Genomic DNA, 103,252 nt, shown 5'->3' with positions numbered 1-103,252 from the left:
CCGCTTTTCCCGGCGCTGATCCAGCTTGCGCATGGGCAGGCCGACAGCGAGGCGGTCGCGGAACTTCTGGCAGAGCCCGACGACGATCCCACCGATCTGGAGGCCCTCGATGCCGTCTGGGAAGAGGCCGAGGTCACTTTCGGCCCCGACCCGAATGCCGGCTGCCCGCAGGTGCGCGACATGCTTGCGCAGATGGACCCCGGAACACCACGCACCGACCGCGTGTCGAACCCGGCTGAATAGGAGCAGATGACATGTTCGGAAATTTCGATCTCAACTACCTGATCTTCGGCATCCTGCCCTACGCGGTGCTGGCCGTCGCGCTGATCGGGACCATCGCGCGCTACGAGCGTGATCCCTTCACCTGGAAATCGTCCTCCAGCCAGCTTCTGCGGCGCAAGCAGTTGATGTGGGGCTCGGTCCTCTTTCACGTGGGCATCATCGTGCTGTTCTTCGGGCACCTGATCGGGCTTTTCACGCCGATCTGGGTGCTCGACGCCCTCGGCATCAGCTACGGGTTCAAGCAGTGGGTGGCGGTGATCCTCGGCGGGACGGCGGGGCTGGCGGCCTTCGTGGGCGCCAGCATGCTGCTGCACCGGCGGCTGTTCGACACCCGCATCCGCGTCAATTCCAGCTATGCCGATATCGGCATCCTTGCGATCCTCTGGCTGCAGATCGTCATCGGCATGGGCACCATAATCCTGACGCTGCAGCACATGGATGGCGGCAAGATGGTGCTGTTCATGACATGGTCGCAAAGCGTGATGACCCTGCAACTCAACGCATGGGCGCAGGTCGTGGATGTCCACTGGCTCTACAAGGCGCATATCCTTCTGGGCATGGTGATCGTGGCGCTGTTCCCGTTCACCCGGCTGGTGCACATGCTGTCGATCCCGCTGCGCTACGTCACGCTGCGCCCCGGCTACCAGGTGGTGCGCTCGCGGCGCACGCGTCCGCTGGCCGACCGCCGGCGCGCGATCGACCGGGCCGGGACGCCCAAGGGTCCGTCGCCCAAGACCACACCTGCGGAGTGAGCATGATGAACGCCCTCTTTCCCGATGTCGTCGTCAATGGCGAAACCATCCCCCCGGCCGCCATCGCGGCCGAGGCCCAGAACCATCCCGGCCCGCGCGACAAGCCCGGCATCGCCTGGCGCAAGGCCGCGCAGGCGCTGACCATCCGCGCCCTGCTGTTGCAGGAAGCGGCCCGACGGGGACTGCAGGCCGAGGTCCACGAACTGGCCCCCGGCCGGTTCGAGACCGAGGATGAGGCGACGATCCGCACGCTGCTCGAAGAGGCCGTCGAACCGCCCGAGGTGACCGAAGCGCAGATCCACGCGGAATGGGCGCGCGATCCCGACCGCTTCCGCTCGGCCCCGCTATGGGACGTGTCACACATCCTGTGTGCCTGCGATCCGCGCGACGAGACCGCAAGCGCTGCCGCCCGGGCCCGCGCCGAGGCGCTGCTCGCGCGGCTCGACGGCGACGCCAAGGGGTTCGCGGCCACGGCCGCGCGCGAAAGCGAATGCGGGTCGAAATCCGCGGGTGGGGCGCTCGGGCAGCTCGGCCCCGGCGACACCGTGCCGGAATTCGAGGCCGCCTTGCGGGGTCTCGACGCGGAAACCGTCACGCCGGACCCGGTGCAGTCCCGCCATGGCTGGCACATCATCCGCCTGAACGCCGTCGCTCCCGGCGCGGTCCTGCCCTACCAGACGGTCGCGCCGAAAATCGCGCAGGCGCTGGAAAAGGCCGCCTGGACCGCGGCCTCGCGCGCGTTCATCGCCGAACTTGCGGATCAAAGCGACATCCAGGGCGCGACTCTCGACCCGATCTGATCCCGTGAAAGGGGCCGGTCATGACGACGACAGCAAGACCACAGTCTTCCTGCAGTGAGGTGCGCTCGACCGGCCCCGACCCGCGCAGCTGCCCGCTTGACATCATCGCCGGGGACCTGCGCCGTGCGCGCAAGGTCTGCGAGGATCTTGACGCGATTTCAGGCTCTGAAACCCTGGATCCCGATCTGACACGGCAGGCGCTGCGGGGCCTTCGAACCGACCTGCCCCGGCACCTGCGCGACACGACCGAGGATCTCCTCCCGCTGCTGCGCCGGCGATGCCCGTCCGGTGACGGACTTGCACGGTCGCTCGCGCGGATCGGGAACGACCTCGACCTTGCACGCGACGGCCTGCCGGACCTGTGCAATCTCGTGGCGAGATGCCTTGGGACCGGCTGCCCGCCGACGGTGCCCGACGCCGTCACCCTGGCCTGCGGCACGCGCCGCCTTCGCCGCTACCTGATGGCCGGCAAGGCCATTCTTCTGCCGCTGGCGCGCAGCCTGCTGACCGCGCGCGACCGGCAAACCCTCTGCCTTCGCCTGCAAGAGCGGCGCGGCACCGATCCGGGACGTTTTCGACGCGGGTCCGCACCCTGACGATCCGTCCCGCCATCGCCTTGTCGGGATACGGCTGCGAGACATTCGATGCGCGCAAGACCCTGCCGACGTTGGACGCGGCGCGCGTCGACGTCCAGCGTTTCAGAACGTCCCGAGTGCATCCGGGACACCGGGGCGTCGTGTTCGGCTTGGGACCGCAACCTCAGGCCGCGTGCGGGCCCTTGGGAACAAGCGCGTCCCACGCGTCGTGCTGCGACAGGAACACCCGGCCGGTGAGGTCATTAAGGAAATGGCTGCGCTCGAGGCGATCCATGACCGGGCCCTTGACCTCGCTCAGATGCAGCGTGATGCCGGTCGCCGCGAGGCGCGCGTTGATCGCCTCGAGGCTTTCGAGCGCCGAGAAATCGATCTCGTTGACCGCCGAGCACATCAGCACCACGTGCCGCAGCGCCCGGTCCCCGGCCATGCGATCCTGGATCAGGTCCTCGAGGAACCGCGCATTGGCGAAATAAAGGCTTTGATCGACCCGCAATGTCAGCAGCGTCGGATCGGTCTCGACCTTGTGGCGCTTGATGTTGCGGAAATGCTCGGTGCCCGGGACGCGCCCGACCTCGGCCACGTGCGGGCGCGAGGTCTTGTAGAGATGTAGCACCAGCGACAGGATGACCCCCGCCGACACGCCCGCCTCGACCCCCAGCCCCAGCGTCAGCAGGATGGTGGCCAGCACGGCGGCGAAATCGGACCTCGAATAGGCCCATGATTTCCGCAGGATCGAGAAATCGACAAGGCTCAGCACGGCGACGATGATCGTCGCGGCCAACGTGGCCTGCGGCAGGAAAAAGATCAGCGGGGTCAGCGCGACCGCCGCGATCGCCAGCCCGACGGCGGTGAAGGCCCCGGCTGCAGGCGTTTCGGCGCCGGCATCGTAATTGACCACCGAACGGGCAAAGCCGCCGGTCACCGGGTACCCGCCGGTGAAGGCGGCGCCGATATTGGCCGCGCCCAGCCCGATCAGCTCCTGGTCGGGATCGATGCGCTGGCGCTTCTTCGCGGCAAGCGTCTGCGCCACCGAGACCGACTCGACGAACCCGATCACCGAGATCAGCGCGGCCGGGATCAGAAGCATCCCCAGAAGATCCGGCGACAGGTCGGGCATGGTCAGCGGCGGAAGCCCCCGCGGCACCGCGCCGACGATGGCCACCCCCCGCGCGGCGAGATCCAGTGCCCAGACCGCCACGGTCGTGGCCGCGACCGCCACCACCGGGCCGGCCTTGGCCAGAAGATCCGCGGCGCGCGGCGCCAGCCCGGTGCGCATCAGCAGCGGCTTCAACCCCTTGCGTACCCAGAAGAGAAACGCGGTCGCCAGCACGCCGATGACCAGTGTCGGCCAGTGCACCGCGCCCGCCTGCCGCACCAGGGATGCCGCCATCTGGACAAGCGTGTGGCCTTCGGCGGGCACGCCGAGGATATGCTTGAGCTGGCTGGTGGCGATCAGGATGCCGCTCGCCGTGATGAAGCCGGCGATCACCGGATGGCTGAGGAAATTGGCGATGAAGCCGAGGCGCAGCAGCCCCAGCCCCAGCAGCATCGCGCCCGACAGCAGCGCCAGCGTCAGCGCGGCGGCGGCATAGCCCATGCTGCCCGCCTCGGCCACCTGCCCGATCGCCGCCGCCGTCATCAGCGACACCACCGCCACCGGCCCCACGGCCAGCGCGCGGCTGGTGCCGAACAGCGCGTAAAGCACGATTGGCACGATCGAGGCATAGATCCCCGCCTGCGCCGGCAGCCCCGCGAGCAGCGCGTAGGCCAGCGATTGCGGGATCAGCATGATGGTCACGATCACCGCCGCCATCAGATCGTTGGTCAGCGTGTCGCGGGTATAGCCGCGGCCCCAGTCGAGGGGCGGGAAATAGCGGGCGAAAAGCGGCTTCATCCGGGGCGCGGGCCTTCTCGGTGTTCGGTCGCAAGGAAAGTGCCCCGGGCAAGGGCCCGGGGCACGTGGATCTGTGTTCCGGGACCGGCGTTCAGAGCGTGTTCACCGGCAGTTTCAGCATCGGGTTGCCGTCCTTGTCCGTCGGCACCTCGCCGGCGCGCATGTTGACCTGCAGCGAGGGCAGGATCAGCCGCGGCATGCCAAGCTGCGCGTCGCGCGTCGTGCGGAAGCGGACGAACTCCTCTTTGGTCTTGCCGCCGCCCACGTGGATGTTGTGGGCCTTTTCCTCGGCCACGGTCGTCNCTTTGGTCTTGCCGCCGCCCACGTGGATGTTGTGGGCCTTTTCCTCGGCCACGGTCGTCTCCCACCGGATGTCGCGGCCGTTGGGGCCGTAATCATGGCACATGAACAGCCGCATCTCGTCGGGCAGGGCCAGCACCTTCTGGATGCTGTCGTAAAGCTGCCCCGCATCGCCGCCGGGAAAATCGGCGCGCGCCGAGCCGCCATCGGGCATGAAGAGCGTATCGCCCACGAAGGCCGCATCGCCCATCACATGGGTCATGCAGGCCGGCGTGTGGCCGGGCGTGTGCATCGCGAAACAGCTCAGGCCGCCGATGGTATAGGTGTCGCCGTCGGTGAACAGCCGGTCGAACTGGCTGCCGTCGCGCTGGAACTCGGTGCCCTCGTTGAAGATCTTGCCGAACACGTCCTGCACCACGAGGATCTTCTCGCCGATGCCGATCTTGCCGCCGAGCTGCTGCTGGATATAGGGCGCCGCCGAGAGGTGATCGGCATGGACATGCGTCTCGATGATCCATTCGAGGGTCAGCCCCTCGGCCGTGATATGGGCGATCATCGCGTCGGCGTGGTCATAGGTGATGCGCCCCGCCGCCATGTCGATATCCATCACCGAATCGACCACCGCGCAGGTGGTCGAGCCGGGGTCGCGGACGACATAGCTGATGGTGTTGGTGGCCTCGTCGAAAAACGCGGTCACCTGCGGGGTCACGCTCATGTCGACCGGATATTGCGTCATGTTTTCACTCCTTCGCTCAGGGCCGGGCCGTCAGCGCCGGCAGGTGCGGATGCCGAGCACCGTGTAAAGCCGGCAGATCACCGTCGCGCAGCGCGCAGAATTACATTCTTGAACATGAATATGATGATCGGGTGGTCAGATGTAAAGGATCTTCCTGTCGCACCTGCCGGCAGTGCGCCAGCCATCGCCCTCGATCCCGCCCGGCAAAGCCGCGATTCGGTCGATCGGCGCGGCATCACTCCGCGAGGTGGCAAGCGACGCGCGTGTCGCCGATGCGGCGCATCTCGGGACGCTCGACGCTGCAGCGCGCCACCGCGATCGGGCACCGCGGGTGAAAGGCGCAGCCCGGGGGCGGGTTGATCGCGTCGGGGATCTCGCCCTTGGGCGGATCCACCTCGCGGCCGTAGGCATCCATCCGCGGCGCGGCGTCGAACAGCATCTGCGTATAGGGATGCTTGGGATCGTCGAAAAGCGCGTCGCGCGGCGCCTCCTCGACCAGCCGCCCGAGGTACAGCACGCCGATCACGTCGGCCATGTGATGCACCACCGTCAGGTCATGGCTGATGAAAAGGTAGGTCAGCCCGTATTCCTCGCGCAGATCGGTCATCAGGTTCAACACCTGGCTTTGCACCGAGACGTCCAGCGCCGATGTCGGCTCGTCGCAGACGATGATCCTGGGCTCGGATGACAGCGCGCGGGCGATGCAGATGCGCTGCCGCTGCCCGCCCGAAAACTCGTGCGGATACTTGCCCGCATCCGCCGCCGACAGGCCCACCTGTTCCAGCAGACGCTCGGCCAGCCCCTCGGTCCGGCCGCCGCGCGCCGCGACCGGCTCGACGATGATGTCGCGCACCCGCCAGCGCGGGTTGAGCGAGGCGTAGGGATCCTGAAAGATCATCTGGATATGCGCGCGCACCGCGTCGATCTTGGCCGCGTCGGTCTCGCTCGCCAGATCCACGCCCTCGATCTCGACAGCACCGTCCGAGGGCGGCACCAGCCCGACGATGATCTTGCCGATGGTGGACTTGCCGGACCCGCTTTCGCCGACCAGCGCGTAGACGCTGTTCTCGGGCACCTCGAAGCTGACCTCGGACACCGCGGTCAGCAGCGCCCGCGGCCGACGCTCGATCACCCGGTTGAGCCACGGTTTCGAGACGTCGAAGATGCGGCTGAGGTTCTGCACGTTGATGATCGCGCTCATGCTTCGGCCTCTTCTTTCACGTCGCGGGTCAGGGGAAACCAGCAGGCCGCGCGGCCGTCGCAGGTGTCCAGCGTCGGGCCGGGCTCCTGCCGGCAGACCGGCTGCGCCCGATCGCAGCGCGGGGCGAAGGCGCAGCCGGGCGGCAGGTTGCCCAGACGCGGCATCGCGCCGGGGATCTGCCGCAACCGCGTGCGCCCCTGGCTCGCCAGCGGGGTCGAGGCCATCAGACCGGCGGTATAGGGATGCCGCGCGCGCCCCAGAACCTCGCGCACGGGGCCAAGCTCGGCCAGACGCCCGGCATACATCACCGCAACCCGGTCGGCGGCCTCTGCGATAACGCCCATGTCATGAGTGACCAGCATCACCGCCACGCCGCGCTCGCGGCACAGCCGCTTGAGCAGCACGATGATCTGCGCCTGCACCGACACGTCCAGCGCAGTCGTCGGCTCGTCGGCGATCACCAGGTCGGGTTCGGCACAAAGCGCCAATGCGATGACCACGCGCTGCCGCATCCCGCCCGAGAATTCGTGCGGATAGCTGCCCATCCGCTGACTGGCGGCGGGGATGCCCACCTCGTCGAGGGCGGCGACGGCGCGCTTGCGGGCCTCCGACTGGCTGAGATCGAGATGCTCGAGAATGGTCTCGGCCAGCTGGTCGCCCACCGTCAGCAGCGGGTTGAGCGAGGTCAGCGGGTCCTGGAAGATCATCCCCATCCGCTTGCCCCGCAAGCGCCGCAGCGCCTCCCCGCGCAGGTTGTGAACGGGTTGCCCCATGAGCAGCACCTCGCCGGACGTGATCCGCGCGGGCGGGTCCAGAAGGCCGATCACGGCATTGCCGGTCATCGACTTGCCCGCGCCGGATTCGCCCACCACGCCCAGGATCTCGCCCGACGCGATGTCGTAGCTGACATGATCGACCGGCCGCAGGATGCCGTGCCGCGTGGGAATCTCCACGACGAGGTCGCGGACCGAAAGGACGGGGGTATCGCTCATCTCAGCCTCGGGTTCAGGGCATCGCGCAGCCAGTCGCCCAGCAGGTTGATCGACAGGGCCAGCGCCAGCAGCGTGGCGGCGGGAAAGAACAGGATCCACCATTCGCCCGAGAACATGAACTCCTGCCCGATCCGGATCAGCGTGCCCAGCGACGGCTTGGTCGGCGGCGCGCCCACCCCGAGAAACGACAGCGTCGCCTCGGCGATGATCGCCAGCGCCAGCGAAATCGTCGCGATCACCAGCACCGGGTTCAGCACGTTGGGCAGGATGTGGCGCAGCATGATCGAGAACGGCGTGCGCCCGATCAGCTTTGCCGCCTGCACGTATTCCTTGTTCTTCTCCACCAGCGTCGCACCACGTACCACGCGCGCGAACTGCACCCAGTCCGACAGCCCTATGGCGAGGATCAGCACCCAGATCGCCATCGCGTCGCGATGCTCGGGCGGGGTGATGCCCTTTGCGATCCCGAAGATCAGCATCGCCACGAGGATCGCGGGAAAGGTCAGCTGCACATCGGCCACGCGCATGATGATCGACTCGGCCCAGCCACCGAGGTAGCCCGCCATCAGCCCCAGCGTGACCCCCAGCACCATCGCAAGCAGCACCGCCGACAACCCCACGAAAAGCGAGATGCGCATCCCGAACAGGATCGTCGACAACACGTCGCGGCCCTGATCGTCGGTGCCCAGCACGAAGAACTCGCCGGTGAACTGGTTGGCCTGCCCCGGCGGGGTGAAGCCGTTCATCAGGTTGAGCGTCGAGGGGTCGAACGGGTTGTGCGGCGCGATGACGGGCGCGAACAGCGCGCCCAGCATCATCAGCAGCGCCACCGCGAAGGACACCACCGCCACCGGCGAATGCCGGAACGACCAGACGAAATCGCTTTCCCATGTGCGGCGCAGGCGCGAGGGGCGGGGGGCTGTCGGGGTCGTCGGGGTCTCGGTCCGGGCCTCGGCCATCTCAGTGCCCTCCCGCCGTGCGGTCGACGCGCAGCCGCGGGTCGATCGCGAAATACAGCATGTCGACGATCAGGTTGATGCCCACGAACATCACCGAGATCATCATCAGGTACGCCGCCATCACCGGAATATCCACGAACTGGATCGCGTTGATGAACAGGAGGCCCACGCCGGGCCACTGGAACACCGTCTCGGTGATGATCGCGAAGGCGATGATGCTGCCCAGTTGCAGGCCGGTGATGGTGATCACCGGCACCAGCGTGTTCTTCAGCGCGTGGCGGAAATTGATGGATCGCTCGCGGATGCCGCGGGCGCGGGCGAAGCGGATGTAATCCATGCGCAGCACCTCCAGCATTTCGGTGCGCACCAGCCGCATGATCAGCGTCATCTGGTACAGCCCCAGGGTGATCGCCGGCAGCACCAGCGCCTTCAGCCCGCTTTCGGTGAGGAACCCGGTGGTCCAGCCGCCGACCCGCGTGACCTCGCCGCGGCCGAAACTGGGCAGCCAGCCCAACTCGACCGAAAAGACGTAGATCAGCAGGATGCCGATCAGGAAGGTGGGCAGCGACACCCCGATCAGCGACAGCGTCATGATCACGTTGGCCGAGATGCCGCGCCGCCGGATCGCCGTGAAGATCCCGAGCGCGACACCGCCCGCCAGCGCCATCACCCCCGACACGAAGGCAAGCTCCAGCGTCGCCGGCAGACGTTCGACGAGGATCTCGGACACCGGGCGCCCCTGCCGGTAGCTGCGCCCGAAATTGCCCTGTGCGGCCTGTTCGAGAAACCGCCAGTATTGCACCGGGAAGGGCTGATCGAGGCCCAGCTCTTCGGTCAGCCGCTCGATATCGGCCTGCGTGCGTTCCTGGCCCAGCATCGCGTCGACCGGATCGCCCACGAAGCGGAACATCGCGAAGGCGACAAGCCCGACGACCAGAAGCACGACCACCGATTGCGCGACGCGCCGAATGATATAGGCCAGCATCAAAGCCTCCGATCGCGGTCACGGGATACGGGCGGCGGCACGCCGGCCCGCCGCCCGCAAGGGCTCAGTTCATGGTGAAGTATTTCATCTTCGGATCGTCCTCGGGGCTGACCTCGATTCCCACCTTCTCGGCCATGCCCCAGTTCAGGACCTGGTGATGGATCGGCAGGTAAAGCACCTCGTCCTGCACCGTGTTCCAGATCTCGGCGATGGTCGCGTTGCGCTTTTCCAGATCGGTTTCCGACGACAGGCTCTGGATCTTGGCGTCGAGATCGGGGTTGGAATACCCGGTGCCGTTCCAGCTGCCGCGATCCGCGCCGCGCGTGTGCACGAGGAAGTTGAAGATATACTCGCTGTCATAGGTCGGCACACCCCAGCCCAGCATGTAGAAATCCGTGCCCCCCGAGGAGATCAGCGGGAAATGCTGCGCCTTGGGCTTGGCGTCGAGGTTCACCGAAATGCCGATCTGGCTGAACATGCCGACCGCGGCCTGGCAGATCGACTCGTCGTTGACATAGCGGTCGTTCGGGCAATCGAGCTGCACCGAGAAGCCGTCGCCATAGCCCGCCTCTTCCATCAGCGCCTTGGCCTTTTCCACGTCGGTCGAGATCTCGTCGAGTTCCTCGGTCCAGCCGTTGACGAAGGGCGGCGCGATGACGCCCGCCGGCTGGCTCTGGCCGCGCATCACGACCTGCTGGATGGCATCGCGGTTGATCGCCAGGTTCATCGCCTCGCGCACGCGCACATCCGCGAACGGGTTGGCGCCCTCGACATCGTCATTCTCGATGTCGTCGGGGCCCTGGTTCAGGCCGAAGAAGATCGTCCGGTTCTGCGGCGCGGTCTTGACCACCAGACCGTCGGTGTTCTCGACCCGCTCGAGGTCCTGCACCGGCACGTCCTGGATGAAATCGACCTCGCCCGACAAGAGCGCCGCAACCCGCGTGGCGGCGTTCTGGATCGGGGTGTAGACGATCTCGCTGACATCCATCGCGAACTGGTCCATGCCCCAGTAATCTTCGTTGCGCGTCAGGACCGTCTTCACGTCCGGCTCGCGGCTGACCAGCTCGAACGCGCCGGTGCCGTTGGCGTTGGTGGTGGCGAAGGTCTTTTCGCCGCCATCCACGTCCTGCACGTCGACCGCGTCATTGGCCTCGGCCCAGCCCTTGTCCATCATGAAGAGGTTGGTCAGGTTCGACGGCAGGATCGGGTTGGGCCCGTCGGTGACGAACTCGACGGTATGGTCATCGACCGCGCGCACCTCGACGATCGAGCCCAGAAGCTCCTTCATCCCGGAATTTTCCTGCTTGGCGCGGTTGATCGAGAACACCACGTCCTCGGCGGTGAACTCCGCGCCGTCGTGATAGCTCACGCCCTGGCGCAGGTTGAAGACCCAGACATTCGGGTCGCCGTCCTTGGGCGCCCAGTCGGTGGCAAGTGCCGCCTCGAACGCACCGGTGGTGTCGCGCAGGATCAGCGGCTCGTAGATCTGGTGCGACAGCGTATGGGTCGGCCCCTCGTTCTGCGCATGCGGATCCAGCGTCAGCGAATCCCCGGCCCGCGCCCAGCGCAGGGTCTCGGAATAGGCGGCCATGCTGGTAGAGGCCAGCAGCGCCGCGGCCAATAGTCCGGTTGTCGCTTTCATGAGTGAACTCCCTGTTCTTCTGTTTCCGGTGCCCGCTACCCGGGACACTGTGCGCAAACCATAAAGATACTGCATCGATCATCAACCGTTTTGCGAAACCCTGACCCCGGGTCAGAGGCAGCGTCCGTCGCCGCGCCACGCGCGGCGTCAGATCGCCCCGACCGGCGTGGCAGCGATCCAGACCAGCCCGTCGAGGTAAAGCTGCAACCCGGCCATCAACGCCGGCTGCGCGTAATGCCAGATCAGCCACAGCACGCCCAGCAGCGCCAGCAGCGGCAGCGCCCAGACAAGGCTCAGCGAAAAGCTGGCGCGCAGCGCGTGCAGCGGGCCGGCCGGCGCGGCCTCGACCCAACCGGCGACCGGGCGACGCAGGACACGCGGCCAGATGCCCTGCACGCCCAGCAGGCTGAGCATGCCGTGCAGCAGCGTGGGCGCCAGCGTCGAGAACAGCATCAGATACAGCCAGACATACGCCCCCGGATCGGCCTCCACCCCGGCAAAGAGCGCGGGCAGATCGAGGAACGGCACCCCGGCCAGCAGGTTCAACCCGTGGATGACCGCCACCATCACAGCCCCCAGCCCGAGCAACAGACCGCAGGCCAGCCCCAGATCCGCCAGCCCCCAAAGGAACGGCAAGCCAGAGCGCGGCCCCCGCCGGATCAGCGACAGCGTGAGCGCGTAGGACACCACGTCGAACAGCGCATTGATCAACGGCAGAACGGCGAGGAACAGGAACAGGCTGCGGCGGTCATCGGGCAACGCCGACCAGTCGACCCATTTGGCGATCACCAGCACAGACGCGACCATAGCCCCGGTCAGTAAGACCAAAGCAAGGCGCGGCAGGCGGCGATTGTCGAGCATACCAATTATGGCTGCGCAAGCGAGTGCAACGACGACCGCAACTGCGACTGAAGCCGAACCTGTGAATGCACTCGCAATTGCGACCGCAACTGCGACTGCGCCTGAGAATCTGAATGCTATGGCGATGGCGACTGTGCCTGCGACTGGTCCTCCATACATGAATGCAAATGCAATGGCGATGGCGACTACGGCCAGTATTACGATTTGAAGCAAACAGCCCTTGACCTTGTTCACAGCTGTACGCAGTACCCCTAGGGACGTTGTGCTAATCAGCGCACCCGTCAAGGTCACGGCTATCAAGATAAAATTGCACGATCCGGCCAAAACTCGGCCTCGGGAACGACGACAACGCCGTCGGCCTGCTCCTTTACCCCGGTCACGACCCATTGGCCAATCAGCAAAACAGCCGGGTATGCCATAGCTAGTGTAAGCGCAAAATCGTAGATCCGCCATGTCAGCGCGGCGCGGAAGAGCGCGGGCGCCGACGCGCTGTCCGGCGCCGGGTCGCAGAACCGCGCCCAGACCCACATCACGTTGCGCCGCGCCAGCGTGGTGTAGATCTGCGTGAAGGTGGACTTGCGCAGCGTGCCGGCAAGGAAGGTACGGCTGCCGGTGCCCGACAGGGCCAAGCCTGCGACAAGCCAAAGCACTAACCAAACAAAGAAAGCGCCGCATCCCCCCCAAGGCACACCAAGGATCGCCATTGCTATAGTCGCACTGACAATTCCCACAAAGATCCCAATCGCGGCCAAATTTGACCCGAGATGACCGTCCTGCATACGCACCCCTGCCTTTCTTAATCTTAACTCCGCCATAGCGAAGACGCGCGGCAAGACAAAGCGGCGGCTTGCAGACCCCTTCGGCACCCCCGGCACGTCGCAGGCGCGTGACCGCCGCCCGCCGCGGCCTAGCTCTGCACGAAAGCATATTTCAGGAGGCCGCCCATGCCCTGCCAAAGCACCGTCGAACTGACGAACCTCGAGATCCCGGTCGAGATCGGCACCTACGCGCCCGGCGACACGGTTCCCGTCGCGCACCTGCTGGACCTGACCCTGACCGTGGATCCCGCGCTTGTCCTGATCGACGCGGACGGCATGGACCATGTCTTCGACTACGATCCCCTGATAACCGAGATCCTGCGCCTGGCCCGCGACGGGCCCTACGCCACCCAAGAACGGCTGATGACCCGCATCGTCCAGGCCTGCGCGGGGCACCCTCAGATCGCGGCGGCAGAGGTTTTCCTGCGCAAGACCCCGGTCGCCGCGGGAACCGGCGCGCTCGGGGTCAGGCTGTCGGTGGATCGCGCCGATCTCGACGCGCTGCGCTGATCGGCGCGCCTCACTCGAACGTCCGCGCCCGGATCGAGGCGAACTTGGCCAACAGATGATCCTGCATCAGCCGCGCGGACCGCGCCGCATCGCGCGCGCACAATGCCTCGGCGATGGCCTCGTGTTCCTCGACGGCCGCGCGCCAGCGCTCGGGCGTCAGGTTCGCCTGGTAGCGTGCCCGCTGCACCCGCACCGCCAGCAAGGCATGAGAGCGCAGCAGCGTGTCATTGCCCGCCGCGGCGAGGACCGCGTTGTGGATCGCCTGGTTGATGCGGAAATACGTGGGCCGGTCGGCCTCCTCGAAGGATTGCCGCAGATCGCGGGTCAGCGCCGCGATCTCCTGCAACGCGGCATCGCCCGCCTGCTCCGCGGCCAGCTCCCCGGCCAGCCCTTCCAGCGCCGCCAGAACGCGGAACACCTCGGCCAGCTCGGCCTCGCTTTGCCGGGTGATGACCGCGCCGCGATGCGGGATGAGATCCAGCAGACCTTCGGCGGCCAGCACCTTGAGCGCCTCGCGCAAAGGCGTACGCGACACGCCGAACTGCGCGGTGAGGCGCTTTTCGTTGATCTTCTCGCCCGGCTCAAGCCGGCCTTCGAGGATCATCTGGCGCAAACGGTTGGTGATCTCGACAGCCAGCGCGGTGCGCCCGATCGGATCGGGCCTGGTCTCGGGCATCGCAGCGTCCGGATCCTGGGCGGTCATCTTTGCGCGCCCTTCCCCGTGGCCTCCGCCGAGGCCCTGTCGAAAACCTCGGCGATGTGCAGCGCGCGCCGCCCGGTGCCGTCGGCGATCTGGTGGCGGCAGGACGTGCCGTTGGCGATCACGATATCCTCGGGGGCGGCGGCGCGGATGGCGGGCAGCAGCGCCGCCTCGCCCATCTTGCGCGACACCTCGATCGTGTCCGCCTGGTAGCCGAACGCGCCGGCCATGCCGCAGCAACTGCTCTCGATATCCCGGGCGTCCAGACCGGGGATCAGCGACAGCGCATGGCCCATGTCGCCCATCACGCCCGCCGCCTTCTGGTGGCAATGCCCGTGGACCCGCGCGACCCGGCCTGTATCGGTCAAGGGCAGGTCGAGCGCGCCCGCCCGCGCCTCGCGCGCCACGAATTCCTCGAACAGCCACGCGTTTTCCGACAATAGCCGCGCGTCCTCGCCCGGCAGCAGCGTCAGGAACTCGTCGCGCAGGGTCAGCAGGCAGGACGGCTCCAGCCCCACCACCGGAACGCCCGCGCGGACATGCGGCAACAGCGCCTCCAGCGTGCGCCGCGCCTCGACGCGGGCCTGCTCGATCATCCCCGCCGCGAGATACGTGCGCCCGCAACATAGCGGGCGGCCGGGGGCCCCTGCGGTGATCACCTCGTAGCCCGCGCGGCTCAATACGCGCAGCGCGGCGCGGGGGATCTCGGGCTCCATCCAGCGGTTGAACGTGTCGGCGAACAGGATCACCTTCCCCGCCTTCCCCGCCTTGCCCGCCGACCGGGCCCGCCCGACCTCGGCATCCCGGAAGAAATCACCGCGGAAGATCGGCAACGCGCGGCCGCGCGCCAGCCCGGTGATCCGCTCGGACAGCGCCGCCAGCACCGGCACCCGGTTGCGCAGCATCATCAGCCCGCGCAGCGCCACGGCCACCCGTGCATAACGCGGCATGTCGGCGATCAGCCGCGCGCGCAGGCCGAACCCCATCTTCTGCCCGCGCTGATACAGCACCTCGGTCTTCATCTTGGCCATGTCGACGCCGGTGGGGCATTCGCGCTTGCACGCCTTGCAGCCGACGCACAGCTTCATGGTCTCGGCCATCTCGTCGGAGTAGAGCGCGTCCTTGCCAAGCTTCCCCGACAGCGCCAGACGCAGGGCGTTGGCCCGTCCGCGGGTCACGTCCCGCTCGTCGCGGGTCACGCGGTAGCTGGGGCACATCGCGCCCCCGGCCAGCTTGCGGCAGGCGCCGTTATTGTTGCACATCTCGACCGCGCCCTGGAATCCGCCGCCCTTGCCGGGCCATGCCGACCAGTCATGCCCGGTCTTCAGATCCTCGAACGCGTAGCCCGGCGGATAGCGCATCAGGCTGCGGTCATCCATCTTGGGCGCATGCACGATCTTGCCGGGGTTGAGGCGCGTGTCGGGGTCGAACGCCGCCTTCACCTCCTCGAAGGCCTTCAGGATCTGCGGCCCGAACATCTTTCCGTGAAACTCGGACCGCACGATGCCGTCGCCATGCTCGCCGGAATGCGAGCCCTTGTAGTCGCGCACCATCTCGAACGCCGCCTCTGCGATCTCGCGCATGGCGCGCACGTCCTTCTCGAGCTTCAGATTGAGGACCGGCCGCACATGCAGGCACCCTTCCGACGCATGTGCGTACCACGTGCCGTTCGTGCCGTGGCTCTTGAACACTTCGGTCAGGCGGTCGGTATATTCCGGCAGGTGATCGAGCGGCACCGCGCAATCCTCGACGAAAGAGACGGGTTTGCCCTCGTCCTTCATCGACATCATGATGTTCAGCCCGGCCTTACGCAATTCGCCGATATCGGCGGCCAGCGCCATGTCGCGCACCTCGACCACGCCGCCCTCGCAGCTACCGCCCTTGCCGAAGCCGTAGCCCAGATCGGCCACGGTATCGGCCAGCCGCGCCATGTTCGCGTCGTTCTCCTCCGGTGTATCGGCGAACTCGACCAGCAGCATCGCGGCCGGTTGCCCGCGCACGAACGCCTCCAGCGTGCGGGCATAGATCGGGATCACGCGCGCGAGATCGATCATCGTGCGGTCCACCAGCTCGACCGAGGTGGGGTTCAATGCCACCAGCGGTTTCGCCGCCTCCATCGCGGCGCGGAAGGTCGGGAAATGGCAGACGCCAAGGATGCGGGTCGGCGAGGGCAGCGGCGACAGCCTGATCTCGATCGCCGTCGAGGTGGCCAGCGTACCCTCGGATCCGATCAGCAGATGGGCGAGGTTGATGGGCGCCGCGTCGGGCACTAGCGCGTCGATATTGTAGCCCCCGACCCGGCGCTGCACCTTGGGAAACCGCGCGGCGATCTCTTCGGCCTCGCGCGCGCCCAGGTCCAGCATCTGCCGCAGCAGCGGCTCGGGCACGCGGTTGCCCGAGCCCGGGCCGAAATCGAACGGCGTCCCGTCGGCCAGATAGCCTTCGATCCGGGCGACATTGTCGCGCGTGGTGCCGTAGCGCAGCGACCGCGCACCGCAGGAATTGTTGCCCACCATGCCGCCGATGGTGGCGCGCGACCCGGTCGAGACATCGACCGGGAACCACAGCCCGTGCGGCCTCAAAGCCCGGTTGAGATCATCAAGCACGATCCCCGGCTCGACCACCGCGCGGCGGCCCTCGACGTCCAGCTCCACGATCCCGTTGAGGTATTTCGAGCAATCCACGATCAGCCCGGAATTGACCGTCTGCCCGCATTGCGATGTGCCGCCGCCGCGCATGGTCAGCGGCAGCCCGGCCCCGCGCGCGGCCTCGATGGCGGCGGCGATATCCTCGGCCACCCGGGGCACCACCACACCCGCCGGCATGATCTGGTAGATCGACGCGTCGGTGGCATAGCGCCCGCGCGCGAACGGATCGAACGCGGTCTCGCCGCGCACCTCTCGCCGCAGACGGTCTTGGATGGCACTGTCCAGCATGGTCCCCCGATGCCCCCTGATCCGGGCGCGGCCTGAGATAGGTCTTGACAGAATATTGAATTCAGAATTCAATTCAAGACAATTCACCTGCCCCGCGCGGCTGCGACGCTTCGCCCCGACGGGACCAGGCGGATACTCTGGGGGGAGGACCGATCATGACCGCTGGCCGCCATTTCCTGCAAATTCCGGGGCCGTCCAACGTGCCCGACCGCATCCTGCGGGCGATGGACATGCCCACGATGGATCACCGCGGCCCGGCCTTTTCGGAGGTCGGCCGCAAGGCGCTGGAGGGCATGAAGACGATCTTCAAGACCGAGGGCCGCGTGGTGATCTACCCGTCCTCGGGCACCGGCGCGTGGGAAGCGGCCCTCGTCAACACGCTGTCCCCGGGCGACACCGTGCTGATGTACGAGACCGGCCATTTCGCCACCCTGTGGAAGAAACTGGCCGAAAAGCTGGGGCTGAACCCCGTCTTCATCGAAGGCGACTGGCGCAGCGGCGCCGATGCGGACGCCATCGAGGCGCGGCTGCGCGCCGATACCGGCCATGCGATCAAGGCAGTCTGCGTGGTGCATAACGAGACCTCGACCGGGTCGGTCACCGATATCGCCGCCACGCGCCGCGCCATCGATGCCGCCGGGCACCCGGCGCTATTGATGGTCGACACGATTTCCTCGCTCGCCTCGGTCGAGTACCGGCACGACGACTGGGGCGTTGACGTCACGGTCTCCGGCTCGCAGAAGGGCTTGATGCTGCCGCCGGGCCTGTCCTTCAACGCGATCAGCGCCAAGGCGATGAAGGCGTCGGAAACCGCGGGGCTGATCCGCTCCTACTGGAGTTGGGCCGACATGACCGGCCCGAACGACACCGGATATTTCCCCTACACCCCCGCGACCAACCTGATCTACGGCCTCAACGCGGCGCTCGACATGCTGCACGAGGAAGGGCTGGACAACGTCTTTGCCCGGCACAGGCGCCACGCGGCCGCCGCCCGGGCGGCGGTCGAGGCGTGGGGGCTCGAGATCCTGTGCAACGCGCCCGCGGATCGCTCTCCGGTGCTGACGGCGGTGATGATGCCCGAGGGCCACTCGGCCGACGCGTTCCGCGCCATTACCTTGCGCCATTACGACATGTCGCTCGGCAATGGCCTGTCGAAACTGGCCGACCGCGTGTTCCGCATCGGCCATCTGGGCGATTTCAACGACCTCATGCTCGTCGGCACGCTGGCCGGCGTGGAAATGGGCCTGCGCGATGCGGGGGTGCCCTACCGCGCGGGCGGCGTGCAGGCGGCGATGGATGTGCTGGGACAGACGCTCGACACGCACCGCGACGCCGCCTAACGTGACCGCGTGCGCGCGGGAGGAGGAGCCCGCGCGCACCCCGCCCGGTCAGGGACCGGGCGCAGCCGAGACCACCGCGCGGCCACACCCGCGCAAACTGAAAACCAAGGGAGGAAGACCATGAAAAAGACACTGATCGCCACCGTCGTGGCCTCGTTCGCGGCGCTGCCCGCGACGGCGGCCGACACCACGCTGAAATTCGGCCATGTCGGCGCGCCCGGCTCGCTGTTCGAGGCGACCGTCAACAACTACGCCGAATGCGTGGGCGAAAAGTCCGGCGGCTCGATCGAGGTGCAGACCTTCGGCTCGTCGCAGCTCGGCAAGGACAAGGAGCTGTTGCAGAAGCTCAAGCTGGGGCAGGTCGATTTCGCGCTGCCCTCGTCGGTGATGTCGTCCGTCGACAGCGTGTTCGGCATCTTCGAGATGCCCTATATCATCAAGGACCGTGACCACATGCGCCGCGTTCAGGACGCGATGATGGACACCTTCCAGGGCGCCGCCAACGACCGCGGCTATCACATCGTCGGCCTGGCCGAGAACGGCTTTCGCCACATCACCAACAATGTCCGCCCGATCAACACGCCCGAGGACCTGCAGGGCATCAAGCTGCGCACCCCCAACGGCGAGTGGCGCGTGAAGATGTTCCAGGAATACGGCGCCAACCCCACCCCGATGGCGTTTTCCGACGTGTTCACCGCGCTCCAGACCGGGGTGATCGACGGGCAGGAGAACCCCTATGCGCAGATCGCCTCGGCCAAGTTCCAGGAGGTGCAGGAATATCTCTCGATCACCGGGCACGTCTACACGCCGGCCTATATCCTCGCCTCGCAAAGTCACTTCGAAGGCCACTCCGACGAGGTGAAATCGGTACTGAACGACTGCGCGGCCGAAACCCAGACCTTCACCTACGAGAAGGCGGCAGAGCTTGAAACAGAGCTTCTGGACGTGATCAAGGAGGCCGGCGTCGAGGTGAACGAGGCCGACAAGGATGCCTTCATCGAGGCGTCCAAGCCGATCTACGACGCCTTCGCCTCCGAGGTCGATGGCGGGCAGGAGATGATCGACCAGGTGCTGTCGCTCGGCAACGCCAGCTGAGACCCCGCCCGGCGGCCGCATATCGCGGCTGCCGGATCCTTCCCTGACACCATGGCGCCCCGATCCCGGCACGGCCCCTGCCGGGCGAAGCAGGTGCAGCGCAAGACAGGCCCCGCATGAACGCTCTTCTCCAACGCATCAACCGAACGGCGAGCACGCTACTGGAATGGATCACGGTCCTTCTGATGGTCGCCCTGACGGTGATCGTGATCCTCGCCGTGCTCGCCCGCCTGACGGGGCAAAGCTTTTCCTGGTATGACGAGGTCGCGGCGATCATGCTGGCCTGGATCACCTATTACGGCTCGGCGCTCGCCGCACTTCACCGCCGGCATATCGGGTTCGACTCTGTCCTGCTGGCGCTGCCGCCGCGCCTGCGCATGGCCGCGGTACTGGTGGGCGAGGCGCTGGTGCTGACCTTCTTCGTGCTGATGGCGCGCGCCGGTTTCCAGGTGCTCGAGGTGCTGGCCGGCGATACCCTCGTGTCGCTGCCCTGGGTGCCGGTGCAATTCACCCAGTCGGTGATCCCCATCGGCGCGATCCTGTTCATCATCTGCCAATTGCTCAGCCTGCCAGACTACTGGTCGAAGACCGCGCGCGGCATCTCTCTGGAACATGCCGAGATCGAGGAAGAGGTCGAGACCGAGATGGCCAACAACAAGGAGCGTGGCTGATGCTGATGCTGGCGATCTTCCTCGCCCTCGTGGCGATGATCTGCATCAACGTGCCGATCGCCGTGGCGCTCGCGCTGGCCGGGGTGATGGGCCTCCTGGCGACCGAAGGCGCGGGCAGCCTCGTGTCGATCGCGCTCGACATGTATGACGGCTCGACCAAGTTCTCGCTGATCGCGATCCCGATGTTCGTGCTGGCCGGCGCCATCATGAACGCCGGCGGCATCACCGACCGGCTGATCAATTTCGTCTCGGCGGTCATCGGCTTCGTGCGCGGCGGCCTCGCGATGGTCAATATCGGCGTGTCGCTGTTCTTCGCCGAGATCTCCGGATCTGCCGTGGCGGATGTCGCCGCCATGGGCTCGATCCTGATCCCGCAGATGAAGAAGCGCGGCTATACCAAGGAACTGGCGGCGTCGGTCACCTCGTCCTCGGCCTCGCTGGCGATCATCATCCCGCCCTCGATCCCGATGATCCTCTATGCCGCCTCGGCCAACACCTCCGTCGAACAGCTCTTCGTGGCGGGCGTGGTGCCGGGGCTTCTGGGCGCGGCGGGGCTGATGTTCGTGGCCTATGTCTTTGCCCGGCGCTACGATCTGCCCACCGAGGAAGCGTTCAACATCCCCCGCCTGCGCGAGACCTTCATGGCGGCGCTGCCGGCCTTCTCGCTGCCGGTGATCATCCTCGGCGGCATCTTCGGCGGCTTCGTCACCGCGACAGAGGCCGCGGGGCTGGCGGTGATCGCCGCCATCGCCGTGTCGATCTGGTACCGCCAGATCGACCTCAAGCATCTGCGCCGCGCCATGCTCGACGGCGGCATGCAGACCGCAGTCGTCATGCTGCTGGTCTCGGCCTCGGTGCTGATGGGCGGGTTCCTGACCCGCGCGCAGATCCCGCAGCAACTGGCGCAAGGCATCCTCAACATCACCGATCAGCAATGGATGATCCTGCTGATTCTCAACTTCTTCTTCCTGGTGATCGGCTTCTTCCTGCATTCGGCGGCGGCGATCATCCTCGTCGTGCCGATCGTCATTCCGCTGATCACGGCGGCGGGCATCGACCCGGTGCATTTCGGGCTGGTGGTGACGCTGAACCTCGCAATCGGGCAACAGACACCGCCCGTCGCCTCGGTGCTGATCACCTCCTGTGCCGTGGCGCGGGCCAATATCTGGGAGGTGTCCAAGGTCAACGTGTGGTTCGTGATGGTGCTGCTGGCGGTGCTGCTGCTCTGCACCTACGTGCCCTCGGTGCCGTTGTTCCTCGTCGAATATTTCTACCGGTAGGGAGGGAGCATGGACGAAATCCAGTCGCAAGTCCGGGGACAAACCCTCTGGATCACCTTCAACCGCCCGCAGGCGCGCAACGCACTGACCTTTGAGATGTACGAGGGGCTATCGCAGCTTTGCCGCGAGGTGCCCGGGGATGGCAGCCTCCGCGCCGTGGTGATCCACGGCGCGGGCGGCAAGGCGTTCGCCGCCGGCACCGACATGACGCAGTTCCGCGCCTTCGACAAACCACAGGACGCCGCCGATTACGAGGCGAAGATCGAGGCCGTGCTCGATGCTGTCGAACGCTGCAAGCTGCCCACGGTGGCCGCGATCAACGGCGCCTGCACCGGCGGGGGCGCGGCAATCGCCGGGGCCTGCGACATCCGCATCGCGGCCGCCAACCTGAAATTCGGCTTTCCCATCGCCCGCACCTTGGGCAACTGCCTGTCGGCGGCGAACCTCGCGCGGCTGGCCTCATTGATGGGCGCGGGCCGGGTGCGCGAGATGATCTTCACCGCCCGCCTGCTGGGTGCCGACGAGGCACAGACATGCGGCCTGGTCACCGAGGTGCTGCCCGACGAGGACGCGCTGATGACCCGCGCCGCGGACCTTGCCGACACGCTCGCGCAGATGGCCCCGCTGACCCTGCGCGCCACGAAAGAGGCGATGCGCCGCGTCTCTGCCGCCACCCGCATCGACGATTCCGACCTGATCGAGATGTGCTACATGAGCCGCGATTTCCGTCACGGGCTCGAAGCCTTCCTCGCCAAGCAGAAACCCGAATGGAGCGGGACATGAGCGACAAAGGCCCCCTCGCCGGCATGAAGGTGATCGAACTGGCGCATATCATGGCCGGCCCGGTCTGCGGGTTGATGCTGGCCGATATGGGCGCGGACGTGGTCAAGGTGGAAAAGCCCGACGGCGATGACAGCCGCCGCTTCGTTCCCCCGGCGATCGAGGGCGAATCCGCCGCCTACATGATGATGAACCGCAACAAGCGCGGTGTCGCATTGAACCTCAAGGATCCGGACGGCGTAGAGGCCCTGCACCGCCTGCTGAAGGATGCCGACGTGGTGATCGAGAATTACCGCATGGGCACGATGGAACGGCTGGGTCTGGGCTACGAGGATCTGCGCGCCATCAACCCGCGCCTGATCTATTGCGAGATTTCCGGCTTCGGCCGCACCGGGCCCTACGCCGAGCGCGGCGGCTTCGATCTGATCGCCCAAGGCATGTCGGGGCTGATGTCGATCACCGGCGAGGGGCCGGGGCGCCCGCCGGTCAAGACCGGCGCGCCGGTCTCCGACATCACCGCCGGCATCCTCGCCGCCATGGGAGTCTCTGCCGCCTATGCACGGGTGCTGCAGACGGGCGAGGGGCAGAAGGTCGACACCTCGCTTTTCGAGGCGGCGATCACGCAGACCTACTGGCAGTCGGCGATCGCCTTCGCGACCGGTGTCGCCCCCGGCCCGATGGGCTCGGCGCATCCGCTGAACGGCCCCTACCAGGCCTTCGAGACAGCCGATGGCTGGATCAACGTGGGTGCGGCCAACCAGCGCAACTGGCTGCGCTTTCTCGACGTGATCGGCGCGCCGGACCTCAACGACGATCCGCGGTTCGCCACCAACCACGACCGGATGCAGCATCTCGGCGCGCTCGAAGAGATCCTCAACGGCCACCTGCGCCAGCAACCCTCGGCGGTCTGGCTGCAGCGGATGGAGGCTGCGGGCCTGCCCGCCGGCCCGGTGCTGGATGTTCTGGAAATGCAGGCCGACCCGCAGGCGCAGGCGCGCGACATGATCGTCGAGGTCGATCACCCCGTGGCCGGCCGTGTCAAGACGCTCGGGCATCCGGTGAAATTCTCAGAGACCCCGGCAGAACAGCGCCGCGCCGCCCCCGTGCTGGGCCAGCACAGCCGCGAGGTCTTGGCCGAGGCAGGCTACGACGCGGACCGGATCGCGGCGATGATCGCCGCCGGCGCGGTGATCGCGGCCTGACCGATCCGCGGGTCGGGGCTATGCCGCTCAGAACTCGTCGCTGCGGAAGGTGAACAGCTCGGCATCGGTGCCCGCGTCGCGTTCGACCAGGCAGACATCGTAGCCCCACAGGCGGCGCAGGTGGCGCAGCACGCGCCGCGCCTCCAACGGGTCCAGCTGCTGGCCATCCTCGACCCAGTGACACAGGTGCAGCACCCGGTCGCCGCGCAGATCGGCGCCGGTCACCTCGATCCGCGGCGACAGCACGGCGGGGTCGTACTGGTCGGCCAGCGCGCGCCGCACGTCGCGATAGCCCGCCTCGTCATGGATGGCCCCAACGACATATTCCGGCGCCTTGCGGTCATCGACCAGCTGGAACAGCCGCCAGTCGCGGATCACCTTGGGTGACAGGAACTGCCGCACGAAGCTCTCGTCGCGGAACTCGGCCCAGGCGCGGCGCAGCGTCGCCATCGGCTCATCATTGCCGGCGATGTCGGGAAACCACGCGGTGTCCTCCTCGGTCGGCTCGGTGCAGATCCGCACGATGTCGCGCATCATCGCGAAGCCCAGCGCGTAGGGGTTCAGCCCGGAATAGGCCTTGTGATCGAAGGACGGCTGCGCCACCACCATCGAATGCAGGTCGAGGAATTCGAGATAGGCGCCATCCTCGATCCGGCCGGTATCGCGCAGCCGGGTCATGATCTCGAAATGGGTCCAGGTGGCGCAGCCCTCGTTCATCAGCTTGGTCTGGCGCTGCGGCTCGAAATAGGTCGAGAACCAGCGCACGATGCGCAGCAATTCGCGCTGCCACTCTGCCAGAAGCGGCGCGTGATGCTCGAGGAACATCAGCAGGTTTTCCTCGGGCAGGCCCAGCGCGCGGCGCTCGTCGGCCTCGGCTTCGGCGGCGCCGTCCTCGGCGTGCTGCGGCACGGTGCGCAGCCACAACTCGTCGGCCTCGTCGCGGGCCACGCGGCGGCGCTCGGCCAGCCGCGCGCGGGTCTCGGCGGGGTCGGGATGCTTGGCGTGACGGTTGCGGTCGATCCCGTGGGCGAAAAGCGCATGTGCGGCATCCAGCACCTCTTCGACCGCCGCGCGCCCGTGGCGTTCCTCGCATTCCATCACGAAGCCGCGCGCGTGGCGCAATTCGTCGAGCACGGTGTCGGCCTCGGTCCAGGCGCGAAACACCTCGTTGTGGCGGAAGAAGTGGTTGTGACCGATGGCGGCATGGGCGATCACCGTGGCCTGCGCGGCCATCGTGTTGTCCTCCATGATGTAGCACAGGCTGGGATCGGAATTGATGACGATCTCCAGCGCAAGCTGCTGGAACCCCTTGCGGTACAACATCTCCTGCTGGGCAAATCTCTTGCCGAAGGACCAGTGCGGATAGTTCAGCGGCATGCCCGTCGCCGCATAGGCATCCAGCATCTGCTCGGACGACACCACCTCGAGGCGCGTCGGATACGGATCCATCCCCAGTTCGTCCCGGGCGATCGCCTCGATCGCGTCATGGGTGCGCTGCAGGGTGTCGAAATTCCACGACGGCCCCTCGAATAGCGGGCCGTCGGTGCGATCTTCGGTCATTCGACGGCTCCTTCGCTGCGGAAGAGATCGCGGAAGACGGGGAAGATGTCGCGCGCCTCGGCGATCCGCCGCATCGCCAGCCCGGGATTTTCCTCGGCCACCGGGGCATAGCCGCGCCACAGGTCGCTTTCGCGGCGCGGCGACAGGCTGAACCGGTCGCGCTGCGGCAGGATTTCGACATAGGCCATGTATTGCGACATCGGCAGGATCTTCTCGGTCAGCAGGCGGGCGCAGATTTCCACGTCGCGCGACAGGTTGTCCCCGTCAGAGGCCTGCGCGACGTAGATGTTGTACTCGTCGGCCGGATAGCGCTGCGCCGCGACGCGCAGCATCTCCTCCAGCGCGGTGGACACGATGGTGCCGCCGGTCTGCCGGCCCTCGAAGAAGGTCTGCTCGTCGACCTCCTCGGCGCGCTGCGTGTGGCGGATGAACACCACCTCGACCTGCTCGTAATGGCGCGCGAGAAACAGGTGCAGCAGCATGAAGAACCGCTTGGCCAGCCCCTTCATGTCCTCGTCCATCGAGGCCGAGACATCCATCAGGCAGAACATCACCGCCTGCGCGATCGGCTCCGGGCGGCTCTCCAGCCGGTTGTAGCGCAGATCGATCGGGTCGAGGAACGGCACCGCCGCGCGCTTGTCGCGCGCCCGGGCAAGGGCGGCATGCAACTCGTCGATGCGGGTCTGCGGATCGCGCCCGTCGGCGGGCACGATCTCGCCGGATTCCAGCCGCGCCAGTTCGCTTTCCAGCTCTTCCACCGCCGCGGCGCCGGGCCGGCCAAGCGCCGCGCGCCGCACCATCGACCGGCGCAGCGACCGCACCATGTTCAGCCGCGTCGCCGGGCCGGATGTCGTGTGGCCCGCGCGCCGGAACCGCGTCGTCTCCACCGCTTTCAGCTTCTTAGCCAGCATGTCGGGCAGCGCCAGGTCCTCGAACAGCAGGTCGAGGAACTCGTCGCGCGACAGGGTGAAGGCGAAACTGTCCTCGCCCTCGCCCTCCTCGCTGGCATTGGATCCAGCCCCGCCGCCGCCCTCGGGGGGCCGCGGGATGGTGTCGCCCGACAGGTACTCGCGGTTGCCGGGCAGCACGCCGCTGCGCCGCCCGGTCGCCGCGTCGCGCTGAAAGACCGGCTCCTGGATGTCGTCCGACGGTATCACCACCCGCTCGTTCGAGGTGGTGTCCTCGATGCTGCGCTTGCGGATGTTCTCCTTGACGGCCTGCCGCAGCCGGCTTTTGGCGCGGTCGAGGAAGCGCTGGCGATTGCCGAAATTGCGCCCCGACGGGTTCTGCCTGCGGTCGACGATGGTCATGGGCGCGCCCCCTTCATCCTGTCCATGTGCCGGCGTGGATCACCCGGCATCGCGCATCCGCATGTACCATTCCACCAGCCGCCGGACCTGCCGCTCGGTATAGCCGCGCTCGGTCATGCGGTTGAGGAAGGCGCGATGCTTGTCGGCGCTTTCCTCGTCCTGCTTGGATTCGAAGGTGATGACCGGCAGCAATTCCTCGATCTGGCTGAACATCCGCTGCTCGATCACGTCGCGGATCTTTTCATAGGACGTCCAGCGCGGGTTCTTGCCCTCGCTGTTGGCGCGCTGCCGCAGGGCGTATTTCACCACCTCGTTGCGGAAATCGCGCGGATTGCGGATGCCCGCCGGCCGCTCGGTCTTCTGCAACTCGCGGTCCAGAACCTCGGGATCGAAGATCTGCCCGGTATCGGGATCCTTGTAATCCTGCCCGTCGACCCAGGCATCGGCATAGGCGATGTACCGGTCGAACAGGTTCTGGCCGTATTCCTCGTAGGATTCCAGATACGCCTTCTGGATCTCCTTTCCGATATGCTCGGCATAACGCGGGGCAAGTTCCTCCTTGATCAGCGTGATGTAGCGCTGCTCTGTCTCGTGGTCCATCTGCTCGCGGCGCAGGGCCTGCTCCAGCACGTACATCAGGTGCACGGGATCGGCGGCGACCTCGTTGGTGTCGAAGTTGAAGGTCTCCGACAGCACCTTGTAGGCAAACCGCGTAGAGGTGCCCGACATCCCCTCGTCGATGCCGGCGGCGTCGCGATATTCCAGAACCGTGCGCGCCTGCGGGTCGGATCCCTTCAGATCCTGCCCGTTATAGACCTGCATCTTGGCGAACAGGCTGGAATTCTCGTGCGGCTTCAGCCGGGTCAGCACCGAAAACCGCGCCATCATCTCCAGCGTGTCGGGCGCGCAGGGCGCCTGCGACAGTTCCGACTGCGCCAGCAGCTTGCGGTAGATCTTCGCCTCTTCGTCGACGCGCAGGCAATAGGGCACGCGGATCAGGCTGATACGGTCCAGAAACGCCTCGTTGTTGCGGTTCGACCGGAAGCTGCGCCATTCGGATTCGTTGGAATGCGCCATGATGATGCCCTGGAACGGCATCGCGCCCAGGTTCTCGGTGCCGACATAGTTGCGCTCCTGCGTGGCGGTCAGCAGCGGGTGCAGCATCTTCTGCGGCGCCTTGAACATCTCGACGAATTCCAGAAGGCCCTGCGTGGTGATGTTCAGCGCGCCGGAATAGCTGTAGGCGTCGGGATCGTCCTGGCTGTAGAATTCCAGCATCCGGATGTCCGGCCGACCCACGAGGGTCGAGATATCCTGGTTGTTCTCGTCGCCCGGTTCCGCCTTGGCCACCGCAATCTGGCGCAGCCGCGACGGGTGCAGCTCGACCACGGTGAAGCGCGACACGTCGCCCTCGAACTCGTCCAGCCGCTTGATCGCCCAGGCCGAGCACATGCCCGGCAGGCGGCGCTGCGGGATGCCGTAATCACGCTCCAGCGCGGGGCCGTCATGGTCGGCATCAAAGAGACCCAAGGGGCTTTCGTAGATCGGGCTGATCTTGTCGCCGGCCTTCAGCACGTAGATCGGGCGCTCTTCCATCAGCGCCTTCATCCGTTCGGCCAGCGACGACTTGCCCCCGCCGACCGGACCCAGCAGGTAGAGAATCTGCTTTTTCTCTTCCAGCCCTTGCGCGGCATGGCGCAGGAAGGCGACGACGCGCTCGATCGTCTCTTCCAGCCCGTAGAAGTCGTCGAAGGCCGGGTAGCGGCGAATCGTCCGGTTCTGGAAGATCCGCCCCAGCCGGTCGTCCTGCGATGTGTCGATGACCTCGGCCTCGCCGATCGCGTCCAGCAACCGCTCGGCGGCCGATGCGTAAAGGGTCGGGTCGTCGCGGCAGCCGTCCAGGTATTCCTGAAGGCTCAGCTCGCGCATGCGCCGCGCGGAAAAGCGGCTTTGAAAGTCATCGAGGATTGTTTGACTGCTCATGATCGGGTCGACGCTCCTTGCGAAAAGGGGTCCGTTGCCGGACGTCTCACTGTTCCGGGCCGCGGTGCTTTTCGACCGCTCCGCCCTTCGAGGCGCTCCGGGCTTTTTCGCGAACGGCGTGCCGCCGGTTTTCAGCTTCCCATCCGGCGGTTTCGTCTGCGCGATTTCCGACTGCCTCGCTACTAAGATTAGTGCTCTGATCGTGTGACACAAGACACAGTACGGTCAATGCGATAACAAGACGGAAAGGATCACCCCGATGACGCCCGACGCGGCACATCCGCCCGCGACCGCCGCAGCCAAAGCTCGAGCGCCGCGAGGTAGGGCAGGTAGAAGGCCACGTATTGCACCTGGTCAAACGGCCCGTCGAGGGCCGGGGTGCTGCCCAGCCCGTCAGTCAGAAGATACCACAGCGTATAGTGCAACCGGAAGATCAGAGAGCCGATGATCAGCACGAAAAGCCGCAGCGCCCATTCGCGGTGGCGGGCGAACGCCCCGGCCCGCGCCAGCCGCAGCACCTGCACCGCCGCGACCAGCATCAGGCCCCCGTAAAGCGCAAAGCCCGCATCCATCAGCGGCCCGGCGATCGTGCCGCGGCTGGCGATGTATCCCAGCCCGCCCAGCGCCGTGACCATCGCCCCGGCGACGATCACCCGCCCGGTCACCCGGTGCAGGCGCGGATGGCGCGCCCGCACCCGCCCGATCAGTTGCAGCGGCACCAGCCCCATGATCGCCCCGCCGAGGATCATGTGCGAGAACACCGCGAGGTTGGTGGGCATCCCGCCGGGCGTGTATAGATAGGTCTCCTGCGACAGATCGAGGGCAAGCCCGCGCGCCCCGAACCCGATCGCGTAGGCCGCAAAGCCAAGGCCCGCCACCGCCAGCAAGGCGATGCCGAGGTAGGCCATGATCCGGGCGGGGATCCGGTACATCGCGCGCCTCCGGGGCAGTTATCCTTGTCCGAGGATAAAGCGCCCGCGCGCGCCACGACAAGCCAGCGTCCGACTCGGCCGGAATGTGTACCTTTCGGCAGGTCAAAACGTACACGGTGTACGCATCGCCCCGTGGGCTCGGGGATCACTTCGCGGTCAACAGATCCGCATAGTCGTCGCGCAGAACGTTCTTCTGCACCTTGCCCATGGTGTTGCGCGGCAGGGCATTCAGCACGATCAGCCGGCGCGGATGCTTGAACCGCGCAAGGCTTTTCGCGGCCGCCTCGGCAATGGCGTCAAGATCGGGTTTCGCGTCGGCCTGCGGCACGAGGAACCCCACCACCGCCTCGCCGAGATCGGGATGCGGCAGGCCCACCACGGCACTTTCCAGCACGCCGGGCTGGTCGTCGAGCAACGCTTCGACCTCCTTGGGGTAGACGTTGTAACCTCCTGAAATAATGAGGTCTTTTGCCCTCCCTACGATCTGCACATAGCCCTGATCGTCGATCAGACCCAGATCGCCCGTGATGAAAAAACCGTTTTCGCGCAGTTCCTCGGCGGTCTTCTCGGGCATGTTCCAGTAGCCCTTGAAGACGTTCGGCCCGCGCACCTCGATCATGCCCGTCTCGCCCTGCGGCAGCTCGTCGCCGGTCTCTGGATCGGTGACGATCACCTCCACCCCCGGCAGCGGAAAGCCCACCGTCCCCGCGCGCCGCGCGCCGTCATAGGGGTTCGAGGTGTTCATGTTGGTCTCGGTCATGCCATAGCGTTCCAAGATACGGTGTCCGGTTCGGTCCTCGAACGCAACATGTGTCTCTGCCAGCAACGGCGCCGAGCCCGAGACGAACAGCCGCATATGCGCCACCAGATCGCGGGTAAAGCGCGGATCGTCCAGCAGCCGCGTGTAGAACGTGGGCACGCCCATCATCGCGGTGGCGCGCGGCAACGCTTCAACTACTTGATCTATATGGAATTTCGGCAGGAAAATCATCGAGCCACCGGCCAGAAGCATGATGTTGGTCGCCACGAACAGCCCATGTGTATGAAAGATCGGCAGCGCGTGCAGCAGCACGTCATCCTCGGTGAAGCGCCAGTAATCGACCAACACCTCGGCATTGGACAAGAGGTTGCCTTGGGTCAGCATCGCCCCCTTCGAGCGTCCGGTCGTACCAGATGTGTAAAGGAACGCGGCCAGATCGTCTGCCTTCCGAGGCGTCGTCTCGAACGTGTCGGGCTGGCCCGCAGCAGCGTCGGGCAGGCTGCCAGCGCCGGTCTCGTCCAGTGTCAGCAGCACCGCCCCCGCTCCGTCGGCCACGGGCCGCAGCGCCTCGGCGCGGGCGGGGTCGCATAGCAGGCATTTCGCCCCACTGTCGGTGACGAAATACTCAACCTCGTCAGCGGTATAGCCGGTATTGAGCGGCAGAAAGATGATGCCCGACTGAACGCAGGCGGCATAGACGCCAAGCGCCCCGGGCGATTTCGCGATCTGCGCCGCAAGCCGGTCCCCGGGCTCCAGACTCGCCGCGCGCAAGGCATGCGCATAGCGCGCGGTGAGCCGCAGGAACGCGTCATGGCTCAACGTCTTGCCGTCCGCGAGGTGCAGGAATGGTGCCGCTCGCCCGGCATGACGGCCGAACAGCGTATCATACAGGGGGTTTGCCATGGTCGTGTCCTTCATTCCGTCGTCTTCGCGGCGGCCGCCGCGAGCGCCGTGACATCGGGCGACGCGGCGATGATCCCCTCCGCCGCAAAGCGCTCGTGGTTCTGCGAGATCTGTGGAAGATCGTAAAGGTAATTCACCATCACGCCCCCGGATTGCCTTTGCCCGTTATACGACAGGTCCGCCCCGGCATGGACCGCGTGGACCAGCGCGCCGTTGCCCAGATGAAACCGCGCGACCGGGTCGAACGGCGTGCCGTCTGCGCGCTTCGCGTGCAGAAGATAGCGGGCGGCGACCCTGCGGCGCGCTTCGTCATCGTCGGGCAGGGCGTGGTCGTTCTGCGCCAGCCACCCCATCAGGTCGGGGATCGGCGAGAGGGTGACGAAGGTCTTCAGGTCGGGCAGTTCCTGCGACAGGTCCGCGACAACCTGTTTTATCAACGAGTTGCCAAAGGAAATCCCCGCCAGCCCCGACTGGCAGTTCGAGATCGAGTAGAACACGGCCGTGTCGGCGTCGCCCGCCGCGATCACCTCCCGGTCCTCGGACAGAACGTCGCGGATCGCGCCCGGGATGCCGCGGGTCAGCGCCACCTCGACAAAGATCAGCGGCTCGTCCGGCATCGCCGGGTGAAAGAAGCCGAAGCAGCGCCGGTCAGTGGGTTGCAGACGGCGGCGCAGATCGTCCCAGCTGTCGATCGCGTGCACTGCCTCGTAGGCGATGATCTTTTCCAGCACATCCGCCGAACTGGTCCAGTTGATCGGGCGCAGCACCAGAAAGCCGCGATTGAACCACGAAGCGAAAAGATGCTTGAGATCGAGATCGACGACCGACAGCACCGGGTTCTCACGCGCCAGCCTCAGCAGATCGGCGCGCATCGCCACCAGCTGCGCCGTGGCGCCCGGCACCTGGTTGAGGCGGCGGGCAAGCTCCTGGCGCGGCGGCTCGGCAGCAGACATGAACGCGCGGTAGCTGGCGCGGTCCGGCGCCGCCTCGAACCGTGCGAGCGTGGCGCGCACCGCGTCCGGATCGACGCCCATGTCGCGGGTCAGGAACTCGAAGAAGGCCAGTTTTCCGGCATCGTCCATGCCCGCGTAACGGTCGAGGATCAGCCGCGCCAGCGCCATGCCCGACACCTCGCCGGAACTGCCGAGCAGGTCGCGGCACAGCGCCTCGATGCCGCGGTCCTCGCGATCGGGCTCCGACGCGCCGCGATAGCGCCGCTCGAACACCGTGGACAGCATGTCGGCCAGAACGCTCACCAGCCTGCCCCCATCACCACATCGGGCAGCCACGTCGCCAGCCCGGGAAAGATGCACAGCAGGATGATCGCGACGATCATGCAGCCGACATAAGGCAGCGAGCCATAGAGGATCGTCTTGAGCTTGATCTCGGGCGCGATGCCGTTGATCACGTAGAGGTTCAGCCCCACCGGCGGCGAGATCAGGCCGATCTCCATGTTGATCGTCAGCACCACCGCGAACCAGATCGGGTCGAACCCGGCGGTGGTGATGATCGGCAGCAGGATCGGCGCCGCCATCAGGATCACCGCGACGGGCGGCAGGAAAAAGCCCGCGATCAGCAGGAAGACGTTGATCGCCCCCATCAGCACCCAACGGTTGACATCGAGCGTGCCGATCCATTCGGCGATGGACTGGGTGATGAAAAGCGACGACAGCATATAGGAAAACACGCCGGCGGCGGCGATGATGAACAGGATCATCACGCTTTCACGAGTGCTGTCGCGCAGCACCACCCAAAGCGCCCGGGGATCCCACAGCTTGTAGATCACCATGGCGATCACCAGGCACATCAGCGCGCCGACGGCCGCGGTTTCCGACGGCGTGGCGATGCCGCCATACATGGCGTAAAGCACGCCGAGGATGATCGCGAGGAACGGCAGGACGCGCGGCAGGATCTCGAGTTTCTGCGCCCAGGTGTAGGGCGTGACACCGATCAGCCGGACATCGCCCGCCTTCCATGTCTGGTAAAGCGACCACGCCATGAACAGCGCCACCAGCAGGATGCCGGGAATGACCCCGGCCAGGAACAACCGGCCGATAGAGGTTTCGGTCGCGATGCCGTAGACGATCATCGTCACCGAGGGCGGGATCAGGATGCCCAAGGTGCCGCCCGCGGCGATGGACCCTGCGGCGACCGAATCCGGGTAGCCGCGGCGGCGCATCTCTGGGATGCCCATCTTGCCGATCGCCGCACAGGTGGCCGGGCTCGACCCTGACATGGCCGAGAACAGCGCGCAGGCCCCGAGGTTCGAGATCACGAGGCCGCCGGGGACGCGGGTCAGCCACCGCTCCAACGCCTCGTAAAGGTCCGCGCCGGCGCGTGTCGAGGCGATCGAGGCGCCCATGATGATGAACATCGGGATCGACAGCAGCGCGAAATTGTCGAGCTTGCCGAAGAAGATCTCGGGCATCAGTTCGAGAGAGCGCACCCCGTCGAAAACGATCAGGAAGCCGCCCGCGACGATCAGCAGCCCGACCGCCACCGATACGCCCGAGAAAAGAACCAGGATCGTGACGACGGCGACGATCAGGCCCAGCAGAAGCGGATCCATCAGCCGTCCCCCAGTCCGAAGGGCGAGTCGATGTCGAGGATCAGCGCCACGAGATCGGCCACCAGTTGCAACAGGAACAGCCCAAACCCCACCGGCAGCGCGAGGTATGGGATCCACAGCCGCACCGCCCAGACGGTGTCGGATGTCCAGCCGCGCGACCACGCGAAATGCCAGAATTCGTAGCCGTACCACAGCATGACCCCGACCACCGTGATCGACAGGGACAGCGTCAGTACCGCCAGCCCCTTGCGCAGGCGTGGCGGCAGGGCCAGCGGGATCAGGTCGACATTCACGTGGCCGCGCAACCGCTGCACATAAGGTAGCCCCAGAAGCGTGGCGGCGACCATCAGGTAGATCACCGCCTCTGTCTGCCAGATGGTCGAGCCGTTCATCACGAAGCGGATCCAGATCATCTGGCAGGTGATGAGCACGGCCGATACGATCATCGCCGCCGACACCCAGCCCGCAAGGCTCGATATCGCGGCGACAGCCCGCAAGAAGGGATTGTTGCCGGTGCGCGCGACGGCGTCCGAGGTCTGGCCGGTCATCTGGCCCTCCTGAAATTGTCCGGTCTGGCAGCCTTGCGTGCCGCACCCCATCGGAGTGCGGCACACGGGATCAGGTCACTCGACGGCGAGCGCCATGTCGAGCAGTTCCTGCCCGTTCTCCACCTCTTCGACGAAGGCCTTGTAGGAGGTTTCCTGCGCGATGGCGCGCCAGGCGTCGAACTCCTCCTGTGTCATGCGGGCGATTTCCACACCGGCATCGCGGTAGACCTCGACAGAGTTGGCATCCTGTTTCTTGGCCTCGTCGAGGTAATAGGCCTCGGCCTTTTCCGACGCGGCCAGAAGCGCCTCCTGCTGTTCTTCGCCCAGCCCCTCGAAGGTGGTCTTGTTCATCAGAAGCGGCTGGTACATGAACCACAGCGCCACGTCGCCTGCCGGGGTATAGCAGGCGACCTGCTCGTAGATCCGGTAGGACACGAAGGACGAGGACGAGGTGTTGGCGGCATCCAGAACGCCGGTCTGCATGGCGGTGTAGATCTCGGATGAGGCCATTGACGCGATCGACGCGCCTGCGCCGGCCAGCATCTGCTCGAACGCCTTGCCGGCGGCGCGCATCTGCTTGCCCTCGACATCCTCGGGCGCGGTGATGCATTCCTCGGTGCCCGCGAAACCGCCCGCCAGGTAGCCATGCACCAGCACCATCACGTCATCCTCGGCCATCTTGGCCTCGATCGCCTCCATGAACGGGCTGTCGTTCATCCGCGCCGCGTGATCGTGGTTCTTCACCAGGCCGGGCATCAGCGTAAGGTTGTAGGCCGGCTGCTGACCACCCGCATAGCTGAGCGGCAGGACCGTCATGTCGAGTTGGCCGCGGCTGAGCGGGGTATATTGCTCGCGCGGGGCGAACAGCGACTTGGAGCCGAAGATCCGGATCTCGAGCCCGACATCGGCAGCCGCCACCTCGTCCGCGACGATCTGGGCGACCTTGTGGCGCACGTCCTGGTTTGACCATTGATGCGAAAGGCGCAATTGTTGCGCACTTGCCGCGGCGGCAAACAGCAAAGCGCCGGCGGCGGTGGCCGCGATGAATGTCCGTTTCATGTTTTTCCTCCCTTGGCTGCCGCAGACGCGATCGCCTGCAAGCATGCCGCGAAGTTTTTGGATTATGCATTCAGAGTCAAGCTTTTTGTATACAAAACATTATATCTTGCGCACGAAATCCTTAGAGCCTAAGAATATTTCATGCCGCAGCGCCAAGCCGACACCATCGTGAATGCCTTGGAAGAACTGGTTTTCACCGGCGGGTTCAACGATCGCGACCGGCTGGACGAGCTTCGCCTCGCCCGGCAATTCGGGGTCTCGCGCACGCCCATTCGCGAAGCGCTGCAACGCCTCGTCGCCTCGGGCCTGGCCGAACAGATCCCGCGCCGGGGCGTGTTCGTCCGCCAGCCCGGCCCCGTCGAACTGATGGAGATGTTCGAGACGATGGCCGAGATCGAGGGCGTGTGCGGCCGGCTTGCAGCGCAGCGGATCTCGGACGCGGCCATCCGGCAGCTCGACGCCGCCAATGCCGCGTGCAAGGCTGCCATCGCGGCGGCGGATGCCGACGGGTATTACCGCGAGAACGAGACGTTTCATCACGCGATCTACCATCAGGCCGGCAACGGATTTCTCGAACAGGAGGCGCTGCGTCTGCACCGGCGGCTAAAGCCGTTTCGCCGCCTGCAGTTGCGCCTGCGCGGGCGGATGGAGCAATCCATGGCCGAGCACGAGGCGGTCGTGGACGCCCTGCGCAACGGCGAGGCCGCGCGCGCGGCAGAAACCTTGCGCGGCCATGTCGCGATCCAAGGCGAGAAGTTTCACCTTTTGATGTCAAGCTTGCGCGACGCGGCGCACTGAGCCCTGTGTCCTACCGCCGGGTCAGACGCCGAGGCGGCAGAACAGGCCTGCGGCCAGCCGCGCCCGCTCCAGGAGGCTGTCGATCTCGATATGCTCGTCCAGCGTGTGCAGGCCCTTGCCGCGCACACCGATCGAGTCAAGCGTGGCAAGTCCGAGCGCGCCAGTGAAGTTGCCGTCAGAGCCGCCGCCGGCGGAACAGGCGGCAAGCTCGAAGCCGATCTCGGACGCGATGCCGCGCGCGACATCCAGCATCGCCATCGTGCCCGGCTGGCCCTCCTGCCACAGCGGACGCGTCACCCCGCGCCGCACCTCGAGGCGCACCGCGCCCTCGTCGCTGTTCAGGTCCAGCATCCGTTGCACGCCATCGTCCAGCAGATCCTGGCTCTTCGCCATGCTCAGCACCTCGGCATCGCACCGCGACGAGACGCAATTGACCCACTGCCCGCCGCGGATGACCCCCACCGAAAACGAACAATCCTCGGTGGTGAAGCCCTCGATCTCGGCCACTTTCCGGGCCATTTCGGCAATGGCCGAGCGTCCTTCGGACAGGGCCCAGCTTGCATGGCTGGGCGTGCCAAGCGTGCACAGATTGAACCGTGCGATGGCGTAGCGCCCGATCACCGCGCTGCCATCCGGGCAGGCGGGTTCGGGGATCAGGATGAACTTGTGACGCTGCGCCTCGGCCTCGATCAACCCGCGCGCCGAGGGGGTGCCGATCTCCTCGTCCGGGGTGAACAGCACCGTCACCGGCAGCGGCGTCTCGATGCCCGCCGCGAGAAGCTTACGCAGCGCATCGAGATAGACGTAATTGCCGCCCTTCATGTCCATCAGGCCGGGCCCGTAGCACAGGTTGCCATCGCGCCGGAACGGCAGGGTCTCCAGCGTGCCGACTGGATGGACGGTGTCCATGTGGCCCAGTAACAGGATACCACCCTCGCCCGCGCGCGGATGCGGCAGCGTGGCGCGCACGCTGTCGCCGAGGCCCATGCGGCCGGGGATGCGCTCCACGCGCGCGCCGAGCGCGGCGAGGTCGTGTTGCACCACGTCCATCATCCGGTTGACCGCTGCCGCATCGAAGGTCGGGCTTTCGGTCTCGATCCACGGGCGCAGGCCCTCCAGCATCTCGTCGGCGTCGAACGGCAGGGTCATCGGGTCTTGGGGCATGGTCATCTCCGGTCAGGCTATGGTCAGTTTCGCAGGATCGCGACCAGTGTCACGATGCAAAGCCCGCCCAGCAAGAGGATCAGCGCGACCAGCCCGCCGATAGGACGCACCGGCTGGGCCACGCCGCATCTCGGGCAGTGGGTCGCCTTTCGGTCAAGCGGATGGCCGCAGCCGAGGCAATGGGTCTTGTCGGCCATGTCAGGCGATATGGGCCCGGCCCAACCGCGTGAAGACCTCGGTGCAGGGATCGATGAGGGCTGTCTCGCAATATTCGTCGGTCTGATGCGCCATCGCCATCGCGCCCGGCCCCATGATCAGCGTGGCGGGATTGCCCATGGCGGGTTTCAGTACCGACGCGTCGGTGAAATAACTCGCCGTTCCAACGGCGGGGTCGGTGCCGGTCACATCCCGGACCGTCGAGAACACCTCCTGTATCCACGGGGTGTCGGGATCCGTATAGACGTGGTCCATGTCGGTCATCGGCACGATCTGGACCTCGTCGCCGAGCAGCTTGGCAAGCTGCGCCTTGATCTGCGCGTTGGTCTGCCCGACGGTCGATCGGATGTCGATGCCGACCTGTGCCCGATCGGGGACCGAGTTGACATTGAGCCCGGCGATCATGTTGCCCACGTTCAGCGACGGCCCGCCCATGACCGGGTGCGGGGTGACCCCGAAATCGAACCCGCGCAGCGCCTCGATGGATTTGCACGCGCCGAAGATGGCGTTCACGCCCTTTTCGGGCATCGATCCGTGGGCAGTCACCCCCTTGTGGACAAGCTGCACCCACAGTGCGCCCTTGTGGCCGACAAAGGGCCGATTATCGGTGGGTTCCGCGACGATCAACGCGTCGCAGGTGCCCAGGAGGCCGGGGCGGTCGGCCAGCGCCAGAACCCCCTCGCAGCCGGTTTCCTCGCCCGCGCTGAGAATGAGCCTGACCTCGGCGCGGCGCACCGGTTCGCGTGCCAGTGCCAGCCCGGCCATGACACAGGCTGCGACACCGCTTTTCATGTCCGATGTCCCGCGCCCGTAAAGGCGGCCCTCGCGGATCTCGCCGGCGAAGGGATCGACGCTCCAGTCGGCCTGCCCCAATGGCACGGTGTCGAGATGCCCCGAATAGACCAAAGCGTCGCGCACCGGCGCCTCGGTCGCCGGCAGCGTGGCGATCAGGTTCGGGCGCCGCCGCTTCCAGTCGTGAAGGGTGATCTGGAACCCGGCGGATTCCAGCAGCTCGGCAAGGAAGGTCGCACAGTCAAGCTCGTCCCCCGGGGGATTGATCGTGTCGAAGGCGATCAGCTTGCGGGTCAGGTCGAGCCCGGTCATGTCAGTCATCGAAACCTCCCTCGAAATGGCGTGTCAGCGAAGATGGCAGGCCGCCATGTGCCCGGGTGCGACCTCACGCAGGGCGGGTTCCTCGTGAAAACAGCGGTCCACGGCGAGCGGGCAGCGGGTGTTGAAATTGCACCCCTTGGGTGGGTTCATCGGGCTGGGCACGTCGCCGGCCAGCACCTTGCGCGCCTTGCGCTTGCGCGGGTCGGGGATCGGCACGGAGGCCAGAAGCGCCTCGGTATAGGGGTGCTGCGGCGAGCGGAAGAGGCTTTTCTTGTCGGTGATCTCGACCAGCTTGCCGAGATACATCACCCCGATCCGGTGGCTTATATGCTGCACGATCGCCAGGTCATGCGCGATGAACAGGTAGGCAAGGCCCATGTCCTGTTGCAGGTCCATCATCAGGTTGATCACCTGCGCCTGCACCGACACGTCGAGCGCCGAGACAGGCTCGTCCGCGATGATGATCTCGGGGTCGAGCGCGAGCGCGCGGGCGATCCCCAGTCGCTGGCGCTGCCCCCCCGAGAACTCGTAAGGGTAGCGGTGCATCGCATCCTGCCGCAGGCCGACGCGGTCGAAGAGATCGGCGACCTTCTGGCGGCGCTCGGTGGCTGAAAGGGTACCGTAATTGCCCAAGGGCTCGCCCACGATATCGCCGGCCCGCAGGCGCTGGTTCAGCGACGCGTAGGGATCCTGGAAGATCACCTGCATCTGCTGGCGGTAGGGGTGCATCTCGCGGCGCGAGATGGTGGTGATATCCTCGCCCTTCAGCAGGACCTGCCCGCTGGTCGGATCGTCGAGCCGCAGGATCACCTTGCCGGTGGTGGATTTCCCGCATCCCGATTCCCCGACGATCCCTAGCGTCTCGCCCGCCTGCACCGTGAACGACACGTCGTCGACGGCATAGACACGCGCCTGCTCGCGGTTGCGAAGGCCGCCGCGGATCGGGAAATGCTTGGTCAGGTTCCTGACATCGAGAAGAGGGGGATCTGCGGTCACGGTCATGGCGTCCAGCCCGGCAGGTTTTCGCTTTCCCAACACGCGGCGAGGTGGTCGGGCTTCTTGAGTTCGAGCGGCGGGTATTCGGCGCGGCAGCGGTCGGTGGCGAAACCGCACCGCGCGGCAAAGGTGCATCCCGGGGGCAGGTCGGTCAGCGCCGGCACGATGCCCGGGATTTCCGACAGACGGTGCTGCGCCGTATCCGAAAAATCCGTGGTGAGGCGCGGCACAGATCGCATCAGCCCGCGCGTGTAGGGGTGTTGCGGGTTCTCGAAGATCTCGGTGACATCGGCCTCTTCGACCTTGCGCCCGGCATACATCACTAGCACCCGGTCGGCCATTTCCGCCACAACGCCAAGATCATGCGTGATGAGGATGATCGCGGTCTGGAACTTGTCGCGGATCTCTTCCATCAGCCCGAGGATCTGCGCCTGGATCGTCACGTCGAGCGCGGTGGTCGGCTCGTCCGCGATCAGCACCGACGGATTGCATGACAGCGCCATGGCGATCATCACCCGCTGCCGCATGCCGCCCGACAACTGGTGCGGATATTCCCCAAGGCGGCGGCGCGGTTCGGGGATATGCACGAGATCCAGCATCTCGACGGCATGTTCATTGGCCTGTCTCGGCGACAGTCCCTGGTGCAGCATGATCGCCTCGGTCAGCTGGTCGCCGATGCTCAGCACCGGGTTCAGCGACGACATAGGGTCCTGGAAGATCATCGAGATCTCGTTGCCGCGGACGCGGCGCATCTCGTTCTCGCTGGCGGCCAGCAGATCGCGCCCCTTGTAGAGGATCCGGCCCGAGGCATAGCGCACCGGCGGGCTTGGCACCAGCTGCATCACCGAGAGCGAGGTGATCGACTTGCCGCAGCCGGATTCGCCGACCACGCCGAGGATCTCGCCCGGCTTCACCGCAAAGCTCAGCCCGTCGACGGCCTTCACCACGCCGTCGCGGGTGTCGAAATACGTGCGCAGATCCTCGACCTTCAGCACCGGCTCCGTCTGATCCTGCGCGGTTCGGGGGCTGTCCAGCACTGTCGTGTCGTCGTTCATGATGTCAGACCCGTCTCTGCATGCGCGGGTCGAGCGCATCGCGCAGCCCGTCGCCGAAGGTGTTGATCGCGAAGACCGTCAGCGCGAGAAACGCACCGGGATAGAGGATGATCCCCGCGGTCTGGAAAAAGAACATCCGGCCCTCTGCCATGATGTTGCCCCAGCTCGGGATCTCGGGCGGCGTGCCCGCGCCCACGAAGCTGAGATACGCCTCGAAGATCACGGCCTGCGCGCAGATATAGGTGGCCTGCACGATCAGCGGCGGAATGGTGTTGGGCAGGATGTGCCGGATCAGGATCCGCGGCGTCGAGGTGCCGCAGGCGATCGCCGCCTGCACGTAAAGCTGGTCGCGCAGCATCAGCACCACCGACCGGACGAGCCGCACGACGCGCGGCACCTCGGGGATGGTCAGCGCCAGGATGACGTTCTGAACGCTGCTGCCCCACAGCGCCACCAGCGCGATCGCCAGCAGGATCGACGGGATCGACATCAGCGCATCCATCAGGCGCATGATCACCGCATCGACCGAGCGGATGAATCCCGAAATGAGCCCGATGAAGAGCCCGATGGATGTGGCCAGGGCGGCGACCGAAAGCCCAACCACGAGCGACACCTGCCCGCCATGCAGCACGCGGCTGAAAAGATCGCGCCCGTACATGTCGGTGCCGAACGGCGCCTCGCCCGAGGGCGGGCGCAACCGCTCGCGAGGAGTCTGCTCCATCGGGTCGGGCAGGCCCAGCCACGGCGCGAGGAACGCCAGCCCGCCCATCAGGGCCAGAACAACCACGCCGAACAGCATCGTGGGATTGCGGCGGAACGCGTCAGCCACACTTCCCGCCCGCGATCTGAGGCGCGCGCCGAAGGACAATTCTTGCACTTGAAGGCTCATTGCGCGTTATCCTTGGACATCTGATTGCGCGGCATCAGTAGCGGATGCGCGGATCGAAAAGGACGTAGGTCAGGTCGATCAGCAGATTCAGCAGCACATAGGTGAAGGAAAACACCAGGATCACCCCTTGAATGACGGGATAATCCGTGCGGAGCACCGCATCGACGGTCAACCGCCCGAGGCCGGGAATGGCGAACACGCTTTCGGTCACCACCACGCCGCCGATCAACAACGCCACGCCCAGACCGATCGTGGTGCTGATTGGCACCATGGCGTTCTTCAGCGCGTGCTTGACCAGAACCTTGCGCGTCGCCAGCCCCTTGGCATAGGCGGTGCGCACGTAATCCTCGTTGAGGACCTCCAGCATCGTGGCGCGCGTCATCCGGGCGATCAGCGCCATGTAGACCGCCCCGAGGGTCAGCGCCGGCAGCGTGATATGCGACAGGAAACCGGGAACGCTCTCAAAAATGCTGGTATAGCCCTGCACGGGAAACCAGCCGAGAGTGCGCGACCCCCCAAGGATCAGCAGGTAGCCGATCACGAAGACCGGCACCGAAAAGCCGAACACCGCCAGCGTCATCACCGCCCGGTCGATCCAGGTGCCGACCTTCCACGCGGCGATCACCCCCAGCGGGATCGCCGCGCTAATCGCGATCACCATTGTGCACAGCGTCAGCATCAGCGTCGGCTCCACCCGCTGGCCGATCAGGGTGGTGACCGGAAGCCCGGAATAGATCGAGTCGCCCATGTCGCCGCGCAGAAGATCGAACAGCCAGCCGCCGAACTGCACATATAGCGGATCGTTGAGACCAAGCTGCTCGCGGATCTTGTCGACCTGGTCCTCGGTGGCGAAATCGCCGGCGATGATGACCGCCGGGTCGCCCGGGCTGAGATGCAGCAGCATGAACACGAACACCGCCACGATCGCCATGATCGGGATGGTCGCGAGCAGCCGGCGAAGGATATAGGCATACATGCGGGCGGGCCTTCCTGATCAAAGGGCGGCGCGCCAGCCTGCGCGCCGCCCTCCATTCTCTATCGTCACTCGACCGAGATGTTCCAGAAGAACGGTACCGGCGCCTCGAGGACGCCCTTCACGTTGTCGCGAAAGGCCGTCGGCTGGTAGTACTGGCCGGTCGGAATGTAGGGTACGAAGTCGTAAAGCTCCGCCTGCAATTCCTCGACGATCTCCATCTGCTTGTCCGCGTCGGTTTCGCGCGCGAAGGCGTTGCGCAGATCCTCGATCTTCTGGTTCTCGGGCCAGCCGAACCACGCATTCTCGCCGGATGCCGCGACCGAGATGTTGGTGATCGGGTTCAGCTGGTCCGCGGCCAGCCACCATGTCGGAAAGATGTTCCAGCCGCCATCCTCGGGGGCTTCGCGCACCGCACGCCGCGACGTCATCGTCGCCCAGTCCATGGCGACCAGCCGGACGTTCATGCCGATTTCGCGCAGCGCCTGCGCCGTCACCAGCGCCTGGCCGTGCGCCACCGGGATATCGGTGGGATCGAGGATCAGCACCTCGCGCCCGTCATACCCCGACGCTTCCAGCAGGGCCGTGGCCTTCTCGATGTCCTTCTCGCGCAGCGGCTCGCTGCCGATATCGGTCTCGTAGGGGCCGCCGCACATGAAATAGGCGCCGCAGAAATCCTCGAAATACTGCGGATCGCCCATGATCGAGTACATGTAGTCGGCCTGCTCGACGGCCCAGAGCGCCGCCTGACGCGCGCGCTTGTCGTCGAAGGGCGGATACTTGAAGTTGAAGCGGATCACGCCTTGGGTGCCAAGCGGATCGACGGTCTCGATGTTGATCGCCGGGTCGGACTGGAGCATCGGCAGCAGGTCGACCGCCGGCTGCTCGTAATAGTCGACCTCGCCGGCCAGCAAGGCCTGGCTCGCCGTGGCGGCGTCGGGAATGTAGCGCCATTCGACGCGGTCCACCTTGGCGACCTTGCCGCCGGCGGCGTAGCTTGCGGGCTCGTCGCGCGGCACGTAGCCGTCGAACTTCTCGTAGACCACCTGGTTGCCGGGCTGCCATTCATCGGCCACGAAGCGAAATGGTCCCGACCCGATGATCTCCTCGATCTGCGCGTTGGGATCGGTCTCTGCCAGTCGCCTGGGCATGATGAACGGCACGTTCGACGAGATCTTGCCAAGCGATTGCAGGACCAGGCCGTATGGCTCCGACAGGGTCAGGACGACGGTCTTTTCGTCCGCCGCCTCGATGCTGTCGGTCACGCGCATCAGTTTCTGGCCCATGCCGTCACGCGCGCCCCAGCGGGTGATCGACGCGACCACATCCTCGGCGGTCACCGGTGCGCCGTCATGGAACTGCAAACCGTCACGCAGCGTGATCGTGTAGGTCAGACCGTCCTCGCTGACCTCGTGACCGGCGGCCATCTGCGGCTGCACGTCGAGGTTTTCATCCAGCGCGAACAGCGTGTCGAAGACGAGATAGCCGTGGTTGCGGGTGATGTAGGCGGTCGTCCAGATCGGGTCGACATTGCGCAGGTCGGCATGCGGCACGACCTTCAGCACCGATTCGGCACTCGCGGGCGAGGATACGGACATCAAACCGGCCACGGCGATCGGCGTCGATAGCGCGACCGCCCGTGCGGATTTCGCGAACAGGTCTGCAACAGCAGTCATGGGCATGGGGATCTCCCTGATTTTGAATGTCTCGATGACGGGGCGTCCATCACCGTGGTTTGCACTCTTTTTATTCGGTCCGGCCTTCTGCGAGCCGACATGCCCAAGCGTAAGCGCAAGTTCAGCGTCAATGCAAGTATCTTGCATATCGATACTTCGCATGGCGCCGAAATCGGGTATGTTTTCTTAAGCATTGATGGCTTTACTGGCGGCCCGGGATCTGGCCGACCCGAAAAGACCGATAGGAGACCGCGCGGCATGATAGGTGACAGGATCAAATCCCTGCGCAGGGTGCGCAAGATGACCCTCCGGCAGCTGGCGGATCAGGCCGGGGTTTCCGAGGGGCACATGTCCAAGATCGAGAACGACAAGTCCCAGCCCTCGGTGGCGGTCCTGCACCGGATCACCCAATCGCTCGACGTCACGATCGGTCTGTTGTTCAACGAAACCGACGACTGCGAGCAACCCGTCTCGCGCGCCGGGGAACGGCCGGTGATCGACCTCGATCCGGTGCGCCGCGGCACCGGCATCTGCCTCGAACGGATCATTCCCCATTCCAAAGACCATATCCTGCAATGCAACATCCACATCATCGAGCCGGGGGGGTCGAGCGAGGATCACATCCAGCATGTCGGTGAGGAGATGGGCTACGTGCTCAACGGCGAGCTTGACCTGTTTCTCGACGGGTCCGTCTATCACCTGAATGAAAACGACTCGTTCCATTTCAATTCCAGCCGCAAGCACGCCTATCGCAACCCCGGCAAGACACAGACGCGCATTCTTTGGGCAAACACCCCCCCGACCTTCTGAAGGCGGGCTCAAGCCGGCGGCAGGTGCGGCGGCCGTTCCTGCGGCCAGCGGGTGTGCCTGTGATAAAGCGCGGCAATCTCCAGCAGCCGCTGATCGCTGCCCTTTCGGCCGATCAGCTGGATCCCCATCGGCAGGCCGTTCGCCCCGAAGCCGGCGGGCATGGCGACCGCGGGCAGGCCCGCAAGGCTTGCCGGGATCGTGACCTCCATCCAGCGGTGATAGGTGTCCATCTCGACGCCCGCGACCGACCGGGGCCAGTTCCAGTCCATCGGGAAGGGCCAGACCTGCGCGGTCGGCAGCACAAGTGCATCGTACCGGTCGAAAAGATCCGCGGCCGTCCGGAACCAGTCGGACCGGATCACGCTGGCGGCGTGAACGTCGCCGGCCCCCAAGGCGCGGCCGCGCTCGATCTCCCACACGACCTCGGGCTTGAGCTGATCGCGGGTGGCGGGATCCTCGCGCAGGGCCGACAGCGTCGACGCCATCTTCCAGCTGCGCAGCGTGGTCCAGCTGTCCCACAGCGCGTCGCGGCTGAACGGTGCCGCGACGTCCTCCACCCGCGCTCCGATCTCGGCCAGACGGCGGCAGGCGGTCTCGCAAATCTGAAGGATGCCATCCTCCATCGGAAAGGCGCCACCCCAATCGCCCATCCAGCCGATCCGGATGTCATCGGGCGAAGGGCAGGTCAGATCGGCGTCGACGCCGCCAAGCCCGAAGGGTTGCCGCGGATCGGGGCCCGCCATCACCGAAAGCAGCAGCGCAAGGTCGGCGGGGCTGCGCGCCATCGGGCCTTCGGTCGAAAGGCTATGCAGGAAGGTGTCGCCCGCCGGCTCTGCCGGAACGCGGCCCCAGCTTGGACGCATGCCGTAGACGTTGTTCCAGCCCGCGGGATTGCGCAGACTGCCCATCATGTCCGACCCGTCGGCGATCGGCACCATCCGCGTCGCGAGCGCCACCGCCGCCCCGCCCGACGACCCGCCGCAGGAGACCCGCGGATCATAGGGGTTTCGCGTCGCGCCGAAGACCGGGTTGAAAGTATGACTGCCAAGCGCGAATTCCGGCACGTTGGACTTGCCGATCACGATAACCCCCGCCGCGCGCATCCGCGCCACGATCAGGTCGTCCGCCTGCGCGATGGTGCCCGCAAGCGCGGGCGACCCCTTGGTGGTCGGAAAGCCCTTGGCGTTGACCATGTCCTTGATGCAGATCGGCAGACCGGCAAGCGCACCGTCATGCGGCGTGTTGTCGAACGCCCGCGCCTCGGCCAGCAGCGCATCGCCGTCCTTCAGCGAGACGAGCGCGTTGAGCGTGCCATTCAACGCCGCTATCCGGCCGAGCGTGAGCCGCATCAGTTCTTCCGAACTCAGCGTCCGCGCCTTCAGCAGCGCGCGCAGCTCCGTCGCGTCGAGATCGAGAATGTCCGCGTCCCCGTGTTGTGCCATGATCGGTCCCCGCTGCTTTTCCCACTGATGACCGGACAACGCCATCCGGGGTTCTGTCTTTTCGCTTCAGCGGTTGGTGATCTCCGCGGTCTCGACGACGCCGTGCATCACGACCTCGGTCGCCGCTTTCGCCCAGTCCGGGGTGATCTCTTCGGCCTCGTTATGCGACAGCCCGTCCTTGCACGGGCACATCACCATCGCGGTCGGGTAGATGCTGTTGATTCGGCACGCGTCGTGACCTGCACCCGAGATCACGTCCATGTGCCCGTGCCCCAGCCGATCCGCCGCGTCGCGCAGGCGTTGCACCAGCGTCTCGTCGAAGGCGGGCGGATCGAAGGACCCGACGACCTCGGACTTGAACCTGACGCCGATATCGGCACACAGCCCCGGCGCTGTCTCGCTCAGCTCTGTCACCATCGCCTCCAGCGTCCCGAGGACATGGCTGCGGAAATCCACGGTGAACACCACCTTCTCGGGAATTATGTTGCGGCTGTTGGGATGGACGTCGACATGGCCGATCGCGCCGACCGCGTTCGGCTGGTACTGCATCGCGATCTCGTGCACCAGTTCGGTGACCCGCGCCAGCGCCCGCCCGGCATTGCGGCGCATGTACATCGGGGTCGAGCCGGTGTGCTGGCCCTTGCCGGTCACCGTGCACTCGATCCAGCGCAGGCCTTGCCCGTGCGTGACCACGCCGACCGGCTTGCCCTCTTGCTCTAGGATCGGACCCTGCTCGATATGCAGCTCGAAGAACGCGTGCATCTTTCTTTGGCCGACGGGTTCGGTGCCCTTCCAGCCGATCCGCTGCAATTCGTCGCCGAAGCGCTTGCCGTCGGCGTCGACGCGATCGAGGACCCAGTCCCGGTCGAGCGCGCCCGCGAAAACACCCGAGGCCATCATCGCCGGCGCGAAGCGCGAGCCTTCCTCGTTGGTCCAGTTGGTCACCACGATCGGACGCCGCGTCGTGATGTCGAGATCATTGAGCGTGCGCACGATCTCGAGCCCGGCAAGCACGCCGAGAACCCCGTCATACTTGCCGCCCGTGGGCTGAGTGTCCAGATGAGAGCCGACGAAGACGGGCAGCGCGTCGGGGTCGCTGCCAGCGCGCTTTGCGAACATGGTACCCATCTCGTCGACGCCGACGGTGCAGCCGGCCGCCTCGCACCAGTCCTGAAACAGCGCGCGGGCCTCGCCATCCGCATCCGTGAGGGCCTGACGATTGTTGCCGCCGGCGACGCCCGGCCCGATCCGGGCGATGTCCATGATCGCCTGCCAAAGCCGCGCGCCGTCGATCGTGAGGTTCTCGCCATGCGTCATCGCCATACCACCAATTCCGAAATTCCTGACCGTGCAGGGCAGCATGCGGAAAATGACCCCGAGGACAATCCCAAAACGACCGGCGCGCGGGCGGCCACGTGCTTGCTGTGTCACCGGGCACATGGTCTCGGCCCGCAGGTGCCACGGAGGCGCCGTCATGGCTTGCGTACAAAAAGCGCAGCGTATTTTGCAGAACCTCGACGGTGAAGGCGTATCCCGCCTGCGGCGCGCCCTGCCCGGATTTTCCCGAAGCACAGGTGCCATGTCACGGAACGGAAACAGCTGCGTCACAAAACTGACGTGCCGGATTGGTACAAATCTCGTCAACCGCGGGAGTTTCCAATGCTTGCAATCGAGAACCTGGTCAAGCGGTTCGGCGCCAATACGGCCGTCGACAATGTGACGATGACCGTGCCGAAGCCCGGCTTCGTCGGCATCATCGGGCGATCCGGGGCCGGCAAATCGACCTTCCTGCGCATGATCAACCGGCTGACCGATGCCTCGTCGGGGCGGATCGTCGTCGACGGGCGCGAGGTCACGGCCCTCAGGGGGCGCGCCAAGCGGGCCTGGCAGTCGGAATGCGCGATGATCTTCCAGCAATTCAACCTCGTGCCGCGCATGGACGTTGTCTCGAACGTGCTGCACGGCACGCTCAACCGCCGCTCGACGCTGGCCACGATGTTCAACCTCTACCCCGAAGGCGACATCCACCGCGCCATCGAGATTCTCGACCGGCTGGGCATCGCCGAGCATGCCCCGAAGCGCGCCGAGGCACTGTCGGGCGGTCAGCAGCAACGCGTGGCGATCGCTCGCGCGCTGATGCAGGACCCACGGATCATCCTCGCCGACGAGCCGATCGCCAGCCTCGACCCGATGAACGCGCAGATCGTCATGGACGCGCTGCGGCGCATCCATGAGGAGGACGGCCGCATGGTGATCGCCAACCTGCACACGCTGGATACCGCGCGACGCTACTGTGACCGGGTGATCGGGATGCGCGAGGGCCGCGTGGTGTTCGACGGTACGCCCGCGCAACTGACCACCGGCGTGGCGCGCGACATCTACGGCGCCGATGCCAGCTTTACCGAAGACAGCACTTCGACCGCCATCGAAACGCTGGATCGCGGGACGGCGCGCGCGCTGCGCGAGGCCGAGGCCGCAATCTGAACACCCCCTGGCCCGCCGGGGGATGGTGGGCCGTCAACCAAACCGGAGAGAGAGACATGACAAGACTGCTTGCGGCCATCGTGGCCACCACCGCCCTCGTCAGCCCCGTGCTGGCGCAGGATCAGATCGAGGAATTCCGCATCGGTATCCTGGGCGGAGAGAACGCGCAGGACCGGATGGCCTCGAACGAGTGCTACCGCGCCAAGGCCGAGGACCTGCTGGGCGTACCGGTCAAGCTGTTCACGCCAGCCGATTACGACGGCGTGATCCAAGGTTTGCTGGGCGGCAGCATCGACATGGCGTGGCTTGGGGCCTCGGCTTATGCCAAGACATGGCTGAACAACCCTGACGCGGTCGAGCCGATCATGGTCAAGACCAACGTGGACAAGTCCTATGGCTATTACTCGATAGGCTTCGCCCGCAAGGACAGCGGCATAACCTCGCTGGATGACATGCAGGGCAAGGTGTTCGCGTTCGGCGACCCCAACTCGACCAGCGGGTACCTGATCCCGTCGATCGAGATCCCCGCGGAACTCGGTGCAAGCATGGAATCGGGTGACTATTTCGGCGAGGTCAAGTTCGTGGGCGGCCACGAGCAGACCATCGTCGCGGTCGCCAATGGCGATGTCGATGCCGGCGTGACATGGGCCGACGGCATGGGTGCATGGGAAGACGGATACAATTCGGGCGCCCTGCGCAAGGCCGCCGATGCGGGCCTCGTGGACATGAACCAGATGGTCGAGATCTGGAAGTCGAAGCCCATCCCCGAAGGTCCGATCGTGCTGCGCACCGCCCTGCCAGAGCGTGTCAAGGTCGATATCGCCACGCTGACCGCATCGCTGCCCTACATGGACGCGGATTGTGCCTACAACTTCATGGCCGGCGAGGCGCTCGGTTTTCAGCCGATCGACCATGATGCCTACCTCTCGATCATCGAGGCGCGCAAATCCAAGATGTGAGCCCCAAGGGCTGACACCGACCGGGCCCGCCATCCGCGCGGGCCCGGTGGCATTTGACCGGAGACTGGCATGAGCGATCTCACCGCGGGACAAACAGGCGCGGCACGGGTGAACGACGTGCAATCCGCCTACATGGCGATGACCCGGCGCAAGCGGCTTTACGGGTCGGTGATGCTGATCGTGTTCATCGCGCTGATGGTCTCGGGCTTTCGGGTGGCCGACGCGCGCAACGCGGGCGGGTTCTGGGACGGGATCGGCAATATATTTCAGTTTCCGGGCGAGGTGCTGGCCGAGGCGGGGCAGAAGATCGCCAACCTGCCCGGGCTGATGTGGACATTCCTGCCGTCGCTGATCGAGACGATCAATATCGCGGCAGCGGCCACGCTTCTGGGGGCAATGCTCGCGGTTCTGATCTCGCTCCTGTCCACGCGGGGCCTTGCGAAATGGCCGCGGCTGATCGGGCTCTTTCGCCGGGTGATGGACATCCTGCGCGCGGTGCCCGAGATCGTGATCGCGCTGGTTCTGATCTTCATTCTCGGCGGCGGGCCGGTGCCCGCGATGATCGCCATCGCACTGCATACCGTGGGGGCATTGGGCAAGCTGTTCTCGGAGGTGAACGAGAACGCCTCGTTGAAACCGGTGGAGGGGCTGCATTCGGTCGGTGCGAGCTGGGGGCAGCGCATGTGGCTGGGGGTGATCCCGCAAGTGGCGCCGAATTACCTCAGCTACGCGCTGTTGAGGTTCGAAATCAACATCCGCGCCTCGGCGATCCTCGGCTTCGTCGGGTCCGGCGGGATCGGCTATGACCTCAAGAACGCGTTCAGTTGGGGGCAGGGCCGCTACGACGAGGTCGCGGCGATCTTCCTGCTGCTCTTCGGCACCATCGTGTTTTTCGACCAGCTCTCGGGCCGCTATCGCAACAAGCTGATCGGGGGCGCGTAAGACGATGACAATGACACGCAGCGACGCGGGCTTCGACGTCTCGGACTATTTCCGGCGCAAGCGGTGGATGGCGTTCGCGGTGCCAGCGGTGATCGGCGCCTATTTCATCTACATATTCTTCGCCTTCGACATTCCCGGACTGGCCGAGCGTGCGCGGCTCGACAATGCGCGCATCCTCGTCGCCGACAGCTACAGCTACAAGACGCACGTGACCCGCGACAACCGCACCGGCGGAGTGACGGTCGCGGTCGAAGGCGAGAGAAAGGGCACCTGGCCCGACGGCCGCAGCCCCGACTGGGTGACGATCGACGGCCCCGAACGCGCGGTGGTGACGCTGACGGATGGCCATGAGGTGGTGATCGACGGCAACGCGATGCGCTACGAGGTGCCGGGCTACGGCCTCATCGCGGCAGAGGTGTCGCGGCGCGAAGGCGTGCAGCTAGATCTGCCGACCGCGGACGTGCCCGATTGGATCAGCGCAAGTTCCTCTCGCGTCGACATCACCACAGGGGGGGGTCGGGTGACGCTGACCAGGGCGCGCACCGAGGTCATGCGCTATCACTTCGGCTGGGAGCTGTTCTGGTTCACGCTCGACAGCCCGTTCCACGGCAAGAGCTTTTTCGAGCTCGCCGGGCTTGCAGTGTCGGGCGATCGGGTGGTCGCGAGCAAGAGTAACCTGGCCGCCATCACGCGTGACATCTGGAACAACAAGATGTGGCAGCACAAGGATGTCATGTGGGCGATCTTCGAGACCATCCTGATGGCCTTTCTGGGCACCATGGGCGCGGGGATCGTTGCGCTGCCGCTGGCCTTCGCGGCGGCGCGCAACTTCTCGCCCCTGATGGCGGTGCGCGCGAGCGTGCGGCGGGTATTCGATTTCGTCCGCGGCGTCGATGCGCTGATCTGGACGATCGTGCTGTCGCGCGCCTTCGGGCCGGGGCCACTGACAGGAACGCTGGCGATCCTGCTGACCGATTCCGGGACCTTCGGCAAGCTGTTCTCGGAAGCGCTGGAGAATGTCGACAACCGCGAAATGGAAGGCGTGCAATCCACCGGGGCCAAGCCGCTGCAGCGCTACCGCTTCGGCGTCATCCCGCAGATCACGCCGATCCTGCTCAGCCAGCTTCTCTACTACCTCGAATCCAACACCCGCAGCGCCACCATCATCGGCGCGATCACTGGCGGCGGCATCGGGCTGCTGCTCACCCAGGCGATCATCACGCAGAAGGACTGGGAAGAGGTCAGCTATTACATCGTGCTGATCCTCATCATGGTGATGGTTATGGACACCGTCTCGGGCTGGTTGCGGCGGCGGCTCATCGCGTCGGATGACAGCGGGCATTGAGAGGACGGAACCGAGAGTTTGGATGAGGCAGAATGCGGGCCTTCGTTTCTTCCGGCGCCAGATATCCCTGCCGGAGCCATTCATCAGCTTCAGGAGCGCGACATGACGCGATTGCAGGCCGACGGTGCCATGATCCATTCCGAATGCGAGATCACCGATTGCATCTTCGGGGGATTCACCGAGGTGGGGCGCGGCAGCCGGCTGACGCATGTGACGATGGGGGATTATTCCTATTGCGACCGGTTCTGCGATCTTGCGAATGCCGAGATCGGCAAGTTCGCCAACATCGCGAGCGTCGTGCGGGTGGGCGCGACGGATCATCCTCTGGACCGCGCCAGCCTGCATCACTTTCTCTACCGATCGGCCAGCTACTGGGAGGATGCGGCGGATGACGACGCCTGGTTCGCATGTCGGCGCGCGCGGGTGACACGGATCGGGCATGACACCTGGATCGGGCACAACGCGCAGGTGAAGCCGGAGATCACCGTGGGTCACGGCGCGGTGATCGCGGCGGGGGCGGTGGTGACGCGGGACGTGGCGCCTTACACGATCGTGGCGGGGATGCCCGCGCGGCCGCTGCGCGCGCGGCTCGCACCGGACCTGGCGGAGCGGATGATCGCGCTTGGCTGGTGGGACTGGGATCACACCCGGCTGCGCGCCGCGCTGAACGATTTTCGCGCGCTTTCGCCATCTGCCTTCCTTGAAAAACACGGCGGGTGAGCAAGTCCATCTGCGCCGGCGTGTCGAGCCGCCGCGCCCGCCATCAGGGCGGGGATTCAGTCATCCGTCAGCGTAAGGGTGACACGGTCGCCGGCGAACCAGGTATGTCCGTATTCGACCGGTACCCCGTCCGGCCCGACATTCAGGCTGGTGCTACGCAGCAAGGGCGCGCCTTCGAGGATCTGCAGGTGCAGCGCCTGCGTGGCACTTGCCACCTCGGCCGTCAGGCGTGTGGCGGCCCGGGTGTAATCTGCAACCCCGCTTTGCCGCAGCGCCGCCGTCACGGTCGGCGTGTCATGCAATGCGTGCGCGATCCCCGGCAGGCGGGTGATCGGGAAGAGGCTTTCACTGATGGCAATCGGCAGCCCGTCGGCCAGCGACAGCCCGTGACAGGCAAGTACCTGCGCGCCGGCAGCGAGGTCGAGCATCTGCGCCTCGGTGTCGCCGGCGATCCGGGGTTCCAACGTCAGGATCTTCCGCCCGGGGCTGCGCCCGGCCCGCAACAGGTTCTCGTGGAACCGCACCCGTTTGCCGAGCGGATAGTCCGTCGGACGTGCTGCAACGAACGCCCCCGCACCGCGCCGCGTGCGCACGAGCCCATCATCGACCAAGGTCAAGAGCGCGTGCCGCACCGTGTGCCGGTTGACGCCGAAGCGTGTGGCGAGCCGCGCCTCGGTCGGCAGCTTGTCGCCGGGTACATAGCGGCCTTCGGCGATATCTTCGCGCAGGGTGCGGGCGATCGCCGCCCAGAGGGGCGTCTTTTTACCCAAGTTTCACAAATCCTGTCTCGCGTCTTCGGGTCATGTCTGGCATGATTAGTGTAGTTGTATAGTAAAAATGGAAATGTGTCGACATGAAAGACACCCCGGACTTCGATGCGGATCGCCGCGCCTGGATGGGCCTGATCGCCTGCGCACCGGCCGGCCGGGTCGCCGCATTGCTGGACGGTGCCACCGCACGGCCGGCGTTCGTGTGGCTGCGCGCCCCGGAATTCGGCAGCGCCATGGTACAGGGCCGGACCGGGGCCAGCGGCGCACCGTTCAATCTGGGCGAGATGACAGTGACCCGCTGCGCGCTGAGGCTGACAGGCGGCGAGGTGGGTCACGCCTACCTGCAGGGCCGCCGACGGGCGGATGCCGAGGCCGCAGCACTGGTGGACGCCTTGATGCAGACCGGGGCCGCCGGGGACTTGCGCGCGCATATCCTCGACAGTCTTGCGGCCGAGGCCGAAGCCCGCCGCGAGACCCGCGCCGGCAAGGCTGCGGCGACCAAGGTGGATTTCTTCACGATGATGCGAGGCGAGGCATGACGCGTCACGACGGTTTGCAGCCCGGCTTTTCCGACCCCGCCGTCGACGCGGCGCAGGCATTTCGGGCGATCATGCGGGCGATGGCGCGGCCGGGCACGATCGAGACTGTATCCCACATGGCGCCCCCCGCGCCGCTTTCCGCGGCGGCGGGCGCGGTGCTGCTGACCCTCTGCGATGCCGAGACGCCGCTTTGCCTTGCCGGTGCGGCCGATTGCGAGGCGGTCCGCACCTGGATCACCTTTCACACCGGTGCGCCGTTTCGCGAGGCCGCGCAGTGCAGCTTTGCCCTCGGCCCGTGGGCGGCGTTGACACCGCTTTCGGCCTATCCTGTCGGGACATCGGACTATCCCGACCGGTCGGCGACGCTGATCGTCGAGACGCCGGACCTCGCCCCCCACGGGGCCGTGCTGCGCGGTCCCGGTATCGAAGAAGAGGCGCATCTGTCACTGCCCGAGACCGCGGCGTTCCGGCACAACGCGGCGCAGTTTCCCCGCGGGCTCGACTGCATCTTCACATGCGGGGATCGCGTCGCGGCCTTGCCCCGCACGACCCGCGTGGAGGGCGCCTGATGTACGTTGCGGTCAAGGGCGGCGTGCGCGCCATCGAGAACGCCCATGCCTGGCTGGCCGAGGAGCGGCGCGGCGACACATCGGTCGCCGAACTGTCGCTGGCGCAGATCCGCGAGCAACTGTCGCTGGCCGTCAACCGGGTGATGACCGAAGGTTCACTTTACGATCCGGATCTCGCGGCACTGGCGATCAAGCAGGCGCGCGGCGACCTGATCGAGGCGATCTTCCTCATTCGCGCCTATCGCACCACCCTGCCCCGGTTCGGTACCTGCGAGCCGATAGAGACGTCTCGGATGGCCTGCGACCGGCGCATCTCTGCCACCTTCAAGGATCTGCCGGGCGGGCAGCTTCTGGGGCCGACGTTCGACTACACGCACCGCCTGCTGGATTTCAAGCTGGCCGCCGAGGGCGATCCCGATCCGGCCCCGGAAATGGCCGCAGAGGCCGACGGCGCGCCGGTCCCGCATGTCACGGACTATCTCGACGGGGAAGGCCTGATCGAACGCAACGCACCGGCCGGCGAGCCCCCCCGCGACATGACCCGCGAGCCGATGGCGCTGCCCGCCGACCGGGCGCTTCGCCTGCAGGCCCTCGCGCGCGGCGACGAGGGATTCCTGCTGTCGCTGGCCTATTCCACGCAACGCGGCTACGCGCGCAATCATGCTTTCGTGGGCGAGTTGCGGATCGGAGTGGTGCCGGTCGAGATGGAGATCCCCGAGCTTGGCTTCGCCGTCGAGATCGGCGAGATCACCGTGACCGAATGCGAAACCGTCAACCAGTTCGGCGGCTCGAAGACCGAACCGCCGCAATTCACCCGCGGTTACGGCCTGGTCTTCGGGCAGACAGAGCGCAAGGCGATCGCCATGGCGCTTGTCGACCGCGCGCTGCGCTGGAAGGAGCTGGGAGAGGAGAACCAGGGCGCGCCCGCGCAGGACGAGGAATTCGTGCTGATGCATGCCGACAGCATCCAGGCCACGGGATTTCTCGAGCATATCAAGCTGCCGCATCACGTCGATTTCCAGAGCGAACTGGAGCTTGTACGCAAGCTGCGCCGCGAGGCCAGCGACCGCGCTCCGGAGGCCGGGACAGAATGAGTATTTTTGGCAACATAACGCGGGAGAGCCGGCGATGATCGTGTTCGATCTCGGCAACGTGCTGATCCGCTGGGATCCGCGGGCGGCGTTCCGGCATGCCTTCGACGATGACGCGGCGATCGATGCGCTGTTCGACGAGGTCGGGTTTCACGACTGGCATCATCGGCAGGATTGCGGCCGGTCGCGGGCCGACGCGGTGGCAGCGATCGCCGCGCACTGGCCGCAGCATGCCGGGCTTATGGACGGGTTCTTCGACCGGTTCGGGCTGACCATCAGCGACAAGATGCCCGGCAGCTGGGAGATCCTCGCGGAGTTGCGAGGACGCGGGCACACGGTCTGGGCGCTGACCAATTGGGGTCCCGACACATGGGGCGCGGCGCAGCCGCTGCATCCGGAGCTGGGCACGATGTTCGACGGTATCGTCGTGTCGGGACACGAGGGCCTTGCCAAGCCCGACCGCCGGATCTTCGATCTTTTTTGCAGCCGGGCCGGGGTCGAGCCCGCGGAGTGCTTTTTCACCGATGACAGTGCCGCAAACGTCGCCGCGGCCAGGAAAGCCGGCTGGCAGGCGCATCGCTTCGAGGGTGCCGAAGGCCTGCGCGGCGCGCTGTGCGAAAGGGGGCTTTTGTGAGCGTCTACAGCTTTGCCTATCTCGACGAGCAGACCAAACGGATGATCCGCCGCGCCATCCTCAAGGGGCTGGCGATCCCCGGCTACCAGGTACCGTTTGCCAGCCGCGAGATGCCCATGCCCTACGGCTGGGGCACCGGCGGCGTGCAGGTCACCGCCGCCGTCCTGACCCCCGGCGACTGTCTGAAGGTGATCGACCAGGGGGCCGACGACACCACGAACGCGGTCTCGATCCGCGGGTTCTTCGCCAAGACGGCCGGCGTTGCGACAACCACCCGCACTAAAGAGGCGACGGTGATCCAGACCCGGCACCGCATCCCCGAGACGGCGCTGAGCGAGGATCAGATCCTTGTCTACCAGGTGCCGATCCCCGAGCCCCTGCGCTTTCTGGAGCCGCGCGAGATCGAGACGCGCCGGATGCACAGTCTGGAGGATTACGGGCTGATGCATGTCAAGCTGTACGAGGACATCGCCCGGCACGGCCATATCGCCACCGCCTACGCCTATCCGGTGCTGGTCGAGGGGCGCTACGTGATGGACCCCTCGCCGATCCCGAAATTCGACAATCCGAAGCTGTCGGGAAATCCCGCGATCCAGCTTTTCGGGGCCGGGCGCGAGCAGCGTATCTATGCCCTGCCGCCCTGGTGCGAGGTGGCAAGTCTCGATTTCGAGGATCACCCGTTCGATCCCTCGAAGGCCGACGCTGCGTGCGGGCTATGCGCGGCCGAGGACAGCTATCTCGACGAGGTGATCGTCGATGATGCGGGCGGGCGCATCTTCGTCTGTTCGGACACCGATTATTGCGAGGACCGCCAGGCGCGGGGCCATCGCGGCAAGGACGCGGCATGACCCCTTTGCTGTCTGTCGAGGGTCTGAGCAAGACCTATGGCGCGCATCTGGGGTGCCGGGATGTGAGCCTCGACCTGTTCCCGGGCGAGGTTCTGGGCATCGTCGGCGAAAGCGGGTCGGGCAAGACGACGGTGCTGAACTGCATGGCGGGGCATCTGGAGCCGGACACGGGTCGCGTGGTCTTCGACACCCGCGCCGAGGGACCGCGCGATGTGCTGCGCATGTCCGAGCCCGAGCGGCGGATGCTGGGGCGCACCGACTGGGCCTTCGTGCAGCAGAACGCGCGAGACGGGTTGCGGATGGGGGTCAGTGCCGGCGGCAACGTGGGCGAGCGCCTGATGGCCGTGGGCGCGCGCAACTATGGCCGGATCCGCGGGGATGCCGCGGACTGGCTGACCCGGGTCGAGATCGACGCGGCGCGCATCGACGACCGCCCCACGACGTTTTCGGGGGGCATGCAGCAACGCCTGCAGATCGCGCGCAACCTGGTCACCGGGCCGCGGCTGGTCTTCATGGACGAGCCGACAGGAGGTCTCGATGTCAGCGTGCAGGCACGGCTGCTGGACCTGCTGCGCGGGCTGGTGCGGGACATGAAGCTGTCGGCGATCATCGTGACGCATGACCTGGCGGTCGTGCGCCTTCTGGCCGATCGCCTGCTGGTGATGAAATCGGGCCGGGTGGTTGAGCATGGCCTGACCGATCAGGTGCTGGACGATCCTCAACACGGCTACACGCAGCTTCTGGTGTCCAGCGTGTTGCAGGTGTGACCGCGGGCGCCGGGGAATGATGGAAAAATGACGCCATGATCGAGATCGAGAACCTGTCGAAGACCTTCACCCTGCACAACCAGGGCGGCGCGGTGATCCGCGTGATGGAGGGCGCCAACCTGACTGTCCGGCGCGGCGAATGCGTGGCGCTGACAGGCGCGTCGGGCTCGGGCAAATCCACGCTGATGCGGATGATCTACGGCAATTACATGGCAGCAGACGGCGCGATCAGGGTGAGCGGCGTGGACGTGGCGCGCGCCAGCCCGCGCGAGATCCTCGCGCTGCGCCGCGACACGCTTGGCTATGTCAGCCAGTTCCTGCGCGTCGTGCCGCGGGTGCCCACGCGCGGCGTGGTAGCCGAACCGCTGCGCCGCCTCGGGATCAGCGAGGGCGACGCCCGCGCCCGCGCGGAGCGGCTTCTGACCCTGCTCAACATCCCCGAGGCGCTTTGGGCGCTGTCGCCGACCACATTCTCGGGCGGCGAGCAGCAGCGCGTGAACATCGCGCGCGGCTTCGCGCATTCCTACCCCGCGCTGTTGCTGGACGAACCCACCGCCGCGCTCGATGCCGACAACCGCGCTGTCGTGCTGGACCTGATCCTGTCGGCCAAGGCGCGCGGGGCGGCAATGATCGGGATTTTCCACGACGCCGAGGCGCGCGACCGGGTCTGCGACCGCACGGTCGATGTCACCGCCTTCTCTACGGGCCGTGCGGCATGAGCGGGGGGAGACTGATCGCGGTGGTGGGGCCGTCGGGGGCCGGCAAGGATCGCGTGATCGCGGGGATCGCGCGCGCCGCGCCGCATGTCGCCCCGGTCGCGCGCGTGATCACCCGCGCGCCGGATCTGCCCGGCGAGCGCAGCGTCGCCGTCAGCCCGCAGGACTTTGCCGGGATGCGCGCCGCCGGTGCGTTTTGCCTGCACTGGCAGGCGCACGGGCTGAGCTATGGCATCCCGGCACAGGTGGTCGCGGACGTGCGCGGCGGCGCGCAGCGGATCGTCAACCTGTCGCGCGGCGTGCTTCACGAGGCGCAGGCGCTGTTTCCCGACCTTCTGGTGCTGCATGTCACGGCCCGCCAAGAAACGCTTGCGCGCCGGCTGATCGGGCGCGAGCGGGAAACCGCGTCCGAGATCGACGGCCGCATGACGCGCGCCACGCCCGTGTTGCCAAGGGATATCCCGACCGTCGATCTGCCGAACGACGGCGCCATCGAGGAGACCGTCGCGCGGGCCTTGCAAAGCCTGAAGCAAAGCCATGCGGGAAGGCCGGCGGCCAGCGACGACAACCCCCTGCGCCTTGCCAATGCGCAACTGGTACTGGCGGATCGCGTCGTGACCGGCGAGATCGTCTTCGACGGCGGCCGGATCACCGGGATCACCGAGCGCGCCGACGTGCCCGCCGGGGCCATCGATTGCGGCGGCGATATGGTGCTGCCCGGGCTGGTGGAATTGCATACCGACAACCTCGAACGCCATATCGAGCCGCGCCCCGGCGTAACGCTCCCGCATGTTTCCGCGCTTCTGGCACATGATGCCGAGCTCGCCTCGACCGGAATCACGACGGTGTTCGACGCGATGCGGGTAGGCTCGATCCGGTCGGGAACGGTGCGTGACGGCCGATATGCCCGCGAGCTGGCGACCGAGCTGGCGCACCTGCGCGCGAAGGACGTGCTGAAGATCAGCCATTTCCTGCATCTGCGCGCCGAGATCTGTTCCGAGACACTGCTGGAGGAGCTGGCCGAGTTCACGCCCGAGGACCGGGTCGGCATCCTCAGCCTGATGGATCACACGCCCGGTCAGCGGCAATTCCGGGATCTGGAGAAGTTGCGCACCTACCTGTCAGGCAAGCGCGGCATGACCGAGGCCGAATTCGAGGCGCATGTCGAATATCTGAGCGGGCTTCAGGCGCGGTACGGGGCCGCGCATGCCGCCGCCGCGGTGACCGAGGCGCGCCGCCTGGGCGCGGTGATGGCCAGCCACGACGACACCACGCCGCAGCATGTGCATGTCTCGCACGAAAGCGGCGCGGGATTCGCGGAATTCCCGACGACGCTGGAAGCGGCCGAGGCCTGCCGCACGCGCGCGCTCGCCATCCTGATGGGGGCGCCGAACATTATCCGCGGCGCGTCGCATTCTGGCAACGTATCGGCGCTGGATCTTGCGCGGCACGGCCTTCTGGACATGGTGTCGTCGGATTACGTGCCGTCGGCGCTGCTGTTGTCGGCGTTCCGCCTTGCTGACCTATGGTCCGATCTGCCGCGCGCGATCCGCACCGTCACGGACACCCCGGCGCGTGTAGCGGGTCTGAGCGATCGCGGGCGGCTCGAGGTCGGGCTGCGGGCCGATCTGTTGCGCGTGCGCTGCCTCGATCGCACACCGGTGATCCGCGGCGTCTGGTCCCGGGGACAGCGCGTGGCCTGATGATGGGCGCGGGCCGGAGGTTCAGTTCGGCCGCTCCGCCATCTCGGCGCGGATCTGCTGGCGCAGCACATCGATGGGCACGGTCTTGCCCTCGCGCCTGAAGCACCAGTAGGTCCAGCCGTTGCAAGACGGCGCCCCTTCGAGATGCGCGCCGACCTGATGGATCGACCCCTTGACGTCGCCGCCGATCAGCGTGCCGTCGGCGCGAACCTTGGCCTTGTGGCGCCTGTTCATCGAGTAAAGCTGCTCGCCGGGGCGCAGCATGCCACGCTCGATCAGTTGCCCGAATGGCACGCGCGGCTCGGCACGCTTGGAGGTCGAGACATGCAGCGCCTCTCGGTCGTACCTGCGCACCCCGGCAAGGCGTTTCTCGGCGATCTCGCGGTAAGCTGCCTCGCGCTCGATCCCGATGTAATCGCGGCCCAGCATCTTGGCCACCGCACCGGTCGTGCCGGTGCCGAAGAACGGGTCGAGCACCACGTCGCCTGGATTGGTCGCGCCGACCAGGACGCGGTGCAGCAAGCTTTCGGGCTTCTGCGTGGAATGCGCCTTTTCGCCGGCGTCGTTCTTCAGCCGCTCATGCCCGGTGCAGATCGGCAGCACCCAGTCCGACCGCATCTGTATCCCGTCATTGAGCGATTTCAGCGCCTCGTAATTGAAGGTGTAGCGCGCGCCCTGTTCCTTGCTGGCCCAGATCATCGTCTCATGCGCGTTGGTAAAACGCTTGCCGCGGAAATTCGGCATCGGGTTGGACTTGCGCCACACCACGTCGTTGAGGATCCAGAACCCGGTATCCTGCAATGCAGCGCCCACCCGGAAGATGTTGTGATAGGATCCGATCACCCAGATCGCGCCCGCGGGCTTGAGGATGCGGCGCGCGGCGGCGAGCCAGGCGCGGGTGAACTGGTCATAGGTCTCGAAACTCGCGAAGCGATCCCACGCGTCGTCGACGCCGTCCACCTGGCTGTTGTCGGGGCGATGCAGATCGCCGCGCAGTTGCAGGTTGTAGGGCGGATCGGCGAAGACCAGATCTACGCTGGCCGCGGGCAGCTCGTTCATCGCCTCGATGCAGTCGCCTGCCAGGATCGTGTTGCGCGGAAGTAACGGCGCGGTCTTGGGTCGGGTCATTGTCGTCATCTCTGCCTCTGTTCCGGCGCTCGGGCGCTCTGTTTTTCTAGAACCGAAGATGAGTCAAAGCTGATTCGCCGTCAATTTCTTTTTTGAATCAGTGGGTTAGTAATTCTCTTGATACAATATATTGTGGACCGGCCGGAAGGAACGTCTATGGTGAGGGGTAACGCCGAGATCTAGCAGGGCCGCTTTGTGGTGCTTGGTCGGATAGCCCATGTTGTGCGCCCAGCCATAGCCCGGAAACTGTTGCGCCAAAGCCCCCATCAGCCGGTCCCGGCAGGTTTTCGCAACGATCGAGGCCGCCGCGATGGACAATGACGCCGCATCCCCCCGGACGATCGTGCGCGCCGAAAGGGCGAGGTTGCGCGGCAGCAGGATACCGTCGATCAGGGCCATCTCGGGCGCGGGATCGAGACCCGCAAGCGCGCGTTCCATCGCCAGATGCGCAGCCCGCAGGATGTTGAGGCTGTCGATCTCGGCGACCGTGGCCTGGGCGACCGACACCTGCGCCGAGGCGAGAAGCGCCTCGCACAGCGCCGCGCGCCGTTTCGCGCCCAGCCTTTTTGAATCGTCGAGACCCGGCGGGATGCGCCGCTCGTCGAGGACGACGGCGGCGGCGGTCACCGGACCGGCGATCGGGCCGCGCCCGACCTCGTCCACCCCCGCAACCCGCAGAAAGCCTGCCGCGCGGGCCCGTGCCTCGTGCAGGAGATCGGGTCCTCTCATGGAGCGTTCAGATGGCACGCACACCGGAGAACGCAAAGCGAAAAAACGCACAGGAAAGCGGCGCGGACCCGTCGCGATCAATAAAACCCGTACCCGCTGAGGCACCGGTCGCGGTAGATCATGCGATGCGATCCGCCCACGCGGATGGCACAGGCCGATGGCAAGGCCGCGCGATCGTAGTCGTATCTCTGCAGGCAGCGCCCGGAATAACCGGCGCGCCGATCGTTGCGGACCCTGCAGGCGCCGGGCAGCTTGATGCGAGTGGCGCGCCGATAGCCAGCGTCGTGGCCCCGCCGCGGCGCGCGATAACCTTGATCAAATCGGTGGTCGCGTGTCGGGGCTTGGGCGCGTCTTGCGCGGTGCTCCTTGTCCTCCTGGCGCGCGATCCGGTCGCGGCTGTCCTGCCGCTTCTTCTTGGCGATGGCTGCTGCCAGAAGAACGAGAATCGCGGCGCCCCCAGTGGCGGCGGCAACCTCGCTTCGGTCACCGGCTGCGGCGGGTGCGGCGTCAAGGGTCGTCATGGCCATGGCCGACGCGAGGATGAGCGCGATGACTGAACGATGCATGATCTTTCCTTTCAGGTGTCATGGGTGTCGTCGCCCCTCTCCGGTATGTTCGAGCGTTCCGGGGCCCATTCTGGATGGGCGAGGCACGTGCAGACAGGCAATGACGGTACCATGCTATCCGATAACAGGGCCTTTACGGCCGATTTGCCTATGCAGGTTATTGAACAACCGACGGTATCGGCGCATCGTCGCGGCATGAAACGTACAGCATCCCTCATCGTCGGCACGCTTGGCGCGCTTTTGCTCAGCGGGGCCGCGCAGGCCGCCTGCCAGGTCGAATACAAGGCCAAGCGCGACAGCCCGCTGGAGCTTTATTACGATGTGGCCGTGGTCGATGCCCCCTGTGCCTCGGCCGAGGCCGCGCTGCGTGCGCGATTGGCGGCGCGCGGGCTGACCCTGCTGAAGATCCTGTCGAAGAGGGAAACGTGACACTGCGCCGGGCCGGGGAATCGCGATGCGCGGGATAGCGGCCTCGGCGGCCGATGCGCGCCGCTCGGGCAACCGGGTGGTGGTGGTCGGCGTGATCGCGATCGTCGCGATCCTCGCGGTCGCCGCGGTGTTGCTGTTCCTGAACCTGCCGGACGCCAATGCCTTCAACGAACGGGTCGAGCGGATCTTCGTCGAGAACGACGCGCTGACAGGGCAGCGCGAGATCAAGTTGCTGGAGATCCTCGCATTGTCGGGCACCGCGTTTTCCGAGACGCTGGTCAGCTACAGGATGGTGATCTTCATCCTGCTGGTCTTCGCCACGGCGCTTCTGGTGGCGGCGCTGGTGTTCCTGGTGATGCTCGTCTCGCTCAACCGCCGGATGGCGCAGATCGAACGGGCGGGCATCCAGGTCAGTTCGCTTCTGATCAGCCGCGAGGAACGGACGGTCTATCTCAACAACATGGGGTTCAAGCTGACCGACGCCGCGATGGAAACCCTCAGCGTTCTGGCCGAGGCGCGGCTCGACGACGACGTGCTGACCGGGGCCGAGGTCGAGGCGGTGATTTCCGGGCGGGCGGCCGCCGATTGCGACGAGGCGGCCGGGGCCACGCGGATCAAGCGGCTGCGCGACACGCTCGGCAACCAGTTGGTTAGCGAGCTGCTGGTCAAGAACATCGCGCGGCACGGGTACATGCTGGCGATCGACAAGGACGTGATCCGGATGCTGTGATCCGGCCATGGGCCGCGATCCCGACAGGGCAGACGCGATAACCCTTGATTCCGCGTGAAACTGTCACTAAGTTTCAAATGTCCGAAAGGACTATGGATGTAGACGGGACAGACGCGGCTTCACAGGACCCCGGGGCAGTACCGGGCGGGTCCACCACAAGCGAGATGGAGATCTCGTTTTTGCTGGGCCCGAAATAGGATCGACTGGTAGTCAAATCTGTTCTTGCATCTCGGCTGTCTGCCACCGTTATCGGCGAAAACAGTACAATTGCAAATGACAATCGTGCTCCGGTTGCCGTTGCTGCGTAAGCAGTAACCAGACCGAAACTTAAGCCCTGATCGTTAGCACGGTCAGGCGGGGCCGCAGGGGGCCTGGCAACAGAACCCCTGCACTTCTCCCCCCATTAAAGCGACTTCAACCATCACGTCCGTAACCACGGCCAGCATGTACGTGTATGTTCAGGATACCTGTTCCGGCGTCTTCGGGTCCGCAAGATCGTCGGCAAGGGCTGGACAAGGCGGCACGGATATAGTCAGTTTATGCCAAAGAAACGGATCACCTGCCGACACTTGCGCGGTGTTTTGGCGCCGGATCGACGGGTGGTATCAGGGAAAGATGCGCGTTTCGCATCGAACAGGGAGGAGAAACCATGCACAAATACCTAGGATACACGACCGCCGCCGCGATCAGCCTCGCCTTTGCCGGCGAGGCGATGGCGACCGATTGGAACGTCTCGCTCTGGGGCAAGCGCCGGGCGTTCACCGAGAACACCGAAAAGCTGGCAGAGCTTGTCGCGGAAAAGACCGATGGCGAGTTCACGCTGAACATCAGCTATGGCGGGCTGTCGAACAGCCGCGAGAACCTCGACGGGATTTCCATCGGCGCGTTCGAGATGGCGCAGTTCTGTGCCGGCTATCACCGGGACAAGAACCCCACGATCACCGTGCTGGAACTGCCGTTCCTCGGCGTCGAGACGCTGGAGCAGGAGCGCAATCTGTCGATGGCGCTTTACGATCATCCGGCGGTCAAGAAGGACCTTGCACGCTGGAACGCCACGATGCTGATGCCCTCGCCGATGCCGCAATACAACCTCGTCGGCATGGGTGACGCGCCCCGCAGCCTCGATGATTTCGAGGGGCTGAGCGTGCGCGCCACCGGCGGGATCGGCGAGGCGATGGAAGCCCTCGGCGCGGTGCCCACCTCGATGTCGGCCACGGAAGTGCGGCAGGCGATGGATAGCGGCGTGGTCAAGGCGGTGGCCTTCGCACCGCACGCGCACATGGCCTTCGGCACCATCGAGAACGGCGAGTGGTGGACGGAAAACCTCAACCCCGGCACGGTGAACTGCCCGGTCGTGGCCAATACCGACGCGCTGAATTCGCTGCCGGACGACCACCGCGAGGCGCTTATGGACTCGATCGACGAGGCGCTCGACCATTACGTCGACAACTACCAGAACAACACGCTGGAAGCATGGGGCCCCGCCCTCGAGGAGCGCGGGATCGAGACCATCAGCTACGACGAGCAGGCGCTTCAGGAGCTCGAGGAGGCAGTCGCCGGCCCGGCCGCCGAAGCCTGGATCGAGGAGATGAGCAACCGCGGCCTGCCCGCGCAGGACATCTACGAGTTCGCCACAGACAAGCTGGCGGATCTCAAGAGCGGATCCTGAGCCACCCTTGAGACCCGCCGCGCGTGATCGCCGGCGGGTCGCTTCGTTCACACCACCCGCAGGAGACAGCCATGTCCGGGACGACCTCTGTCCTGTCCGATGACAGCGTTCTGAGCAAGCTCGATCGCGGACTCTTCCGGTTCGAGCGGTGGCTCGCGCTGCTGAGCGGTCTGGCGGTCTTTTCGCTGATGTTGCTTGCCGTCGTCTCTGTCGGCGGGCGCAACTTCTTCAGCCAGCCGCTGCCGGGCTATGTCGACTGGATCGAGCAGATCATGCCGCTGATCGCCTTCATGGGCGTGTCCTACACGCAGCGCGTCGGCGGACATATCCGGATGGACATCTTCGTCGGTCTCTTTCGCGGGCGCGCTCTGTGGCTGATCGAGCTGATCACCACGCTGCTGGTGCTGCTGCTGATGCTTCTGCTGGTCTGGGGAAGCTGGGCGCATTTCAACCGCAGTTTCGACTGGAGCGCCCCGATGTGGAGCCGTGACAGCTCAATGGACATCGGCTTGCCGATCTGGCCGGCCAAGCTGCTGGCCCCGGTCGCGTTCGCCGTGCTGTCGCTGCGGCTGGCGCTTCAGGCCTGGGGGTTCGGACGCGCGCTGATCGAGGGCACGGAGCGGCCCGTCGCCGTTCCCCTGATCGAGAATGTCGCGGATCAGGCCGCGCGCGAGGCCGCGCAGCTGGACGGCCATGACATGTAAGAGGATGCCCTGATGGAGCCGATCGATATTGGTCTTGTCGTGACCGGCCTGTTGCTGGTCGTCGTCATCCTGGGCATGCGCGTGGCCTTCGCGGCGGCAACTGCGGGCGTCATCGGCTTGGTCTGGATCTTCTGGTCGAAGAAGGGTTATGCGGGCGACGAGTTTTTCTGGGCGCTGACCGTCGCGGCCAAGACCGCCGGGCAGGTGCCGCATTCCAAGGTCAGTTCGCAGGCGCTCAGCCTGATCCCGACCTTCATCATGATCGGCTATCTCGCCTATTACGCGGGGTTGACCAAGGCCCTCTTCGAGGCTGCGAAACGCTGGATCGCGTGGGTGCCAGGGGGGCTTGCCGTCTCAACCGTGTTCGCCACTGCCGGGTTCGCCGCCGTATCGGGCGCCAGCGTCGCCACCGCCGCCGTCTTCGCGCGGATCGCGATCCCGGAAATGCTCAAGATCGGCTATGACAAGCGCTTTGCGGCGGGCGTGGTCGCGGCGGGCGGCACGCTGGCAAGCCTCATCCCCCCCTCGGCGCTTCTGGTGATCTACGCGATCATCGTCGAGCAGGATGTCGGCAAGCTGCTGTTGGCGGGCTTCGTGCCGGGGGTTTTCTCGGCCTTCGTCTATGCCGCGCTGATCATCGGGCTCGCGCTGACCATCAAGGGCTTCGGCCCGCCGGTCGGCGGGTTCACCTGGCGCGAGCGGTTCGTGTCGCTGCCGCCCGCGCTGCCCATCGTCTTCGTCGTGGTGACGATCATCTTCTTCGTCTACAACCCGTTCGGCGGCGACGCCTGGGGCACCCCGACCGAGGGCGGCGCCATCGGCGCGTTCGTCGTCTTCGTCATTGCCGTCTATCGCGGCATGCGCTGGCAAGAGCTGAAAAGCGCCCTGCTGGAGACGGCCAAACTGTCGGTGATGATCTTCACCATCATCTGGGGGGTGCTGATCTATGTCCGCTTCCTCGGCTTCGCAGACCTGCCAAGCGCCTTCGCCGACTGGATCACCTCGCTGACGGTGTCGCCGATGCTGATCCTGATCTGCATCCTGCTGGCCTACGCAGTGCTCGGCATGTTCATGGACGCGATCGGCATGCTGCTGCTGACCCTGCCGGTGGTCTACCCGGCGGTGATGGCGCTGAATGGCGGGGCGATGGTCAGCGCCGCCGACAGCACCTTCGGCATGTCCGGTCCGATGTGCGCGGTCTGGTTCGGGATCCTCGTGGTGAAAATGGCCGAGTTCTGCCTGATCACCCCGCCGATCGGCCTCAACTGCTTCGTGGTCGCCGGGGTGCGCGACGATCTGAACGTGCAGGACGTGTTCAAAGGCGTCACGCCGTTCTTCATCGCCGACGCGGTCACCATAGGCCTTCTGGTGGCGTTCCCGGCCATCGTGCTGTGGCTTCCGGGGCAGGTGTGACCGGCGGAAGTGCCTAAAAGTCGAAACGTTAACAGAGCGGTAATCGGCCACATGCTACGCCTTGCCTCGGGTGAGACATAGGTGGTGAGAAAATGGACGTGCGCAGCAATGTGCCGCCAGTCATCATCAAACGGAAAAAGATCGTGGCCGGGGGCGGCCACCATGGTGGCGCCTGGAAGGTGGCCTATGCCGATTTCGTGACAGCGATGATGGCGTTTTTCCTTTTGATGTGGCTGCTTGGCGCGACAACCGAACAACAACGCAAGGGCATTGCCGATTATTTCAGCCCGACGCTTCCGCTGACCCGTATCTCGGGCGGTGGCGACGGGGCGTTCGGCGGCGACAGCGTCTTTACCGAGGACACTCTCGCGAAAAATGGCATCGGTGCCTCCGACAAGTATGCGACCGACAGCCGCGAAGCCCGCGGTGCGACGGGCCTCTTGCCAGAGGGCGCCAGCGATCCCGACATCCGGGCCGACGATGCGGACCTCGAGAAGCTCGAGGACATGCTGACCGCACGCAGCGGCGAAAGCTTCGTGTCGGACGAGCTGCGTCAACATATCCTGACGCGGGTGACCGACGAGGGGCTGGTGATCGAACTCTTCGATCTCGAGGGGCGTCCGCTCTTTGTCGAGGCTGACCAGCCGACGCGCCTGCTCGAGGATCTCTCGGCGCTGGTGGCGAGTGTCGCGACGCTTGTCGAGAACGATATCGCGGTCACGGCCCATGCGCGGGCGCGGCCGATCACGCTCGCCAGCAACCCTGTCTGGGACATCACCATCGACCGCTCGAACCAGTTGCGGCGCATGCTGGAGGCTGGCGGCGTTGTCCCCCCGCGCATGAAGCGCACCACCGGTCACGCGGACCGGTCCCCCGCGGTCGCGGATCCGATGGCGGTGCGCAACAACCGGCTGGAAATCATCCTTCTCAGGTCCGATCGCGGGTGAAACCCGAAAGATTTTACGTGTTAGCGGCCTGTTAAATATACGCGCTTATGACTCTGCCTCGAACCCGTTCGATACAGCAGAAAGGCGTGTCCATGACGATCTCCTCCTCCCTCAATGCCGGCGTCGCGGGATTGAACGCGAATGCCTCGCGGCTTGCCACCATTTCCGACAACATCGCGAACTCCTCGACCTTCGGTTATCGAAGGGTCGAATCGAACTTCGAATCGATGGTGTTGTCACAGAATGGCGGCAAATATGCCGCGGGCGGCGTCCGCGCCACGAGCCAGCGTTTGATCGACGAGGGCGGCACGCTCGTCACGACCTCGAACGCCACCGATCTCGCGGTCCGGGGGCGGGGCTTCATCCCGGTTGCCAGCGCCAGCGAGGTCCGGGCTGGCAATGCCAACCCCGAGATGTTGCTGACTTCCACCGGATCCTTTCGGACGGATACGGATGGCCGGCTCGTGACCGAATCCGGGCAGGTCCTACTTGGGTGGCCCGCGAACGCCGATGGCACGATCCCCAACTTCCCGCGCGACACCAGCAACAACCTCGAAGCGGTGCGGATCAACTCCAATCAACTGACCGGTGAACCCACGACTCAAATGACGCTCGGTGTTAATCTTCCTGCAACCGAAACCGGTGCAGGTGCCGCCGGCATCCCGCAGGAGCTCTCGGTGGAGTATTTCGACAATCTCGGCCGGTCCGAGACGGTCGGTGTCACCTTCACACCCGGCAGTTCCAACCAATGGACGATGACGCTCCGCGACTCCGCGCTCGGCAATTCGGTGATCGGTGAATATCAGCTCGAATTCGACGATTCCCGGACGAGCGGCGGTACGCTGACCACCGTCGGCCAGGCGGTTGGCGCCGCGGGTGGGCCTTACGATCCGGCGACCGGGCGGCTGATCGTCAATGTCGATGGCGGGCCGATGGAAATCGATATCGGCCTTCCCGGCGAATCCGACGGGCTGACCCAGCTTTCCGACCGGTTCGCGCCGCTCTCGATCTCCAAGGATGGCACGCCGGTGGGCAGCATGACGTCGGCCGAGGTCGATGAAAACGGCTTCGTGCGGGCGTTCTTCGATAACGGCGCCACAAAGGTCATAGCACAGGTGCCGCTCGTCGATGTGCCGAACCCCAACGGGATGGCATCGCTCGACTCGCAGACATATCGGCCGTCCCTCGATAGCGGCCCCTTCTTTCTGTGGGACGCGGGCGATGGACCTACCGGTGAGATTGCCGGCTTCGCCCGCCAGGAATCCGCCACAGATGTGGCCGGCGAACTGACCAGCATGATCCAGACACAGCGCGCCTATTCCTCCAACGCCAAGGTCATCCAGACCGTCAGCGAGATGTTGCAGGAAACCACCAATATCATCCGCTGAACCGGATGACAGCCCATCCAATGTGAAAGGCACACAGCATGTCGATTTCCGGGGCCCTCTCCAATGCGCTCAGCGGACTGACCGCCAGTTCTCGCATGGCCGATATCGTGTCGGCCAATGTCTCGAACGTTCTGACCGACGGGTACGCCCGGCGCGAGCTCGCGCTGCAATCGCAGCGGGACGGGAACGGCGTGTCGGTCGCCGGGGTCACGCGCCATGTCGATAACGCCCTGCTGGGGGATCTTCGGCTTGCGGACAGCGCGTTTGCCGGATCGGAGACCCGCGCAACCTTCGCCAAAGCTCTGGAACGCGCCATCGGCACACCCGGCGAGCCCGACTCACTTGCCGGCAAGCTGACCGCCCTCGAAAGCAGCCTCGTCGCGGCCGCGGCGCGCCCCGAGGAAACCTCGCGCCTGCAGACCGTCACTCAGGACGCGGATGCGCTCGCCAAATCCCTCAACACCATTTCGAGCCGCATCGAAACACTGCGGAGCGCGGCCGATGCAGATATCGCCCGCACGGTCAAAAGCCTCGATGAAAGCCTGGAGAACGTTGCGACCCTGAATGACCACATCGTGACGGCCAGGGCGAGCGGGCGCAACACGGCCACCCTTGAAGATCAGCGGCAGCGCGTCGTGGACGCGATAGCGGAGATCGTTCCGGTCCGGCAACTGCCCCGGCAAAACGGCAAGATCGCACTTGTCACGACGGGCGGCGCACTGTTGTTCGACGGTCGCGGGGCGACGCTCGAATTTGACGAAAAGCCACTTGTCGCCGCACATATGACCCAGGATAACGGCCTCCTTTCCGGGATCCGGATCAACGGCCAGGCCGTGCGCACGGATGCGAACGGGCCGCTGGCCGGGGGCAAGCTTGGTGCGCTTTTCGACAATCGCGACCGCGCGGGCGTCGAGGCGCAGCGGTCGGTCGACGCGATCGCGCGCGATCTGGTGGAGCGTCTCTCCGATCCCGGTCCGGACTCGACCCTCACAGGTGGCGCCCCCGGTCTCTTCACCGACGCGGGCGATGCGGTCGATCCCGCGACCGAAACCGGCCTCGCGGGCCGGATCCGCTTAAACGATAAGGTCGATCCGAGTGACGCCAGCACAGCGTTTCACATACGCGACGGGCTGGAGGCCCTGACGCCCGGTCCCGCTGGCAGCGCCGACCTGCTTCAGAGACTGAGCGACGCGTTGAGCGCGCCGCGTTCGATCGCAACCGGGCCCGGCACGCGCAGCAGTGCCGGACATGTCGCCGACATGACCGGCCGGATCGCCAATGCACGCCTGTCGGCGGACCAGCAGGTCAGCTTTGCGAACAGCCAGGCCACCGAGCTCCGATCCCTTCAACTCGAAAACGGCGTCGATACCGACGCCGAAATGCAACGGCTTTTACTCGTCGAACAGGCGTTCTCCGCGAATGCGCGGATGATCCAGACGATCGACGAGATGATGCAAACACTGTTGAGGATCTGATCATGCCCCTGCAATCCATTGGCGACATGGCGCAGAGTTTCGCTATGCGCCGGCAAAGCATCGAACTCAACCGTCAAATGGACAGGTTGACACAGGAGCTTTCAAGCGGAAAGGCCTCGGACATCCCGCGCCATCTCGCCGGGCACCTTCTCCAACTCGCCGACGTGGAACGGGATCTGACGGTTCTCGAAGCCCGCAAGGACGTGGCCAGTGTCGCCGCGACCGATGCCGGCGTGATGCAGACGGCGCTTGACCGCATCCAGACCGCGACCGGCGATCTCGCCACGAACGCCCTGACAGCCGGCTTCACGGCCGGCAGCGTCCAGGTCCCAACCGTGGCGAACGAAGCTCGCGCCGCCCTTGAAACGATCATCGGGGCCCTCAACACCGATGTGGCGGGGCGTGCCGTGTTTGCCGGAAACAGGACCGATACCGCGCCTCTGGCAGATGCGGATATCCTTCTGGATGGGTTGAGAGCCGCGCTGGCCGGGGCCTCGGACACCACCGAGATCCGCACAAGGCTCGATACGTTCTTCGATGATCCGGCAGGCGGTTTCGCCACGTCGGTCTACCAGGGCGGCGCCGCCGGCCTGACGCCGCGCGATCTCGGCGCGGGCGAGTCCGTGGCGCTCGATATCCGGGCCGATGATGCGGCTTTGCGCGGCGTGATGAAGCAGACCGCCCTCATCGCCATGCTCGACGATGCGTCGCTCGGCCTCTCGCTGCAGGAGCGCCGCGACCTGGCCGGAACCGCGGGCGAGAGGCTGCTGGAGGGACAGGACAAGCTGACGGGTCTGCGTGCGAATCTCGGCTTCGCGGAGGAACGCATCACGAAGGCCGAAAGCCGCATTTCCGCCGGCCTCGCCAGTCTGACGATCGCCCGGAACGATCTGATCTCGGTGGACACACCCTCGACCGCTGTCGAGCTCGAACAGGTACAGTCGCAACTGGAGATGCTCTATACGCTGACGGCCCGGTCCGCGCGTCTCAGCCTCGTGAATTTCCTGTCATGACGGGACACCTGATGATCCTCCGCTGGCTGGTCGTGCTTTTCGCCGCGTTTTCCGTCGCCTTGCCCGCGGCGGCCAGCCCCGTTCGCCTGAAGGATCTGGTGGAATTCGACGGCGTCCGCGGCAACGATCTGGTCGGGTACGGGCTGGTGGTGGGGTTGAACAGCACTGGTGACGGCCTGCGGAACTCGCCATTCACCGAAGAGATCATGTCCAACATCCTCGAACGTCTCGGCGTCAATATCTCGGGAGAGCAGTTCCGCCCGAAAAACGTCGCCGCCGTGTTCGTCACCGCAGAGCTGCCCGCCTTCGCGCGCGCCGGCGGGCAGATCGACGTCACGGTCTCGGCCGTCGGCGATGCCGAGAGCCTGCTTGGCGGCACGCTTATCATGACACCTCTCAACGCAGCGGACGGGCAGATCTATGCCGTGGCGCAAGGGACGATCATCGCGGGCGGCGTTTCGGCCGAAGGCGAGGCGGGCGGCGTGACCCAAGGCGTTCCGACCTCCGGCACGATCCCGTCCGGGGCCCGCATCGAACGCGAGATCTCGTTCGACTTCACCGATCTCGAGGTCATCCGGCTTGCCTTGCGGGAGCCGGATTTCACCACGGCGTCACGTATCGAGCGCGTGATCAACGGGGCCGTCGGTCGCGGAGTGGCAGCGATGCTCGACTCCGGCACGGTGCGCCTCGATATCGCGGGGATGCGGGCGCCATCACCGGCACATGCGCTGGCCCAGGTCGAAAACCTGCTTGTCGAGCCCGAGCGCAAGGCGCGCGTGGTGGTCGATCAGCGCTCCGGGACGATCGTGATGGGCCAGGACGTCCGCATCTCGCGGGTGGCTGTCTCGCAGGGAAACCTGACGCTGCGCATCCAGGAACGACCGCTGGCCGTCCAGCCCAATCCCTTCGCCCGCGGCCAGACGGTCGTCGTGCCCCGCACCGAAGCCCAGATCGAGGAGGAGCCGGGCATAGGGCTGGCAGAGGTGCCCGAGGGTACGTCGCTTTCGGAAGTGATCGCGGGGCTGAACGCCCTGGGCGTCGCGCCGCGCGACATGATCGACATTCTCAAGAGCATCAAGGCTGCAGGCGCGCTGCACGCCGAATTCGTGGTGCGCTGAGACCTGAACGAAGGGCTATACGATCACGTCCATTTCTTCCTGCTCGCCCACGCCGAAGACCCGGCGATAGCGTTCAATCTCTTCTGGTGGTCCCATGGCCTTGCGCGGATTGTCCGACAGTTTCACCGTGGGATTTCCATTGGCCGCGACCGCCTTGCAGACAAGCGAGAACGGCGCCAAGGCGTCGTTTTCCGTCAGCCCCCGGAAATCGTTGGTCAGCAGCGTGCCCCAGCCGAAGGAGGTACGCACCCGGCCCGAGAACTTAGTGTGCAGATCGATGATCTTGTCGACATCGAGACCGTCGGAAAAAATCAGCATCTTGTCGCGCGGATCCTCGCCGCGCTCTTTCCACCACTGGATCGCCATGTCGGCCGCGGCCTCTGGCGCGCCGGAATCCACCCGCATCCCGGTCCACCTGGCCAGCCAGTCCGGCGCGTTTTCCAGAAAGCTCTTGGTGCCGAACGTGTCCGGAAGGATGATCCGCAGGTTGCCGTCATGCTCTTCGTGCCAGTCCGAAAGCACGTCGTAAGGCGCCCGCGCGAGCGCCGCGTCGTCGGGCGCGAGCGCGGCGTAGACCATCGGCAATTCATGGGCGTTGGTACCGATCGCCTCAAGGTCGCGGTTCTTGGCGATCAGGCAGTTGGAGGTGCCGACAAACCGGTCCCCCAGCCCTTCGCGCATGGCCTGCACGCACCAGTCCTGCCACAGGAAGGAATGGCGGCGCCGGGTGCCGAAATCGGCGATGCGCAGCCCCTCGACGGCGCGCAGGCGTTCGACCTTTTCCCAGAGCTTCGTCATGGCGCGGGCGTAGAGCACCTGAAGCTCGAACTTCTTCATGGTGCTCAACACCGCACGGGCGCGAAGCTCCATCAAGACGGCGAGGGCCGGGATCTCCCACAGCATCACCTCGGGCCATCTGCCCTCGAAGGTCAGCTCGTACTGGCCATCGACGGTTTCGAGATGGTAGGGCGGCAGGCGCAGGTTCTCGAACCACCGCATGAATTCCGGGGTGAACATCTGCCGCTTGCCGTAGAAGGTGTTGCCACGCAACCACGTGCTTTCGCCCCGGGTCAGGGACAGGGTTCGAATGTGGTCGAGCTGTTCGCGCAGCTCGCCCTCGTCGACAAGCTCTGCCAGCCTGATGGACTTGGTCCGATTGATCAGGGAAAACGTCACGGTCGTGTCGGGGAAATTGCGAAACACCGATTGACACATCAGAAGCTTGTAGAAGTCGGTATCGATCAAGGACCTGACGATCGGGTCCAGTTTCCAGCGATGATTGTAGACGCGGGTTGCGATATCGACCATTCTACGGTCTCCAGTTCGGGCATCCCGGGGGTTTAAGCAAACTGGTGTCAGCTGCGCAAGGTGGAAGGCCCCGACGCGCCGGCGGGCCGGCACGTGCAGCTTCGGACCATACCGGCGGGCCGGCCCGGAGTGCAAGCACGTCAGATCAGGGAGACCAAAATGCACCTTTCTCGCTATCCGCGCCACTTTCTGGCACATCTTCCCACTCCGCTGGAGCGGCTCGATCGCCTGAGCCGCGAGCTTGGCGGTCCGGAGATCTGGATCAAGCGGGACGATTGCACCGGGCTGAGCACCGGCGGCAACAAGACGCGCAAGCTGGAATTCCTGATGGCCGAGGCGGACTTGCGGGGGGCCGACCTCGTGATGACCCAGGGCGCCACGCAATCGAACCATGCCCGGCAGACCGCGGCCTTCGCGGCGAAGATGGGCATGGCCTGTCATCTGCTGCTGGAGGACCGGACCAGCTCGAACAACGCGAATTACAATCACAACGGCAACGTGCTGCTGGATCACATGCATGGCGCCACCACCGAGAAACGGCCCGGCGGCACCGACATGCACGCCGAGATGGAGAGCGTCGCCGAGAGGTTCCGCACCGAGGGCCGCAACGTCTACACCATACCCGGGGGCGGATCGAACCCGACCGGCGCGCTTGGCTACGTGAACTGCGCCTTCGAGATGCTGGCGCAGTTCAACGATCGCGCGCTGAAGGTCGACCATATCGTGCACGCCACCGGCAGCGCCGGCACGCAGGCGGGGCTGATCACCGGGCTCAAGGCGATGAACGCGCGGATCCCGCTTCTGGGGATCGGCGTGCGCGCACCGCGGCTCAAGCAGGAGGAGAACGTCTATAACCTTGCCCGTGCGACGGCCGAAAAGCTGGGCTGCCCGGATGTTGTCGCGCGCGAAGACGTGGTCGCCAATACCGATTACGTCGGCGACGGCTACGGCATCCCGACCGAAGGCGGGCTCGAGGCGATAGGCATGTTCGCCGAACTCGAGGCGGTCCTGCTCGATCCGGTCTATTCGGCCAAGGGGGCCGCGGGGCTCATCGACCTTGTCCGCAAGGGGCATTTCAAGAAAGGCGAACGTGTCGTCTTCCTGCATACCGGGGGCGCGGTGGCGCTGTTCGGCTATGACAGCGCGTTCGACTTTGCCGACCGCTGGACGGGCTAGGCCGGGCGCGTCGCGCGACGGAACGGCCCAGGTCCAAAGCGGGGTTTTCCACGGTCATGATATCCTTTAAGGCGTCCCGTAACCTCGGAGATTGACAGGCGGACACGCACGCATGAAGTTCACACTTTCCTGGCTGAAGGATCACCTCGACACCACGGCCACGGTCGATCAAATCGCCGAAACGCTGACCGATCTGGGCCTCGAGGTCGAGGGTATCGACGATCCGTCCGCAAAGCTTGGCGATTTCACCATCGGCCACGTGCTGAGCGCCGAGGCCCATCCGGCTGCCGACCGCCTGCGCGTCTGCCAGGTGGCGACCGCCGACGGCGATACGCAGATCATCTGCGGTGCCCCCAATGCCCGCACCGGGATCACCGTGGTGATCGCGAAACCGGGGGTCTACGTGCCGGGCATCGACACCACCATCGGCGTCGGCAAGATCCGCGGCGTCGAAAGCCATGGCATGATGTGTTCCGAGCGCGAGATGGAGCTTTCGGACGAGCATGAGGGCATCATCGAGTTGCCCTCCGGCGAGGTGGGCGAGCGTTTCGTGGACTGGCTCGCGGCGCATGATCCGGCCCGGATCGATCCGGTGATCGAGATCGCGATCACCCCCAACCGCCCGGATGCCCTGGGAGTGCGGGGCATTGCGCGCGACCTGGCGGCGCGCGGCCTTGGCACGCTGAGATCAGCGCAGTCTGTTGATATCGAAGGGCAATTTCCCTGCCCCGTGCGCATTACCATCGACGAGGACACGCAGACCGGGGGCTGCCACGTATTTGCCGGACGGCTCATTCGCGGGGTGCGCAACGGCGCCTCGCCCCGCTGGCTTCAGGACCGGTTGCGCGCCATCGGGCTGCGGCCGATCTCGGCGCTGGTGGATATCACCAATTTCTTCACCTACGACCGGAACCGGCCGCTGCACGTGTTCGACGCCGACAAGGTGACGGGCGATCTGCGCGTGCATCGCACCACAGGCGGAGAGACCATGACCGGCCTCGACGAGAAGGACTACAGCTTCGGTCCCGGCCAGGTGGTGATTTCCGATGCTGCGGGGATCCAGAGCATCGGCGGCATCATGGGAGGGCTTGCCGCGGGCTGCACCGAGGAAACGGAGAACGTGCTGCTGGAGGCCGCCGTCTGGGACCACATCCAGATCGCCGCGACGGGCCGCGCGCTCAGGATCAACTCGGACGCGCGCTACCGCAACGAGCGCGGGATAGACCCCGAATTCAACATGCCGGCGCTTGATCTCGCGACGCAGATGATCCTCGACCTGTGCGGGGGGACGCCGTCGAACCGCGTGGTTGCCGGCAAGGTGCCCGATGTCGCCCGCTCCTACCGGCTCGACCCTGCGCGGGTGCAGTCGCTTGTCGGCATGGATATTCCGGAAAGCGAGCAACGCCAGACACTTACCGCCCTCGGCTTCAAGCTGGAAGGCAACACAGCGCATGTGCCAAGCTGGCGCCCGGACATTCAGGGCGAGGCCGATCTGGTGGAGGAGGTGGCGCGCATCGCGTCGCTGACCAAGCTAAGGGGGCGGCCCCTTGCCCGCCCCGAGGCGGGGGTGCCCAAGCCGATCCTCAGCGCGATGCAGAAACGCGAGCGGGTTGCGCGGCGGACCGGCGCGGTGCTTGGCTATAACGAATGCGTCACCTACAGCTTCATCGACCGCGCCGCGGCGCAGCTTTTCGGCGGCGGCGAGGACGCGACGATGCTTGCCAATCCGATCAGTTCCGAGATGAGCCACATGCGCCCGGATCTGCTGCCCGGTCTGTTGCAGGCGGCGGCGCGCAACCAGGCGCGCGGGATCATGGACCTCGCGCTGTTCGAGGTGGGCCACGCCTTCCAGGGCGGCGAGCCGGACGAACAACACCTTCAGATCGCTGGACTTCTTGTCGGGCGCACCGGGCCCAAGGACGTCCATGGCAGTGCCCGCGGGATCGACCTTTACGACGCCAAGGCCGATGCCGAGGCGATCCTGAACGCGATCGGGGCGCCGGCGAAGGTACAGATCCTGCGCGACGGGCCGGGTTGGTTCCATCCCGGGCGGCACGGGCGGATCTGCCTCGGTGCGAAGACGACGCTGGGTGTGTTCGGAGAGCTTCACCCCAGGATCCTGCAGGCGCTGGACGTCAAGGGACCGGCGGTCGCCTTCACCGTGTTCCCGGCGAACGTGCCGCTGCCGCGCAAATCCTCGGTGTCGCGCGGGGCGCTCGAAATCAGCGACCTGCAGGCCGTGGAACGGGATTTTGCCTTTGTTATCAACGCGGATGTCGAAGCCGCCACACTGGTCAACGCGGCCCTCGGGGCGGATAAATCGCTGATCACCGATGTGCGGGTGTTCGACGAGTTCAGCGGCGGCAGCTTGGGCGAGGGCAAGAAATCCCTGGCTATCGCGGTGCGGATGCAGCCGCGCGAAAGGACGCTGACCGAGGCCGAGATCGAGGCGATTTCGACCAAGGTCGTCGACAAGGTTCAGAAAGCGACCGGCGGCACGCTGCGCGGCTGAGACAAGGAGGACAGCATGTTGAACATCTATCTGTCGGGCGAGATCCACACCGACTGGCGAGAGCAGATTATCGAGGCATCCCAAGGGCTTGAGGTGTCGTTCAGCGCGCCGGTGACGGATCACGGCGCCAGCGACGATTGCGGTATCGCGATCTTGGGGGAAGAGCCGGACAAGTACTGGCATGACCACAAGGGCGCAATGGTCAACGCGATCCGCACGCGCAAGGGGCTGTCAGAGGCAGATATCGTGGTTGTCCGCTTTGGTGACCGCTACAAGCAGTGGAATGCGGCCTTCGATGCCGGGTATGCATCGGCGCTTGGCAAGTCGCTGATCATCCTGCAACCGCCCGAGCATGACCACGCCCTGAAAGAAGTCGATGCCGCGGCCCTCGCGGTCGCACGAGAGCCGCAGCAAGTGGTTGATATCATTCGATATGTGCTGAAGGGAACGCTGCCCGCCTAGCTGCGGACCACGTAGACTGAACATTCGGCATGGGTGACGACGTGGCTGGCATTGGTGCCCAGCAGGTAGTCCTGCACCTTGGGGTTGGCGGAATCCATCACGATCACGTCGACCTTGCGCTCTTTCGCCAGCTTGACGATCTGGCGATGCACCGCGCCCTTGCGCACGACGGTCTCGTAGTCGACGTCCTTGGGCGGGTGGGCCGCGACGAATTTCTTGAGCTCGTCCCCCCAGTAAGCATCTGAATCGTATATGTTCATGTTGCGCTCGAACTCGGGCGCGACGGTCATGATGATCAGCTTGGCGCCATGCCGGGCGGCCATCTCGGCGGCCTCGGTATAGGCGGTATAGTCCAGTTTGACGTGGCGCAGGTTGATCGGGCAGAGAATGATTTTCGGGTTACGGCACATTGGGGGCTTCCGCTACTGGTGTGAGCGCGTCCTTTAATCCGATTCGCTGCATCGCAGCATGCCGTATGCGACATTTTACAGGCACAGCCGACCTGTACACGCTGTACGTTGTGTACGCGCGCAATGTACGCAAATCGGCGCCGACGCGGGTCCGGGGCGCCCCGACCGGCGCGGCAACGTGGCGTTAACGTCTCGGGCCCAGGCTGACCCGATCCGCAAGATGAAATGAGACCGCCAATGTTCCACAATGTCAACAGCCGAGAACTGCGCAGCCGGTTCCGCGCCTATCTCGACCACGTCATGACGACCGGCGAGCGGGTACTGATCTACCGCCACGGGCGCGAGGTGGCCGCGCTGGTCTGCCGCGAGGATTTCGAGGCCCTCGAGGAGGTCACCAACCGCAACGCCGAGTTGATGGAGCGGCGCCACCGCGACAAGATGGAGCGGCTGGGGATCATGCAGGCGAAGATGCGGTAAGGCCGGGTGCGGCGGGCCGCCGCCGCGCGGCCCTCGACGGGGCGGGCGGTATTGGTCAAGGTGTGACCAGGCAATGCAGGAGGTGTGCACCGCAATGACCACATTGATCATCGTCGCGGTCGCGGTGCTGCTGATCTCGGCCACGGTCCTCATTCACTACGAGGTCCTGCGCAAGACCGGCCACCTTTTGCCGCGGCTTCCGATCCGGCCGCGGCAGCGCGTCCTGGTCGTCATCTCGGCCTGTTTCGGCGCGCATTTCATCGAGATCGCGCTTTATGCCTGCATGTTCGCGGTGCTGCAGGCAAGCGACGGCTTCGGACGGATCGAGGGCGCGTTCTCGGGGAGTGTGCTCGATTTCTTCTACTTCGCGACCACCAGCTACACGACGCTGGGGATCGGGGAAATCTATCCCGCGGGCCCGATACGGATCATCGCCGCCACCGCGTCGTTGAACGGCTTTCTGCTGATCACCTGGTCGGCATCCTTCACCTACCTGATGATGCAGCGCTACTGGCATCCCGAGCTGGACGGGTAGCGGTCACTCGGGAAATTGCGCGTTGCATTGCGCGATGCGCGCAGCGGCCGCCTCGCGCAACCCGGGCAGGATCTCGCGGTATCGTGCGGCCTTCCGGCGCTCTTCCGCGACGTCGATCGCCACCGGAGTGGTTTGCGTGCGGTAATGGGTCGAGGGGCAGGAATAGGGGATCACGGTATTGGTGTGCGGATATTGGCGGTAGCAGGTGTGACTGACGGTGTAAGGCACACTTTGACTATGAAGCGCGTAGCCACGGCTGATATTTCCTTGCGCCGTCGCCAGCGCGTTTTCGGTGCTGCGAAGCTGTTGGGTGGCGTCATTGATGCATTGCTGCTTCGGCGTGGCGCAGGCCGACAGGACGAGCGCCGCGGCGAGGGCAAGGCAGGAGGCGGGAATCTTCATGCGTCGGGTCGCCTGTGATTCTGTGGCACGCAGGCCAGCATAGCACGAATTTCAGCGGTCAATGCGCCTCGGCCCAGTTGGTGCCTTGGCCGGCATCGACCACGAGCGGCACGTCGAGATGCACGGCGGGGTGGGCGGCAGCCTGCATGATCTCGCGGGCGGCCTCAACTACGCGATCGACGGCATCCTCCTCGACCTCGAAGATCAGTTCGTCATGGACCTGCAGCAGCATCTTGCAGGGCAGGGCGTCGATAGCGGCGGGCATGCGGATCATCGCGCGGCGGATGATGTCGGCCGCGGTGCCTTGTATCGGCGCGTTGATCGCCGCACGGCGCGCGAAACCGGCGCGCGGGCCGCGGGCCGAGATTTCCGGCGTGTGGATCTTGCGGCCGAAAAGGGTCTGCACGAAGCCGTTCTCCTTGGCGAAGGACGTGGTGGCGTCCATGTAATCCTTGATGCCGGGGAAGCGTTCGAAATAGCGGTCGATGAAGCCCTGCGCGTCGGAGCGCGGGATTCGCAGGTTGCGCGCGAGGCCGAAGCCCGAGATGCCGTAGATCACCCCGAAATTGATCGCCTTGGCCTGGCGTCGGATTTCCGGCGTCATGTCGTCCATCGCGACGTTGAACATCTCTGACGCGGTCAGCGCGTGGATGTCCTGCCCCTCCTGAAAGGCCTGTTTCAGCGTGTCGATTTGCGCGATATGCGCGAGGATCCGAAGCTCGATCTGGGAATAGTCGAGCGATACGAGGCGGTTGCCCGGCTCGGCCACGAAGGCCTCGCGGATGCGGCGCCCTTCCTCTGTGCGGATGGGGATATTCTGCAGGTTGGGATCGGTCGAGGACAGCCGCCCGGTCGCCGCCCCGGTCTGGACGTAGGAGGTGTGCACGCGGCCGGTGTCGGGGTCGATATGATCCTGCAGCGCGTCGGTGTAGGTCGATTTCAGCTTGGAGAGTTGCCGCCAGTCCAGTACCCGCGCGGGCAGATCGTGGATCGTCGCCAGATTCTCGAGCACGTCGGCGCCGGTGGCGTAGGCGCCGGTCTTGCCCTTCTTGCCGCCCTCGTAGCCCATCTCGTCGAACAGGATCTCGCCGAGTTGCTTGGGCGAGCCGACGTTGAACTTGCGCCCGGCGAGATCGTGGATCTCGGATTCAAGTTCCGCCATCTTCTGCGCGAACTTGCCGGACATGGCCCCCAGCGTGTCACGGTCGACCTTGATGCCGTGACGTTCCATGCGGGCGAGCACCGGCGACAGCGGGCGTTCCAGCGTCTCGTAGACGGTGGTGACGCGGGCGCGGTGCAGTTCCGGCTTGAACACGTGCCACAGGCGCAGGGTGATATCGGCGTCCTCGGCGGCGTAGCGCACCGCCTCGTCGAGGGGGACGCGATCAAAGGTGATGGCCGACTTGCCGCTGCCAAGAAGCGTCTTGATCGGGATCGGCGTGTGCGACAGGTAGCGTTCCGACAGCGTGTCCATGCCGTGGCCGTGCAGCCCGGCATGCATCGCGTAGGACATCAGCATGGTGTCGTCGATGGGGGCGACGGCGATGTCGAGCGCGGCGAGGATCTTGGCGTCGTATTTCATGTTCTGGCCGATCTTCAGGATGCTGTCATCCTCAAGGATCGGCTTGAGTGCCGCGAGCGCCTCGTCGAGCGGCAATTGCCCTTCGACCAGCGCGTCCTCGTCGAAGAGATCGCCCGAATTTCGGCCGCGATGGCGCAACGGGATATAGGCCGCCGTGCCGGGGGTGGTGGCAAGGCAGATGCCCACGAGCGCCGCCTGCATTTCATTCAGCGAGGTGGTTTCGGTATCGACGGCGACGAAGCCCTGCGCGCGGATCATGTCGATCCAGGCCTCGAGGGTTTCCATGTCGGATATGCGGGTGTAGCCGGATGCGTCGATGGCGGGCCAGTCGGGGGTGGTCTCCTGCGTGGCGGGTTGTTCGGGTTCGGGGATCACCGGCGCGTCGGTTCCCAATGCCTCGGCGATGCGTTTCGACAGGGTCCGGAACTCCATATCCGCCAGGAAGCCCAGAAGCGTTTCGGGGTCGGGATCGCGCACCTCGAGATCGTCGAGGGTGAAGTCGAGCGGCGTGGCGCAGTCGAGCTGCACGAGGCGTTTCGACATCTCGATCTGCTCGCGCTTTTCCTCCAGCGTCTGGCGGCGTTTGGGCTGCTTGATCTCGGACGTGCGGTCCAGAAGATCCTCGAGCGTGCCGAACTCGTTGATGAGCAGCGCCGCGGTCTTGAGGCCGATGCCGGGCGCGCCGGGAATGTTGTCGACGCTGTCGCCGGCCAGCGCCTGCACATCGACCACCTGCGCGGGGTTCACGCCGAACTTCTCGCGCACGCCGTCCACGTCTATGCGGCGGTTCTTCATCGCATCGAGCATCTCGACCCCGTCGCCGACAAGCTGCATCAGGTCCTTGTCGGACGAGATGATCGTCACCCGGCCGCCCAGATCGCGCGCCTGGCAGGCGAGGGTCGCAATGATGTCGTCGGCCTCGTACCCCTCGATCTCCTGGCAGGCGATGTTGAAGGCGCGGGTGGCGTCGCGGGTCAGCGGGATCTGCGGGCGCAGGTCCTCTGGCATCTCGTCACGATTGGCCTTGTAATCCTCGTAGAGGTCGTTGCGGAAGGTGTGGCTGCCCTTGTCGAAGATCACCGCCACATGGGTGGGCGCGTCGTTGCCGTTGTTGCCCTCGACATAGCGTTGCAGCATGTTGCAGAAGCCCGCGACCGCGCCGATCGGCAGGCCGTCGGACTTGCGCGTCAGCGGCGGCAGCGCGTGATAGGCCCTGAAGATGAAGGCCGATCCGTCGATCAGATGCAGATGGCAGCCCTTGCCGAATCCGGTGCTCATGTCGTGCCCCCGCGTGCGAACCCGTTTGCGGTTTATTGTCACGAACCGCGGCGGTGTGCCAGCGGGTTTGCGCGGTCGGGAGTGGTGCGGCGCTGCGGGCGTGGGCGGTATGGCGGGCTGTGGATATAATATCACGCAATCAGATGGGATTGTTCGCGCAATTAAGTTTCTTTTAAGGTGGTGTGGACAGAATATTATGAATGTGCCACCGTGATTCCCATGGTGCCAGCCGGGCTCTTTCAGGGATCCCGGACGGTCCGAAGGGACCTTCGAGGCACTGCGTGTAACCTTGTTGCAGCACCGGTCGGCGCGTGTCGGCCCGCCTGCGGAGTAAATGGAGAAAACAGATGGCCGACGACGCGGATGACAGCCAGGACGGATCCGAAACCCAGTCGAGTGCCACCGAGGACCGGCCCCGCCGGGAGCCACGATCCCGGCACGAGGGATCGGATGACAGCCACCGGTGCCGGTTCGACGATTTCGCGATGATCTGATCCTGCCCCGTGAGGGTCAGGCGCAAGGATGCGGATCGGTCGCGGCGCGTTCCGCGGCGATCAGGCGGCGCAGTTGCCACGTCTCCACCGCGCCGAGGATCGCGGTGCGTCCCACCACCAGCGCCGGCGTGCCGAAGAACCCGAAGGCCCGCGCGATCCGCGCAGACCGGGTGAGGGTGTCCGCCACGGCACCGCCGCCCATGTCGCGCAGCAGCCGGTCCCAGTCGATCCCGGCATCGCCCGCAAGCTGGCGCAGATAGGCGTCGTTTGGCATGAAGGGCGTGCCCATCAGCCGGTCGTGAAACATCGCGTAGGCCCCTTGGCGCCGCGCCGCGATCGACGCTTCGGCAGCGCGCCGCGAAGCGGGCCCCAGGAGCGGCAGTTCGTGCCATGTGATGCGGACGGGCTCGGTCTCCGCGATCTCTTGCAGCATCGGCGAAACCACCCGGCAGTAGACGCAGCGCGCATCCGAGAAGTAGGCGATGGGCACCGTGTCAGCGCCAAGAGGCCCATCGAAGAGGTGTGCGCAGACCTCGTCCGGCGTGGCGGGCGCGGCGTCATCCAGTCCGATCAGCATGGGGTCGCCGCCCGACAGATTGCCGCCCGCGCGTTTCCGGAACCCCGGCAGGCCCGGCAGCGGCTCTGTCGTGAGATCGGGGGCGCGCAGCCGGCGCAGCATCGCCGGCCCGAATACCAGAACCGCCCCGCCAGCAAGGACCGCCAGCGCGGCGCGGCGGCGCATCACGGGACCCGCGTCAGACCTTGCCTTCGAAATCGCGGTGGATGATCTTGACGTCGCAATAGGGGCATTCGACGAAGCCCGTCTCCTCGGAGATCCGCAGCCAGACACGGGGGTGACCCAATGCCCCGCCATCGCAGGCGACGCGGTAGGTGTCGACGATTCGCGTTTCAGGGACCTCGGTGACCATGGGGCGTTTCCTTTCCGCGGGCATTCCACTAGATCCACATATGAGCAAACGCGGCGCAAGGGGCAAGAGCGGCATGGGGACTAATGCCATCGAGATCCGGGGACTGACCAAGACCTATGGCGGCAGCCGCGGCAAGCCGGAGAAACCGGCGTTGACGGATATCGATCTGGATATTCCCAAGGGATCGGTCTTCGGGCTGCTGGGGCCAAACGGGGCGGGCAAGTCGACGCTGATCAACATCCTCGCCGGGCTGGTGGTCAAGAGCGCCGGGCGGGTGACGATCTGGGGCTTCGACCAGGACATCAATCCGCGCCAGAGCCGCGCGTCGATCGGCGTGATGCCGCAGGAGCTGAACCTCGACCCGTTCTTCACCCCGCGCGGCGCGCTGGAGATGCAGGCGGGACTGTACGGCGTGCCGCGCAATCAGCGGCGCAGTGACGAGATCCTGCGGCTGGTCGGGCTGGAGGACAAGGCCGAGGCCTATTCGCGCACCCTGTCGGGGGGCATGCGGCGGCGGCTGCTGCTGGGCAAGGCGCTGGTGCATCACCCGCATATTCTGGTGCTGGACGAGCCGACGGCGGGCGTCGATATCGAGCTGCGCCAGATGTTGTGGGAGAATGTGCGCGCGCTGAACCGGCAGGGGATGACCATCGTGCTGACCACGCATTACCTGGAAGAGGCCGAGGCGATGTGCGACGAGATCGCGATCATCAATTTCGGCAAGGTGGTGGCGCGCGACACGACCGCCCATCTGCTGGAACGGCTGGACGTCAAGACGATGGTGATCGAGCCGGAGGGCGCGGTGCCGCGACTGCCCGAGGGGCAGGGGCTGAAGGTGAGCCGCGAGGGGGACCGGATCGAGGTGACCTATCACACCGCCGAGATGACCGCCGAGACGGTGCTGGCGGCGGTGCGCGCGGCGGGGATATCCATTCGCGACGTCCGGACCGAGCAGGCCGATCTGCAGGACGTGTTCCTCGAGTTGACGCGCAGCCGGTAGGTGCGGTCGGGAAGACCGGTCAGGCTGTAGCCCCGGCGCGGTACGCGGCGCGACGCGCTGCTTACTCATCGGGCATTAGCCTCACCCCGCCTCGGCCCGTTCGCCCCAACCCTGCGACTGCATCTCGCGCAGTCGGCTGGCGGTGCGTTCGAACTCGAAACTGCCCTCGCCCTCGACATAGAGGTATTCCGGTTCTGCCGCCGCGGTGCAGATCAGTTGCACGCCGGCCTCGTAGAGCGCGTCGATCAGGGTGACGAAGCGCTTGGCCTCGTTGAAGTTCCCGCGCCCGAGTTGCGGGATGTTCTCGAGGATCAGCACGCGCACCGCCTCGGCCAGCGCGAGGTAATCCGCCGGCCCCAGCGGCTGCGCGCAGAGATCGTAGAACGTGGCGCGCGCGACGCCGTTGTGAAAGGCGGGCAATTCCACGTCGCGCTTGTTGACGCGCAGCACGTGGCGCGCGCCCTCGCCGCCGGTCAGATCCTGCCAGATGCGCGCCACCTCGGCGCTGGTCTCTGGGGTGGTGGGGGTGAAATAGGTGCGCGCGCCGGCCAGCCTGTCCTGGCGGTAATCGGTCGGGCCGGCCATTTCCCGGACGACCATATGCTGTTTTATCAGCGCGATGAAGGGCAGGAAAAGCTGCCGGTTGAGACCGGACTTGTAGAGATCGTCGGGCACCCGGTTGGAGGTGGTGACGACCACCACGCCGGCGGAGAAGAGCACGTCGAACAGCCGGCCCACGATCATCGCATCGGTGATGTCGGTGATCTGCATCTCGTCGAAGGCCAGCAGCCGGACCGAACGCGCGACCTCATCGGCCACGGGCGCCAGCGCATCGGCCTCGTCGCGTGCGCGGGCGGCGTGCAGACCGGCATGGATTTCCTGCATGAAGGCGTGGAAATGCACCCGCCGGCAGGGCACGGTCAGCGTGTCGACGAACATGTCCATGATCATCGACTTGCCCCGTCCCACCCCGCCCCAGAGGTACAGCCCCTTCGGCGGCTCCGGCGCGCGGCGAAACCAGCCGCGCGGGGCTGGCGAGTCTAGGGCGGCGCGGATGCGTTCGAATTCCGGCAGCACGGCCTCTTGCGCGGCGTCGGGCGTCAGCCGGCCTTCGGCCACGAGACGCGCGTAAAGCTCTGGAAGCGTTTCCATGCCTTCCGGGATACCGCGACAGGGCGCGCCGGCTCAATAGCGTTGTGCGACCTTTTGCATCACCCCGACCAGATCGGCGCTGATCCCCGGTTCCGACAGGGCGTGCCCGGCGACGGGAATGATGCGCAGATCGCTTTTCGGCCACGCCTCGGCGATGCGGTGGGCGGTGATCGGCGGGCAGATCATGTCGTAGCGGCCCTGCACGATGGTGCCCGGCACGTCGCGCAGATCGCCCATCCGCGCGAGGATGTGCCCGTCATGGTCGAGAAAGCCGCGATGCGTGAAATAGTGGTTTTCCAGCCGCGCGAAGGCGCGGGCGTAATCGGCCGGGCTGTCGCCGCCGACGCCGGTGGACTGCACCGTCGCCAGCGCGTTTTCCCAGGCCGACCAGGCCTTGGCATGGGTGATCTCCTGCGCGAGATCGCCGGAAAAGAGGCGCTTGTGATAGGCGGCGATCATGTCGCCGCGTTCCTCTTCGGGGATGAGGGCGACGAACCGTTTCCATGTCTCGGGCCAGAAGGCGCCGGCGCCGCCGCCGTAGAACCAGTCAAGCTCTGCCTCGGTCATGGTGAAGACGCCGCGCAGGGCGAGATGCAGCGCGCGGTCGGGATGCGTCTGTCCGTAGATCAGTGCCAGCGTCGCGCCCCAGCTGCCGCCGAAGACGACCCAAGACGCGATGCCGAGGGTCTCGCGGATCTGCTCAATGTCGCGCACGAGATGCCATGTCGTGTTGGCCTCGACGCTGGCATGCGGGCGCGACCGGCCACAGCCGCGCTGGTCGAACAGGATGATGCGGTAGATATTCGGGTCGAAATAGCGCCGCATCGCCGGGCTGCAGCCGCCGCCCGGGCCGCCATGCAGCACCAGCACCGGCAGGCCGTCGGCGCGGCCCGACTGCTCGACATAGACCGAATGCCCGTCGCCCACGTCCAGCATCTGCCGGTCGAACGGCTCGATCGGGGGATAAAGATACTGCACCGCAGTTTTATGGCTCGCGACCTTGTTCATGGAGATCCTATATATACCGTGTAGCCAATTGAGCCATATGGAGACCGGAATGCAAGCCGCGCAAAGCACGATCGATCCCGCCGAGGTCGCGAAATTCGAGGCCATGGCGGCCGAGTGGTGGGATCCGGCGGGCAAGTTCAAGCCGCTGCACATGCTCAACCCGTGCCGGCTGGATTACATCAACGCGCAGATTGCCGCGGAATTCGACCGCGAGCTTGGGGTCCGCGCGCCGTTTGCGGGGCTGCGGATGCTGGATGTCGGCTGTGGCGGGGGATTGCTGGCCGAGCCGCTGGCGCGGCTGGGGGCCGACATGGTGGGCGTAGATGCCGCACCCGGCACGATCCCGGTGGCCGAGGTTCATGCTGCGCAATCGGGGTTGCGGATCGATTACCGCCACGCCACCGCCGAGGATCTGGCAGCAGGCGGCGAGGTCTTCGACGTGGTGCTCGCAATGGAGGTGGTCGAGCATGTCGCGGATCCCGCCGCGCTGCTGGCGGCGTGCCGGCAGCTTCTGGCGCCCGGGGGCTTGCTGATCTGTTCGACCGTCAACCGCACGCCGCAAAGCTTCGCCAAGGCGATCATCGGCGCGGAATACCTGATGGGCTGGCTGCCGAAGGGCACGCATGACTGGTCGAAATTCCTCAAGCCCGACGAGCTGCGCGCGCTGTTGACGACGGCGGGGGTGGAGGTCGTCGATCGCAAGGGCTTCGTCTTCAACCCGGTCAGCTGGCAGTGGCGGCTGTCGGCGCAGGATCTGAGCGTGAATTACGTGACGACGAGCGTGAAGCCGGGCGGGTAAGCGCGGGCGGCGATGCGGTTCACCGGACAGTCGGGCCAATTCCCCGGCGCGATACGCGGCCGCAGGCCGCAGCGCCATCGCATGTCCGCCACCCGGACAGGCGATTTGTCTAAGCTGGCAAATCGATTTGGGCTTTCGCAGGGGTGCTGAAATAAAGCGCGCTGAACCCCCATGGGATCGCCTGCCCGCGCACCTGCGCTGGCGCTGCTCATGCGCGTGCTACTCTTGGGGCTGAATCACCCCTCCAGCCGGAGGCGCAGTTCGCGCAGCACGGACAGGCTGGCGCGCACGCGGTCCTCGCCGCGGTCGCGGATCGGGTCCGCTATCATCGGCGTGATCGCCGCCATCGCCGCGTCGCGGGCCGTGCGACCGGCCGGGCTGATCGCGATCATGTTGCGGCGCGTATCGTCCCAGTCGGGGCGGATATGCACGTAACCGGCGGCCTCGAGCCGGCGCAGGGTGTTGGTGATCGCGCCGCGGGTCACGTGAAAGCTTTTGGCAAGCTGCGCGGTCCGGCGTTCGCCGGCCACCCGCGCGAGGTGGTTGAGAACCGGGAAATGCGATATCTCCATGCCGCGCGTCAGTACGCGGGCGTGGCGATTGCGGATCAATTGCTTGTTGGTGAGGATCTCGCTGAAAAGCGTCACCGCGACGGCATGCCCGGCCGGGTCGGCCATCACGGGCCGTCGAAGCGTCGGTCGTGGCGCAGCGCGGGGACGCGGCCGCGGGCGCGCGCGACCTCGGCGATGTCGAGATCGACGGTCACAATCCCGGGATCGGTGCCGCCATCGACCAGCACCTCGCCCCAGGGCGCCACGGCGAGGCTGTGCCCGTGGGTGCTGCGCGCCTTGCCACGGCTGGCCGCATGCGTGCCGGTCTGCGCGGGGGCGAGCACGAAACACCCCGTCTCGATCGCGCGGGCGCGCAGCAGGGTTTCCCAATGCGCCGCCCCGGTGACCGGCGAGAACGCGGCCGGCACGGTCAGGATATCCGCGCCCGCCTGCGCCAGCCGCCGGTAGAGCGCCGGGAAACGGACGTCGTAGCACACCGTCAGGCCCAGCTTGCCCCACGGCGTCTCGGCCAGCACCGCGCGGTCGCCGGGGCGAAAGCCGTCGGATTCGCGGAACGTCTCCTCTGGCGAGACATCGACGTCGAACATGTGGATCTTGTCGTAGCGCGCACGGATCTGGCCATCGGGGCCGATCAGGAAGGACCGGTTGGCGAAGCGCCCGTCTTCGTCGCGGGTCAGCAGCGCGAGCGAGCCGATCAGCAGCCAGACCCGGTGGCGTGCGGCCGCCGCCGCGAGATCGCGCAGCGTCGGGTCATCCTCCTCGAGATGCAGCACGGATTTCTGATGGGTGCGGCTGGTCGAGACGCAATTCGTGACCTCGGGGGTCAGGATCAACTCTGCCCCGTCGGACGCGGCGCGGTCGATCAGGTCGCGGACCATCTCCGCGTTGTCGTCGGGCCGGTCGCTGCTGGTAAGCTGGAGAAGGGCGGCGCGCATCGTCAGGCGCTCAGCATCGGGTCGAGCTTGCCGTCGCGGTCGAGCGCGTAAAGCTCGTCACAGCCGCCGACATGGGTGTCGCCGATGAAGATCTGCGGCACGGTATGGCCGCCATTCGCGCGCTGCATCATCTCCTGCTTGCGGCCGGGCTGCGTCATCACGTTGATTTCGCTGTAATTGACGCCCTTCTTGCTGAGAAGGCGCTTGGCCGCGTGGGAAAAACCGCAGAGCGGTGATGTGTAGATCTCGACGGGTTGCATGTCGGGGCTCCTGTTACCGTTTGGTACGAACCTAAGCCTCCTTGCCGACACGTGCCAGTGTCAGAATGCAGACCTCGCTTGCGCCGGCGGCATGGCAGGCCTCTGCCGCGACCGAAAGCGTGGCGCCGGTGGTCATCACGTCATCGACGATCAGGACGGGGCGCCCCTTGATGTGGCCCGCGCGGCGGGGATTGACGCGAATAGCCTCTGCCAGCGCGGCGTGGCGGGCGTCGCGGGTCAGGCCCTTGAGGCTGGGGGTCCGCCGGGGGCGGATCAGCAGGTCGGGGCAGCAATCCAGCCCGGTCTCGCGGCCGACGCCGTGGGCCAGCAGCGCGGCCTGGTTGAAGCGCCGCGACAGCAGGCGCAGCCAGTGCAGCGGCACCGGCGCGATCAGCGTGTCGGGCTGCAAGAGCGGCCGGGCGGCGCGCGCCATCCACGCGGATGCGGGGCGCGCCAGATCCTGCCGGTCGCCATGCTTGAGCGCGAGCACCAGCCGCCGGCCATTGTCGTGATAGCGCAGCGCGGCGCGGCCCCGCGACCATGGCCGCGCGATGGTCAGGCAGTCGTCGCAATACTCGGCCACCGAACTGCCCTGGCCGGGCAGCGGCGTGCCGCAGGCGTCGCAGACCAGCCCCGCGATGAACGGCGTGTCACGCCAGCAGGGGCCGCAGAGGCCGAAGTCGCTTTCGACGAGATCGCCGCAGGAGATGCAGCGCGGCGGGTAGACCAGCCGAACCGCCGTTTGAAATGCCGATGCGCGCATCCTATCATCCCGTTCATGAGCCAGTCCGACCTGACAGATCGCACCGCCCTCGCCCGTCACCGCGCGCGCCCCAACGCCGCGCCGGCGCTGTTCCTGCATGAGACCGTCGCGGACGAGATCGAGGATCGCCTGTCGGTGGTTAACAAATCCTTTACGTCGCCCGCCATCGTGACCGGGCATCCCGAGTTCTGGCAGGCGCGGTTTCCCGAGGCGACGATCGTCGGCGACGACGAGACGCTGGCGCTCGAGGCCGGCGCGCATGACCTTGTGATCCACGCGCTGTGCCTGCACTGGGCGGGCGACCCGGTGGGGCAGCTGATCCAGATGCGGCGCGCGCTGCGGCCCGACGGGCTGATGCTGGCGGGGCTGTTCGGCGGCGGCACCTTGCAGGAATTGCGCAGCGCGCTGGCGCAGGCCGAGGCGGACGTGACCGGCGGGCTGTCGCCCCGGGTGCTGCCGATGGGCGAGATCCGCGATCTGGGCGCGCTGTTGCAGCGCGCGGGCTACACGCTGCCGGTGGCCGACAGGCTGCCGCTGACGGTGGAATACGGCGACCCGCTGCGGCTGATGCGCGACCTGCGCGCGATGGGCGAGACCAACGCGATGACCGCGCGGTCGCGGCGCATGATGCGGCGCGCGGTGCTGGACCGCGCCTGCGAGATCTACGCGCGCGAATATCCCACGCCGTCGGGCAATGTGACCGCGACCTTCGAGATGGTGTTCCTGACCGGCTGGTCACCGGACGAAAGCCAGCCGCAGCCGCTGCGCCCCGGATCGGCCAACACGCGGCTCGCGGACGCGCTGGACACGCAGGAAAAGCCGCTAAGAGATTGACCTCTGCCGCGCGACCGTTATTTGACCATCTACCCGATTGACAGGATTGGACCCGATCATGCTGGACGCAACCCGGACCGCGACCCGACCCACGCACGCCCCGGCCGATCACCCCAAGGTGCCGCGCGGCAAGATCGGCGTGCTTCTGGCCAATCTCGGCACGCCCGACAATTACGATTACTGGTCGATGCGCCGGTACCTGAACGAGTTCCTGTCGGATCGTCGGGTGATCGATTATTCGCCGTGGCTGTGGCAGCCGCTGCTGCAACTCGTGATCCTGTCCAAGCGGCCCTTCACCAGCGGCGCCGCCTACAAGTCGATCTGGAACGAGGAGAAGGGCGAAAGCCCGCTGATGACCATCACCCGCGACCAGACCGACAAGATGCGCGCCGAGCTTCAGGCGCGGCACGGCGACCGGGTGATGGTGGATTTCTGCATGCGCTACGGCAATCCCTCGACCATGTCTAAGGTCCGCGAACTGACCGAGGCCGGCTGCACCCGGATCCTGTTCTTTCCGCTTTATCCGCATTACGCGGGGGCCACGTCAGGGACCGCGGTCGACCAGTTCTTTCGCGCGCTGATGCAGGAGACATGGCAGCCGATCGCGCGGGTGGTCGAGCCCTATTTCGAGAACGACCAGTATATCGACGCGCTGGCGAAATCGGTCGAGCGCGCCTATGCCGAGGCAGCGACGCGGCCCGAAAAGCTGGTCGTGTCCTACCACGGCATGCCGCAGCGCTACCTGCGGCAGGGCGATCCGTATCACTGCCAGTGCCAGAAGACGACGCGCCTGCTGAAGGAACGGCTGGGCTGGGAGGACAGCGAGATCACCACGACCTTCCAGTCGGTCTTTGGTCCGGAGGAATGGCTGAAGCCCTACACCGTCGAAGAGGTCGCGCGGCTGGCCCGCGAGGACGGCGTCAAGCGGATCGCGGTGATGGCGCCGGCGTTCTCCGCCGATTGCATCGAGACGCTGGAAGAGATCAACGAGGAGATCCGCGAAAGCTTCGAGGAGGCGGGCGGCGAGGAGTTCACCTATATCCCGTGCCTCAACGACGACGACGCGCATATCAAGGCGCTGGCGTCGGTCGTGGACAGCAATCTGCAAGGGTGGGTCGGGTAGCGTGAAACCCCGAATGGTCCCCAATGAGGAAAGGCAGCGAAGTTCGCTGCCTTTTTTATTTGGCCGGGATCAGGGTTTGGCGGCCTTAGGCCGCTTGCGCACGACACGTCCTCAAATCAGCAACACTTGCGTGCCGACCTCGGTCAGGGCGAACAATTCCTGAATATGCCGATTATAGAGGCCGACACAGCCGCTGGACGAGCGGCGCCCGATTTTCCTCGTGTCATGCGTGCCGTGGATGCGATAATAGGTCCAGCTGAGGTAGAGCGCATGTGTGCCCAATGGGTTATCCGGGCCGGCAGGCACGAATTCGGGCAGGCTGGGGTCGCGCTCGCGCATCGAGGGGGTGGGGCGCCAGCTTGGGCCCTCGACCTTGCGGACGACCTTTGTCCGCCCGCGGCGCGTCAGATCCTCGGTCATCGGTACCGAGGACGGGTAGAGCTTGTAGATCGATTCGTCCTCGCTCCAGAAATGGACGGCACGGGAATCGATGTCTACGAGGACCGCGCCGTTCCGCAGGTTCGAGAAATAGGGCTGCCAGTCGAGCATCCGGAAGGCCGAGATGTTGCGGCGCACCCCCGTGCCGATGTCCGCCTCGGTCTCGATCGTGCCCAGCGTGTCCTGCGCGAAGGCAGGCGCGCCCAGCATCGCGGCGCCGCTGGCGAGGAAGGCCCGGCGCTGCCACCTGTTTCCGGTGTTGGAAGTCATTTCGAATGTCTCCGGCATTTTCATCATCTGTTGTGCATTAATATATGGCCGAAAGGCCGCAGTCGCAAATCAAACTCCTGTCATGACGGGCGAACTTGTGCCGGTGCGTTTGAACTGCCGTGCCGTTCGGACTAAAGCGGTGTGAATCTGCATCAAGGATGGGTCTGGAACATGCGTCTTTTGAGTCTCTGTCTGGCGGCGCTGCTGGCGCTTGCCGCCTGTGCCGCGCCGCTGCCGCCGCAGCTCGGGGCGGATGGGCGGCCAGTGCCGCAGCTATACCGCATTTCCGACGCCGAGACGCAGCAGATCCGGTTCCGGATGCTCGACGCGGTCAATTCGCTGCGCGACGCCCGTGGCGCCCCGCCGCTCGTGCTCGACGAACGGCTGACAGCCGCGGCGGCCACCCATTCGCGCGACATGGCGGTGCAGGCCCGGCCGTGGCATTTCGGATCCGACGGATCCTCTCCGCTCGAGCGCGTTCGCCGCGTCGGCTACGAGGGTGACCTGATCGGCGAGGCGATCTCCGAAACCTATGAAAGCGAGCTTGAAACCCTGGCCGCCTGGATGGAGGATGAGGGCACGCGCCGCGTGATCCTCAGCCCCGAGGCGACGCGCATGGGATTTGCCTGGAAGCAGGAGCGAAGCGGCAAGATCTGGTGGACGATGGTACTGGGCAGCGATGCCGAGGGCCGGTCGGTCACGCCCGGAGCGTGATCGGCGTGCCGTTGCGCACCATCGCGTAGATCGCCTCTATCTCGGGGTTGGTGACGGCAATGCAGCCCGCGGTCCAGTCGGTGCGTGACACGGCATAGTCGTTGGGTTCGCCGTGGATGAAGATGTCGCCGCCCGGTGACTGCCCCATCGCGCGGGCGTAGGCGATGTCGCGTTCGTCGGGATAGGAGATGCCGATCGACAGGTGATAGGCGCTGTTGGGGTTGCGCCGGTCGATCAGGTAATGCCCTTCGGGCGTGCGGCCGTCGCCCTCGAACAGCTTGTGCCCGGCGGGGGCGAAACCCAGATGCACCTTGTAGCGTTTCAGCACCTTGCGGTGGTGCAGAAGGAACATGTCGCGGTTGCCCTTGTCGACGAGGACGCGCGTCACCTCGGGGCCGTCATAGCTTCGGAACCTGCTGTCGCCGGCACATCCCGCCAGGATCGCCGCACCACCCATAAGTGCGCCGCGTCGTGTCATCGTCATGGCCTGCCACCGTTTCACTGCCCGGTTGTTATGGCAGGACAATACACCGATTTGGTTGCGATCGGGTAACGATTTTTCGGGGGTCACGCGCTTTTGAGCGTAAATTGCGCGATCAGCTCGACATGCGCGGACCAGCGGAACTGGTCGACGACCTCAATCGCGCCGATCTCGTAGCCATGCGCCGCAAGCTGCGCCGCGTCGCGGGCGAAGGTGACGGGATTGCACGAGATATAGGCGATGCGCGGCACCTTCGCGGCGGCGAGCTGCCCGATCTGCGCCTCGGCGCCGGCGCGGGGCGGGTCGAGAAGGGCGGCATCGAAGCGCGCCAGATCGTCGGGCAGAAGCGGGCGGCGGTAGAGATCGCGCGCCTCGGTGGTCACCGGTTTGAGCCCCTGCGCGTGCCGCCAGCCGGCATCGAGGGCGCGCAGCATCTCGCCGTCACCCTCGACCGCGTGGAGATGCGCATGACGCGCCAGCGGCAGAGTGAAGGTGCCGCAGCCCGCGAAGAGATCGACGATGCGCGCGGCACCCGAAAGGATGCTTGCGGCGGCAGTCAGAAGCGCGGCCTCGCCGTGATCTGTGGCCTGCAGGAAGCTGCCCGGCGGCGGCACGACCCGGGCGGGGCCGAAGACCTGTTCGGGGGCGCGCCGGGTGGCGATCACCTCGCCGCCCCAGGCCAGCCGGGCGATGTCGTGGCGCTGCGCGAGATCGGCGAGTGTGACGCGCAGCGGGCCGTCGGCGGGCTTGCCGCCGGTCGCCGCCACGTCGAGCCCGCCCTTCGAGCGCGTCAGCGTGACCGCCAGTGCCGCCTTGCGGCTGGTCCCGGCGCGCGCCAGGTCGCAGGCCAGCGGCAGCCCCGCCATCAGGTCGGGATGCAGAAGCCGGCAATCGGGGATCTCGGTGATGGTGTCGCTGGCGCGGCCGTGAAAGCCGGCCATCGCGCCAGCCTTGGTGCGGCGCGCGGCGATCGTGGCGCGCCGGCGCGAGCGCGGCGGCGAGGTGTGCACCGCGGTGATGCGCGCCGGCAGGTCATGCGCGGCGAGCGCGGTCTCGACCACCGCGGCCTTCCAGCGCGCGACAAAGGCGTCCGAGGCGTGCTGAAGCTGGCAGCCGCCGCAAGATTTGAAATGTCGGCAGGGCGGTGTGACGCGCTCGGGCGAGGGATCAACGATGCGGATATCGCGCAGGGTCTGGCCGTGAAGGGTGCCGGTCACGACCTCGCCGGGCAGGGTGCGCGGGGCAAAGACCGGCCCGTCGGCGATGCCGTCGCCGTGATGGCCCAGCCGGGTGATCCGATGCCCGGTCACAGCAGGTCCTCACGGGTCAGCGTGAATCCCGAGGCGATCCAGCGCGATTCCAGCTCGCGCAGCCGCTGGCCGAGGGCCGGTCCGGCATGGTCCGGCTTGAGATCGGCGGCCTTGACCGGAAACTGCGCCTTTGCCCCGCGCGCGACCTGCATCAGCGCATCATAATCGAGCGGCTCGCCCGACCGTGCGGCGCGAACGAGCAGCGCGTCGCGGCCCTCTTGGGACCCGAGGCGGTAACCCAGTTCCGCCGCGCGCATGTCACTGCCAGCGGCCTCTTGCAGACGCGCGAGCGCCTTGGTCTCTGCCCGCGACAGGCGCAGCCGCGTCGCCGCGTCCGCGCCGCCAAGGGCTGCGAGGCGACGTGTCGCGTCGGGCTCGGTGTGTGACCGAGCCTCGAGATGCACCAGCGGCCCCAGCGCCTGCGCGTCGGCGCCTGGAAGGATCCGGGCCAGCACGCCCGCCGCCTGCATCGCCGCCATTGCGGGCGCGGGGTCGGGGGCCGACAGCAGCTTGCGCATCTCGGCGCCGATGCGTTCGCGCGACAGACCGTCCAGACCGTTCAGGTTGGCCGCGCAGGCCGCCAGTGCGTCCGGGTCGAGCCCGGACTCAGCGTCGCCATATTGAGCGTGAAACCGGAAGAAGCGCAGGATGCGCAGGTAATCCTCGCGGATCCGCGTGCCGGCATCGCCGATGAACCGGACGCGGCGGGCGCGCAGGTCGTCGATGCCGCCCAGCGGGTCGATGACCGTGCCGTCGGGGTCCGCGTAAAGCGCGTTCATGGTGAAGTCACGCCGCCGCGCGTCCGCTTCCAGATCGGAGCCGAAGGCCACCTCGGCATGGCGCCCGAAGGTGTCGACATCCTCGCGGAAGGTCGTGACCTCGTGCGGCTTGCCGTCCGAGACGACGGTGACCGTGCCGTGATCGATGCCGGTGGGCACGGGCTTCAGGCCCGCGTCATCCGCCAGCCGCATCACCGCGTCGGGGGGCGCGTCGGTCGCCATGTCGATATCGCTGACCGGCCGGCCCATCAGCGCGTTGCGCACGCAGCCGCCGACGAAGACCGCGCGGTAACCCGCGCCTGTCAGCGCGGCACAGACCGCCTGCGTCGCCGGTGCTGCGATCCAGTCGCCCGAAAGCCTCATCCCGGGGCCGCCATGTCGGCCATGACGCGCAGGATGCGCGCGGTCGCCCCCCAGATGTAGTAGGGTCCGTAGGGCACGGTGTAATAGCACCGCCAGTCGCCGCGCCAGCGGCGGCGTTCGACCCGGAAGCGGGCGGGATCGAGCAGATGCGCCAGCGGGACCTCGAACACCTCCTCGACCTCGCCGGCCTCGGGGACCGGCGTGAAGGGCGTGGCGATGCGCGCCAGCACCGGGGTCATGTCGAAGCCGGTGACCGTCTCGTGCCCGGGCAGAAAGCCGAGGATCTCGACCGATGCGGGGTCGAGGCCGATCTCCTCGCGCGCCTCGCGCAGGGCGGTGGCGGTGATGTCGGCGTCGCCTTGGTCCTGTTTGCCGCCGGGAAAGGCGATCTGACCGGGGTGATGCGTGAGCCCCGAGGCGCGCTTGGTCAGGATGACATGCGGCACGCCGCCGGTGCGGATGACCGGCACCAGCACGCCGGCGGCGCGCAACCGCCGGCCGGGCGCCAGCTTGACCTGCGGATTGAGGTCGTAATCCGACGAGCCGGCGCGCGCCGTGCCCAGCGCCGTCAGGACCTTGTCGAGCGGGTCATGCACTGTCGTCCGGCCCTTTCGGCGCGTCGAACCCGAGCGTCTCGGGGTCGAGCCGGTAATGCGCCCCGCAGAACTGGCAATCGGCGGTCACGATCCCTTCGTCGGTGGTCATCGTCCCGATATCGCGGGCCGAGTAGATCGACAGGCTGTTGCGCACGCGGTCTTCGGAACAGGTGCAGCCGAAGCGCACCGACTGCAACTCGTAGACGCGCGGCTGTTCCTCGTGAAACAGCCGCACCAGCAGGTCGGTGGGCGCCACCGAGGGGCCGATCAACTCAAAGTCCTCGACCGTGTCCAGCAGGTGATTGGCGCGGTTCCAGTTCTCGGCATCGTCGCCCTCGACGATGTCGGCGGCCTTGAGCAGCCCGCCCTCGCCCGAGCCGCCCCCCGTGACGGCGGGCGACGCCTTGGGCAATTGCTGCAGCATCACGCCGCCGGCGCGCCAGTGGTCCGCGCCCCCCGGTTCCCGCGACTGCCCGAAACTGAGCGCGAATCGCGTGGGCAACTGTTCGGACTGGGCGAAATACGCCTCGGCGCAGTCGCGCAGCGCGCTGCCGGAGATGGGGGTGATCCCCTGGTAGGGGGTCGAGCCCTTGCCCTGGTCGATCAGCACGGCGAAATACCCCTCGCCCAGCTGCGCGAAGCCGGGCCCCTCGCCCAGCCTGTCGCGGTCGAAGCTGGCATAGGCGCGCATGCGCGCGGGCTCGCCCTCGGCGGAGGGGGCGAAGTAATCGGTGGCGATCATGCGCACCGCGCCCTTGGTCTGCACCTGCAGCGACAGCTTCCAGCGCAGCTTGATCGTCTGGCCGATCAGCGCGGTCAGAAGCGCCATTTCCGCGACCAGCGCCTCGACCTGGGCCGGGTAGTCGTGCTGCGCGAGGATGCCGTCGAGCACCCCGTCGAGACGCGCAACGCGTCCCCGGATGTCGGCCTGATCCAGCTGGAACGGCAGGATCGTGTCATCCCAGGCGATTTTCTGTCCAAGGGTCATGGGGTTTCCTTCCACGCGCGTGTTCGGCATATCGGCTCTATCTAGGCGCAACAAGTCGGGGCACCAAGAGGGCGCGGCATGAACAGACGATTCGGGGAAAGTCCGCGCCGCGACGTGGCCTACCGGCTGCGGCCCGGGGCCTACGCCATCCTGCGCCTGGGGCGCAAGCTGCTGGTGACGCACCAGTCGGCGCCGGTGCCGGAACTGCAACTGCCGGGCGGCGGGATCGACCCGGGCGAACAGCCGCTGCAGGCGCTGCACCGCGAGGTGTTCGAGGAGACCGGGTGGCTGATCGCGCGGCCGCGGCGGCTGGGGGCGTTCCGGCGGTTCACCTACATGCCGGAATACGGGTTCTGGGCGGAAAAGCTGTGCGTGATCTACCGCGCCGAGCCGGTGCGCGCGCTGGGCGCCCCCACCGAGCCGGGGCATCGCGCCGTCTGGATCACCCCGCACGCGGCGACGCGGGATCTGGGCAATGCCGGCGACCGGCATTTCGTCAGCCGGGCCTACCGGCTGGCTTGAATTCCAGCAGCACCGCCGAGATGTCGTCGGTGAAATCGGCGTCATCGGCGAAGGCCGACAGCTTCCACAGCAGCGATTCGAGGAAGGCGGGCCCGTGCGTCTGGCGCAGCCCCTGCATGATGCGGGCAAGGCCGTCATCATCCAGAAGCTCGCCGGCCGGGGTCATGCATTCGGTCACCCCGTCGGAATGCAGCAGCAGCCGGTCGCCGGGGGCCAGCCGGATCTCGACCTCGTCGAAGGTCGCGTCGTCGATCAGACCGACGGGCAACCCGCCCTCGCCGACGAATTCCACCCGTCCATCGGCGCGCTGCACCGCGGGGTGCGGGTGGCCGGCCTGCGCCAGCGTCACCCGCCCGGTGGTCAGGTCGACATTGGCCAGCACGATGGTGAAGTAAAGCTCGGTCTCCATCTCCGACATGAAGATCCGGTTCAGAAGTGCCACGGCCTCGGCCGGCGGGCGCGCGGTGACGCGGCCGTCCGGGGTCTTTTGCAGGGCGAGGTTCTGTTCGGGGACCGAGGCCGACAGGCACCCTGCCAGCCGCGCGGTCATCAGCGCCGAGCTGATGCCGTGGCCCGACACGTCGATACCGTAAAGCCCGATCCGTCCGTCCGAGATGGGAAACATACCCACGAGGTCGCCGCCCACATGCCCCGCCGATTGCAGCATCAGCGACACCTCGGCCGGCCCGAGATCGCGGTAGCGTTCGCTGACCAGCGATTGCTGCAGGCGCTTGGCCTCGACGAGGTCGCTATCGAGCGAATCGTAGAGCGTCTGCAACTCGTCCAGCGTGGAGGTGATCAGGCGGTTCTTCTCGGTCAGTTCGCGTTCCATCCGCAGGATGCGCGCGCCCGCCGCGATCCGTGCGCGCAATTCGGCGGCATTGACCGGCTTGGTCAGGAAATCGTCTGCCCCGGCATCGAGGCCGAGCGCGACCTCGGTCTTGTCGCTTTTCGAGGTCAGCAGGATGAAATACCCGTAGGTCTCGCGCGGCATGTCCCTGAAGGCGCGGCAGAATTCCAGCCCGCTGAGGCCCGGCATCATCCAGTCGCTCATCACGAGGTCGGGGGCGTAGGCGGCGCAGATCGCGAGCGCGTCATCGCCCGAGGCGGCCTCGCGCACGTCGAAGCCCCAGCGTTGCAGCGAGGCCGTCAGGATGCGCCGCTGCAGACGACTGTCATCGACGACGAGCACGCGACGGATCACGTCATCGCCGGTGGTCTTGTCCTGATCCGTGGTCGAGTGCGCGGGCACATCGGCATCCCTGGCAGCTTGACGGTGTCGATACCCCGGCGCGCCTTAACACCGCGTGAATGCTAAAATTGACGGCGGTTCGCCGCCCGCGTTTAAGGATTTCCAAAGATTTCGTGCGCAGGGTCGGCCCCAATGAGGAGGCCGGAATGATCGACTGGGACCATGTTCGAGAGCTGCGCGACGAGATCGGGACCGACGCGTTCGAGGAGGTCGTGGAGATGTTCCTCGACGAGGTCGAGACCGAGATTGGGAAGCTGCGCGCGCCGCCCGCGGATCTCGACCTCGAGGCGCAGTTGCACTTCATCAAGGGCAGTGCACTGAACCTCGGGTTCTCCGAATTCTCGGAATTGTGCCAGAGCGGCGAGGCACAGGCAGCCCGCGGGGGCGGTGAAGCCGTGAAGCTGCGCGAAATCCTTGCGAGTTTCGACCGGTCGAAAGCGGTATTTCTGGCGGGCCTTGGGGCGGAGGTGTCGACGGGTTAGGTGACAGCGCCGGGGGGGGGGCCGATGCGCTAGGCTCTGGACCCATTGATTTCAGATGGGCAGCGTGATTCACGGCACCGAAAACGGAGCGGTGACATGTCTGATCTCTTCTGGCTGAGCGATGCGCAGATGGCGCGTCTGGAGCCCTGTTTCCCAAAGTCCCACGGCAAGCCAAGGGTCGATGACCGCAGAGTGCTGAGCGGCATTATCTTCATCAACCGCAATGGCTTACGTTGGCGCGATGCGCCTGCGGCATACGGTCCGCACAAGACGCTCTACAATCGATGGAAGCGATGGAGTGACAAGGGCGTCTTCGCCCGGATCATGGCCGGCCTGGCCGCAGAGCACCGCGAAAAGAAGACCGTCATGATCGACGCGACCTATCTCGAGGCACACCGCACCGCGACCAGCATGGGCGTGAAAACGGGGGGCGCGGGCGCCTGATCGGGCGCACCAAAGGCGGCATGAACACCAGGCTGCATGCCATTTGCGACAGCCAGGGACGGCCGATCAGCCTTTTCGTTACCGCCGGACATGTCAGCGACTACATCGGCGCGCGGGCGTTGCTGAGCAGCCTGCCGGATGTCGACTGGTTGCTCGGGGGCCGCGGCTATGACGCCGACTGGTTCAGAGAAGCGTTGGAAGACAAAGGGATACGCGCCTGCATCCCGGGCCGCAAGCAGCGCAAGACAACTGTGAAATACGACAAGCGTCGCTACAAACGCCGCAACCGTATCGAGATCATGTTCGGCAGGCTCAAGGACTGGCGGCGTGTCGCAACTCGGTATGACAGGTGCCCCAAGGTCTTCCTCTCGGCGATCACGCTCGCCGCGACTGTCATCTATTGGTTATGAGTCCAGACCCTAAAGCGCGATCTGACGTTTGCCACGCCATGAGCCCAAATTTGCAAGATCAAAGCGAACTACCGGAAAGCCGCCGCTCTACCTTCTTCAGTCGGCTTGACTTCCGTGCATGTGTATTGATGAAATCTTGCGCCCGTTCTGCGATCCGTCTTGAAGTTGCGGTTGACTGGAGAGTGAATTCCTCTGTCGCCAGTGAGAGCAAATGATCTTCGTAGGCTGGGCCGTCCTTGTCGTTCAGGCTGTCAATATCTTGCAACACCGCTTCAATATCGGCTGTGACCCGACTTTCTAGGGTCTGGACCCATTGATTTCAGGCGCGCTGCGTGATTCACGGCACCGAAAACGGAGCGGTGACATGTCTGATCTCTTCTGGCTGAGCGATGCGCAGATGGCGCGTCTGGAGCCCTGTTTCCCAAAGTCCCACGGCAAGCCAAGGGTCGATGACCGCAGAGTGCTGAGCGGCATTATCTTCATCAACCGCAATGGCTTACGTTGGCGCGATGCGCCTGCGGCATACGGTCCGCACAAGACGCTCTACAATCGATGGAAGCGATGGAGTGACAAGGGCGTCTTCGCCCGGATCATGGCCGGCCTGGCCGCCGAACACCGCGAAAAGAAGACCGTCATGATCGACGCGACCTATCTCGAGGCACACCGCACCGCGACCAGCATGGGCGTGAAAACGGGGGGCGCGGGCGC

Annotated in this window: 103 protein-coding genes, 1 other RNA gene and 1 pseudogene; 52 read left to right on the top strand and 53 right to left on the bottom strand. The window is 66.1% G+C overall.

Translation table 11 applies throughout. The annotated features are described in order from the left end of the window. The 4 genes and pseudogenes from V8324_RS07445 to V8324_RS07430 form a co-directional block, all read left to right on the top strand. A pseudogene (locus tag V8324_RS07445) lies at positions 1-243 on the top strand (hypothetical protein); the annotation flags it as partial. Between the two features lie 11 nt (positions 244-254). After that, positions 255-1,034, top strand: coding sequence for a respiratory nitrate reductase subunit gamma (narI, locus tag V8324_RS07440; RefSeq protein WP_336419297.1), 780 nt, complete (start codon positions 255-257; stop codon positions 1,032-1,034). Positions 1,035-1,036: 2 nt separating this feature from the next. Beyond that, positions 1,037-1,834: a peptidylprolyl isomerase gene (locus V8324_RS07435; RefSeq protein WP_336419296.1), complete on the top strand. Its 798-nt coding sequence runs from the start codon at positions 1,037-1,039 to the stop codon at positions 1,832-1,834. A 20-nt stretch (positions 1,835-1,854) separates the two neighbouring features. Continuing rightward, positions 1,855-2,430, top strand: coding sequence for a hypothetical protein (locus V8324_RS07430; RefSeq protein ID WP_336419295.1), 576 nt, complete (start codon positions 1,855-1,857; stop codon positions 2,428-2,430). A 163-nt stretch (positions 2,431-2,593) separates the two neighbouring features. On the opposite strand, the gene V8324_RS07425 is transcribed toward V8324_RS07430, so the two are convergent. The 9 genes from V8324_RS07425 to V8324_RS07385 all read right to left on the bottom strand — a co-directional run bounded on the left by V8324_RS07425 (position 2,594) and on the right by V8324_RS07385 (position 12,779). Beyond that, a complete protein-coding gene (locus tag V8324_RS07425) occupies positions 2,594-4,324 on the bottom strand; it encodes a SulP family inorganic anion transporter (protein WP_336419294.1) in 1,731 nt (576 codons plus the stop codon). A gap of 91 nt (positions 4,325-4,415) precedes the next feature. Continuing rightward, positions 4,416-5,360 (bottom strand): MBL fold metallo-hydrolase, encoded by a 945-nt coding sequence (locus V8324_RS07420; RefSeq protein ID WP_336419293.1) that lies wholly within the window; start codon positions 5,358-5,360, stop codon positions 4,416-4,418. A 235-nt stretch (positions 5,361-5,595) separates the two neighbouring features. Continuing rightward, positions 5,596-6,561, bottom strand: coding sequence for an ABC transporter ATP-binding protein (locus V8324_RS07415; RefSeq protein WP_336419292.1), 966 nt, complete (start codon positions 6,559-6,561; stop codon positions 5,596-5,598). Then, positions 6,558-7,553, bottom strand: coding sequence for an ABC transporter ATP-binding protein (locus tag V8324_RS07410; RefSeq protein ID WP_336419291.1), 996 nt, complete (start codon positions 7,551-7,553; stop codon positions 6,558-6,560). The genes V8324_RS07415 and V8324_RS07410 overlap by 4 nt, the downstream gene beginning before the upstream one ends. Beyond that, a complete protein-coding gene (locus V8324_RS07405) occupies positions 7,550-8,512 on the bottom strand; it encodes an ABC transporter permease (RefSeq protein WP_336419290.1) in 963 nt (320 codons plus the stop codon). Before V8324_RS07405 ends, V8324_RS07410 begins: the two co-directional genes overlap by 4 nt. Before the next feature lies 1 nt (position 8,513). Beyond that, a complete protein-coding gene (locus V8324_RS07400) occupies positions 8,514-9,497 on the bottom strand; it encodes an ABC transporter permease (protein WP_336419289.1) in 984 nt (327 codons plus the stop codon). 64 nt (positions 9,498-9,561) lie between these two features. Further along, a complete protein-coding gene (locus V8324_RS07395; RefSeq protein WP_336419288.1) occupies positions 9,562-11,139 on the bottom strand; it encodes an ABC transporter substrate-binding protein in 1,578 nt (525 codons plus the stop codon). A gap of 147 nt (positions 11,140-11,286) precedes the next feature. Then, entirely contained in the window at positions 11,287-11,946 is a 660-nt protein-coding gene (locus V8324_RS07390) for a hypothetical protein (RefSeq protein WP_336419287.1), read from the bottom strand. A 350-nt stretch (positions 11,947-12,296) separates the two neighbouring features. Next, entirely contained in the window at positions 12,297-12,779 is a 483-nt protein-coding gene (locus V8324_RS07385; RefSeq protein ID WP_336419286.1) for a hypothetical protein, read from the bottom strand. Positions 12,780-12,944: 165 nt separating this feature from the next. Here V8324_RS07385 and V8324_RS07380 point away from each other — a divergent pair, with 165 nt between their 5' ends. Further along, positions 12,945-13,328, top strand: a complete 384-nt coding sequence (locus tag V8324_RS07380) for a dihydroneopterin aldolase (protein WP_336419285.1) — start codon at positions 12,945-12,947, stop codon at positions 13,326-13,328. A gap of 10 nt (positions 13,329-13,338) precedes the next feature. On the opposite strand, the gene V8324_RS07375 is transcribed toward V8324_RS07380, so the two are convergent. Beyond that, positions 13,339-14,031 (bottom strand): GntR family transcriptional regulator, encoded by a 693-nt coding sequence (locus tag V8324_RS07375; RefSeq protein ID WP_336419284.1) that lies wholly within the window; start codon positions 14,029-14,031, stop codon positions 13,339-13,341. Continuing rightward, positions 14,028-16,964, bottom strand: coding sequence for an FAD-binding and (Fe-S)-binding domain-containing protein (locus V8324_RS07370; RefSeq protein ID WP_336419283.1), 2,937 nt, complete (start codon positions 16,962-16,964; stop codon positions 14,028-14,030). The genes V8324_RS07375 and V8324_RS07370 overlap by 4 nt, the downstream gene beginning before the upstream one ends. 155 nt (positions 16,965-17,119) lie before the next feature. On the opposite strand from V8324_RS07370, the gene V8324_RS07365 reads away from it, so the two are divergent. The 6 genes from V8324_RS07365 (at position 17,120) to V8324_RS07340 (ending at position 23,332) form a co-directional block, all read left to right on the top strand. After that, positions 17,120-18,304: a pyridoxal-phosphate-dependent aminotransferase family protein gene (locus V8324_RS07365; protein ID WP_336419282.1), complete on the top strand. Its 1,185-nt coding sequence runs from the start codon at positions 17,120-17,122 to the stop codon at positions 18,302-18,304. 120 nt (positions 18,305-18,424) lie between these two features. Then, the gene (locus V8324_RS07360; protein WP_336419281.1) at positions 18,425-19,399 is read left to right on the top strand and encodes a TRAP transporter substrate-binding protein; all 975 of its coding nucleotides are present in this window, start codon (positions 18,425-18,427) and stop codon (positions 19,397-19,399) included. 116 nt (positions 19,400-19,515) lie between these two features. Beyond that, positions 19,516-20,070 carry a TRAP transporter small permease gene (locus tag V8324_RS07355; RefSeq protein WP_336419280.1) on the top strand — a complete coding sequence of 185 codons (555 nt, stop codon included), beginning with the start codon at positions 19,516-19,518 and terminating at the stop codon, positions 20,068-20,070. After that, positions 20,070-21,350 (top strand): TRAP transporter large permease, encoded by a 1,281-nt coding sequence (locus V8324_RS07350; RefSeq protein ID WP_336419279.1) that lies wholly within the window; start codon positions 20,070-20,072, stop codon positions 21,348-21,350. Before V8324_RS07355 ends, V8324_RS07350 begins: the two co-directional genes overlap by 1 nt. A 9-nt stretch (positions 21,351-21,359) precedes the next feature. After that, complete coding sequence (locus V8324_RS07345; RefSeq protein WP_336419278.1) at positions 21,360-22,133, top strand: enoyl-CoA hydratase; 774 nt, start codon at positions 21,360-21,362, stop codon at positions 22,131-22,133. Continuing rightward, positions 22,130-23,332, top strand: a complete 1,203-nt coding sequence (locus V8324_RS07340) for a CaiB/BaiF CoA transferase family protein (RefSeq protein ID WP_336419277.1) — start codon at positions 22,130-22,132, stop codon at positions 23,330-23,332. Before V8324_RS07345 ends, V8324_RS07340 begins: the two co-directional genes overlap by 4 nt. A 27-nt stretch (positions 23,333-23,359) precedes the next feature. Here the strand turns inward: V8324_RS07340 and V8324_RS07335 are convergent, their stop codons facing one another. The 9 genes from V8324_RS07335 to dctP form a co-directional block, all read right to left on the bottom strand. After that, the gene (locus V8324_RS07335; protein ID WP_336419276.1) at positions 23,360-24,892 is read right to left on the bottom strand and encodes a SpoVR family protein; all 1,533 of its coding nucleotides are present in this window, start codon (positions 24,890-24,892) and stop codon (positions 23,360-23,362) included. Further along, a complete protein-coding gene (locus tag V8324_RS07330; protein ID WP_336419275.1) occupies positions 24,889-26,202 on the bottom strand; it encodes a YeaH/YhbH family protein in 1,314 nt (437 codons plus the stop codon). Before V8324_RS07330 ends, V8324_RS07335 begins: the two co-directional genes overlap by 4 nt. 39 nt (positions 26,203-26,241) lie before the next feature. Continuing rightward, complete coding sequence (locus tag V8324_RS07325; protein WP_336419274.1) at positions 26,242-28,185, bottom strand: PrkA family serine protein kinase; 1,944 nt, start codon at positions 28,183-28,185, stop codon at positions 26,242-26,244. Between the two features lie 251 nt (positions 28,186-28,436). Next, the gene (locus V8324_RS07320; RefSeq protein ID WP_336419273.1) at positions 28,437-29,117 is read right to left on the bottom strand and encodes a DUF2306 domain-containing protein; all 681 of its coding nucleotides are present in this window, start codon (positions 29,115-29,117) and stop codon (positions 28,437-28,439) included. A gap of 145 nt (positions 29,118-29,262) precedes the next feature. Beyond that, positions 29,263-30,780, bottom strand: coding sequence for a malonate--CoA ligase (locus V8324_RS07315; RefSeq protein WP_336419272.1), 1,518 nt, complete (start codon positions 30,778-30,780; stop codon positions 29,263-29,265). A gap of 11 nt (positions 30,781-30,791) precedes the next feature. Next, the gene (locus V8324_RS07310) at positions 30,792-32,036 is read right to left on the bottom strand and encodes a malonyl-CoA decarboxylase (RefSeq protein WP_336419271.1); all 1,245 of its coding nucleotides are present in this window, start codon (positions 32,034-32,036) and stop codon (positions 30,792-30,794) included. Beyond that, on the bottom strand, positions 32,033-33,349 hold the full coding sequence (locus V8324_RS07305) for a TRAP transporter large permease (protein WP_336419270.1): 1,317 nt from the start codon (positions 33,347-33,349) through the stop codon (positions 32,033-32,035). Before V8324_RS07305 ends, V8324_RS07310 begins: the two co-directional genes overlap by 4 nt. Further along, complete coding sequence (locus V8324_RS07300) at positions 33,349-33,897, bottom strand: TRAP transporter small permease (protein WP_336419269.1); 549 nt, start codon at positions 33,895-33,897, stop codon at positions 33,349-33,351. Before V8324_RS07300 ends, V8324_RS07305 begins: the two co-directional genes overlap by 1 nt. 75 nt (positions 33,898-33,972) lie before the next feature. After that, the gene (gene dctP, locus V8324_RS07295; protein ID WP_336419268.1) at positions 33,973-34,956 is read right to left on the bottom strand and encodes a TRAP transporter substrate-binding protein DctP; all 984 of its coding nucleotides are present in this window, start codon (positions 34,954-34,956) and stop codon (positions 33,973-33,975) included. Positions 34,957-35,097: 141 nt separating this feature from the next. Here dctP and V8324_RS07290 point away from each other — a divergent pair, with 141 nt between their 5' ends. Next, positions 35,098-35,754: a GntR family transcriptional regulator gene (locus tag V8324_RS07290; RefSeq protein WP_336419267.1), complete on the top strand. Its 657-nt coding sequence runs from the start codon at positions 35,098-35,100 to the stop codon at positions 35,752-35,754. Between the two features lie 21 nt (positions 35,755-35,775). Here V8324_RS07290 and V8324_RS07285 read toward each other — a convergent pair whose 3' ends face one another. The 8 genes from V8324_RS07285 to V8324_RS07250 form a co-directional block, all read right to left on the bottom strand. Then, on the bottom strand, positions 35,776-36,918 hold the full coding sequence (locus tag V8324_RS07285; RefSeq protein ID WP_336419266.1) for a M20/M25/M40 family metallo-hydrolase: 1,143 nt from the start codon (positions 36,916-36,918) through the stop codon (positions 35,776-35,778). A gap of 23 nt (positions 36,919-36,941) precedes the next feature. Beyond that, on the bottom strand, positions 36,942-37,115 hold the full coding sequence (locus V8324_RS07280) for a hypothetical protein (protein ID WP_336419265.1): 174 nt from the start codon (positions 37,113-37,115) through the stop codon (positions 36,942-36,944). A gap of 1 nt (position 37,116) precedes the next feature. Next, on the bottom strand, positions 37,117-38,247 hold the full coding sequence (locus tag V8324_RS07275) for a M20 family metallopeptidase (protein WP_336419264.1): 1,131 nt from the start codon (positions 38,245-38,247) through the stop codon (positions 37,117-37,119). A 24-nt stretch (positions 38,248-38,271) separates the two neighbouring features. Beyond that, positions 38,272-39,249 carry an ABC transporter ATP-binding protein gene (locus V8324_RS07270; RefSeq protein ID WP_336419263.1) on the bottom strand — a complete coding sequence of 326 codons (978 nt, stop codon included), beginning with the start codon at positions 39,247-39,249 and terminating at the stop codon, positions 38,272-38,274. Further along, complete coding sequence (locus V8324_RS07265) at positions 39,246-40,298, bottom strand: ABC transporter ATP-binding protein (protein WP_336419262.1); 1,053 nt, start codon at positions 40,296-40,298, stop codon at positions 39,246-39,248. The genes V8324_RS07270 and V8324_RS07265 overlap by 4 nt, the downstream gene beginning before the upstream one ends. 4 nt (positions 40,299-40,302) lie before the next feature. After that, positions 40,303-41,127 carry an ABC transporter permease gene (locus V8324_RS07260; protein ID WP_336419261.1) on the bottom strand — a complete coding sequence of 275 codons (825 nt, stop codon included), beginning with the start codon at positions 41,125-41,127 and terminating at the stop codon, positions 40,303-40,305. 94 nt (positions 41,128-41,221) lie between these two features. After that, complete coding sequence (locus V8324_RS07255) at positions 41,222-42,163, bottom strand: ABC transporter permease (protein ID WP_336419260.1); 942 nt, start codon at positions 42,161-42,163, stop codon at positions 41,222-41,224. 65 nt (positions 42,164-42,228) lie between these two features. Then, on the bottom strand, positions 42,229-43,842 hold the full coding sequence (locus V8324_RS07250) for an ABC transporter substrate-binding protein (RefSeq protein ID WP_336419259.1): 1,614 nt from the start codon (positions 43,840-43,842) through the stop codon (positions 42,229-42,231). 93 nt (positions 43,843-43,935) lie between these two features. Between V8324_RS07250 and V8324_RS07245 the strand changes: the two genes are divergently transcribed. Beyond that, on the top strand, positions 43,936-44,646 hold the full coding sequence (locus V8324_RS07245; protein ID WP_336419258.1) for a cupin domain-containing protein: 711 nt from the start codon (positions 43,936-43,938) through the stop codon (positions 44,644-44,646). 8 nt (positions 44,647-44,654) lie between these two features. On the opposite strand, the gene V8324_RS07240 is transcribed toward V8324_RS07245, so the two are convergent. Together V8324_RS07240 and V8324_RS07235 are read right to left on the bottom strand one after the other, a co-directional pair. Then, positions 44,655-46,088 carry an amidase gene (locus tag V8324_RS07240; RefSeq protein WP_336419257.1) on the bottom strand — a complete coding sequence of 478 codons (1,434 nt, stop codon included), beginning with the start codon at positions 46,086-46,088 and terminating at the stop codon, positions 44,655-44,657. Between the two features lie 66 nt (positions 46,089-46,154). Continuing rightward, the gene (locus V8324_RS07235) at positions 46,155-47,411 is read right to left on the bottom strand and encodes a Zn-dependent hydrolase (RefSeq protein ID WP_336419256.1); all 1,257 of its coding nucleotides are present in this window, start codon (positions 47,409-47,411) and stop codon (positions 46,155-46,157) included. 336 nt (positions 47,412-47,747) lie between these two features. Here V8324_RS07235 and phnC point away from each other — a divergent pair, with 336 nt between their 5' ends. The 5 genes from phnC (at position 47,748) to V8324_RS07210 (ending at position 52,538) form a co-directional block, all read left to right on the top strand. Continuing rightward, positions 47,748-48,572, top strand: a complete 825-nt coding sequence (gene phnC / locus V8324_RS07230) for a phosphonate ABC transporter ATP-binding protein (protein ID WP_336419255.1) — start codon at positions 47,748-47,750, stop codon at positions 48,570-48,572. Between the two features lie 56 nt (positions 48,573-48,628). Beyond that, positions 48,629-49,531: a phosphonate ABC transporter substrate-binding protein gene (gene phnD, locus V8324_RS07225; protein ID WP_336419254.1), complete on the top strand. Its 903-nt coding sequence runs from the start codon at positions 48,629-48,631 to the stop codon at positions 49,529-49,531. 69 nt (positions 49,532-49,600) lie between these two features. Beyond that, positions 49,601-50,473: a phosphonate ABC transporter, permease protein PhnE gene (phnE, locus tag V8324_RS07220; RefSeq protein WP_336419253.1), complete on the top strand. Its 873-nt coding sequence runs from the start codon at positions 49,601-49,603 to the stop codon at positions 50,471-50,473. Between the two features lie 10 nt (positions 50,474-50,483). Continuing rightward, positions 50,484-51,818, top strand: coding sequence for a phosphonate ABC transporter, permease protein PhnE (phnE, locus tag V8324_RS07215; RefSeq protein ID WP_336419252.1), 1,335 nt, complete (start codon positions 50,484-50,486; stop codon positions 51,816-51,818). Positions 51,819-51,920: 102 nt separating this feature from the next. After that, positions 51,921-52,538, top strand: coding sequence for a chloramphenicol acetyltransferase (locus V8324_RS07210; protein ID WP_336419251.1), 618 nt, complete (start codon positions 51,921-51,923; stop codon positions 52,536-52,538). A 56-nt stretch (positions 52,539-52,594) separates the two neighbouring features. Here V8324_RS07210 and phnF read toward each other — a convergent pair whose 3' ends face one another. Continuing rightward, positions 52,595-53,308, bottom strand: a complete 714-nt coding sequence (gene phnF, locus V8324_RS07205; protein WP_336419250.1) for a phosphonate metabolism transcriptional regulator PhnF — start codon at positions 53,306-53,308, stop codon at positions 52,595-52,597. Between the two features lie 83 nt (positions 53,309-53,391). Here phnF and phnG point away from each other — a divergent pair, with 83 nt between their 5' ends. The 8 genes from phnG (at position 53,392) to V8324_RS07165 (ending at position 60,175) form a co-directional block, all read left to right on the top strand. Further along, positions 53,392-53,847 (top strand): phosphonate C-P lyase system protein PhnG, encoded by a 456-nt coding sequence (gene phnG, locus V8324_RS07200; protein ID WP_336419249.1) that lies wholly within the window; start codon positions 53,392-53,394, stop codon positions 53,845-53,847. Continuing rightward, entirely contained in the window at positions 53,844-54,416 is a 573-nt protein-coding gene (gene phnH, locus V8324_RS07195; RefSeq protein WP_336419248.1) for a phosphonate C-P lyase system protein PhnH, read from the top strand. The genes phnG and phnH overlap by 4 nt, the downstream gene beginning before the upstream one ends. Beyond that, a complete protein-coding gene (locus V8324_RS07190) occupies positions 54,416-55,510 on the top strand; it encodes a carbon-phosphorus lyase complex subunit PhnI (protein ID WP_336419247.1) in 1,095 nt (364 codons plus the stop codon). Before phnH ends, V8324_RS07190 begins: the two co-directional genes overlap by 1 nt. Before the next feature lie 34 nt (positions 55,511-55,544). Next, positions 55,545-56,141 (top strand): HAD-IA family hydrolase, encoded by a 597-nt coding sequence (locus V8324_RS07185; RefSeq protein WP_336419246.1) that lies wholly within the window; start codon positions 55,545-55,547, stop codon positions 56,139-56,141. Then, entirely contained in the window at positions 56,138-56,989 is an 852-nt protein-coding gene (locus V8324_RS07180) for an alpha-D-ribose 1-methylphosphonate 5-phosphate C-P-lyase PhnJ (RefSeq protein ID WP_336419245.1), read from the top strand. The genes V8324_RS07185 and V8324_RS07180 overlap by 4 nt, the downstream gene beginning before the upstream one ends. Beyond that, entirely contained in the window at positions 56,986-57,756 is a 771-nt protein-coding gene (gene phnK, locus V8324_RS07175) for a phosphonate C-P lyase system protein PhnK (protein ID WP_336419244.1), read from the top strand. Before V8324_RS07180 ends, phnK begins: the two co-directional genes overlap by 4 nt. Positions 57,757-57,791: 35 nt before the next feature. Next, positions 57,792-58,475 (top strand): phosphonate C-P lyase system protein PhnL, encoded by a 684-nt coding sequence (phnL, locus tag V8324_RS07170; protein ID WP_336419243.1) that lies wholly within the window; start codon positions 57,792-57,794, stop codon positions 58,473-58,475. A 521-nt stretch (positions 58,476-58,996) separates the two neighbouring features. Next, the gene (locus tag V8324_RS07165; protein ID WP_336419301.1) at positions 58,997-60,175 is read left to right on the top strand and encodes an alpha-D-ribose 1-methylphosphonate 5-triphosphate diphosphatase; all 1,179 of its coding nucleotides are present in this window, start codon (positions 58,997-58,999) and stop codon (positions 60,173-60,175) included. 21 nt (positions 60,176-60,196) lie between these two features. Here V8324_RS07165 and V8324_RS07160 read toward each other — a convergent pair whose 3' ends face one another. The 3 genes from V8324_RS07160 to V8324_RS07150 form a co-directional block, all read right to left on the bottom strand. Next, entirely contained in the window at positions 60,197-61,312 is a 1,116-nt protein-coding gene (locus tag V8324_RS07160) for a site-specific DNA-methyltransferase (RefSeq protein ID WP_336419242.1), read from the bottom strand. A 96-nt stretch (positions 61,313-61,408) separates the two neighbouring features. After that, positions 61,409-62,032, bottom strand: coding sequence for a ribonuclease HII (locus V8324_RS07155; protein ID WP_336419241.1), 624 nt, complete (start codon positions 62,030-62,032; stop codon positions 61,409-61,411). A 77-nt stretch (positions 62,033-62,109) separates the two neighbouring features. Then, positions 62,110-62,598, bottom strand: a complete 489-nt coding sequence (locus V8324_RS07150; protein WP_336419240.1) for a hypothetical protein — start codon at positions 62,596-62,598, stop codon at positions 62,110-62,112. Positions 62,599-62,793: 195 nt separating this feature from the next. Between V8324_RS07150 and V8324_RS07145 the strand changes: the two genes are divergently transcribed. The 11 genes from V8324_RS07145 (at position 62,794) to V8324_RS07095 (ending at position 73,484) form a co-directional block, all read left to right on the top strand. Then, positions 62,794-63,027, top strand: a complete 234-nt coding sequence (locus V8324_RS07145; RefSeq protein ID WP_336419239.1) for a hypothetical protein — start codon at positions 62,794-62,796, stop codon at positions 63,025-63,027. A gap of 25 nt (positions 63,028-63,052) precedes the next feature. Further along, positions 63,053-63,757: a winged helix-turn-helix domain-containing protein gene (locus tag V8324_RS07140; protein WP_336419238.1), complete on the top strand. Its 705-nt coding sequence runs from the start codon at positions 63,053-63,055 to the stop codon at positions 63,755-63,757. A gap of 40 nt (positions 63,758-63,797) precedes the next feature. Further along, positions 63,798-64,150, top strand: a transfer-messenger RNA (tmRNA) gene (ssrA, locus tag V8324_RS07135). A 256-nt stretch (positions 64,151-64,406) separates the two neighbouring features. Next, positions 64,407-65,426 (top strand): C4-dicarboxylate TRAP transporter substrate-binding protein, encoded by a 1,020-nt coding sequence (locus V8324_RS07130; RefSeq protein ID WP_336419237.1) that lies wholly within the window; start codon positions 64,407-64,409, stop codon positions 65,424-65,426. 71 nt (positions 65,427-65,497) lie between these two features. After that, complete coding sequence (locus tag V8324_RS07125) at positions 65,498-66,130, top strand: TRAP transporter small permease subunit (protein WP_336419236.1); 633 nt, start codon at positions 65,498-65,500, stop codon at positions 66,128-66,130. A gap of 12 nt (positions 66,131-66,142) precedes the next feature. After that, a complete protein-coding gene (locus V8324_RS07120) occupies positions 66,143-67,543 on the top strand; it encodes a TRAP transporter large permease (protein WP_336419235.1) in 1,401 nt (466 codons plus the stop codon). A 92-nt stretch (positions 67,544-67,635) separates the two neighbouring features. Next, positions 67,636-68,490: a flagellar motor protein MotB gene (locus tag V8324_RS07115; RefSeq protein ID WP_336419234.1), complete on the top strand. Its 855-nt coding sequence runs from the start codon at positions 67,636-67,638 to the stop codon at positions 68,488-68,490. Positions 68,491-68,582: 92 nt separating this feature from the next. Further along, a complete protein-coding gene (locus tag V8324_RS07110) occupies positions 68,583-69,878 on the top strand; it encodes a flagellar hook protein FlgE (protein WP_336419233.1) in 1,296 nt (431 codons plus the stop codon). A 38-nt stretch (positions 69,879-69,916) separates the two neighbouring features. Next, positions 69,917-71,353 (top strand): flagellar hook-associated protein FlgK, encoded by a 1,437-nt coding sequence (flgK, locus tag V8324_RS07105; protein WP_336419232.1) that lies wholly within the window; start codon positions 69,917-69,919, stop codon positions 71,351-71,353. A gap of 2 nt (positions 71,354-71,355) precedes the next feature. Continuing rightward, entirely contained in the window at positions 71,356-72,366 is a 1,011-nt protein-coding gene (locus tag V8324_RS07100; RefSeq protein WP_336419231.1) for a flagellin, read from the top strand. Between the two features lie 11 nt (positions 72,367-72,377). After that, positions 72,378-73,484 carry a flagellar basal body P-ring protein FlgI gene (locus V8324_RS07095; RefSeq protein ID WP_336419230.1) on the top strand — a complete coding sequence of 369 codons (1,107 nt, stop codon included), beginning with the start codon at positions 72,378-72,380 and terminating at the stop codon, positions 73,482-73,484. Between the two features lie 15 nt (positions 73,485-73,499). Here the strand turns inward: V8324_RS07095 and pncB are convergent, their stop codons facing one another. After that, the gene (gene pncB / locus V8324_RS07090; protein ID WP_336419229.1) at positions 73,500-74,792 is read right to left on the bottom strand and encodes a nicotinate phosphoribosyltransferase; all 1,293 of its coding nucleotides are present in this window, start codon (positions 74,790-74,792) and stop codon (positions 73,500-73,502) included. 159 nt (positions 74,793-74,951) lie between these two features. Here pncB and V8324_RS07085 point away from each other — a divergent pair, with 159 nt between their 5' ends. The 3 genes from V8324_RS07085 to V8324_RS07075 all read left to right on the top strand — a co-directional run bounded on the left by V8324_RS07085 (position 74,952) and on the right by V8324_RS07075 (position 78,942). Then, positions 74,952-75,968, top strand: a complete 1,017-nt coding sequence (locus tag V8324_RS07085; protein ID WP_336419228.1) for a D-cysteine desulfhydrase — start codon at positions 74,952-74,954, stop codon at positions 75,966-75,968. A gap of 112 nt (positions 75,969-76,080) precedes the next feature. After that, positions 76,081-78,480, top strand: a complete 2,400-nt coding sequence (gene pheT, locus V8324_RS07080) for a phenylalanine--tRNA ligase subunit beta (protein WP_336419227.1) — start codon at positions 76,081-76,083, stop codon at positions 78,478-78,480. 15 nt (positions 78,481-78,495) lie between these two features. Next, complete coding sequence (locus V8324_RS07075; protein ID WP_336419226.1) at positions 78,496-78,942, top strand: YtoQ family protein; 447 nt, start codon at positions 78,496-78,498, stop codon at positions 78,940-78,942. On the opposite strand, the gene V8324_RS07070 is transcribed toward V8324_RS07075, so the two are convergent. Next, positions 78,939-79,352, bottom strand: coding sequence for a universal stress protein (locus V8324_RS07070; protein WP_336419225.1), 414 nt, complete (start codon positions 79,350-79,352; stop codon positions 78,939-78,941). The genes V8324_RS07075 and V8324_RS07070 overlap by 4 nt on opposite strands. A gap of 237 nt (positions 79,353-79,589) precedes the next feature. On the opposite strand from V8324_RS07070, the gene V8324_RS07065 reads away from it, so the two are divergent. Together V8324_RS07065 and V8324_RS07060 are read left to right on the top strand one after the other, a co-directional pair. Then, on the top strand, positions 79,590-79,829 hold the full coding sequence (locus V8324_RS07065) for a type II toxin-antitoxin system Phd/YefM family antitoxin (RefSeq protein ID WP_336419224.1): 240 nt from the start codon (positions 79,590-79,592) through the stop codon (positions 79,827-79,829). Positions 79,830-79,923: 94 nt separating this feature from the next. Continuing rightward, complete coding sequence (locus V8324_RS07060) at positions 79,924-80,364, top strand: ion channel (protein WP_336419223.1); 441 nt, start codon at positions 79,924-79,926, stop codon at positions 80,362-80,364. A 3-nt stretch (positions 80,365-80,367) separates the two neighbouring features. On the opposite strand, the gene V8324_RS07055 is transcribed toward V8324_RS07060, so the two are convergent. Then, the gene (locus V8324_RS07055) at positions 80,368-80,766 is read right to left on the bottom strand and encodes a hypothetical protein (RefSeq protein ID WP_336419222.1); all 399 of its coding nucleotides are present in this window, start codon (positions 80,764-80,766) and stop codon (positions 80,368-80,370) included. Between the two features lie 58 nt (positions 80,767-80,824). After that, positions 80,825-83,626, bottom strand: coding sequence for a DNA polymerase I (gene polA / locus V8324_RS07050; RefSeq protein ID WP_336419221.1), 2,802 nt, complete (start codon positions 83,624-83,626; stop codon positions 80,825-80,827). 347 nt (positions 83,627-83,973) lie between these two features. Between polA and V8324_RS07045 the strand changes: the two genes are divergently transcribed. After that, complete coding sequence (locus V8324_RS07045) at positions 83,974-84,120, top strand: hypothetical protein (protein ID WP_336419220.1); 147 nt, start codon at positions 83,974-83,976, stop codon at positions 84,118-84,120. A 16-nt stretch (positions 84,121-84,136) separates the two neighbouring features. On the opposite strand, the gene V8324_RS07040 is transcribed toward V8324_RS07045, so the two are convergent. Next, positions 84,137-84,862 carry a DsbA family protein gene (locus V8324_RS07040; protein ID WP_336419219.1) on the bottom strand — a complete coding sequence of 242 codons (726 nt, stop codon included), beginning with the start codon at positions 84,860-84,862 and terminating at the stop codon, positions 84,137-84,139. A 13-nt stretch (positions 84,863-84,875) separates the two neighbouring features. After that, complete coding sequence (locus V8324_RS07035; RefSeq protein ID WP_336419218.1) at positions 84,876-85,049, bottom strand: zinc-finger domain-containing protein; 174 nt, start codon at positions 85,047-85,049, stop codon at positions 84,876-84,878. Positions 85,050-85,122: 73 nt separating this feature from the next. On the opposite strand from V8324_RS07035, the gene V8324_RS07030 reads away from it, so the two are divergent. Beyond that, positions 85,123-86,049, top strand: coding sequence for an ABC transporter ATP-binding protein (locus V8324_RS07030; protein ID WP_336419300.1), 927 nt, complete (start codon positions 85,123-85,125; stop codon positions 86,047-86,049). Between the two features lie 81 nt (positions 86,050-86,130). Here V8324_RS07030 and zapE read toward each other — a convergent pair whose 3' ends face one another. Both zapE and pip read right to left on the bottom strand, forming a co-directional pair. After that, a complete protein-coding gene (zapE, locus tag V8324_RS07025; protein ID WP_336419217.1) occupies positions 86,131-87,201 on the bottom strand; it encodes a cell division protein ZapE in 1,071 nt (356 codons plus the stop codon). A 33-nt stretch (positions 87,202-87,234) separates the two neighbouring features. Next, positions 87,235-88,209, bottom strand: a complete 975-nt coding sequence (pip, locus tag V8324_RS07020) for a prolyl aminopeptidase (RefSeq protein ID WP_336419216.1) — start codon at positions 88,207-88,209, stop codon at positions 87,235-87,237. A gap of 49 nt (positions 88,210-88,258) precedes the next feature. Between pip and ubiG the strand changes: the two genes are divergently transcribed. After that, the gene (ubiG, locus tag V8324_RS07015; RefSeq protein WP_336419215.1) at positions 88,259-89,008 is read left to right on the top strand and encodes a bifunctional 2-polyprenyl-6-hydroxyphenol methylase/3-demethylubiquinol 3-O-methyltransferase UbiG; all 750 of its coding nucleotides are present in this window, start codon (positions 88,259-88,261) and stop codon (positions 89,006-89,008) included. A 236-nt stretch (positions 89,009-89,244) separates the two neighbouring features. Here the strand turns inward: ubiG and V8324_RS07010 are convergent, their stop codons facing one another. From V8324_RS07010 to V8324_RS06995, 4 genes are read right to left on the bottom strand one after another with little or no spacing between them, the layout of a single operon-like run. Then, complete coding sequence (locus tag V8324_RS07010; protein WP_336419214.1) at positions 89,245-89,685, bottom strand: MarR family winged helix-turn-helix transcriptional regulator; 441 nt, start codon at positions 89,683-89,685, stop codon at positions 89,245-89,247. Beyond that, positions 89,685-90,515, bottom strand: coding sequence for a carbon-nitrogen hydrolase family protein (locus tag V8324_RS07005; RefSeq protein WP_336419213.1), 831 nt, complete (start codon positions 90,513-90,515; stop codon positions 89,685-89,687). The genes V8324_RS07010 and V8324_RS07005 overlap by 1 nt, the downstream gene beginning before the upstream one ends. Positions 90,516-90,517: 2 nt before the next feature. Then, positions 90,518-90,775, bottom strand: coding sequence for a glutaredoxin 3 (grxC, locus tag V8324_RS07000; RefSeq protein WP_336419212.1), 258 nt, complete (start codon positions 90,773-90,775; stop codon positions 90,518-90,520). A gap of 31 nt (positions 90,776-90,806) precedes the next feature. Next, complete coding sequence (locus V8324_RS06995; protein WP_336419211.1) at positions 90,807-91,538, bottom strand: ComF family protein; 732 nt, start codon at positions 91,536-91,538, stop codon at positions 90,807-90,809. Positions 91,539-91,553: 15 nt separating this feature from the next. Here V8324_RS06995 and V8324_RS06990 point away from each other — a divergent pair, with 15 nt between their 5' ends. After that, positions 91,554-92,372, top strand: coding sequence for a methyltransferase domain-containing protein (locus tag V8324_RS06990; RefSeq protein WP_336419210.1), 819 nt, complete (start codon positions 91,554-91,556; stop codon positions 92,370-92,372). Between the two features lie 58 nt (positions 92,373-92,430). After that, positions 92,431-93,495, top strand: a complete 1,065-nt coding sequence (gene hemH, locus V8324_RS06985) for a ferrochelatase (RefSeq protein WP_336419209.1) — start codon at positions 92,431-92,433, stop codon at positions 93,493-93,495. A 111-nt stretch (positions 93,496-93,606) separates the two neighbouring features. Here hemH and V8324_RS06980 read toward each other — a convergent pair whose 3' ends face one another. Then, on the bottom strand, positions 93,607-94,221 hold the full coding sequence (locus V8324_RS06980; RefSeq protein WP_442970483.1) for a L,D-transpeptidase: 615 nt from the start codon (positions 94,219-94,221) through the stop codon (positions 93,607-93,609). A 153-nt stretch (positions 94,222-94,374) separates the two neighbouring features. On the opposite strand from V8324_RS06980, the gene V8324_RS06975 reads away from it, so the two are divergent. Further along, entirely contained in the window at positions 94,375-94,917 is a 543-nt protein-coding gene (locus V8324_RS06975) for a CAP domain-containing protein (RefSeq protein WP_336419208.1), read from the top strand. On the opposite strand, the gene V8324_RS06970 is transcribed toward V8324_RS06975, so the two are convergent. The 5 genes from V8324_RS06970 to hslO all read right to left on the bottom strand — a co-directional run bounded on the left by V8324_RS06970 (position 94,901) and on the right by hslO (position 99,434). Then, positions 94,901-95,395 (bottom strand): L,D-transpeptidase family protein, encoded by a 495-nt coding sequence (locus V8324_RS06970; protein WP_336419298.1) that lies wholly within the window; start codon positions 95,393-95,395, stop codon positions 94,901-94,903. The genes V8324_RS06975 and V8324_RS06970 overlap by 17 nt on opposite strands. 89 nt (positions 95,396-95,484) lie before the next feature. Beyond that, positions 95,485-96,708, bottom strand: coding sequence for a class I SAM-dependent RNA methyltransferase (locus tag V8324_RS06965; RefSeq protein WP_336419207.1), 1,224 nt, complete (start codon positions 96,706-96,708; stop codon positions 95,485-95,487). Beyond that, positions 96,705-97,850, bottom strand: a complete 1,146-nt coding sequence (locus V8324_RS06960) for a CCA tRNA nucleotidyltransferase (RefSeq protein WP_336419206.1) — start codon at positions 97,848-97,850, stop codon at positions 96,705-96,707. Before V8324_RS06960 ends, V8324_RS06965 begins: the two co-directional genes overlap by 4 nt. Beyond that, complete coding sequence (locus V8324_RS06955; RefSeq protein WP_336419205.1) at positions 97,847-98,446, bottom strand: CoA pyrophosphatase; 600 nt, start codon at positions 98,444-98,446, stop codon at positions 97,847-97,849. The genes V8324_RS06960 and V8324_RS06955 overlap by 4 nt, the downstream gene beginning before the upstream one ends. Further along, on the bottom strand, positions 98,439-99,434 hold the full coding sequence (gene hslO / locus V8324_RS06950) for an Hsp33 family molecular chaperone HslO (RefSeq protein ID WP_336419204.1): 996 nt from the start codon (positions 99,432-99,434) through the stop codon (positions 98,439-98,441). The genes V8324_RS06955 and hslO overlap by 8 nt, the downstream gene beginning before the upstream one ends. Positions 99,435-99,512: 78 nt before the next feature. On the opposite strand from hslO, the gene V8324_RS06945 reads away from it, so the two are divergent. Next, entirely contained in the window at positions 99,513-99,956 is a 444-nt protein-coding gene (locus tag V8324_RS06945; protein ID WP_336419203.1) for an NUDIX hydrolase, read from the top strand. On the opposite strand, the gene V8324_RS06940 is transcribed toward V8324_RS06945, so the two are convergent. Continuing rightward, complete coding sequence (locus tag V8324_RS06940) at positions 99,931-101,208, bottom strand: PP2C family protein-serine/threonine phosphatase (RefSeq protein WP_336419202.1); 1,278 nt, start codon at positions 101,206-101,208, stop codon at positions 99,931-99,933. The genes V8324_RS06945 and V8324_RS06940 overlap by 26 nt on opposite strands. Before the next feature lie 146 nt (positions 101,209-101,354). On the opposite strand from V8324_RS06940, the gene V8324_RS06935 reads away from it, so the two are divergent. From V8324_RS06935 to V8324_RS06925, 3 genes are all read left to right on the top strand, one after another. After that, the gene (locus V8324_RS06935; RefSeq protein ID WP_336419201.1) at positions 101,355-101,690 is read left to right on the top strand and encodes an Hpt domain-containing protein; all 336 of its coding nucleotides are present in this window, start codon (positions 101,355-101,357) and stop codon (positions 101,688-101,690) included. A gap of 96 nt (positions 101,691-101,786) precedes the next feature. Next, a protein-coding gene (locus V8324_RS06930; protein WP_336419200.1) for an IS5 family transposase occupies positions 101,787-102,544 on the top strand; the annotation gives its coding sequence in 2 pieces (ribosomal slippage) (positions 101,787-102,114 and positions 102,114-102,544; 759 coding nt in all). Positions 102,545-102,908: 364 nt separating this feature from the next. Next, positions 102,909-103,252, top strand: a 344-nt coding sequence (locus tag V8324_RS06925; protein ID WP_336419199.1) for an IS5 family transposase, incomplete at its 3' end; no start/stop codon positions are given.

The sequence above is a fragment of the Roseovarius sp. D22-M7 genome, from assembly GCF_037083785.1.
GTDB lineage: Bacteria > Pseudomonadota > Alphaproteobacteria > Rhodobacterales > Rhodobacteraceae > Roseovarius.
This window is presented reverse-complemented; position numbering and strand designations above follow the sequence as displayed.

Excerpts from the sequence above, each read along its gene's own strand:
- V8324_RS07040 (WP_336419219.1), bottom strand. The coding sequence starts at position 84,862 with ATGCGCCGCCGCGCCGCGCTGGCGGTCCTTGCTGGCGGGGCGGTTCTG.
- V8324_RS07330 (WP_336419275.1), bottom strand. The coding sequence starts at position 26,202 with ATGACCATCGTCGACCGCAGGCAGAACCCGTCGGGGCGCAATTTCGGC.
- V8324_RS06960 (WP_336419206.1), bottom strand. The coding sequence starts at position 97,850 with ATGAGGCTTTCGGGCGACTGGATCGCAGCACCGGCGACGCAGGCGGTC.
- V8324_RS07380 (WP_336419285.1), top strand. The coding sequence starts at position 12,945 with ATGCCCTGCCAAAGCACCGTCGAACTGACGAACCTCGAGATCCCGGTC.
- V8324_RS06945 (WP_336419203.1), top strand. The coding sequence starts at position 99,513 with ATGAACAGACGATTCGGGGAAAGTCCGCGCCGCGACGTGGCCTACCGG.
- V8324_RS07075 (WP_336419226.1), top strand. The coding sequence starts at position 78,496 with ATGTTGAACATCTATCTGTCGGGCGAGATCCACACCGACTGGCGAGAG.
- V8324_RS06970 (WP_336419298.1), bottom strand. The coding sequence starts at position 95,395 with ATGACACGACGCGGCGCACTTATGGGTGGTGCGGCGATCCTGGCGGGA.
- V8324_RS07235 (WP_336419256.1), bottom strand. The coding sequence starts at position 47,411 with ATGGCGATGACGCATGGCGAGAACCTCACGATCGACGGCGCGCGGCTT.
- V8324_RS07125 (WP_336419236.1), top strand. The coding sequence starts at position 65,498 with ATGTCCGGGACGACCTCTGTCCTGTCCGATGACAGCGTTCTGAGCAAG.
- V8324_RS07335 (WP_336419276.1), bottom strand. The coding sequence starts at position 24,892 with ATGACCGAAGATCGCACCGACGGCCCGCTATTCGAGGGGCCGTCGTGG.
- V8324_RS07435 (WP_336419296.1), top strand. The coding sequence starts at position 1,037 with ATGATGAACGCCCTCTTTCCCGATGTCGTCGTCAATGGCGAAACCATC.
- V8324_RS07425 (WP_336419294.1), bottom strand. The coding sequence starts at position 4,324 with ATGAAGCCGCTTTTCGCCCGCTATTTCCCGCCCCTCGACTGGGGCCGC.
- V8324_RS07270 (WP_336419263.1), bottom strand. The coding sequence starts at position 39,249 with ATGACCGTGACCGCAGATCCCCCTCTTCTCGATGTCAGGAACCTGACC.
- V8324_RS07280 (WP_336419265.1), bottom strand. The coding sequence starts at position 37,115 with ATGGCCGACAAGACCCATTGCCTCGGCTGCGGCCATCCGCTTGACCGA.
- V8324_RS07340 (WP_336419277.1), top strand. The coding sequence starts at position 22,130 with ATGAGCGACAAAGGCCCCCTCGCCGGCATGAAGGTGATCGAACTGGCG.
- V8324_RS07190 (WP_336419247.1), top strand. The coding sequence starts at position 54,416 with ATGTACGTTGCGGTCAAGGGCGGCGTGCGCGCCATCGAGAACGCCCAT.
- phnD (WP_336419254.1), top strand. The coding sequence starts at position 48,629 with ATGACAAGACTGCTTGCGGCCATCGTGGCCACCACCGCCCTCGTCAGC.
- V8324_RS07255 (WP_336419260.1), bottom strand. The coding sequence starts at position 42,163 with ATGTATGCCTATATCCTTCGCCGGCTGCTCGCGACCATCCCGATCATG.
- V8324_RS06975 (WP_336419208.1), top strand. The coding sequence starts at position 94,375 with ATGCGTCTTTTGAGTCTCTGTCTGGCGGCGCTGCTGGCGCTTGCCGCC.
- V8324_RS07120 (WP_336419235.1), top strand. The coding sequence starts at position 66,143 with ATGGAGCCGATCGATATTGGTCTTGTCGTGACCGGCCTGTTGCTGGTC.
- V8324_RS07245 (WP_336419258.1), top strand. The coding sequence starts at position 43,936 with ATGCCCAAGCGTAAGCGCAAGTTCAGCGTCAATGCAAGTATCTTGCAT.
- V8324_RS07405 (WP_336419290.1), bottom strand. The coding sequence starts at position 8,512 with ATGGCCGAGGCCCGGACCGAGACCCCGACGACCCCGACAGCCCCCCGC.
- pncB (WP_336419229.1), bottom strand. The coding sequence starts at position 74,792 with ATGGTCGATATCGCAACCCGCGTCTACAATCATCGCTGGAAACTGGAC.
- V8324_RS07305 (WP_336419270.1), bottom strand. The coding sequence starts at position 33,349 with ATGGATCCGCTTCTGCTGGGCCTGATCGTCGCCGTCGTCACGATCCTG.
- V8324_RS07155 (WP_336419241.1), bottom strand. The coding sequence starts at position 62,032 with ATGAGAGGACCCGATCTCCTGCACGAGGCACGGGCCCGCGCGGCAGGC.
- V8324_RS07010 (WP_336419214.1), bottom strand. The coding sequence starts at position 89,685 with ATGGCCGACCCGGCCGGGCATGCCGTCGCGGTGACGCTTTTCAGCGAG.
- grxC (WP_336419212.1), bottom strand. The coding sequence starts at position 90,775 with ATGCAACCCGTCGAGATCTACACATCACCGCTCTGCGGTTTTTCCCAC.
- V8324_RS07240 (WP_336419257.1), bottom strand. The coding sequence starts at position 46,088 with ATGGCACAACACGGGGACGCGGACATTCTCGATCTCGACGCGACGGAG.
- V8324_RS07385 (WP_336419286.1), bottom strand. The coding sequence starts at position 12,779 with ATGCAGGACGGTCATCTCGGGTCAAATTTGGCCGCGATTGGGATCTTT.
- V8324_RS07085 (WP_336419228.1), top strand. The coding sequence starts at position 74,952 with ATGCACCTTTCTCGCTATCCGCGCCACTTTCTGGCACATCTTCCCACT.
- V8324_RS07355 (WP_336419280.1), top strand. The coding sequence starts at position 19,516 with ATGAACGCTCTTCTCCAACGCATCAACCGAACGGCGAGCACGCTACTG.
- zapE (WP_336419217.1), bottom strand. The coding sequence starts at position 87,201 with ATGGAAACGCTTCCAGAGCTTTACGCGCGTCTCGTGGCCGAAGGCCGG.
- V8324_RS07265 (WP_336419262.1), bottom strand. The coding sequence starts at position 40,298 with ATGAACGACGACACGACAGTGCTGGACAGCCCCCGAACCGCGCAGGAT.
- V8324_RS07325 (WP_336419274.1), bottom strand. The coding sequence starts at position 28,185 with ATGAGCAGTCAAACAATCCTCGATGACTTTCAAAGCCGCTTTTCCGCG.
- pheT (WP_336419227.1), top strand. The coding sequence starts at position 76,081 with ATGAAGTTCACACTTTCCTGGCTGAAGGATCACCTCGACACCACGGCC.
- V8324_RS07390 (WP_336419287.1), bottom strand. The coding sequence starts at position 11,946 with ATGGTCGCGTCTGTGCTGGTGATCGCCAAATGGGTCGACTGGTCGGCG.
- V8324_RS07320 (WP_336419273.1), bottom strand. The coding sequence starts at position 29,117 with ATGTACCGGATCCCCGCCCGGATCATGGCCTACCTCGGCATCGCCTTG.
- V8324_RS07275 (WP_336419264.1), bottom strand. The coding sequence starts at position 38,247 with ATGACTGACATGACCGGGCTCGACCTGACCCGCAAGCTGATCGCCTTC.
- V8324_RS07055 (WP_336419222.1), bottom strand. The coding sequence starts at position 80,766 with ATGAAGATTCCCGCCTCCTGCCTTGCCCTCGCCGCGGCGCTCGTCCTG.
- V8324_RS07300 (WP_336419269.1), bottom strand. The coding sequence starts at position 33,897 with ATGACCGGCCAGACCTCGGACGCCGTCGCGCGCACCGGCAACAATCCC.
- V8324_RS07345 (WP_336419278.1), top strand. The coding sequence starts at position 21,360 with ATGGACGAAATCCAGTCGCAAGTCCGGGGACAAACCCTCTGGATCACC.
- polA (WP_336419221.1), bottom strand. The coding sequence starts at position 83,626 with ATGAGCACCGGATTCGGCAAGGGCTGCCATCTGCATCTGATCGACGGA.
- flgK (WP_336419232.1), top strand. The coding sequence starts at position 69,917 with ATGTCGATTTCCGGGGCCCTCTCCAATGCGCTCAGCGGACTGACCGCC.
- V8324_RS07415 (WP_336419292.1), bottom strand. The coding sequence starts at position 6,561 with ATGAGCGCGATCATCAACGTGCAGAACCTCAGCCGCATCTTCGACGTC.
- V8324_RS07375 (WP_336419284.1), bottom strand. The coding sequence starts at position 14,031 with ATGACCGCCCAGGATCCGGACGCTGCGATGCCCGAGACCAGGCCCGAT.
- narI (WP_336419297.1), top strand. The coding sequence starts at position 255 with ATGTTCGGAAATTTCGATCTCAACTACCTGATCTTCGGCATCCTGCCC.
- hslO (WP_336419204.1), bottom strand. The coding sequence starts at position 99,434 with ATGACCCTTGGACAGAAAATCGCCTGGGATGACACGATCCTGCCGTTC.
- V8324_RS07370 (WP_336419283.1), bottom strand. The coding sequence starts at position 16,964 with ATGCTGGACAGTGCCATCCAAGACCGTCTGCGGCGAGAGGTGCGCGGC.
- phnL (WP_336419243.1), top strand. The coding sequence starts at position 57,792 with ATGATCGAGATCGAGAACCTGTCGAAGACCTTCACCCTGCACAACCAG.
- V8324_RS07250 (WP_336419259.1), bottom strand. The coding sequence starts at position 43,842 with ATGCCCATGACTGCTGTTGCAGACCTGTTCGCGAAATCCGCACGGGCG.
- phnK (WP_336419244.1), top strand. The coding sequence starts at position 56,986 with ATGACCCCTTTGCTGTCTGTCGAGGGTCTGAGCAAGACCTATGGCGCG.
- V8324_RS07005 (WP_336419213.1), bottom strand. The coding sequence starts at position 90,515 with ATGCGCGCCGCCCTTCTCCAGCTTACCAGCAGCGACCGGCCCGACGAC.
- V8324_RS07095 (WP_336419230.1), top strand. The coding sequence starts at position 72,378 with ATGATCCTCCGCTGGCTGGTCGTGCTTTTCGCCGCGTTTTCCGTCGCC.
- V8324_RS07030 (WP_336419300.1), top strand. The coding sequence starts at position 85,123 with ATGGGGACTAATGCCATCGAGATCCGGGGACTGACCAAGACCTATGGC.
- V8324_RS07145 (WP_336419239.1), top strand. The coding sequence starts at position 62,794 with ATGAAACGTACAGCATCCCTCATCGTCGGCACGCTTGGCGCGCTTTTG.
- V8324_RS07150 (WP_336419240.1), bottom strand. The coding sequence starts at position 62,598 with ATGCATCGTTCAGTCATCGCGCTCATCCTCGCGTCGGCCATGGCCATG.
- V8324_RS06980 (WP_442970483.1), bottom strand. The coding sequence starts at position 94,221 with ATGCCGGAGACATTCGAAATGACTTCCAACACCGGAAACAGGTGGCAG.
- V8324_RS07160 (WP_336419242.1), bottom strand. The coding sequence starts at position 61,312 with ATGACGACAATGACCCGACCCAAGACCGCGCCGTTACTTCCGCGCAAC.
- V8324_RS06995 (WP_336419211.1), bottom strand. The coding sequence starts at position 91,538 with ATGCGCGCATCGGCATTTCAAACGGCGGTTCGGCTGGTCTACCCGCCG.
- V8324_RS07060 (WP_336419223.1), top strand. The coding sequence starts at position 79,924 with ATGACCACATTGATCATCGTCGCGGTCGCGGTGCTGCTGATCTCGGCC.
- V8324_RS07130 (WP_336419237.1), top strand. The coding sequence starts at position 64,407 with ATGCACAAATACCTAGGATACACGACCGCCGCCGCGATCAGCCTCGCC.
- V8324_RS07365 (WP_336419282.1), top strand. The coding sequence starts at position 17,120 with ATGACCGCTGGCCGCCATTTCCTGCAAATTCCGGGGCCGTCCAACGTG.
- hemH (WP_336419209.1), top strand. The coding sequence starts at position 92,431 with ATGCTGGACGCAACCCGGACCGCGACCCGACCCACGCACGCCCCGGCC.
- phnE (WP_336419252.1), top strand. The coding sequence starts at position 50,484 with ATGACACGCAGCGACGCGGGCTTCGACGTCTCGGACTATTTCCGGCGC.
- V8324_RS07360 (WP_336419281.1), top strand. The coding sequence starts at position 18,425 with ATGAAAAAGACACTGATCGCCACCGTCGTGGCCTCGTTCGCGGCGCTG.
- V8324_RS07285 (WP_336419266.1), bottom strand. The coding sequence starts at position 36,918 with ATGCCCCAAGACCCGATGACCCTGCCGTTCGACGCCGACGAGATGCTG.
- V8324_RS07410 (WP_336419291.1), bottom strand. The coding sequence starts at position 7,553 with ATGAGCGATACCCCCGTCCTTTCGGTCCGCGACCTCGTCGTGGAGATT.
- V8324_RS07350 (WP_336419279.1), top strand. The coding sequence starts at position 20,070 with ATGCTGATGCTGGCGATCTTCCTCGCCCTCGTGGCGATGATCTGCATC.
- ubiG (WP_336419215.1), top strand. The coding sequence starts at position 88,259 with ATGCAAGCCGCGCAAAGCACGATCGATCCCGCCGAGGTCGCGAAATTC.
- V8324_RS07110 (WP_336419233.1), top strand. The coding sequence starts at position 68,583 with ATGACGATCTCCTCCTCCCTCAATGCCGGCGTCGCGGGATTGAACGCG.
- V8324_RS07185 (WP_336419246.1), top strand. The coding sequence starts at position 55,545 with ATGATCGTGTTCGATCTCGGCAACGTGCTGATCCGCTGGGATCCGCGG.
- phnH (WP_336419248.1), top strand. The coding sequence starts at position 53,844 with ATGACGCGTCACGACGGTTTGCAGCCCGGCTTTTCCGACCCCGCCGTC.
- phnE (WP_336419253.1), top strand. The coding sequence starts at position 49,601 with ATGAGCGATCTCACCGCGGGACAAACAGGCGCGGCACGGGTGAACGAC.
- V8324_RS07115 (WP_336419234.1), top strand. The coding sequence starts at position 67,636 with ATGGACGTGCGCAGCAATGTGCCGCCAGTCATCATCAAACGGAAAAAG.
- V8324_RS06990 (WP_336419210.1), top strand. The coding sequence starts at position 91,554 with ATGAGCCAGTCCGACCTGACAGATCGCACCGCCCTCGCCCGTCACCGC.
- V8324_RS07070 (WP_336419225.1), bottom strand. The coding sequence starts at position 79,352 with ATGTGCCGTAACCCGAAAATCATTCTCTGCCCGATCAACCTGCGCCAC.
- V8324_RS07035 (WP_336419218.1), bottom strand. The coding sequence starts at position 85,049 with ATGGTCACCGAGGTCCCTGAAACGCGAATCGTCGACACCTACCGCGTC.
- V8324_RS07045 (WP_336419220.1), top strand. The coding sequence starts at position 83,974 with ATGGCCGACGACGCGGATGACAGCCAGGACGGATCCGAAACCCAGTCG.
- V8324_RS07315 (WP_336419272.1), bottom strand. The coding sequence starts at position 30,780 with ATGGCAAACCCCCTGTATGATACGCTGTTCGGCCGTCATGCCGGGCGA.
- V8324_RS07100 (WP_336419231.1), top strand. The coding sequence starts at position 71,356 with ATGCCCCTGCAATCCATTGGCGACATGGCGCAGAGTTTCGCTATGCGC.
- V8324_RS06935 (WP_336419201.1), top strand. The coding sequence starts at position 101,355 with ATGATCGACTGGGACCATGTTCGAGAGCTGCGCGACGAGATCGGGACC.
- dctP (WP_336419268.1), bottom strand. The coding sequence starts at position 34,956 with ATGAAACGGACATTCATCGCGGCCACCGCCGCCGGCGCTTTGCTGTTT.
- pip (WP_336419216.1), bottom strand. The coding sequence starts at position 88,209 with ATGAACAAGGTCGCGAGCCATAAAACTGCGGTGCAGTATCTTTATCCC.
- phnG (WP_336419249.1), top strand. The coding sequence starts at position 53,392 with ATGAAAGACACCCCGGACTTCGATGCGGATCGCCGCGCCTGGATGGGC.
- V8324_RS07140 (WP_336419238.1), top strand. The coding sequence starts at position 63,053 with ATGCGCGGGATAGCGGCCTCGGCGGCCGATGCGCGCCGCTCGGGCAAC.
- V8324_RS07400 (WP_336419289.1), bottom strand. The coding sequence starts at position 9,497 with ATGCTGGCCTATATCATTCGGCGCGTCGCGCAATCGGTGGTCGTGCTT.
- V8324_RS07210 (WP_336419251.1), top strand. The coding sequence starts at position 51,921 with ATGACGCGATTGCAGGCCGACGGTGCCATGATCCATTCCGAATGCGAG.
- V8324_RS07395 (WP_336419288.1), bottom strand. The coding sequence starts at position 11,139 with ATGAAAGCGACAACCGGACTATTGGCCGCGGCGCTGCTGGCCTCTACC.
- phnC (WP_336419255.1), top strand. The coding sequence starts at position 47,748 with ATGCTTGCAATCGAGAACCTGGTCAAGCGGTTCGGCGCCAATACGGCC.
- V8324_RS07430 (WP_336419295.1), top strand. The coding sequence starts at position 1,855 with ATGACGACGACAGCAAGACCACAGTCTTCCTGCAGTGAGGTGCGCTCG.
- V8324_RS07065 (WP_336419224.1), top strand. The coding sequence starts at position 79,590 with ATGTTCCACAATGTCAACAGCCGAGAACTGCGCAGCCGGTTCCGCGCC.
- V8324_RS07290 (WP_336419267.1), top strand. The coding sequence starts at position 35,098 with ATGCCGCAGCGCCAAGCCGACACCATCGTGAATGCCTTGGAAGAACTG.